The following is a 115343-nucleotide window of genomic DNA, read 5'->3' on the forward strand; positions in this document are numbered from 1 at the left end:
TTCGAGTTCCGCCCATAGAAATCTCCTCTGTTTGTCCTTCATGCCCGCTTAGACTGATATCTCCAGCTTTCAGTAGGGTAGGGAAGAAACAGCAGAAGGCCTACCTAAATGCGGTAGCAGCTCGGGAAAGACCTCGTCTCGCACCGGGCGGCAGAGCTGTCCGGACGGGTCAGACCCCGAGGTGGCGCAGCACCGCCAGGACGCGGCGGTGGTCGGCGGCGTCCTGCGGCAGGTCCAGCTTGGTGAAGATCGCCGCCACGTTCTTCTCGACGGCCCCGTACGACAGGTGCAGCAGCTCGGCGATCGCCCCGTTGGACCGGCCCTGGGCCATGAGGCCCAGCACCTCGCGCTCCCGGGCCGACAGGCGCTCCAGGTCGTCGTCCTGCCGGGCGGAACCCATGAGCTGCGAGACGACCTCGGGGTCCAGCACCGTCGCGCCACCGGCCACCCGGCCGAGTGCGTCGACGAAGTCACCGACGTCGGCCACCCGGTCCTTGAGGAGGTACCCGACGCCGCGCGCGTCGCCGGACAGCAGCAGGCTCGCGTACCGGGTCTCGACGTACTGCGAGAACAGCAGCACGGGCAGGCGCGGGTGCCGGGTCCGCAGGCCCAGGACCGCGCGCAGGCCCTCGTCGGTGAAGCTGGGCGGCATCCGGATGTCGGCGACGACCACGTCGGGCAGCGACTCCTCGCGGGCGAGGCGCGCGACCTCCCGCTCCAGAGCCACGCCGTCCCCGACCGTGGTGACGGTGTGGTCGCGCCGGGTCAGGAGAGCGGCGAGGCCGTCGCGCAGGATCGCCGAGTCCTCGGCAAGGAGCACCCGCAGGTTCGACGGCGCGCCGTTCGGCCCGGTCATCCGCGGCTCGACGGGCTGGTGGCTGGCAGGTTCACGGTCACTACCGTAGGCCCACCGACCGCGGGTGAACTCGCAGCAAACGGGCCGAGCACGGCAGGCAAGGCCAAGTTTACTGGACCAGCCTGGCACACTGGAGGACATGAAGGTACGAGTTCTCGTCGTCGACGACGACACAGCACTGGCGGAGATGATCGGCATCGTCCTCAAGGGCGAGGGGATCAACGCCGTGTTCTGTGCCGACGGCGACTCCGCGCTGGGGATGTTCCGCACCCACCAGCCGGACCTTGTGCTGCTCGATCTCATGCTCCCCGGCAAGGACGGTGTGCAGGTCTGCCGCGAGATCCGCGCCGAGTCGGGTGTGCCGATCATCATGCTGACGGCCAAGTCCGACACGCTCGACGTCGTGGTGGGCCTGGAGTCCGGCGCCGACGACTACGTCTCCAAGCCGTTCAAGCCCAAGGAGCTCGTGGCCCGGATCAAGGCCCGCATGCGCCGCAGCGAGGACCCGGGCCCGGAGCGCCTCGTCGTCGGCGACGTCGAGATCGACGTCACCGGCCACACCGTCATGCGGGACGGCGAGCGCATCGCGCTCACCCCGCTGGAGTTCGACCTGCTCGTGGCGCTGGCCCGCAAGCCGTGGCAGGTGTTCACGCGGGAGGTGCTGCTGGAACGCGTCTGGGGCTACCGGCACAGCGCCGACACGCGCCTGGTCAACGTCCACGTCCAGCGCCTGCGCTCCAAGATCGAACGTGACCCGGAGAACCCGGAGATCGTCCTCACGGTGCGCGGCGTCGGTTACAAGGCGGGCGCGACACGCTGATGCCGCACGGCCTGGTCACGCGGCTGCGCCGGGTGGTACCCCGGGCCCGGGTGGTCGCTGTCCGGTCCGCCCGCCGCGGGGTGGCGCAGTGGCGCTCCTCCCTGCAGCTGCGTGTCGTCACCACGGCGCTCGCCATCGGGTTCGCGGCGATCGCGGTGCTGGGGCTGTACCTGTCGACGTCGGTACGGGACGGCATCTACGAGCAGCGGCTCGCGGCGATCGACGGGGAGGCTGCCGCGTTGACGGCGCAGGTGGCGCAGAACTTCTCGGAGACCCCCACGACGTCGGACGGCGAGCTGCAGCAGCTGCTGCTCGACACGATCGCGACGCTCGGTGCGACGAGCGGGTCAACGGCTGAGGAGTACTTCCTGCTGCAGGAGGAGGGCGGCACCGCCCAGGTCGCCGACGTGGCCTCGAGGGCCGACCTGACGGACCTGCTCATCACCAGCGAGCTGCGGGACGCGAACATCGCCTCGGACGACGACCAGGTGCTGCAGGCGGTGGGCATCCCGGCGACCGCCGACCCGGGCATGGTCGGCCCGGGTGTCATCGTGGGCTCCACGGTCCAGGCATCGCCCGACGCCAGGTACGAGATCTACTACCTCTACTCGCTGGAGCCGGAGCAGGAGACGCTGTCGTTCGTGCACCGCGTGCTGCTCGCCGGCGGTTTCGGCATGCTGGCGCTGCTCGGCGTCGTCACCTGGACCATGGCCAGGCAGACGGTGACGCCCGTGACCCGGGCGGCCACGGTGGCGGAGCGCCTCGCGGAGGGGCACCTGTCCGAGCGGATGCCGGGCGCCCGCGGCACGGACGAGATGGCGAGCCTCGCGCGCTCGTTCAACGAGATGGCCGAGAGCCTGCAGGACCAGATCCTGCGGATGGAGGAGCTGTCCGCCATGCAGCGCCGGTTCGTGTCCGACGTGTCGCACGAGCTGCGCACGCCGCTCACCACCATCCGCATGGCGAGCGAGATCATCCATGAGTCGCGGCAGCAGATGGACGAGGACGCGGCCCGCTCCGCCGAGCTGCTCCTCGGCCAGATCGACCGGTTCGAGTCGCTCCTGTCCGACCTGCTGGAGATCAGCCGGTTCGACGCCGGCGCCGCCGTCCTCGACGCCGAGCGTCGCGACCTGCGTGACCTCGTCATGTCGGTGGTCGAGCAGGCCGCGCCGCTCGCGAACAGCAAGGACGTCCGAGTCTCGGTGCGGCTGCCCGACGCGGACGCCGCGGCCGACTTCGACCCCCGCCGTATCGAGCGCATCCTGCGCAACCTCGTGGTCAACGCGATCGAGCACGCCGAGGAGCGGCCGGTCGAGGTGACCGTCGCCGAGGACGACCGCGCCGTCGCCGTCGTGGTGCGCGACTACGGCGTCGGCATGACCAAGCAGGAGGTCGAGCACGTCTTCGACCGCTTCTGGCGAGCCGACCCGGCGCGCGCCCGCACCACCGGCGGCTCCGGCCTGGGCCTGGCGATCGCCCTCGAGGACGCGCGCCTGCACTCCGGCCGCCTCGACGCGTGGGGCCGACCAGGACAGGGCGCGAGCTTCCGGCTCACGCTGCCCCGCAGCGCCGGCGTACAGGTGGGCGAACCACCGGTGACCATGGCGCCGGCGTCGCACGAGCCGGGGCTCCGTACCGGCCAGATCCCCGTGGTCAACCCGTCAGCAGGGCCGACGCCGACGGCGATCCCCGACCTGTCCGATCCCGAGGGCGCCGTGGGACTGCACGCCGCCAACGACGTGGAGGTGCACTGATGCGCAGGGGAACGAACCTCGTGGCCGCAGCCGTCACTCTTGCCTGTGTCGTCGGGCTCGGCGCCTGCGCCCAGATCCCGACGTCCGGTCCCGTACGAGTGGGTACCGCCGACGTGGAGACGCAGGTCGACATCGCGATGCTTCCGCAGGGTCCGACAGTGGGCGCCGACCCGTACGCGATCGTGCTGGGATTCCTGGGTGCGGCCGTCGCCGCCACGACGTCACCCAAGGAGTTCCAGACCGCACGGGAGTTCTTGACCAGCGACGTCGTGGACACATGGGACCCCGAGGCGTCGGTGCGTGTCGTCCGCGAGCCACCGGTGCCGGAACCGATGGAGAGCAGCGCCGAGCTCGGGGACGCCGACACGGTGGAGGTCGCTGTACAGGCGACCGCCATCGCCACCCTCGACAGCGCCGGCGCGTACACGGAGGTGGGGGACCCGCGAGAGCTGGACTACCGGTTCACCGTCACCAGGTCCGGCGGAGAATGGCGCATCTCCGCGCTCGACAACGGCGTGCTCGTACCCGCCAACCTGTTCGCCAACCAGTACCGTGCGACCCGCCTGTTCTTCCCGGCCGCGGACGACATGGAGAGCCTCGTGCCCGACCTGCGCTGGTTCCCGCGGCAGTCCTGGCGGCGGGTGGCTGTCGAGGAGCTGCTCGCAGGGCCGCCCGAGTGGCTGCAGGGCGCCACCCAGTCCCTGGTGCCGGACGGTACCCAGCTCGCATCGCCGTCGATCAGCGAGTCGGACGACGGCGAACCCGTCGCCGTCCGGCTCAGCGAGCAGATCAGCAAGGCGCCCTCCGCCCAGCGCTCGGTGATCGCGGAGCAGATCTCCGCGACCCTCTCCGAGGGAGCCGGACGCCCCGTGTCCGTTGACCTCTTCAGCGACACCAACCGCCTCGCCGTCGAGGATGCCGATGTCGACCTGCCGGCGACCACCGCCCAGGCGATGGCGCTGAAGAACGGCCAGCTGTATCTCATCGACGACGGCCGGGTCGTCGAGCACGAGCTGCCGGTGGACCTGTCGGGGATCGATCCGACGGCGCTCGCGGTCAGTCCGGTGGCCACGCCGATCGTGGTGCGGGACGGCACGGATCAGATCGTGAGCATCTCGCCCGACGGCGAGAACGGGCCGGTGCCGATCCTGCAGGGTCCGGACCTGGCGGCGCCGTCGATCGACAACCTCGGTGCCACCTGGACCAGCGGCGGCGTCGGTGAGCTGAAGGTGTACACCGCCGCGCTCGAAGAGGTCACCGTGGAGCCTGACTGGCTGAAGGGGCGCAAGGTGATCAGCGTGTCCGTGGCGCCGGAGGGCTCGCGGGCAGCGATCGTCAGCGAGACACCGACGGGCACGCAGGTGCACGTGGCGGGCATCGTGCGGGACAACGAGGGAGCGCCGGTCGACCTCGCGGCGACTCCGCTGGCGGTGGGCGCACCGGTCGACGACGTCGTCGAAGCACGCTGGTCCGGGCTCACCACGCTCGCGCTCCTGACGCGGGACAACGAGGGAAAGTCCGGCATCTGGACCGCCGGTGTCGGCGGGCTGGCCGGTACCGGCGGCCAGTCGGCGAAGCTGCCGGGGCTCACGGACGTGGCGCAGATGACGGCGGGCGTCACCGACGAGGGCATCCTGGTGGTCAGCAAGGACGGCGACCTGGAGCACGAGGAGACCGGCGTCTGGCAGCCGCTGGCCGAGGACGTCGACCTCGTGGCGTACCCCGGCTGACCCGGAGGTTCCGGGTGAGCCGGGGCGCGGCCTTTCAGGTCACGTCAGGTCGGTGACCGGCTCGGCACCGCAGGTGTTGTCGAGCTGGACCACTCCGAACGACCAGCCCTTGCGCTTGTACAGCACCGACGGACGCGACGTCTCCTTGTCGATGAACAGGTAGAAGTCGTGGCCCACCATCTCCATCTCGTAGACGGCGTCGTCGAGGGTCATCGGGTCCGCGTGGTGCAGCTTCTGCCGGATCACCACGGGCGAGTCGCCGATCGTGGTCTCCACGGAGTCGCCCGGTTCGGACAGTGCCGCCGGGGTCGAGATCTGCCGTTCGGGCGCGTTGCCCGATGCCTCGCTGTCGGAGTCCAGGATCTCGTCCAGAGGGCGGACGTCCACGGGCGGGAGCACCTTGTTGTTCCGGTGGTCCTTGCGCCGGTCCCGGGCGCGGCGCAGGCGTTCGTTCAGCTTGTCGATGGCGAGGTCCAGGGCGCCGAAGCGGTCGTCCGCTGCGGCCTCCGCGCGGATCACCGGACCCTTCGCGCGCAGCGTGAGCTCTACTCGTTCACGATTCTCGGAGAGTCGCGGGTTGTTCTCGTGCGTGACTTCCACATCCACCCGACGTACGTAGGGGGACAGCAGCTCGACCTTGGCGAGCTTCTCCTCCACGTGCTGGCGGAAGCGGTCCGCCACGTCCGTGTGCCTGCCGACAACGACAATTTCCATGTGCGTATCTCCGCTCCGGGAACTCTGGGCCACGCCGTCCCTTGCCGGCGGCGTGCGCCCGTCCTACTCGTTATGGCACCCCCTGCTACCGGTGCCGGGCACGAACCACCTCCCGTCGCGTACGCCCCGACCACGTCGTCGAGGCTCGGATCCTGCGTGGAACATTCAGGCTAACTCCGTCGCCTGGGTAACGACAGCCCCAACGGATAGTGAACAAGGCGACAGAAATCTGTCAGGCTTTCAGGTTCTGACCAGGTTCCCGCCGATATCCGACGACGGGCGCCGAGCCGGACCGGCACCGTCCGCCGGGGGCGGTGTCGCTGCCAGCACCATTGCGCCCAGCACTTCGTGGCCGTCGTGCTCGAGGGCGCGCTCGACGGCGGCCAGGGTGGCCCCGGTGGTAAGGACGTCGTCCACAAGAATGCAGGCGGATCTTTGTCCGAGCGACCGAACCCCGCGTCTCGTCATGCGGACGGCGCCCGCGAGATTGCGTCCGCGGGCACGGGCGCCGAGGCCGACCTGGTCCCGCCCGGCGCCGCGACGAGCGAGGGCGGGCACCACCCGGGCGCGGATCCCGGCGTCGTGCAGGCCGGTGGCCACCGCCCGGGCCAGGACGGCCACGGGGTCGCGGCTCCGGGCCCGGCGGGCCGCGCCGGTCGACGGCACGGGCACGACGGCGGCCGGCGCACCGCCGAGCGCGGGGGAGAGCGCCGGACCGAGCCGGGCCGCTGCGCCGCGCAGCGCCGGCACGAGCAGCCGGTCCAGGTCGGCGCGCCCGCGGTCCTTCCAGTGAACGACGACGTCCCGTACCGGCCCGGTGTACGGCGTCAGCGCCCATACCGGTACGGGCGGGACGCCGTCGAGCCGGTCCAGGCGGGGCGCGCCGCGCTCGGCCCGGACGGGTGACCCGGCCAGGAGGGCCGCGCACCGCGCGCACCACCGCACGTCGAGCTCGCCGCACGGACAGGCGACGGGCAGCAGCAGGCGGGCGAGCAGGCGGACGGGATGCACCCGACCACCTTGGCCGACGGCGCCGCGTCGCGCCGCTTGTCCACAGGACCCACCGGAGGGGAGTGTCAGTGGGTCGCGGCACGATGTTCTCGTGCAACCGATCACCCTGTCCCTGGACCAGGCACGCCGGATCGCTGTCGCGGCGCAGGGCCTGAACCGCCCACGCACCGACGGGCCGCGCACCATGCGGCACGTGCAGGGCGTGATCGACCGGCTGGGCCTGCTCCAGATCGACTCGGTCAACGTCCTCGCCCGGGCACACCTGCTGCCCCTGTTCTCACGCCTCGGCCCGTACGACACCGACCTGCTGGACCGGGCCACGGCGTCGGGCAGGTTCGCCCGGCGAGCGGGCAAGGCGGCCGCCGCCGACCGCCGGCTCGTGGAGAGCTGGGCGCACGTGGCCGCCTACGTGCCGCCGCACGTATGGCCGCTGCTGGCGTTCCGGCGGCGGTGGTTCGCGCAGGAGTACGACTGGCGTGAGCTGGACGGCGTGCGGCTGCCGGACGCCCCGCAGGTCGCCGAGGTGCGCGACCTGATCGTGGCAGAGGGGCCGCTGTCGGCCTCGCAGATCCACGACCGGTTCGTCTCCGAGGGGCGCTCGGTGCGCCGCAAGCGGGGCACCTGGTGGGACTGGAGCACCGAGAAGCGTGTCGTGGAGCACCTGTTCTTCACGGGCGAGGTGGTCTCGGCAGGGCGGAACGCGCAGTTCGAGCGGTTGTACGACCTGCCGGAGCGCGTGCTGCCGCCGTCGGCCCTCGGGGAGGTGCCGGAGGCCGAGGCCAAGCGCGCTCTGCTGGAGCTGGGCGCCCGGGCCCACGGCATCGGCGTGGCACGCTGCATCAAGGACTACTACCGGCTCAGGGGGCCCGTGGCGGACCAGGCTCTGGCCGGCCTCGTCGAGGACGGGGTGCTGCTGCCCGTCCGCGTGGCCGGTGGTTCCGAGCAGTGGCTCCTGCACCGCGACGCCGTCCGCCCGCGGCGGGCCACGGGGCAGGCGCTGCTCGCGCCGTTCGACCCGCTCGTGTGGGAGCGCAAGCGGCTGGAACGCCTCTTCGGGATGCGGTACCGGATCGGCATCTACACGCCGGCCGCCCAGCGCGTCGACGGGTACTACGTGCTGCCGTTCCTCGAGGACGCACAGCTCACGGCCCGGGTGGATCTCAAGGCGGACCGCGCGGCGGGGATCCTGCGGGTGCGGTCCGCCCACTCCGAGCCGACGCTGACCGAGGACACACCGGCGCGCCTGGCGGCCGAGCTCGGCGCGATGGCGCGGTGGCTCGGGCTCGAGCGGGTGGCGGTCGAGGCCAGAGGCACGCTTTCACCCGCGCTGCGTGCCGTGACGGGCAGTCGCTGAAACATGCGCCGATTAAACTCGGTGCATGGTCACCGCTGCGATCTTCCTGGCCGTCACGGTCGCGGCCGGACTAGGGGCGGTGCTGCTCCGGCTGCCGCCCCTGGTGGGATTTCTGGTGGCCGGGTTCGCCCTGCACGCGGCAGGGGTCGCTGAGCCGAACTACCTGGAGACGGTCGCCGACCTGGGCGTGACGCTGCTGCTGTTCGGCATCGGTCTCAAGCTCGACGTCAAGACGCTGCTCCGCAAGGACGTGTGGCTCACCACCGTGGCCCACCTCCTGGTCAGCGTCGCGATCGCCATCGGTTTTCTCGGCCTGCTGGGCGTGATCGGGTTCTCGATGCTTGCGGGCGAGGGTCTGGGCGTCCTCGCGCTCCTCGGGCTCGCCCTGTCGTTCTCCTCGACGGTGTTCGTGGTCAAGGTGCTCGACGGCCGCTCCGACCAGTCCGCGCTCTACGGCCGGATCGCCATCGGCGTCCTGGTCATGCAGGACCTGATCGCCGTCGTCTTCCTGTCCGTGTCCTCCGACCATCCGCCGAGCCCGTGGGCGTTCGGCCTCGTGCTGCTGATCCCTGGCGCCTGGGTGCTGCGCAGGGTGTGGTCGAAGGTGGGCCACGGTGAGCTGCAGGCGCTGTTCGGCGTGGCGGTCGCGCTCGGCCCCGGTTACGCGCTGTTCGACGCCGTCGGTCTCAAAGGGGATCTCGGCGCGCTCGTCCTCGGCATGCTCCTGGCGGGGCACCCGGCCGCCACGGAGCTGTCGCGCAACCTGTTCACCCTCAAGGAGCTGCTGCTCGTCGGTTTCTTCGTGTCCATCGGCTTCTCGGGCCAGCTGACCTGGCAGGCAGCGGGGATCGGGCTGCTGATGCTGCTCATGCTGCCGTTCCAGGCCGTCGCGACGGCGGTCCTGCTGCGTCTGACGCGGCTGCGCAAGCGCACGGCGATCCTCACGGGTCTGGTGCTGACCAACTATTCGGAGTTCGGTCTGATCGTGGTCGCCGTCGGCGCGCAGGCGGGCATGCTGCACGACGAGTGGCTCGTGGTGCTCGCGGTCGCCGTCGCCGGCAGCTTTGTGCTGTCCTCGGCGGTCAACACCCGCGGTAACGAGTTCGCGATCCGGCTCGCCAAGCGCTTCCCGTCCAGGCCCAACGAGTGGCTGCACCCGGAAGAGCAGCTCATCGACGTGTCCGGTGCTGAGGTGCTCGTGCTCGGTATGGGCAGGGTGGGCCGTGGCGCCGTCCGCCAGCTGTGCGACGACTACGGCATGGCCGCCATGGGCGTCGAGCACGACCCGGCGCGCGTCATCACCCTGCGGAACGAGGGCTTCACCGTGGTGCAGGCCGATGCCACGGACATCGAGTTCTGGGGCCGGGTGCGCAGCGCCGGAGCCGTCAGGCTGGCGATCCTCGCCATGCCCTTCCACGCGGCGAACCTCATCGCGCTGTCCCAGCTGCGCGCGAGCGGTTTCGACGGCACGGTCGCCGCCGTCGCGCGGTACGACGACGACGTGGCCGAGCTCGAGCGGCACGGTGCGGACGCCGTGTTCCACCTGTACGGCACGGCGGGGCTGGCGCTGGCCGACGAGGCGGCCGAGGCGGCGCTCGGCTACGCCGCCGCCGAGCGGATGCGCGACGCTCAGGCGCGGCGGAACGCACACCGGGACCAGGGGCCCGACCTGTCGCCGGAGTCGGCGGCCGAGCCGGTCGTCGGCGGAGGCCCGCTCTGACCTCGGTTCACTGACCCGGGCCGCCCGGAGCTGAGCTGTCCGCGTTCGGCTCCGGCTTCAGCGGGTCCACGGGCTGGTCGCCCTTGGCCTGGAGGAGCACGGGCGCGACGTTCCCGGTGCGCAGGCCGGCGCGACCCACCATGTGCGCCCCGACGGGAGTCGTCAGGAGCTGGAAGACCGCGACCAGCAGGAGCATGGTCGCCGACGTCCAGTCCAGCAGGCGGAGCGCCACACCGGCGAGGAGCAGCAGCATCCCGAGCACCTGTGGCTTGGCCACGACGTGCATCCGCGAGAGCAGGTTGTCGAAGCGCACCACGCCGACGCCGGCGGAGAACGAGAAGAAGGCTCCGAGCAGCAGGCAGACGGCTGCTGCCACGTCGGTCACGACGGTCATGGCGTATCCCTCCGGACGTCGTCGTGGTCGGCCGGGGCAGGCTCCGCCGACCCTCCGTCGTCGGGCTGCTCCCGCTTGGGCGGTTCGACGGCGGCGAAGCGGGCGATCGTCACCGACCCGATGAACCCGACCATCGACAGCACCACGAGGATGGGTACCGACTCCGTGCGCCGGGACAGCGCCGCCTCGACCGCGATGGCGCCGACGAGCGCCGTGGTCAGCACGTCGAAGGCCACCGTGCGGTCCAGCATCGACGGGCCGCGCTCCATCCGGACCACGGCGAGCAGCGCGCCCACGGCGAGGAGCGCGGTCGCCACCACTCCGACGGCGATCATCATCGCTGTACCTCCTTGCCTGGCGTGGGTGCGGGCCGGTCGAACGGGTCGACCAGGCCGACCCGGACCAGCTCGTCGTGGGATGCGAAGGCACGCAGCACCCGCGCCTCCAGGGCCAGTGTCGACTCCCGCACTGCGTCGTCGCCGCCCGACCTGTCGAGGTCGAGCACGTGCAGCCGCAAGGTCGCGCTGGGCTGGTCGTGGTCGATGACGAGGGTGCCAGGCACCATGGACGACAGCCCGGCGGTCGTGGCGATGAACAGCTCGGACCGGGTCCGGAGCTGCACGGACACCAACCCGCCCTCCGGGGTGGGTCCCGGCGTCACCGCGGACCACGCCACCTGGAACGACGCGAGCACGAGGTCCGAGACGAACCGGCCGGCCAGGCGGAGCAGCCGGCCCGGCCGCAGGGTCGCGGCCGTGCCGAACGGCGGCAACGGGAACGCCACGGCCACGAGCGCCCCCAGCGCCATGCCGGACAGCACGTTCGCCCAGGACAGGTCGCCCCACAGCAGCACCCAGATCACGGCGCCCACAGCCATCGTCGGCGACAGCCGGGTGAGCCGTCGGGCCCGACGGCGCCACGGGCGCTCGGCCTCGTCGGTATCGGTCATGGCCGGTCCTCCTCGGCGTCGCTCGTGACCTCGTTGGACTCGCCCGTGCCACGGGGCGCCCCGTCGGGGAACACCGCCTCGATATAGGTGTGCCCGTCCATGACGGTGGCGGCCGCCCGCTCGGCGTAGTCGTAGAGCGGACCGGCCACCACGGTGAGGCTCACGCCGACGGCGACCAGCGCCGCCGTCGGGCCGACCATGCCCCAGGGCAGCCGATCCTGCTCCGGCAGGGGCTCCTTGTCGGTGGAGGCCTGCCAGAACGCCTTGTTCCAGGCCCGGATCATCGCGTACAGGGTCAGCAGGGAGGTGACCACGGAACCGGCGACGAGCACCCAGGCGAGCACGGAGCCGTCGAGCACGCCGGCCTCGAGCAGCCCCACCTTGCCGAGGAACCCGGACAGGGGCGGGATGCCCGCGAGGTTCATCGCGGGGACGAAGAACAGGATCGCCAGACCGGGCGCCAGCCGTGCGAGACCGCCCAGCCGGTCGAGCGACGTGGTGCCGCTGCGGCGCTCGATCAGCCCCACGACCAGGAACAGGGCGGTCTGCACGGTGATGTGGTGCACCACGTAGAAGATGGCTGCCGCCGTGCTCGCCTGGGTGGCGAGCGCCACCCCGAAGATCATGTAGCCGATATGGCTCACCAGGGTGAACGACAGCAGACGTTTCACGTCGTCCTGCGCCACCGCGCCCAGGATCCCGACGAGCATCGTGGCGAGGGCCAGCACGAGCAGGACCGCCTCCAGCTTCTCGTTCGACGGGAAGAGGAGGGTCTGGGTGCGCAGGATGGCGTAGACACCGACCTTGGTGAGCAGGCCCGCGAACACGGCGGTGACCGGCGCGGGCGCCGTCGGGTACGAGTCGGGGAGCCACGCGGAGAGCGGGAAGATGGCCGCCTTGATCCCGAAGGCGAGCAGCAGGAGGGCCTGGATCCCCAGCCGCACGCCGGGATCGATGTCGGGCAGGCGTTCGGCGAGCTGGGCCATGTTCACGGTGCCCGTCGCGGCGTAGACCAGGCCGACGGCCAGCAGGAACACGATCGAGCTGAGGAGCGCGACCACCACGTAGACGCTGCCCGCCCGGATCCGTTCGCTGGTACCGCCGAGCGTGAGCAGCACGTACGAGGCGGCCAGCAGGATCTCGAACCCGACATAGAGGTTGAAGAGGTCACCGGCGAGGAAGGCGTCCGCCACGCCGGCGGCCAGGATCAGGTAGGTCGGGTGGAAGATCGCGACCGGCAGCACGTCGCGGCGTCCCGACTCGTCGGCGTCCGGGTCCTGCGCCTCGAGCGCCTCACGCAAGAGCCTCGCGTTCTTCGTCGTCGGTGCCGTCCGCTCGTTGCTGTCGGCGATGCCCTGCGCCATCGAGTACAGGAGCACGCAGAGCAGCATGATGCTGCTGACGAGCAGCATGATCGCGGCCAGCGGGTCGGCCACCAGGTTGACCCCGACGGGTGCGGCCCAGCCGCCGAGGTCGACCACGACCGGCCCGTCGTTCGCCGCGACCACGAGGCCGGCGGCGGCCGCGACCGCCACGGAGAGGGCGACGACGGAGATGACTCGCTGTACCCGCTCGTACCGGTGCAGCGCGAGTGCGAGACCGGCCGCGAACAGCGGCACCAGCACCGGCAGCGGCACGAGGGTCTGTACGGTCCACAGGTTCATGAGCCGGCCCTCCCGCGGGGCGGCAGATCGACGGCCGGGTCCGGGAGAGCTACCTCGTCCCGTGCCGTCACCGCTTCCTCGGCGAGGGTGGGTCCCGACTCCAGCGAGTCGCTGTCGGCGTACGACGGCACGTCCGCGACAGCGAGCCGCGCGATGCGGGTGTCCTCCAGGTCGTCCTGCACCTCGTCGTGGCCGTGCAGCTGCCAGGAGCGGTATGCCATGGCCAGGACGAACGCGACCAGGGCGAGCGTGATCACGATGGACGTCAGGATCATGGCCTGCGCCAGGGGGTCGCTCATCGGTTCCGCCTCGGAGCCGGAGCCGGAGCCGGAGCCGGTGATCGGGGGCGCTCCCGCCCGGCCGCCCGCCACGAGGATCGCGAGGTTGGCGCCGTTGCCCAGCAGCACGAAGCCGAGCAGCACCCGGGTGAGCGACCGCTCCAGCAGCAGGTAGACGCCCGCGGCGAACAGCACGCCGACTGCCAGGAGCAGGGAACCGGAGGGCACGGTGTCGAGCACGATCATGCGCGCTCACCCCCGGCGTGGCTCCCCGCGCGTCCGTGCGAGCCGAGGGCCTGGGCGAACGGTTCGGCCTGCCGGTCCAGCTCCGCGCCGAAGGTGCGCAGGATGTCGATGACCAGGCCGATGACCACGAGGAACACTCCGATGTCGAAGAAGAGGCTGGTGACGAGGTGGATCTCACCCAGCACCGGCACGTACAGGTGGAGGATCGTGCTCTCGAGCGCAGCCTGGCCCGCGAGCAGCGCGACGAGCCCCACGCCGGCCGACAGGAACAGCCCGGTCCCGAGGACGAGGCCCGGGTGCACCGGCGCCGCCTCGCCCAGCTCGTACCGGCCACCGGCCAGGTAGCGGACGGCGAGCGCCAGACCGGCGACGAGCCCGGCCGCGAACCCGCCGCCCGGCGCGTTGTGCCCGCTGAACAGCAGGAACAAGGCGAACAGGATCATCGGGTAGAACAGCACTCGGGTGAGCACCTCGAACAGCACCGACCGCTGGTCGGGGTCGAGCGTCGGCCCGGCGACCAGCCAGGTGCCCTGCCGGACCTGCCGGGAACCGGCGGTGGCGGCCTGCTCGGGGGACCGGTCCCCGTCTGCCGGGTCCAGGCGGAGGACGTCGCCGCTGCGCTGGCGCAGGAAGACGAGTGACGCGACGCCGGTGGCGGCCACCAGGAGCACCGAGATCTCGCCGACGGTGTCCCAGGCGCGGATGTCGACGAGCGTGACGTTGACGATGTTGTGCCCGCCGCCGAAGGCCTCCGCCTCCTCCGCGAAGTCCACGGACACCGGCAGGTGCACCCGCACGAGCGGCGCCGCTGCCACGAACAGCATGACGACCAGCCCGGTGAGCACACCGATCGCGAGCCGTACCCAGCGGCTCGCCGCCAGGGGCCGGTCGGAGAAGTACGGCGGCAGGCGCCGGAGCACCAGCACCATGACGACCAGGGTCAGCGTCTCGCACAGCACCTGGGTCAGCGCGAGGTCGGGGGCGCCGTGCAGCAGGAACAGGGCGGCGTTGCCGTACCCGGCCACGCCCGCGAGGAACACCGCCTTCAGCCGTCGGCGTGCGCGGGCCGTCAGGACGGCGGCCACCACGACCACCAGGACGATGACGAGCTGGGCGGGGCGGTCCCACGGCACCAGGGCGAACGGGCCGAGGTGGAGCACGCCGTCCCGTCCGACGGCGTCGACGGCGACGGGAAGCCCTCCGCCGGCGGGCTGGCCGACCAGCCCGGCCGCCAGGGCGAACCCTGGACCGACGGCGAGCACGACGAGGATCATGCCGAGGTAGAAGGGCAGAGAGCCGCGCTGGGTACCCGCTGTGACGTCGGCGGCGAGCCGGTCCAGCTTCCGCATGAGCCGTCGGTAGACCACGTCGGCGCCGTCGGGGAACCAGAGCGCTGCCTGTACGCGCTCCAGGCGGTCCCGCTGCCAGAAGGCCAGCGCGCCGAGGAGGAGGATGCCTGCGGTGACCGCCAGGACCGGGGTGAATCCCTCCCAGAGGGTGAGGTGCCCCGGCTCGCCGTTCGGGTAGGTGTTCGCGTACGGGGCGAGGAGCTTCTCGCCCGCCTGTGGTACGAGGGCGACGGCGAGGCCGAGCACGGCGAGGACGAGCGGTGGTGCGACCATCCAGAACCGCTGGGGGTGCACCGTCGCAGGGGAGGCGTCGAGCGTGGCGGCCGGCTCGCCGGGTGACTCTTTCCGGGCGCCGTCGCCGGGGAGCCCTTCAGGGTCCGGCAGGGACCGCAGGCGGGGCTTGAAGGCGCCCCAGAGGAACCGCAGCCCGTACGCGACGGTGAGGGCGGATCCGACCGCGACGACGCCGATCATGATCTTGCCCAGCAGATCGCCGTCGTGCGACCAGGCCGCGAGCGCTGCCTCTTTGGCGACGTAGCCTGCGAACGGCGGCAGGCCGATCATCGACGCCGTCGCGAGGGTGGCCGCAAGGGCCGTGACCGGCAGCCGGCGTCCGACACCGGCGAGCCTGCGCAGGTCACGGGTACCCGTCGCCGCGTCGATGACGCCGACGACGAGGAACAGCGACGCCTTGAACATGGCGTGGGCGCCCAGCAGGGCCAGGCCGGCGAGCGCCGTGGCCCGGGTCCCGTAGCCGAGCAGCAGCGTGAGCAGCCCGAGCTGGGAGACCGTGCCGAACGCGAGGACGAGCTTGAGGTCGTGCTGGCGCAGCGCGCGGTAGCCCCCGAGCAGGAGGGTCGCGCTGCCGAGCACGAGCACCACCGTGCGCCAGGCGGCGAGGTCCGAGAACGCGGGTGCGAACCGCGCGATCAGGTAGATGCCTGCTTTCACCATGGCGGCGGCGTGCAGGTAGGCGGAGACGGGCGTGGGGGCCGCCATCGCGGCGGGCAGCCAGAAGTGCGTCGGCACGAGTGCGGACTTGGTGGCGGCGCCGGCCAGCAGGCAGACCACGGCCACCGTGACCGCGGTGCCGGACGGCGGGTCGGCGATCACCTCCGAGAGGCTCCAGGTGCCCGCGGTCACGCCGAGCACGACCACGCCGACCAGCATCGCCAGGCCGCCTGCCGTGGTCACCAGGAGCGCCTGCATGGCGGCGCGGCGGGACGAGGTGCGGTGGGAGTAGTGGCCGATCAGGAGGTAGGAGAACACCGAGGTGAGCTCCCAGAAGACGACCAGCAGGATCAGGTCGTCCGCGATGACCAGGCCGGCCATGACTCCGGCGAACGCCACGAGGTAGCCGCCGAAGCGGCCGAGACCGCGCGCGTCATGGGCGAAGTACGCGCTGCAGTAGAGCAGCACCAGGGTGCCGACGGCACCGACCACGAGCAGCATGACCCAGGACAGCGGGTCGAGCCGGAGGTCGATGGCGAAGCCCAGCGCGGGGATCCAGGGCAGGTGTTCTGCGGGCGGGCGGCCGTCCAGGACGGCCGCCGTCTGGGACAGCGCGTAGACCGTCGCCCCTGCGGGGCCGATGGCGAGCACCCAGAAGGCGCGTCGGCCCAGCGAGTTCACGAGAGCGGGGGCGGCCAGAGCCAGGACCCCATGGGCAAGCAGTACCGGGAGCACGTCCGTGCCGTCCTGTCGGGGCTCGTGGACAGACGACGTCGTGCCTTGCGCTCCGGGTGGGAACCCGGTACGAGTACGGGCCGGCTACCGCGCGAGCGCGGGCGGGTGGGCGATGACTGCCACTTTATCCGCAGGAGTGCGGTGGGGCGTGCAGGAACCTGTGGGCGGCCGCGATCGTTACCCCTGGAGCGAACCTGCCGATCCGTCGTCGTTCATTGGGCCACGAGTCGTGGTTTACGGCCTACGATGGACGACGGCGAAACTTGACGACGACCTGGGAGAACCCGCGTGTCCATCCTCGACAAGGTCCTGCGCATAGGCGAAGGACGTGTCCTGAAGAAGCTGCACTCTGTGGCTGAGCAGGTCAACCGCTTGGAGCCCAGCTTCGTCGAGCTGAGCGACACCGAGCTGCGTGAGGAGACCGCACGTTTCCGGGAACGGCTGGAGCACGGCGCCAGCCTGGACGAGCTCATGCCGGAGGCGTTCGCGGCGATCCGCGAGGCGGCCCGCCGCACGCTCGGCCAACGGCACTTCGACGTCCAGATCATGGGTGGTGCGGCACTGCACCTCGGCAACATCGCCGAGATGCGCACCGGTGAGGGAAAGACGCTGGTGGCGACGACCGCCGCGTACCTCAACGGGCTGACGGGCGACGGCGTCCACGTCATCACCACCAACGACTACCTGGCCAAGTACCAGGGTGACCTGATGGGCCGCGTCTTCCGGTTCATGGGCATGACCACCGGCGTGATCCTGTCGGGCCAGACCCCGGCGCAGCGCCGGGAGATGTACGCGGCGGACATCACGTACGGCACGAACAACGAGTTCGGCTTCGACTACCTGCGCGACAACATGGCCTGGTCCACCGACGACCTGGTGCAGCGCGGGCACAACTTCGCCGTCGTCGACGAGGTCGACTCGATCCTCATCGACGAGGCGCGGACGCCGCTGATCATCTCCGGCCCCGCGGCCGGCGACGCGAACCGCTGGTACAACGAGTTCGCCAAGGTCGTGCGCCGTCTGCGGGCCAAGGCGGGCGACGCCGACACCTCGGCCGACTACGAGGTCGACGAGAAGAAGCGCACCGTCGGCGTGCTCGAGCCTGGCATCGCGAAGATCGAGGACTACCTCGGTATCGACAACCTCTACGAGTCGCTGAACACGCCGCTGATCGGGTTCCTCAACAACGCGATCAAGGCGAAGGAGCTGTTCAAGCGCGACAAGGACTACGTCGTGCTGAACGGCGAGGTCATGATCGTCGACGAGCACACGGGCCGCATCCTCGCGGGCCGCCGCTACAACGAGGGCATGCACCAGGCGATCGAGGCCAAGGAGGGGGTGGAGATCAAGGCGGAGAACCAGACGCTCGCCACGATCACCCTCCAGAACTACTTCCGGCAGTACGACAAGCTGGCCGGGATGACCGGTACGGCCGAGACCGAGGCCGCCGAGTTCCAGAGCACGTACACGCTCGGCGTCGTCCCGATCCCGACGAACAAGGACCCGCAGCGGATCGACCAGCCGGACCTCGTCTACAAGAACGAGGACGGCAAGTTCGACGCGGTCGTCGCGGACATCGTGGAGCGGCACGCCTACGGGCAGCCGGTCCTCGTGGGTACCACCAGCGTCGAGAAGTCGGAGCTCCTGAGCTCCAAGCTCAAGAAGGCCGGCGTGCCGCACAACGTGCTGAACGCGAAGGAGCACGAGCGTGAGGCCGCCGTCATCGCGATGGCGGGCCGCAAGGGCGCTGTCACGGTCGCCACGAACATGGCCGGCCGTGGTACGGACATCATGCTCGGCGGCAACGCCGAGTACCTCGCGGTCGCCGAGCTCGCCGAGCGCGGACTCGACCCGGTCGAGACACCCGACGAGTACGAGGCGGCCTGGCCGCAGGCGCTGGAGAAGGCGAAGGAACGCGTCGCGACGGAGCACGACGAGGTCACGGAGGCCGGTGGCCTCTACGTGCTCGGCACGGAGCGCCACGAGTCCCGCCGGATCGACAACCAGCTGCGTGGCCGTTCCGGCCGGCAGGGTGACCCGGGCGAGTCCCGGTTCTACCTGTCGATGCAGGACGACCTGATGCGTCTGTTCAACTCCGGCCTCGCCGAGTCGATGATGAACCGCGCGGGGTTCCCTGACGACATGCCGCTGGAGTCCAAGATGGTCACGCGCGGCATCATGTCGGCGCAGGGCCAGGTGGAGTCGCGCAACTTCGAGATCCGCAAGAACGTGCTGAAGTACGACGACGTGCTCTCCCGGCAGCGCACGGTCATCTACGCCGAGCGCCTCCGGGTGCTCGAGGGCGAAGACATGCACGAGCAGATCCAGCACTTCCTCACCGACACCATCACCGACTACGTGACCAACGCGACGGCGGGCGGCACCGCGGAGCAGTGGGACCTGGACGCCCTGTGGACGGCGCTCAAGGCCGTGTACCCGGTGTCGCTGACGCCGGAGGAGGTCGCGGAGGAGGCGGGCGGTGCCGACCGGCTCACGGCCGAGATGCTGCTGGAAGAGATCCTGTCCGACGCGCGGGTGGCCTACCAGGCGCGTGAGGACGAGCTGACGTCCCCGGCCATGCGCCAGCTCGAGCGCCGCGTGGTGCTCTCCGTGCTGGACCGCAAGTGGCGGGAGCACCTCTACGAGATGGACTACCTCAAGGAGGGCATCGGTCTGCGGGCCATGGCCCAGCGGGACCCGCTGGTCGAGTACCAGCGCGAGGGTTTCCAGCTGTTCCAGGCCATGACCGACGCCATCAAGGAGGAGTCGGTCGGGTTCCTGTTCAACCTCGAGGTCACGGTGCAGCAGCCGGGCGCCGAGCAGGCCGGCGACGGCGGCTCGGAGCTGCCGGCTGCCGGACCGGTGCCGCCGCGCGGACGCCTGGGTACCGGCCAGCCGGACGCCCCGCCCACCGCGCAGCTGCCGGTGGTGGCGCCGCCGGCCGCTCAGGGACAGGCTCAGCCGCCCGCACCGCGCCAGCGGCGTGCGGCCGGTGCCGCGACGGAGCCGATCCTGCTCGCGAAGGGGCTCGACGCCCCGAACCGGCAGCAGCCGCTGACGTACTCGGCACCGAGCGAGGACGGCTCGGGCTCGGCGTTCGTGCAGTCGTCGGACGGCGCCCGCCGCCGGGCGGCGCTGCACGGTGAGGCGACCGCCGCCACGAGCGACGGCCGTACGTTCCCCGGCACGCCCCGCAACGCGCAGTGCCCGTGCGGTTCGGGCAAGAAGTACAAGGTCTGCCACGGGGTCAACGAGGCCTGACCGCCCACGCCGCAGGAGCACGTGCCTGGTCTCGACGGGCTCGACCACGATGGTCGAGCTCGTCGAGACCAGGCACGCTCGCGTTCGGCGCGCTGTCGTGAGACACGGCTCTCGCGTGTCAGACGCTGCGGTTACCCTGATCGCAACGTCCGGAACTCCCCGTGTGGACCCTGCACCGGACCGGACCGTTCCCCGAAGACGAAAGCAGGATCGCTGTGCCTGTCCACGTTCCTGAGCCCGCACGCGGGCTGCGCGTTGCACTGCTCGGCTGTGGCGTCGTGGGCACCGAGGTGGCTCGGATGCTCCTCGACCAGGGTGCGGATCTCGCCGCCCGGGTCGGTGCCCCGCTGGAGCTCGCCGGGATCGCGGTCCGCGACGCGGACCGTCCCCGTGACGCGGTCATACCCCGCGACCTCCTGACAGAGGACGTGGAGTCGCTGGTCGACGACGCGGACATCGTCATCGAGGTGATGGGTGGCATCGAGCCGGCGCGTGGTCTGCTGCTCCGCGCCATCGAGAGCGGGGCCGCCGTGGTCACGGCGAACAAGGCGCTCCTGGCCGCGGACGGACCAACGCTCTACAAGGCAGCCGACTCGGCAGGCGTCGACATCTACTACGAGGCCGCCGTGGCGGGCGCCATCCCCATCGTGCGCCCCGTGCGAGAGTCCCTGGCGGGCGACTACGTGCGCCGTGTCCTCGGCATCGTCAACGGCACCACGAACTACGTGCTGGACCAGATGGCCACGAGCGGCCTCGACCTCGAAGAGGCGGTCAAGCAGGCCCAGGAGCTCGGCTACGCGGAGGCGGACCCCACCGCGGACGTCGAGGGGTACGACGCCGCCGCGAAGGCCGCGATCCTCGCCAGCCTGGCCTTCCACACCCGCGTCTCGGCCGACGACGTCGCCCGTGAGGGCATCACCGGCGTCACCCCGGACGACGTCGCCTGGGCGGCCCGGACGGGCCATGCCCTGAAGCTGCTGGCCATCGCCGAGCAGACCGGCGAGGGTGTGTCCGTGCGGGTGCACCCGGCGCTGGTACCGCTGGAGCACCCGCTAGCCGGCGTCAAGGGCGCGTTCAACGCGATCTTCGTCGAGGCGGACGCCGCCGGCCCGCTCATGTTCTACGGCCAGGGTGCCGGTGGTCGGCCCACCGCGTCGGCAGTGCTGGGCGACGTCGTCTCGGCGGCGCGTCACCGCGTGCTCGGCGGCAAGGGCCCGCAGGAGTCCATCTACGCGGCCCGTCCGCTGCTGCCTGCGGACGCCGCGGTCACGCGCTACCAGGTCCGCCTGCTCGTCGCCGACCTCCCGGGCGTCCTCGCCCAGGTCGCGGGGGTCGTGGGCGACCACGGCGTGTCGATCGACACGATGCGCCAGACTGGTCCCTCCGAGGGCACCGCAGAGCTGCTCCTGACCACCCACGCCGCCCGTGAGGCGTCGTTGGCTGCCACCATCGCGGCGGTGCGCAACCTCGAACCGGTCCGCGAGATCACGTCCGTCCTGAGAGTTGAAGGCTGAACCCGTGCCTCCTGTGCTGCCCGCTGAACCGAACCTCCCCTCCGCCGCCTCCGGTGGACCGGCCACGTCGCGCCTGTGGCGTGGCGTGATCGCCGAGTACGCCGACCGCATGCCCGCCCACGTGCAGCGCAAGATCGTGACGCTTGGCGAGGGTGGGACACCGCTGGTGCCTGCCCCGGCGCTGTCCGAGCGCACCGGCGCCGACGTCTACGTCAAGGTCGAGGGCATGAACCCGACCGGCTCGTTCAAGGACCGCGGCATGACCGCGGCGATCTCCGCGGCGGCCGGCCGTGGCGCCCGGGTCGTGGTGTGCGCGTCGACCGGCAACACGTCGGCGTCGGCCGCCGCGTACGCGACGCGTGCGGGCATGATCTGCGCGGTGCTCGTGCCGGACGGCAAGATCGCCATGGGCAAGCTGAGCCAGGCCGTCGCGCACGGCGCGCGCCTGCTGCAGGTGGACGGCAACTTCGACGACTGCCTCGTGGCGGCCCGCAAGCTCGCGGACACCCACCCGGTGGAGCTCGTGAACTCCGTGAACCCGGACCGCATCGAGGGCCAGAAGACCGCCGCGTTCGAGATCGTGGACGCGTTGGGCGACGCCCCGGACATCCACCTGCTGCCGGTCGGCAACGCCGGCAACATCACCGCGTACTGGAAGGGCTTCCGGGAGTACGCGGAGGCCGGGGTCGCGAGCCGCGTGCCGGCGATGTGGGGCTTCCAGGCCGCCGGCGCCGCGCCGATCGTGAAGGGCCACCCGGTGGACGAGCCCGACACCATCGCCACCGCCATCCGCATCGGCAACCCCGCCTCCTGGCAGCTCGCCGAGGAGGCCAGGGACGCGTCCGGAGGTGTCATCGAGGCTGTGACGGACGAGCAGATCCTCGCGGCGCACCGGATCCTCTCCGCCGAGGTGGGCGTGTTCGTCGAGCCTGCCTCCGCGGCAGGCGTCGCAGGCCTCCTGGCGCGGCACGAGCGCGGTCTCGTCCCCGCTGGGGCCCGCATCACCATCACCGTGACCGGGCACGGGCTCAAGGACCCGAGCTGGGCGCTGCGCACGCCCGACGGCGGCGACGTGGAACCCGTGCGGGTGTCCGCCGACGTCGTCTCGATAGCCGACGCACTGTCACTCTGATGCAGCTCGGCGCCGACCACGTGCGGGTCCGGGTGCCCGCGACGAGCGCGAACCTCGGGCCGGGGTTCGACTCCCTCGGCCTGGCCCTCGCCCTGTACGACGAGGTCGAGGTGCGCCTCGTGGCGAGCTCCGACGTGGTGGTCGAGGTCGTCGGCGAGGGCGCGGGGGACGTGCCGCTGGGGGAGGACCACCTGGTGGTGCGCGCGCTGCGTCGCACCATGGAGCTGGCCGGTGCTGTACCCACCGGTATCCACATGACGTGCCACAACGTGATCCCGCACGGCCGGGGGCTCGGGTCGTCGTCGGCGGCGGTGGTGGCAGGGATCGTCGCCGCGCGCGCCCTGCTGGCCGACCCGCGGGCGGTCGACGCCGCCACGGTGCTCGCGCTCGCCACGGAGTTCGAGGGCCATCCCGACAACGCGGCGCCCGCCATCCAGGGCGGGGCCACCGTCGCGTGGACCACCGACGACGGGCCCCACGCCGTCGGCCTCGACGTCGACCCGACGATCGAGGCGACCGTGCTGGTTCCCGACGCGCGGCTCGCCACCTCCCGGGCGCGGGCCGCACTGCCCGAGCGGGTGTCGCACGGCGACGCGGCGTTCACAGCGGGCCGTGCGGCGCTGCTGGTCGAGGCCCTGGCGAGGCGCCCGGAGCTGCTGTTCGACGCGACGGAGGACCGCCTGCACCAGCCGTACCGCGCTGCCGTCCTCGGGGCCTCCAGCGAGCTGCTGAGGGCCCTGCGGGACGAGGGCGTCCCTGCGACCGTCTCGGGCGCAGGGCCGACCGTCCTGGTGCTCGCCGGACCGGGCCACCGGGCACGGCGGGACGCCGTCCTGGCGGATCTCGTGGACGAGACGGCGGGGTGGCGACGGATCAGCCCAGGGATCGACATGACCGGCGCACGCGCGCGAAGGATCTCCGGACACCCGGGTGCGCTATCGTCCGGTTCGTCAGGTGCAACCGAGCGTCATGTCGTGCCAGGATCGCCAGCAGTACGGGGTGGTAGTATGCAGTGAACCTTCGGGATCGCACGTCCTGAGCCATGGTGGCTGGAACTCGGACTCAACTTCGGTTCTTCACCGCCTGATCCGGCAGAGCTACTCACAGAGTCTCAGCCGCTCAACCGTGCCCGTTGCAGGCCGTGACCAACGGCCACCGCATCTCGCGAGAAGGCAGACAACGCCCCCGTCAGCCGTCGTCGTCGTACCACGGATGCGAGGTTTTCCGCGTTCCGGCCATTCAGCGCCGGGCGCCCACCATCCCGCGGCCCGCGATCACGCGATCAGCCGCAGTTCGAGGGGGAAGGGTCCTTCGTGACAGACACCACCGATAACGCTCAGTCAGCTGTCGGCCGTACGGCCGGAACCGGAGCGCTGAGCAGCATGCGCCTCGCCGAGCTCCAGGCACTCGCCGGAGACCTGGGCGTGAAGGGCACCTCCAGGATGCGCAAGAGCGACCTCGTGGACACCATCCGCGAGAAGACGGGCGGCGCGACGAAGCGTTCGGACCGTGCCGCCTCCGCCTCCGCAGAGAAGCCCACCAGCAACGGCAAGCCCGCCCGCGCCGAGGCGCCGGTGGACAAGCCCGCCCGTGCCGAGGCGCCGGTCGCCGCCGCCGAGGTCGCCACCTCGGGTGTGCGCGCCGACGCGAGCACGGAAGCCGACAAGGCTGCTCGCCTGGCCCAGCTGGCCGAGGCCGTCGCGGCTCCGCGCGAGCAGGGCGGCGGACGTCGCTCCGGCCGCGGTCAGGGCGCCCCGGAAGGGAACGCCGAGAAGGCCGGCGACGACAAGGGCCGGAACGGCCAGGCCGGCCGGCAGAGCGCCCGTGGCACCGACCGCGCCAACGAGCGTGGCAACGCCACCGACCGTGCGAACGATCGCACCGCCGACCGGGCCGAGCGTGGCAACGCCCGCAGCGTCGAGCGGAGCACCGACCGCACCACCGACCGCACCACCGACTCCGAGGAGGACCGCAACTCGCGTCGCCGTCGGGGCCGGGAAAGGGGTCGGGACCGCAAGCGCGGCCGCGGCCGCCAGGGCCCGGACGTCGCCGGTCTCGAGAACGTCCCCGAGGTGCGGGAGGACGACGTGCTGCTGCCCGTCGCCGGCATCCTGGACATCCTCGACAACTACGCGTTCGTGCGGACGTCGGGCTACCTGCCCGGCAACAACGATGTGTACGTGTCGCTGAACCAGGTCAAGAAGTCCGGCCTGCGCCGCGGCGACGCCGTCGTCGGGGCCGTGCGCCAGCCACGCGACGGCGAGGAGCCGCCGACGCAGCCGACCGGGCGCAATGCCAAGGTCAACAAGGTCAACGCCCTGGTGCGCCTGGACTCCGTGAACGGCATGACGCCGGAGGAGGCGCGTGAGCGCCCCGAGTTCACCAAGCTGACGCCGCTGTACCCGCAGGAGCGCCTGCGCCTGGAGAACCCCGAGGCGACCAAGCTCACGCCGCGCGTGATCGACATCGTCGCCCCGATCGGCAAGGGCCAGCGTGGCCTCATCGTCGCGCCGCCCAAGGCAGGCAAGACGCTGATGATGCAGCAGATCGCCAACGCGATCTCGCTCAACAACCCTGAGGTCCACCTCATGGTCGTGCTGGTCGACGAGCGTCCGGAAGAGGTCACCGACTTCGAGCGTTCGGTGAAGGGCGAGGTCATCTCCTCGACGTTCGACCGGCACGCCTCCGACCACACGCTGGTCGCCGAGCTCGCCATCGAGCGCGCCAAGCGTCTCGTGGAGCTGGGTCAGGACGTCGTGGTGCTGCTCGACGGCATCACCCGCCTGTCGCGCGCCTACAACCTGGCCGCACCGGCGTCGGGCCGCATCCTGTCCGGTGGTGTGGACGCCGCCGCGCTCTACCCGCCCAAGAAGTTCTTCGGCGCCGCCCGCAACATCGAGGACGGCGGCTCGCTGACCATCCTGGCCACCGCCCTGGTCGAGACCGGGTCGAAGATGGACGAGGTGATCTTCGAGGAGTTCAAGGGCACCGGCAACATGGAGCTGCGGCTCTCGCGGTCCCTGGCCGAGAAGCGCATCTTCCCGGCGATCGACGTCAACGGCTCGAGCACGCGTCGTGAGGAGATCCTCATGTCGAAGGACGAGCTCACGATCGTCTACAAGCTGCGCCGCGTCATGGGTGCGCTCGACCAGACGCAGGCCGCCGAGCTGCTGCTCGGACAGCTCAAGAAGACCAAGACCAACGTCGAGTTCCTGCTGCACGTGCAGAAGACGACGCCGGGTGGTCTGACGGACGACGACAACGTGGGCGAGACCGTCTGAGCCGGAGGTGAAGCGCAGGGTGCGGCCCGAGGTACGAGGGACTCGCCCGTAGCGGAACCGCAGGCTCGGACGGCAACGAGCCCGTCTGATCCATGTCACATCAGTCTCCCTCGCCCGCACGGGCGAGGTAGTGGCAGAATGAATGGCTGGCTCGCTGGTTCACGTCACTGCGATTCTGCAGGGCGACCCAGCGGCATCACACCAAGGAGCAACATGAGGGCTGGTATCCACCCCGAGTACGTCGTCACCGAGGTCACCTGCACCTGCGGTAACACGTTCACCACGCGCAGCACCGAGACGTCCGGCAAGATCTCCGCCGACGTGTGCAGCGCCTGCCACCCGTTCTACACGGGCAAGCAGAAGATCATGGACACCGGTGGCCGCGTGGCCCGGTTCCAGGCGCGCTACGGCAAGAAGGACGCCGACAAGTAGCGACTTCGCAGCGCCGGTGGTCCGGCCCGACAACCTCTCCAGGGGCAGTCGGGCACCGGACCACCGGCGCTGTTCGTTTCCCCGGCCCGCCGGAGCTTTGCTGGGGGCGCGACCGTTGCGCCTACGACGGACAGCCAGTCGCCAAGATCGCGCCCACAACCAAGGAGACCTCGTGACCGAGTCGTCGTTCGCCGCCGTCGGGCCGTTGCTCAGCGAGCACACCGAGATCGAGTCGGCACTGGCCGACCCCGCCGTGCACGCGGATGCCGGGCGCGCGCGCACCCTGGGGCGGCGGTACGCGGAGCTCAACCAGGTGGTGGGTGCGTACCGCGCCTGGGAGCAGGCGCACGACGACGCAGAGGCCGCCGCCGAGCTGGCCGTCGAGGACGCCTCGTTCGCCGCGGAGCTGCCGGTCCTCAAGGAGGCCGAGGCGGTGGCGGAGGAGAAGCTGCGCCGCGTGCTGGTGCCCCGCGACCCCGACGACGGCCGCGACGCCATCCTTGAGATCAAGGCGGGCGAGGGCGGCGAGGAGTCGGCCCTGTTCGCCGGCGACCTGCTGCGCATGTACCTGCGCTTCGCGGAGCAGCAGGGCTGGTCCACGCAGCTGCTGGAGGCCACCGCGTCCGATCTGGGCGGTTACAAGGACGTGCAGGTCGCCGTCAAGGCGAAGAACGTCCAGGGTCCAGAGGACGGCGTCTGGCACAGCCTCAAGTACGAGGGCGGCGTGCACCGTGTGCAGCGGGTCCCCGTCACGGAGTCGCAGGGCCGCATCCACACGTCGGCGGCCGGCGTGCTGGTGTTCCCGGAGGTCGACGACCCGGGCGAGCTCGAGATCGACCAGAACGACCTGCGCATCGACGTCTACCGCTCGTCCGGTCCCGGTGGGCAGTCCGTCAACACCACGGACTCCGCGGTCCGCATCACGCACCTGCCCACGGGCATCGTCGTCTCGATGCAGAACGAGAAGTCCCAGCTGCAGAACCGCGAGCAGGCCATGCGGGTGCTGCGGGCGCGCCTCCTGGCGGCGCAGGCCGAGGCCGCCGCCGCGGAGTCCGCAGAGCTGCGCCGTTCGCAGGTGCGGACCGTCGACCGCTCCGAGCGGATCCGGACGTACAACTATCCGGAGAACCGGATCGTCGACCACCGCACCGGGTACAAGGCCTACAACCTCGATCAGGTGCTCGACGGTGATCTGGGCCCCGTCGTGCGGTCGGCGATCGACGCGGACGAGGCGGAGCGGCTCGCGGCGGCGTCGGGTGTCTGAGGCTCGGTCCGGACCGGTATTGCTTGACGGGCAGGCGGAGCGGCAGGCTCTTGCCGTGGTGGGAGGAGCGCGGTGAGTACACAGCTGTTGAAGTGGGCCTACGAGGAGCTGGCCGACGCCGGCGTCGCGTCGCCCCGGGCCGACGCCGAGGTGCTGCTGGCGCACGCGCTCGGGGTGGACCGTGGGGAGCTGCGGCGGCTCGTCGTCCTGGGCCGCGAGGTGCCCGACGACGCGGCCGGCACCTTCTCAGGGCTCGTGTCACGTCGAGCTGCCCGGGAGCCCTTGCAGCACCTGACCGGGGTCGCGGCGTTCCGGCACCTCGAGCTGGCGGTGGGCCCGGGGGTCTTCGTGCCGAGGCCCGAGACCGAGGAGGTGGCTCAGGTAGCCATCGACGAGGCGGCCAAGGTCGTCGGTGAGCGCGAGAGCGCCGTCGTCGTCGACCTGTGCACCGGCACCGGGGCGATCGCCCTGGCCGTAGCCACCGAGGTGCCGGGCACGCGCGTGCACGCCGTCGAGCTGGACAAGGACGCGCACGCCTGGGCGGAACGCAACGTAGACGCCGTGAGCGCCGCCGTGGCGGGCGTCGAGGCGGTCGCGACGCCGCAGGCCGCGGCCGAGCGGGTGGTACGGCTCGTCAAGGGCGACGCCCGCACCGCGCTGTACGGGATCGACGGGCTGGCCGACGTCGTCGTCTCGAACCCGCCGTACGTCCCGTCCGATGCCGTTCCGGTGGACCCGGAGGTCGCCGAGCACGACCCGGCCGTCGCGCTGTACGGGCTGGGGCCCGACGGGCTGGAGGTGCCGCGCGGCATCACCGACGCTGCCGCGCGGCTGCTGCGGCCCGGCGGGCTGTACGTCATGGAGCACGCCGAGGTCCAGGCGGAGGCCGCCCGGGCGATGGTCGCCGCGGCCCGGGACGCCGACGGGCTGCCTGCGTTCGGGGCGCCCGAGACCCGCAAGGACCTGACCGGGCGGCCCCGCATGGTGGTCGCGCGCCGAAGGGCATCTCCTGGTCCCCGGATCGTGAAAGACTGTTGCGCGTGAGTGTGCCTGTGCGTCCCGTGCTCGACGCCACCGACCCGCAGACCTGGGGCCCCGCGATCGACGAGGCAGTGAACGCGATCTCCCGTGGCGGTGTCGTGGTCCTGCCTACCGACACCGTGTACGGCATCGGTGCTGATGCCTTCGACGAGGCGGCGGTAGCCGCCCTCCTCGCTGCCAAGGGTCGCGGTCGGCAGATGCCGCCGCCGGTCCTGGTGGGGGAGGTGGCGACCCTCGATGGCCTGGCCATCGACGTGCCCGACGACGCCCGCAAGCTCGTCGAGGCCTTCTGGCCCGGCGGCTTCACGATCATCCTGCGCGCGCAACCGTCGCTGCAGTGGGACCTCGGCGACACGGGCGGCACCGTCGCCCTGCGGATGCCGGACCACCCCGCGGCACTCGCGCTGCTCAAGCGCACGGGCCCGCTGGCCGTCTCCAGCGCGAACAGGTCGGGCAGCCCGGCGGCGCTGGACGTGGCGGACGCCGAACGTCAGCTCGGCGACGCGGTGGCCGTCTACCTCGACGGGGGCGAGGCGCCGGGCGGTGTCGCGTCCACGATCGTCGACGCGACCGGGCCCGGGCTGCGTGTGGTCCGTGAGGGCGCTGTGCCGCTCGAAGCGCTGCGCGAGGTCGCCGACATCGACGGGCCCGAGGCGTCGCGTGAGGACGACACGAGCGTTCCCTCGGCCGACGCCGCGGAGGACGACGAGTGAGGGTGTACCTGCTCCTGATGCTCGTGGCCGCCGCGGTCACGTTCCTGACCACGCCCTTCGCTCGCTGGGTCGCCCTGAAGACCTCGGCCATCTCGGCCGTGCGGGCCCGTGACGTGCACCAGGTGCCCACGCCGCGTCTCGGCGGGCTCGCCATGCTCATCGGCATCGTCGTGGCGGTGCTGCTGGCCTCCCAGATGCCGTTCCTCGAGGGCGTCTTCTCCGCCCGGCAGGCTCCCCAGGTCTGGGGCATCGTCGGCGGGGCCGCCATCGTCTGCGCGCTCGGCTGGGCCGACGACAAGTGGGACCTCGACTGGATCACCAAGCTCGCGGGCCAGGTGCTGGCCGCCGGCTTCATGGCGCTGCAGGGCGTCCAGCTCATCACTATGCCCATCGCCGGCGTGACCATCACCTCGTCGCGCATGTCGCTCGCGGTGACGGTGCTGGTCATCGTGATCGCGATGAACGCGGTGAACTTCGTGGACGGCCTCGACGGACTCGCCGCCGGCATCGTCGCCATCGGGGGTACCGCGTTCTTCCTCTACACCTACGGGCTCACCCAGCAGTCCACGCCGGACAACTACGCCAGCCTCGCCTCGCTCATGCTCGCCGTGATGGTGGGCGTGTGCGTCGGGTTCCTGCCGCACAACTTCCATCCGGCGCACATCTTCATGGGTGACGCCGGATCCATGCTGATCGGCCTGGTGATGGCGGGTGCCGCGATCACCGTGACCGGCAACATCCCGCCGGGCATCATGACCGGCGCCAAGGCCCTGCCCGCGTTCATCCCCCTCCTGCTGCCGGTGGCGGTGCTCATGCTGCCGCTGCTCGACATGGGGCTGGCGGTGATCCGGCGGCTGGCCGCAGGCAAGTCACCCATGGCGCCCGACCGCATGCACCTGCACCACCGCATGCTGGCCCTCGGCCACTCGCACCGCCGCGCCGTGGTCATCCTGTACGTGTGGACCGCCGTGTTCGCGTTCAGCGCCGCGGCGCTCGTGCAGTGGGACTGGGAGGTCGTGCTGATCTGGACCACCGTGTTCGTGGTGCTCGCGCTGCTGGCCACCCTTGGCCCGCTGCGCCACCGCGGCCGCTTCCTGGACGACGACGTCGCCGCGCTGTCCGGTCAGACCCCGAAGGTTCCCGCTGGGGTCGGGGTCGCGGCCGTCTCCGGTATCGAAGCCGCGGTGCCGGTACAGCGCGTCGCGGCGCAGAGCGCACCCCGCCCGAGCGCCGCTCACCCGAGCGCCTCGCCCAAGACCAAGGAGACCATCGAATGACCGAGCAGGTACCCCGTCCCCCCGGCGCACAGCGGGGCGCCGCCGAGCAGGCGATGCTGCGTGCGGCCCTGCGCGACGGCCTGATCCTCGTGGCCGCGCTCGCGGTCCTCGGCTCGCTCGTCGGTTTCCTGGTCTCGGGTGTGCCGGGACTCTGGGGCGGTCTGATCGGCGCGGCGATCGCCGCGTTCTTCTGCGGGACCACTGTCTGGTCGATGCTCTACACGGTGGGCAAGGGTGCTACCGCGATGGGCGCGGTGGTGATGGGTACCTGGCTCGCCAAGATGGTGGTGCTCATCGCCGTGCTCCTGGTGCTGACCCGGTTCGACTTCTATGACCGCGTGGTCCTGTTCGTCGTGCTGTTGCTCGGGGCGGTCGGCGCGGCGCTCCTCGACTATCGCGCGGTCCAGAACGGCCGTGTCCCGTACGTCGAGCCCGAAGCCGGGGCCTGACCGACGCGTCCCGTGCCGACACTGACCCGGCACTGGGTTGCGCAATAAGTCACAAGGGGCCGCGCTGTGCGGTTATGCGGCCAAATTTCCGTCCGGCATGGGTTAGGCTTACGACTGAATCCATGACGGCCAGGCCCGACGGCGCGCCCGTTCCGCCCCTTTGCGGTGACGCGCGCAGGGCCTAATGACCACCTGGGAGTCCTCCTGTCCACGTATGCGACGTCCGTAATCCTCGCCGCCACCGAAGGCCACGAGGGTGAGGGCGGCTTCCACACGCCGTCGATCTCCGACTTCTTCCCGTCGGCAATCCTCTTCGAGGGCACGATCTTCCAGATCGATCGCCTCTGGATCATCCGAATCATCGCCACGCTGGTGCTGCTGTCGGTCTTCGTGATCGCCGCACGCCGCGCGAAGGTGGTGCCGGGTCGGTTCCAGGCCGGCATCGAGTTCCTGCTGAGCTTCGTCCGGGTGCAGATAGGCGAGGAGATCATGGGCAAGGAGCGCTCTCGGCGCTTCGTGCCCATGCTGACCACTATCTTCCTGAGCATCTTGGCGTTCAACCTCACGGGTGTGATCCCGGGCCTGAACCTTGCCGGTACCTCGCGGATCGGTCTGCCACTGGTGCTCGCGCTCTGGGTGTTCGTCACCTACTGGGCTGTCGGCATCCGCAAGCACGGCCTGGGCGGGTACCTCAAGTCGAACCTGTTCCCGCCGGGCGTACCGTGGCCGATCTACGCCATCCTGACGCCGATCGAGCTGCTGCAGCTCCTGATCATCCGGCCGGGCTCGCTGATGGTCCGACTGGTGGCCAACATGATCGCCGGCCACATCATCCTCGTGCTCTGCTTCGCCGCCACGCAGTTCTTCGTGGTCGACTCGGCAGGCACCGGGCTGATGGTCTTCGGGGCCCTCACGCTCCCGGCGGGCATCTTCATGACCCTCTTCGAGGTTCTGGTCGCCTTCCTGCAGGCATACATCTTCGCCCTGCTGGCCGCGGCCTACATCAACATGTCGCTGGAGGAGGAGCACTGATACTGCTCCCTCCTCCGGGCGGCGCTGCATAGCTTCACCTGGAAACCCGCGACGGGCGCACCAGCGCCTCCGCACACCATGCGACGCCGGACCAACGGGTCCGGCGCCCAACGGAAGGAAGACGCAAAGTGGACGTCACCACTCTCGCTGAGGTCAGCGGCAACCTGAACACGGTCGGATACGGCCTCGCCACGCTCGGCCCGGGCCTCGGCCTCGGCATCCTCATCGGCAAGACGATCGAGGGCATGGCCCGTCAGCCCGAGGTTGCCGGCCAGCTCCGCGCCACCATGTTCCTGGGTGTCGCGTTCGTCGAGGTCCTCGCCCTGCTCGGTCTCGTCGCCGGCTTCCTCTTCCAGTGATGCCGGCGCACTCGCGCGCCGTCGTCGTAGCGGCGCAGACGGACGAGCCGCAGGGCATCGAACTGTTCCTGCCTGCCGGATACGACCTCTTCTGGTCGTCGGTGGTCATCGTGATCATCGCGGCGGTCTTCTACAAGATGATCCTGCCGCGCATGAACGCGGTCCTGGACGAGCGTGCCTCCCTCATCGAGGGCGGCATCGCCAAGGCCGAGGCGGCGCAGAAGCAGGCCGACGAGGCGCTGGCTCAGCAGCAGGAGCTGCTCGCCGAAGCTCGCTCGGATGCCGCGAAGGTCCGTGAGGAGGCGCGTGCCGAGGGCACCGCCATCATCAAGGAGCTCAAGGTCAAGGCGAGCGAAGAGGCGGAGCGCATCTCCGAGACCGCGCACCGCCAGATCGAGGCCGAGCGGCAGGCCGCCGCCGTGTCCCTCCGGACAGAGGTCGGCGCCCTGGCGACCGACCTGGCGTCGAAGATCGTGGGCGAGTCCCTCGAGGACTCGGCCCGGCAGTCGCGCGTGGTGGACCGCTTCCTTGACGAGCTCGAGGCAAGCCAGACAGTGGCAAGCACCAAGGAGGCGTGATGCGGGGATCGAGCGGGGCATCGCTGACGGCGGCGCAGGAGCGCTTCGAACCGGTGCTGCGTGCCGCGGGTGCGGAAGCACTGACGCTGGGTGAGCAGCTGCTCACCCTGGTGTCGGCGCTGGACGACTCCGCCGCGCTGCGCCGCTCGCTCGCCGACCCCTCGCGCGAGGGCGAGGCCAAGGCCGGCCTGGTGGCCGACCTGCTGAGCGGTTTCGACGAGCGCGTGGTGGACCTGGTGTCCGGACTCGTCCGGTCCCGCTGGTCGAGCGACGCGGACCTGACCGACGCTGTCGAGCGCCTTGGCGTGGATGCCGTGCTGGCTTCCGCCGAGGCACGCGGGGTGCTCGTGACGGTGGAGGACGAGCTGTTCCGGATCACTCGGTCGCTCGTCGGCCAGCGGGAGGCCAAGCAGGCTCTCTCGGACGCCGCGACCGCCCCCGAACGCCGGGTGGCGCTCGTGGACACGCTGGTCGGCGGCAAGGTCGACACCGTGACGCAGCGCCTGGCGCAGCGCGCGGCATCGGCGCTCCGTGGTCGTCGCTTCGTGCAGACGCTCGGATGGTTCGGCGAGGTCGCGGCGGAGCGCCGCAAGCGTCTCGTCGCCTCCGTGACGAGCGCGACGGTGCTCACCCGCGAGCAGCAGGAGCGTCTTGGCGCTCTGATCGAGCGCTCGTACGGGAAGCCCGTCCAGCTGAACGTCACCGTGGATCCCGCGATCGTCGGGGGCCTGCGCATCCAGGTCGGCGCAGACGTCGTCGACTCCACCGTCCTGTCGCGCCTGGCTGACGCATCGCGTCGTCTGGCCGGCTGAAAACGTGAACAAACCTTCCGCCGCGGCTTTCGCGGCCACGACAGGAGATAAGCAATGGCTGAGCTGACGATCCGCCCGGACGAGGTCCGGGCCGCGCTGGACAGCTTCGTGAAGTCCTATGAGCCCCAGGAAGCGGTCGCCGAAGAGGTGGGCCGCGTCTCGTACGCCGCGGACGGCATCGCCCGCGTCGAGGGTCTCCCGGGCGTGATGGCGAACGAGCTGCTGCGCTTCGAGGACGGCACGCTCGGGCTCGCGCAGAACCTGGACGTCCGCGAGATCGGTGTGGTCGTCCTTGGCGAGTTCACCGGCATCGAGGAGGGCCAGGAGGTCCGCCGTACCGGTGAGGTGCTCTCGGTCCCCGTGGGCGAGGGTTACCTCGGCCGCGTGGTCGACCCGCTGGGTACGCCCATCGACGGTCTCGGCGTGATCGACACGGAGGGCACCCGTGCCCTCGAGCTGCAGGCGCCCGGCGTCATGCAGCGCAAGTCGGTCCACGAGCCGCTGCAGACCGGCATCAAGGCGATCGACTCGATGATCCCGATCGGCCGTGGCCAGCGTCAGCTGATCATCGGCGACCGCCAGACCGGCAAGACGGCGATCGCGGTCGACACGATCATCAACCAGAAGGCGAACTGGGAGTCGGGCGACCCGACCAAGCAGGTGCGCTGCATCTACGTCGCGATCGGCCAGAAGGGCTCGACCATCGCCTCCGTGCGTGGCGCCCTCGAGGAGGCCGGCGCGCTCGAGTACACGACGATCGTCGCGGCTCCCGCGTCCGACCCGGCCGGCTTCAAGTACCTCGCCCCGTACACCGGCTCGGCCATCGGCCAGCACTGGATGTACCAGGGCAAGCACGTCCTGATCGTCTTCGACGACCTGTCGAAGCAGGCCGAGGCCTACCGTGCCGTGTCGCTGCTGCTGCGCCGCCCGCCGGGCCGCGAGGCCTACCCGGGTGACGTGTTCTACCTGCACTCCCGTCTGCTCGAGCGTTGTGCGAAGCTCTCTGACGACCTGGGCGCCGGCTCGATGACCGGTCTGCCGATCATCGAGACCAAGGCGAACGACGTCTCGGCGTACATCCCGACGAACGTCATCTCGATCACGGACGGGCAGATCTTCCTGCAGTCCGACCTGTTCAACGCCGACCAGCGTCCCGCGGTGGACGTCGGTATCTCGGTCTCCCGAGTCGGCGGTGACGCGCAGATCAAGGCCATGAAGAAGGTCTCCGGAACGCTCAAGCTGGAGCTGGCGCAGTACCGGTCGCTCGAGGCGTTCGCGATGTTCGCGTCCGATCTCGACGCCGCGTCCCGCGCGCAGCTGAAGCGCGGCGCCGTCCTGACGGAGCTGCTCAAGCAGCCCCAGTACTCGCCGTACCCGGTCGAGGACCAGGTCGCCCTGGTGTGGGCCGGTACGAAGGGCAAGCTCGACGACGTCGCGGTCGAGGACGTCAAGCGCTTCGAGTCCGAGCTCCTGGACCACCTGCGTCGTAAGTCGGAGGTCCTCGGCAAGATCCTGGAGTCCGGCAAGATGGAGCCCGACACGGAGGCCGCCCTAGGCGCCGCCGTCGACGACTTCCGGGCAGGGTTCCAGCGGGGCGATGGCACCGCGCTGGTCGGCGGCGACGTGGACGACGAGCCGGTCGACGTCGAGCAGGCGCAGATCGTCGTCAAGAAGAAGGCCTGACCCGTGGCCGGTGGATCCCAGCGCGTCTTCAAGGCACGGATCAAGTCGACACAGTCGCTGAAGAAGATGTTCCGTGCGCAGGAGCTGATCGCTGCGTCCCGCATCGGCAAGGCCCGTGCGAAGACGGCAGCGGCAGCACCGTACGCACAGGCGATCACGCGTGCGGTGTCGGCCGTCGCGACGCACACCGACATCGACCACCCGCTCACGCGGGAGGTCGACGGCGGTAAGCGTGCCGCGGTGCTCGTGATCTCGTCGGACCGTGGCATGGCGGGTTCGTACCCGGCGTCGATCGTCCGGGAGGCCGAGCGGCTGGCGCAGCAGCTCGTGGCCGAGGGCAAGGAGGTTCTCCTCTATGTCGCCGGCCGTCGTGCGATCGCGTACTACACGTTCCGTGGCCGCGAGGTCGCTTCGTCGTGGGTGTACGGGTCGGAGCGGCCGACGGCGGAGATCGCCGAGGAGATCGGGGAGGCGCTGCTCGAGAAGTTCCTCGCACCCGAGGACGAGGGCGGTGTCTCGGAGCTGCACGTGGTCTCCACGCAGTTCGTCAACATGGTGACGCAGCGTCCCCACGTGGTGCGCATGCTGCCGCTCGAAGTGGTGGAGGGCGTGGTCGAGGCGGACGAGCACGAGGCTCTGCCGCTCTACGACTTCGAGCCGTCGCCCGAGGACGTGCTGGACGCGCTGCTCCCGCGCTACGTGCAGCTGCGCATCTACGCGGCGCTGCTCGATGCCGCGGCCTCGGAGCTGGCCGCCCGCCAGCGTGCCATGCACACGGCGACGGACAACGCAGAGGACCTGATCCGCACGTACACCCGACTGGCCAACCAGGCCCGTCAGGCGGACATCACCCAGGAGATCAGCGAGATCGTCTCCGGGGCCGACGCCTTGGCCGGGTCCTGACCGCTGAGGCCAGACCAGCCCGTCCTGCAGACAAGATTCCCCCGCCGGAGGACCCTCCGGCCCACCGAAGCGAGGCAAGTATGACCGCCACCACCGTGGAAGCCACGGCTCCGCACGCGAGCGGCCCCGGCACCGGCCGGGTCGCTCGGGTGATCGGCCCTGTCGTGGACATCGAGTTCCCCGAGGACGCGATCCCCGAGATCTACAACGCGCTCACCGTCGAGATCGACCTGTCCGGCCAGGGCGACAGCGACAACACGTTCACCATGACGCTCGAGGTCGAGCAGCACCTGGGCGACTCCCTGGTGCGGGCCATCGCGCTCAAGCCCACCGACGGCCTGGTCCGCGGCGCCGTGGTGACCGACACGGGCTCGCCCATCACCGTCCCCGTCGGCGACGTCACAAAGGGCAAGGTCTTCAACGTCATCGGTGAGGTCCTGAACCTCGCCGAGGGCGAGAAGCTCGAGGTCACCGAGCGCTGGCCGATCCACCGCAAGCCGCCGGCCTTCGACCAGCTCGAGTCGAAGACGACGATGTTCGAGACGGGCATCAAGTCCATCGACCTGCTCACCCCGTACGTCCAGGGTGGCAAGATCGGTCTCTTCGGTGGTGCGGGCGTCGGCAAGACGGTCCTCATCCAGGAGATGATCCAGCGTGTGGCCCAGGACCACGGTGGTGTGTCCGTGTTCGCCGGTGTCGGTGAGCGCACCCGTGAGGGCAACGACCTGATCGCCGAGATGGACGAGGCGGGTGTGTTCGACAAGACCGCCCTCGTCTTCGGCCAGATGGACGAGCCGCCGGGCACGCGTCTGCGCGTCGCCCTGTCGGCGCTGACGATGGCGGAGTACTTCCGCGACGTGAAGAAGCAGGACGTGCTGCTCTTCATCGACAACATCTTCCGCTTCACGCAGGCCGGTTCCGAGGTCTCCACGCTGCTCGGCCGTATGCCGTCCGCCGTGGGCTACCAGCCGAACCTGGCCGACGAGATGGGCCTCCTCCAGGAGCGCATCACCTCGACGCGTGGCCACTCCATCACGTCGCTGCAGGCCATCTACGTGCCTGCTGACGACTACACGGACCCGGCCCCTGCCACGACGTTCGCCCACCTGGACGCGACGACCGAGCTCTCCCGAGAGATCGCGTCGAAGGGTCTCTACCCGGCGATCGACCCGCTGACCTCGACGTCCCGCATCCTCGACCCGCGCTACGTGGGCCAGGAGCACTACGACGTCGCGACCCGCGTGAAGTCCATCCTGCAGCGCAACAAGGAGCTGCAGGACATCATCGCCATCCTCGGTGTCGACGAGCTCTCGGAAGAGGACAAGACGGTCGTGGCGCGTGCGCGTCGCGTCCAGCAGTTCCTCTCCCAGAACACCTACATGGCCAAGAAGTTCACGGACGTGGAGGGCTCGACGGTCCCCCTGTCTGAGACCATCGAGGCATTCAAGAAGATCTGCGACGGTGAGTTCGACCACATCGCCGAGCAGGCCTTCTACAACATCGGTGGGCTTGAGATGCTCGAGGCAAACTGGGCACGGATCCAGAAGGAGTACGGGGCCTGAGGCCTCGGACATCCCCCGTGCGTGATGCCGCCCCGCTGGGTAGCTCGGAAGGTCAGGGCAACCCGCAAGGGGCGGCATCGCGCCCGCTACATCGGAAGGAACTCTCGTGGCAGAGCTGAGCGTGGACCTCGTGTCCCGGGACCGCAAGGTCTGGAGCGGTACGGCGACCCAGGTGAGCGCGCCGTCCGCGGACGGCCAGATCGGCATCCTGGCGAACCACACGCCGCTGCTGGCTGTGCTTCGCCCGGGCGCGATCAAGGTGGAGACAGCCTCAGGCCCGGCCCTGGAGGCGCAGGTCACCGGTGGTTTCGTGTCCGTTGACAACAACCTCGTCACCCTGGTGGTCGACGAGATCTCCCTGGTCTGAGGGAGAGCGCGAGTGCCGGGCGTCATCTGGATCGCGATAGCGGTGCTCGGTGCGCTCGCGCTCGTGCTCGCAGCAGGTATCTCCCGGCTGCGGACGCTTTCCCACAGGGTAGGTTCGTTCGACTGCAGTGCCCGGCCGACCGGCAACCCCGAGGGGTCCTGGACGCCGGGCATCGCCCAGTACGCGGTGGGCCGGATCGAGTGGTGGCGGTGCTGGTCGCTGTCACCCCGTCCGGCCCGCACGTGGTACCGGGAGCGGCTGGCCGTGATCGGCCGCACCCCGCTGGACCCGGACGAGCGTGGTCAGGGTGACCACTACCTCGTCCAGTGCCGGTACGACGGGCTCGACTTCGAGCTCGATCTCGCTGCCGGCGACTATTTCGGCCTCGCCTCCTGGCTCGAGGCCGCCCCTCCCGGACGACAGGATCTGGTTCTCTGATGCGGCTGGTCGTGGCCGACTGCTCCGCCCTCTACACGGGCCGCCTGACCGCGATGCTCCCGCCGGCCACCCGGCTGCTCGTGGTCAAGGCTGACGGAAGCGTGCTGATCCATTCCGACGGCGGTTCGTACAAGCCGCTGAACTGGATGAGCCCACCGTGCACCCTGGCGGTGCGCGAGCCCTCCGAGGAGGCCGCCGAGCGCGGCGTCACCCAGGTGTGGACCGTCCAGCACGCCAAGTCGGACGACCGGCTCGAGGTCGAGCTGTTCACCGTGCACCACGAATCCGCGCACGACCTCGGCATCGACCCGGGCCTCGTGAAGGACGGCGTGGAGGCGCACCTGCAGGAGCTGCTCGCCGAGCAGATCGCCCTGCTGGGCGACGGCCACACGCTGGTCCGGCGTGAGTACCCCACCGCCATCGGACCGGTGGACATCCTCGCCCGCGACGGCTCGGGGTCCACGGTCGCGGTGGAGATCAAGCGCCGCGGCGACATCGACGGCGTCGAGCAGCTCACCCGGTACCTTGACCTCCTGAACCGGGACCCGATGCTGGCCCCGGTCCGCGGCGTGTACGCCGCGCAGGAGATCAAGCCGCAGGCGCGCGTGCTGGCCCACGACCGTGGCATCGCCACCCTCCTGCTGGACTACGAGACGATGCGCGGCGCGGACGACCCGACCACCCGCCTCTTCTAGCTCTTTGTCGTGGGCTATCGCGGGGTTATCGACCACGTCGCGGTCGGGGCCTCGCGGATCACGGCGTAGCCGCCCGCGGCCACGACGATCCCGTGGTCCGTCGGGGCGTCGGTGACGAGGTCGTGCCCAGGCCCGGTGATCCGGACCGGCCGGTCACCGTGGTGCAGCAGGAAGAGGTACGTGCCCGCCGCGCCGTGCCGTCGGATCGCCTCGACCCCGGTGCCGACGGCGCCGGGGAGGACCGGGTGCACGCAGTGCTCCGCGAGCCGCGCCGCGACGAACCCGTCCAGCGACTCCTGGGTCAGCCCCGCCGAGACATACGTGGCGGTTCCCGCACCGGCAGTGCGGCGGGTGACGGCGGGCAGGCCAGCGAGCGCGCCCTGCGCGTAGGTCGCAAGGACGTCCGCCTGGGGCGGGTCCATCCGCTCGGTCCACTGCACGACGGTGGAACCGTCGCTGAGCTCCTGGCTCTCGTGGGGAGCGAGCGGGAGGTGCTCCGTGACCCGGACACCCAGGAGGTCGCGCAGCCGGCCCGGGTAGCCACCGGGGACCACCCGCTGGTGCTCGTCGGCGACACCGGTGAACCGCCCGACGACGAGGTGCCCGCCCGCCTCGACGTACCGGGTCAGCCACGCCACGGTGGCGGAGTCGACAGCCATCAGGGTCGGCACGAACAGCACCCGGTAGCCGGCGACGTCGGCACCGGGACGCATGAAGTCGACGGCGACGCCGGCCCGCCACAGGGAGCGGTGCGTCGCACGGACCTCGGTCGCGTAGTCGAGGTCGTCGTGCGGGAGAGCCTGCGTCTGGAGCGACCACCGGCCGTTGGCATCCCACAGGACCGCGACGTCGGCCGCGACGACCGGGCCGTCGACGGGCGGTGCCGCGACCTCCTGGAGACGGTCGAGGAGCGCCCCGAGCTCGACGACGCCCTCGAACGTCCGGCTCTGCGGGCCCGCGTGCGGCACCATCGCGCTGTGCCACGTCTCGGAGCCGCCTGCCGACGCCCGCCACTGGAAGAACAGCGCTCCCTGGGAGCCACGGGCGACGTAGCCAAGGGAGTTGCGGATCATCCGGTCGGGTTCCTTGAAGGCATGCCGCGCGCCGTCCCGGATGCCGGCGGTGGCCTGCTCCATGAGCAGCCAGGGGCCGCCGCCCCACGAGCGGGTCAGGTCTGCGGCGTACGCGGTGTGGGCCTCGCCGTCCGGGCCGGTCGTGTCGAGATAGTGGTCGGCGGAGACCAGGTCCAGGCGCTCCTGCCACGCCCACTGGTCGAGGTGGTCCCAGGCGGGATGCATGAAGTTCGTCGTGACCGGCGCGGTCGAGCCCGCTGCGCGGAGCTCGTCGCGCTGCTCGGTGAAGGCCGCGAGCATCTCGTCCGAGCAGAAGCGCTTGAAGTCCACCGCGTGGGCGGGGTTGGCCAGGTACTGCGTCGCGCGCGGCGGGAGGATCTCCTCCCAGTCGTCGTACCGCTGGGACCAGAACGCCGTGGTCCAGGCGTCGTTGAGCGCCTCGAGCGAGCCGTGCCGCTCCCGGAGCCAGCGCCTGAAGGCGGCCGCGGCGTGCGGGCCGTGGTCGATCGTGCCGTACTCGTTGTGCACGTGCCAGCCCCGCAGGCGCGGGTGGGCGCCGTACCGCTCGGCGAGGAAGCGCGCGACCCGCCGCGCGGCGTCGCGGTAGGCGGGCGCGCTGATCGCGTACGTGTCGCGCGAGCCGTGGGAGAGCCGGGCCCCGTCGGGCCGCACGGGCATCGCGTCGGGGTAGGCCCTGGTGAACCACGGCGGAGGGGACGCGGTGGGCGTGGCGAGGAAGAACCCGATCTCGTTGGCGTCGAGCAGCGCGACGACGTCGTCCAGCCAGCCGGCCTCGAACTCGCCTTCGCGCGGCTCGATCGCCGCCCACGAGAACACCCCGATCGTCACCGTGTTCACGCCTGCGCGGCGCATGAGCGCCATGTCCTCGGCCCAGACCTCACGTGGCCACTGCTCGGGGTTGTAGTCGCCGCCGAAGAGCAGGCGGGCGGGGGCGAAGGGAACCGTCATGAGTCGTCCTCGGGTCGGTGGGGCGATGGTGGTAGGTGGACGGCGCGGGAGGTCGCGCTAGCGGCCGAGCTCTCCGGTCCATTGGGCAGGGTCGGGCAGGGCGGCGTCGAGCTCCGGCCAGACGTCGTCCGGCACGTCGGCGCCGGCCCACGCCGTCACCTGGGCGAGCTGGGCGGGGCTCGTCACGCCGACGATCGTCCCTGCTACCCGCGGGTCGCGGTTGCCGGCCCGCAGCGCGAGCGCGCCGACGGGGATCCCCGCCGCACGGGCGATCGCGCGGATCCTCAGGACCGCGTCCCGCTGCACGGGGTCGACGTCGCGGTAGTGGTAGCTGCGTACGGGCCCGTCGTCGTCGGCGAGGGCGCCCCCGCCGAACGGTGCGGCGTTCAGGACGCCCACGCCGCGGTCGGCGCAGTCGTCCAGGAGGGTCTCGGCCGACCGGTCCAGGAGGGTGAGCCGGTTGTGCGTCACGACGGCCTCGAATTCGCCGGTGCGGACGTACTGCCGCAGGAGCCCGACCGGCCCTCCGGCCACGCCGAGGTGCTCGATCGTGCCGGCCTCGCGCAGCTCGAGCAGCGCGCGGACCGGCCCGTCGGGCGCCATGGCGTCGGCGAACGTCATGCGCTCCGGGTCGTGGAAGTGCACCAGCGGCAGCCGGTCGAGGCCCAGCCGCTCGAGGGACTCGGCGACGGACGCACGGACACGGGCGCCCGAGAAGTCGCCGGAGCCGGGCACCGGGTCGGCCTTGGTGAACACCTGGACGGTGCCGGCGAGGACGCCGTCGCCGTCGCCGTCGACGCCGTCGCCGTCGACGCCGTCGACGCCGGCGAGAGCCGAGCCGATGAACGCCTCGGCGTCGCCGTACTCGTTGCTCGTGTCCCACGTGCGCCACCCGGAGGCCGCGGCGGCGCGCAGCACGGCGGCCGCACCAGCTGCGTCGAGCCGCCGGCCGAGCGAGGAGGTCCCGAGGACCACCGAGGGCACGCGCAACCCGGTCGTCCCCAGAGCCCGGTGGGCGAGGGCGGCGCTCATCCCTTGAGCCCGCCGCTGATCAGGTCGAGGCGCCAGTACCGCTGCAGCACCAGCATCATCGCGACGAGCGGGATGATCGCCACGGCCGAGCCGATGATCGCGAGCGTGTAGAGCGACGGCGTCCCCGACCCTTTGGACAGCAGCGTGTACAGGCCGACCGTGAGGGGGTACATCCGCTCGTCGGACAGCATGATGAACGGGAGCAGGAAGTTGTTCCAGATCCCCACGAACTGCAGCAGGAAGATCGTCACCATTCCGGGCACCATCATCGGCAGGGCGACCGAGACGAAGACGCGCGCGTCGTTCGCGCCGTCGATGCGTGCGGCCTCCATCGTCTCGGTCGGCACGGCCGACATGGCGTAGACGCGGGCCAGGAAGATGCCGAACGGCGAGATGAGACAGGGCAGCAGCACCGACCAGTAGGTCCCGGCGAGGCCGACCTTCGACATCAGCAGGTACTGCGGGATGGCCAGCGTGATACCCGGCAGCAGCACACCGCCGAGGATCGCATAGAAAGCCACCTGGCGTCCGGGGAAGTCGTACTTGGCCAGCGCGTAGCCGGCCATCGTCGAGACGACGGTGCAGGCGACGGCGCCGACGCCGGCGAAGAGGACGCTGTTGAGCGCCCACTGCACGTACTGGCCGTCGCCGTAGGCGAACAGGTCACGGAGGTTCTCGAGCAGGCCCGTGCCGGGCAGGAAGGTGAACGTCGAGAAGAGCTCGGAGCTGGACTTGGTCGAGGCGACCAGGACCCAGGCCACTGGCACGAGGCAGTACAGGGCGCCGAGGAACAGGACCACGGTCGGCAGTACCGCTCCGCGCCGGCTCGCGGGGCCCGGGCGCTCCCCGACCAGGCGTCGGGTGCCCACGGGGCGGGGCGTGGTGACGGTGCTCATCAGGACTCTCCGAACGAACGCTTCTGCGTCACGCGCAGCAGGATGACCGACACGACGAGCGTGCCGAGTGCGAGGACGACCGACGACGCGGCGGCGAGGGACAGGTTGTCCCGGGTGAAGGCGTCGCGGTAGATCAACATCAACGGCACCCAGGTCTGGGAGATCGCGCTCGTCATCGGCCGCAGCGTCGTGGGCTCTCCGTACACCTGGAGGGTTCCGATCAGGGCGAACAGGCCGGTCAGCGTCAGGGCCGGGGCGACCAGCGGGATCTTGATCCGGTAGGCGATGTCCCACTCGCTGGCTCCGTCGAGCCGCGCGGCCTCGTACACGTCCACGGGGATCCCGCGCAGCGAGGTGTACAGGATGATCATGTTGAAGCCGACTCCGCCCCAGATCGCGATGTTCGCGACCGAGGGAAAGATCATCGGGCCGTGCAGCACGTCGATGCCGCCGAGGCCGACCCGCTCGAGGATCCAGCCGGCCGGGCTCGTCGAGGGCAGGTAGAGGAAGCCCCACAGGAGCGTGGCCACGACGCCGGGCACCGCGTACGGGATGAAGATCGCGGTCCGGGAGAACCGGGCGCCCCGCACGCGGGGGAGGTCGAGCAGGAGCGCGAAGGTGAGCGCGAGCCCGAGGGTGAGCGGAACGGCGATGGCTCCGTAGATCGCGAGGCGTCCAAGCCCTGCGAGAAGCTCAGGGTCGGTGAACACCGCGGCGTAGTTGTCCAGTCCGACCCACGTCTCCTGCCGGACGCCGAACGGGCCCCCGCCCGCCATGCGCATCCCCCGGAAGCTCAGGTACAGCGCGTAGCAGATCGGGATCGCGAGGAACGCGACGAAGAGCAGGGCTGCCGGCAGGAGGAAGAGGGCCGGGGCTGCCCAGCGTCGGCGCGCGCGGCGGTACGCGGGCGGGGGCGTGTCGGTGACGGCGCTCATGGCGGGCTGCTCCTTCGCAGGCCTGGGACCGGCGTCGTCGTCGGTCCGGGGAGTCACTTCTGGGTGACCTCGAAGCCGGTGGTCCTCATGTCGTCGACCACCTCGGCCTCGGTCTCGGTCAGGGCGTCGCGCAGGGGCGTGCCGTCCGTGACGGCCGTCGACATCGCGTCCTGGAACGCGCTCGACGCGACGTTGACGTTGGGTCCCCAGCTGATCTCCGGAATCGTGGCCCGGGTGATCTCCGCGGCGGTCTCCCAGTAGTCCTCCTGCTGCGGCATCAGCAGGGGCGGGTCGCTCGCCAGGGTCAGCTCCTGACCGGCGAGCGACGCCGGGTACTGTCCCTGCTCGATCTGGGCGGCGGAGGCCTCGTCGGCGGTGCCCATCCACCGGGCGAACTCGGCGGCGGCCTCCGGGTGCTCCGTCGACGTCGTGACCACGACGGCGGACCCGCCCTGGAACCCGACGGCCGGGTCACCTTCCTCCCACTGCGGGAGCGGGGCCATGGCCCAGTCGCCCGCGCTCTCCTCGGCGACACCGTAGAGCACCCCGGCGGCCCACAGGCCGGCCGGCCACGAGAGCACCTCGCCCTCGTTGACCTTGGCGTTCCACTCGGGGGTGAGCATGGGCTCGGCCAGCACGAGATCGCGGTCGATGAGGTCCTGCCAGTAGTCGGCGACCGCGACGGACGCGTCGTCGTCGATGTCCACCGTCCAGGTGTCCCCGTCGACCGACCACCACTCGGCGCCGGCCTGCTGCGCGTACCCCGCGAAGCCACCGAACTCGGCCGGTGCGAAGGTCGTGAGGTAGGTGTCGGGGTCCGCCTCGTGGACCTTCTCCGCCGCCTCGGCGAACTCGTCCCAGGTGGCCGGGACCTCGATGCCGAGCTCGTCGAGCCGCGCCTTGTTGTAGGTGAGCGCCTGGGGGCCCGCGTCCTGCGGCACGCCGTAGGTGGCGCTGTCGAAGGTCACCTGGCTCCACACGCCAGGGGCGAACTCGTCATCGAGCCCGTCGGCGTGCTCCGAGATGTCCCCGGCCACGCCTGCCACGATCATCGCCGGCAGGGTGTTGTACTCGACGATCGCGACGTCGGGGGCGTTCCCGGCGCGCGTGGCGGTCACGAGCTTCGCCGACGAGTCGGTCCCGCCGCCGGCGTCGGTCCGCTTCACCTGGATGTCGGGATTGGCGGCGTTCCACGCGTCGACCATGGGCTGCTGCGCCGTGCCCCACGCCCAGTAGTCGAGAGTGATGGGCCCGCCGTCGTCGGGATCGGCACCGCCGGAGCCGGCGCCCGACGAGCACGCGGTGAGAGCGAGGGCGACCGCTGAGAGCGTGGCCATGACCGGGACAGTCCTACGCATCATTCACATCTTCCTTGACGTGTGGTGAACGTCCGCACCAGTTTCGGCGAAGCGCTTCGATGAAGGTCCTCATCATCACCATGCGTCGGGAGGGCTGTCAAGGCTGGACCCAGCAGGCCCTTCCCTTCGCAGTGGGCCTTGGAGCCCAGTCATTCCGGTCCGCCGCGGTCAGCCGGAGTCGAAGCGGTTGCGCGACGTCGTGCCGATGCCGGACGGCGTGACGGCCCGCTCCCGTTCGGGACCGTGGACCTTCGGCACGACCCTGGCAGGATGTCCGCATGACTGATTCCGGTGCTCTCGTGGTGCGTGGCCGCCTGGTCCAGCCGACCCGGGTGGTGGACGACGGCGTCGTCGTCACCTCCGGCGGTCGCGTCACCTTCGCGGGTTCGCTGCCCGACGCCGTCGCGGCCGGTCACGGCCCTCTCGTCGAGTCAGTGCCGACGGCGCCCGAGACGTACGTGCTGCCCGGGCTCGTCGACCTGCACAACCACGGCGGGGGTGGCGTCTCGTTCCCGGACGTGACCTCGTCCGCCGCCGCGCTGGCGGGTGTGCTGGAGCACCGCCGCCACGGCACCACGACCATGCTCGCGTCGCTGGTGACGGCCCGGCCGGAGGTGCTGCTGCAGCGGGCGGCGGTACTGGCCGAGCTGGCCGTGGCCGGCGAGATCGAGGGGCTGCACGCGGAGGGGCCGTTCCTCTCGCACCGCCGCAGGGGCGCGCACAACCCGGCTGACCTGCAAGAAGGCAGCGTCGACCTGGTCAGGGACCTCGCGAAGGCAGCCCGCGGCTTTCTGCGCACCATGACCATCGCGCCCGAGGTGCCCGGCGTGATGGGTGCCGGGGGAGCCGCTGAGGCGCTGGTCGACGCCGGCGTGCTGCCCTCCCTCGGCCACACCGACGGCAGCACCGAGCAGGCCGAGGCGCTGATCGCGCAGGTCACCCAGGCTCTGGCCGCCCAGGGCGGCACGCTCGGGCCGATGACCGCCACGCACCTGTTCAACGGGATGCGGCCGCTGCACCACCGCGAGCCAGGCCCCATCGCAGCGTGCCTCGCCGCGGCGGCCCGTGGGGACATGGTCGTCGAGCTCATCGGCGACGGCGTGCACCTCGACGCGGCCATGGTCCGCTCGGTGTTCGACATGGTGGGGGCGGACCAGGTGGTGCTGGTGACCGACGCGATGGCGGCGGCCGGCATGGCCGACGGGCACTACGAGCTGGGACCCATGTCGGTGGAGGTGCTCGAGGGCGTCGCGCGGGTCATCACGGAGGGTTTGACCTCGGAGGCCGCGGGGGGAGAAGGGCCGATCGCGGGCGGCACCGCCCACCTGGTCGACGTCGTGCGCTGCGCTGTCACCGGAGGCGTACCTCTGGTCGACGCCGTCCGGGCGGCCACCGTGGTGCCGGCCCGGGTCCTGGGGCTGACGGGCGAGGTCGGCAGCCTGGAGCCGGGCGCCCGCGCCGACGTCCTGGTCACCGACGCGGACCTGCGCCCGGTTCGGGTGCTGCGCCACGGTGTTGACGTCGACCTTGCCGGGGCGTAGCCGATCGAAGATTCCATCAGCCCGACCAGCTCTCCACCATCAGCCGCGGGCTGCTCCTTGGGGCCATACGACGTCGACCGGCACACCTGCGTCACGCGCCAGCGTGACGGTGTCGGCTGTGCCGCCCTTGCCGTTGGACGGTGCACCGTCCCACACGGCCACGAGCCGGTCGGCCCGGGCGATGAGTACTTCGTTCGCTGCCTGGTAAGCGTCACGGCCGGCGGTCGGGTGCTCCAGCACCAGAACTTCGGTCGCGGCGGTGGCGAGCCGGTCGAACAGAGCGGCGTGGTCCGGCTTGACCTTGACCTGCCGGTAGTCCTGCGACGGGATCACCGCCACAAGGCGTCCGCCCGCCGCGAGTACCGCCTCTGCGAACACACTGTCGGCTCCGCGCGCGAGGCACGTTGGTGGTGAAACACGGGCCCGTTCGGCCAAGTCGTGACGTCGACCGAGGGCGGTTGGGCGCTCCTAGAAGTGTATGGCGCTGCGTATCTCTTCGGCGAGTGCATGGTTGCCTGCGGCGATGAACTTCCGTCGCTGGCCCATCGTCGTGTTGATCTCAGCCAGGGTGTTGAGACCGTGGTCGAGTGCGATGGGGTTGCCGTCCAGGTCGATGGTGACGCCTCCGGCAGCGTGCAGGATGTAGTGCCCGGGCGACAGGTCCCACACGGCGAAGCCCTTGGCGATCTCCATGGTCGCGTCGGTGAACCCGGCAGCGACGTGGCACAGGCTGATGGACCCGAAGTCGACACCGATCCGCCCCTTCGCTCTCCCGTCCTCACCGGGTCCGCTGAGCAGGTCGAAGAAGCGTTCTTGCTGTGCCAGGGGCCTGAACCGTTCGGCGGGCCGCATGAGGTAGTTGGTGACCAGCGCCTGGGAGAGGTGAGCGTTCGACGGCGATTCCAGGGCGCGCCGGTCCCCGTCCGCCGTGATCAGGAACGCTCGGTCCGAACCGTCGTCGTGCACCGCGAGGTAGAGCTGGACGTGGTGGAAGATGTCGCCGACGATCGCGATGACGGGCCGCCTCATCGATCGCGAGTAGACCATGAGGTGGGTGTAGCCGTGCAGGGCCCGTACCGCTAGTTCACTGGTGTCCAGGGGGTCGACCAGGACGCAGAGGTCGGGGTCGGGATCGTCGCCGATGATCTGCGGGTCGTCCTCCTCGGAGGCGTAGATGAAGGACGGGATGACTTCGGCGAGGAGCTCCTGGTAACGGTGGTGCATCCATAGGTCGTAGTCGGACAGGAAGTTGTCCTCGTGGCGCAGGTTCTCGTTCTCTGCACGACGACCAGTGAGCGCGGCCTGCACGAGGCGTGGCCGGATCTCCTCCATCGTGGCCTTGACCAGATCGGCGATGGTTTCCGCCAGCTTCGGGATCGGGGGCTCGCTGCTCATGCAGGGTGTCTCCAGTCGGCTATCGCAACTCAAGCGGGGGCTCAATGCCCGGCGGGCTCATGGTGGCGGCAATGAACACGGCCTCGAAGTCCGCGGCGCGCATGATCTTCGCACCGGTCAGATCGTCGAAGCTGTCGACCGCCAGTTCTCGGTCCTTGGTCATCGCACCGAACACGGCGAAGTACAGCTCGGCTCTGGGGTACCTCGCGCGCACCTGTCGTGCGATATAGCCGATCACATCGGCGTGCTTGACCTCAAAGTCGCAGATCACGATGGTGGGAGCGTCTCTGGCGTCGGGGAAGAAGGACGCCTCGTCGAGCTCGACGCCGTCGCTCACCTTGTTGCAGCGCAGGTACCCGATAGGGCATCGGGCGAACCGGGTCGAGGCGAGGAATGTTGCCATCACCAGCCCGGCCTCGTTGATCCCGAAACAGATGTCAGCGTCGAGGCGCTTGCCGAGATTCTTGATCTGATGCGACAGGCTCTGAACGCCGTGGCCGAACGTCTCCCACGTCAGATCGAGCAATCGCCCCGGCTGAGGATTAGGCAGGCTGAACACCTGGATATCAGGATTGCCGTACTCGACGGTGGGCACCGTCAAGATGAACTCCTGACCGGTCTGACCCTGCCACTCCCTCGCCGGGCGAACACTGTTGTGTGCTGCGCCAGGTATCGGGGCTGATGCGTCGCCTCTGATCGCTTGCTTGTCGGTGGCGAACTGCTTGAGAGCGAGTTGGTCCTCGGCCGTAAGGCGTTCGTAGGCTTCGGCGATCAGTTCTGTGGGATTGATGCTCTCCTCGGCCACGCCCAAGGGACCTTTGCCATAGGCAGCACACAGGATGAGCAGGCTCGACATCGAGGGCGGTGAGCCCTGTCCTCGGCCGCGGGCCCACGTCTCCCAGGCGTTGATGGTCGTGCCGCCCAGGCTGGTCTGATTTCCGGTGACGTCGTTATAGCGCCCGGCTGCCTGGTCTTGTGACAAGCCGGCCGCATACCGGTGTGCCTGCAAGCTCGGTACGTCTGGGTACCGGGCCATCAGCTCGACTGCGGCGTCCTTCACGGACCTCAGCTCGGTCCACAGTTTCTTCCCTTGCGCGGCTAGCCTCGGGCTTTCATCGGTGAGGTGTCCGCGGGCTGGCTGATGAGAGCGAAAGGTGCCACTGAGCTGGGATAATACGGCTTGTCGAAGGTCGTATCAGTCCAGAATCAGGAGCACCTTTCAGGTGAGGAAGCCTACCGGGTTCTACCCGCGCCCCAGAGTCGATGTCCGCAACGTGGGAGCGGTCGGGAACGCGGGCGGGGTGCTGGTCACCGACACCGTCCGCGCAGTCGGTCTCGACGCCGTGCTGACCCGGGAGCTGGGGCCGTGGCGCAAACCGCTGGCGGTGCATGATCCGGGCAAGGTCCTGCTCGACCTCGCGATCATGCTCGTGCTGGGCGGCGACGCCTGCGCGGACATCGCGTTGCTGCGGTCCGAGCCAGGCATCTTCGGTCGGGTCGCATCCGATGCGACGGTCTCGCGCACGATCACGGCGCTGGCTGCTGATGCCGACAGGTCGCTGGCCGCGATCGACCGGGCCCGGGCGGCAGCTCGCGCCCGGGCGTGGGCCCTGGCCGAGACACACGCCCCGGACCACGACACCGGGGCGAGGAACCCGTTGGTGATCGATCTGGACGCCACCCTGGTGACCGCGCACTCCGACAAGGAGCAGGCCGCGCCGACGTTCAAGCGCGGGTTCGGGTTCCATCCCTTGTGCGCGTTCGTCGACCATGGTGCCGACGGGACCGGGGAACCGCTGGTGATCCGGCTGCGACCCGGCAACGCCGGGTCGAACACCGCGGCCGACCACATCGCCGTGGTCAAACAGGCGCTCAGTCAGCTGCCCGGCCATGTTCCCGGCCGCCGGGCCGGGAAGAAGGTCCTGGTCCGCACCGACGGCGCCGGCGGGACGCACGACTTCATCGCGTGGCTGGCCAGGCGGGGTCTGTCCTACAGCGTGGGGTTCACGCTCCCGGAGAACACCCCGGACCTGCTCGCCCAGATCCCGCAGGACGTGTGGACCGAGGCCTACGACGCCCACGACCAGGTCCGCGACGGCGCCTGGGTCGCCGAGCTGACCGGACTCATGGACCTGACCGGGTGGCCGCCCGGGATGCGCGTCATCGTCCGCAAGGAACGGCCTCACCCCGGGGCGCAGCTGCGGTTCGAGGACGTCGACGGCATGCGGATCACCGCGTTCGCGACCAACACCGCCCCGGGCGGCGCGGGCACCCAGCTCGCCGCGCTCGAGCTGCGGCACCGCCGTCGGGCACGCTGCGAGGACCGGATCCGCTGCGCGAAGGACACCGGGCTGACCAATCTGCCCCTGGCCTCGTTCGACGCCAACCGGATCTGGTGCGCCATCGTCGCGCTGGCCGGCGACCTCACCGCCTGGATGCAGACCCTCGCCCTGACCGACGAGCCGGCCCGCCGGTGGGAACCCAAACGCCTGCGGCTGCGCCTGTTCACGACCCCGGCGGTCCTGGCCCGCCGCGCCCGCGGCCTCGTGCTGCACCTGGCCGACCACGCGCCCTGGGCCGGCCTCGCCGCCGACGGCATCCATCGGCTGCGGACCCTCGGACCCGCACCTGGCTGACCCCGGCCAGACCGTCCCGACGACCCCGCACATCCGGACCAGTGGAACCCGGCGACCGGCCGACGCCGGCCGCGTTGTCACACCCACCTGCAAGAATCACGCCCCAACGACGGCACCGACGCCGCCCCAGCCACGCTCACCCGAGCGATGAAAGATCCGGGCTAGTTCTCTGCCTCGCGCCTGAGGAGTGATTCCTATGCGTTGATTGGTGCGTGAGCGCGGCGGTGCAGACGGCTTTCTCACGGCAGGTAGCCCTTCCACACCCGAACCTTAGCCATCCTGGACCCTTTTGCCCATTGCAATGGGCAAGGTTTGCGGGCGAAGGCAGCACCACCGGTCAAGACACCCAAAAATCCGTTCGCCGTTGGCCTGCCGAACAGGCGTCTGCACTCCCGATCGGATGCGACCTTGGTCGAGCTTCTCACCACCGACCCAAGGAACCGCCGTGATAACTACGACCAGCGCGAAGGATGTCAGCTATGGCAGTGGAGCCATGGCGAAGCGGGATGCCACGGCTGACCGCCGCCAGGACTGCGGCGGTAGCCGGTTTGCGTTCGCCGGGCGCCAGCCTGTGGGAGCAGTCCGATGACCGCGACCGAGCCGAGCACGCAGATCGTGCGGCGACTGGTGGCGCTCGACATCGACGGAACTCTCCTCGTGACAGGCCAGGACCCGACCCCTGCCGTTCTTGCTGGGATCCGGGCCGCCTCGTGTGTCGGGCACGAACTTGTGCTCGCCACGGGACGTTCTCTGTCCGGAGCGCTGTACGCAGCACGTCTCCTCGGAATCACAGACGGCTGGATCGTCGCCTCGAACGGAAGCGTCGTCGTCCGGCTGAACAGGGGTGCGTACGACCTCGTCGGGATACACACGGTTGATGCGAAGGCCGTCGTGCAGCTCGTGTCCGTCGTCCGCCCCGACCTTCGGATAGCGGCCGAGATCGTCGGCGTGGGTTACCACGTCTCGCAGCCGTTCCCTCCGCAGGAACTCGGCGGCGAACAGGTCGAGGCAACCCGACTCGACGACCTGTGGGCGGAGGCAACCCCGCGCCTGGCCATCTACGGCGCGGGCGCGCAGAACCTCGTCCCGTCGATTCGGGCGGGCGGGATGACCGCCACGCGGACCCGCCCGGACTGGGTCGACGTGACGCCCGGAGGGGTGAGCAAGGCGACCGCTCTGGAGACGATCCGCCGCGATCTCGGCATCCCGAAGAGCCGCACGGTCGCCGTCGGGGACAGCGAGAACGACATCTCGATGCTGACCTGGGCCGAGCGAGGTATCGCGATGGGTAACGCGTCTGCGCTGGTCCGGTTCTCCGCGAACTACGCGACCAAGGACGTCGAGGACGACGGTGCGGCTCTGATCCTGCATGCGCTTGCTCAGCCCGATCGTGAGGACCTCACGGGCGAGACCCGGGCGGGCGCAGTGACCGCCACCACCGTCCAGGCCCACTGAACTTGCGGCTGGACGGTGCCCAGCACCGCCGCCCGGCCGCAAGCCCGCTCCTGGCGGGCGTACGTGCAGGCACCACCCCGCACAACGAGGAGGAAGCACATGACCACCACCATCGCACGCGGCCTGCGAGAGGGCAGGGAGCTTGTCGACCCCGAGCTGTTCCACCGGCTCGTCCAGCGAGTCGCGGAGGAGCACGACCACGACCTGATCATGGCCGGTCGGATCGTGGACCAGGCCCTCGCGTTCCTCGGAACCACTGCCACACACGAGGGGCGCCCGCTCTCGGCGTCCGAGATCGTGGACCCGGGCTGGCACGAGTTCATCCTGCACACGGTCGACTACGCCGAGTTCTGCGACCGGGTCGCCGGCCGCTTCCTGCACCACGTGCCCACCGACCCCGACGACGAGTCGGCCGAGGGCGTCCACGACACGCTCAGCTACACCGTGGACGCCATCGACGCCGCAGGGTTCTATGTCGACACCGAGCTGTGGCCGACCGCGCACGCGGGCAAGTGCTCGCAGTGCCACGCGGGCTGCAACCAGCTCGCCCGCCTGATCGACAGGGAGACACACATGAACCGCCGATCCTGGGACGAGCTGCCCGCCGACGTCCGCAACGCCATCGAGGCGCGATGCGGGGCGATCCTACGCACGGAGACCCCGTCCGCCGGCCGGAACTCCGCCCTGTCCGCGTTGCTGCACACGGCGAACGGGAGCGTGTTCGTCAAAGGCATCCCGACCGACGTACGGCTGTTCAGAGCCCACCGGCACGAGATCCGCGTCAACACCTGGTTACGGCACCGCGTCTCCGGTGTCCCGTGCCTGCTGTGGACGATCGAGGTCGGGGGCTGGCTGCTCGCCGGGTACGAGCCCGTACCCGGCGAGCACGCCGACTTCTCACCCGGCTCGCCCGACATACCAACCGTGGTCGACGCCATCTCGCGCCTGGCTGAGGAACTGACGCCGAGCCCCGCACCCGACGTGGCCCCGCTCCGCCGCAAGTACACGCGGCTGGCCGGGTGGCAGTGGCTCGCAGACAACCACGCGGACCAGCTCGACGCGTGGGAGAAGCAGCACCTCGACCTGCTGGTCAACCTCGACGACGAGGCACCGAACGCCCTGGCCGGGGACAGCCTCGTCCACGCCGACATCCACGAGCTGAACCTGCTTGTGGACAACGGCACGGTGAGCGTCATCGACTGGGCGTGGTCGCGGACCGGCCCGCCCTGGATCGATGCCGCGCTGCTCACCATCCGGCTGATCGCCGAAGGACACGACCCAGCCGACGCCGAACAACTCGTCTCGGGCACCTGGGGCATCCAGCACGCCAGCGCGACGGCGGATGCCCTCACCACGTTCGCCGCGACCACCTACGGCCAGTGGAGGCGGTTCTCCATCGAATTCCCCAGCCCGCACCGCGAGGCCCCGACCCGTGGCGCGCAACTCTGGACCCATCGCCGACTTCGTGCCATGTGAGGTCAGAATTCCCGTGTGTGCGGCTCGGGCTCGGAACTACGCTCCCCGGATGGATCAAGCTCGACCGCATACCGCGGCCACACTGACGACGACCTGCGGGCGCTGGGCGTGGTCCCGGGTGACGTGCTGCTGGTGCACTCGTCCGTGCAGAGCCTTGGCTTCGTAGCGGGCGGCGTGCAGGCCGTTGTCGAAGCGTTGCTGTCGGCCGTGGGCCCTGAGGGCACCCTCGTGGTCCCGACCCACACGTCGGAGAACACCGACCCGGCAGGCTGGCAGGATCCGCCCGTCCCCGAGCAGTGGTGGCCGGTGATCCGGTCCGAGACGCCCGGATTCGACCCCGCACGTACGCCCAGCCGCTGGGTCGGCGTCCTGTCTGAAGTCGTCCGAACCTGGCCGGGCGCCCTACGCAGCGGGCACCCGCAGGTGTCCTGCGCCGCGCTCGGCGCCCGCGCCCGGGAGGTGACCGTGGAGCACGACCTCGCCGAGTCGCACGGGGAGAGGTCTCCGATCGGTGCGGTCTACCGGCTCGGCGGCCGGGTCCTGCTCCTCGGCTGCGGTCACGACTCCAATACGTCCCTGCACCTAGCCGAGCGCCGTCAGGCGGCACCCCCGATGGGTGAGACAGGCGCGGCGATCAGCGACGCCGACGGGACGAGTCGCTGGGTGACCTGGACGGACCTCATGACTGGCGAGGAGGACTTCGACCGGCTCGGCGCCGCGTTCGAGGAGACCGGCGCGGTCACCCTCGGGCAGGTGGGGTCCGCCGCTGCCCGGCTCATGGACCAGCGGTCGCTCGTGGACTTCGCGGTGGACTGGATGTCGCGTAACCGGTGTGAGGTCGACGTCGATGCCGCCGGTTCGTAGCGCACCGCTGTTAGCGTGCCGAGCATGACGTCTCCCGTGTTCCAGCCCGGCCAGACCGTAGTGCGTCGCGAGATCATGCGCGGCGAGCCGTGGATCGCCGTCCCGCAGGTCTGTGTCCAGGATGACGGCGACCTGCTCGTCACCTACACCCCTGGCGGCACGACGCTGGCATACCCGCAGGCCGGCGCGTTCCCCGTGGGGGAGCACCCCTGGAAGGCCGCTGGTGGCACCCGCTGGCGCGGGCACGGTCGGCTCGAGCTCCACTGGGCCGGGGTGGAGCATTCGCTCTTCCTGTTCTGGGCCGGTCCCGAGCGCGCCTTCCAGGGCTGGTACTTCAACCTCGAGGACGCGCCCCGCCGCACCGCCATCGGGTTCGACACGCTCGACCACGAGCTGGACGTGTGGTGGGCCGCCGACGCCGAGACGTACGAGTTCAAGGACGTCGTCGAGTTCGAGGAGACCGGGCCGGCGCGCTACCCCGGCCGCATGGAGCAGATCCGCGCCGAGGGCGACCGGATCGCCGGCCTGCTCGACGCCGGCGAGCTCTGGTGGGACAAGGCCTGGGCCGACTGGACGCCCGACGCGTCGTGGCAGCCCCGCGAGATCCCCGCCGACTGGGCGAGCCTGCCGTTCGAGACGCGCTGAACAGCGACTCGCCGGTAGCGGCGTCCTGCCCGGCGGCTGTCGTCCCATTTCCGGTGGCAACCCGGTTCGTGGGCGCTACGGTCGGTTCGTGCCCTCTTCCGTTCCGGTCCCCAGGCCCGCCGCACCCGGTTCCTCGCCTCGACCCGCCCCGCCCGCCTTCGCCCACCGTGTCGACCCCGCCTGGCCCGTGACCACCGACCGCCTCACGCTCCGCCCGGTCGTCCCCGCCGATGCCGAGGCCTTCCTCGCCTGGCGCTCCAACACCTCCGTCGTGCGGTACATGTACCTGCCGCCGTGGGACCACCCCACGGCGGTGCTGAAGCTACGCACCTGGTCGAACGCCCCCTTCGAGCAGCCCGGCGACGTCCTGGTGCTGGCGGTCGAGCTCGACGGCGACGTGGTGGGCGAGACGCTGCTCAAGTGGGCGGCTGGCCCGCGCCAGGTCGAGATCGGCTACGCCCTGCACCCCGACGTCAGCGGACAGGGCCTGGCCACGGAGGCCGCCGGCGCGACCCTCCGGCTCGCCTTCTCCGCCTACGGGTTCCACCGCGTGTTCGCGCGCATCGACGAGGAGAACGCCCCCTCGGTGCGCGTCGCGGAGCGCCTCGGCATGCGCAACGAGGCCCGCCTCGTGGAGAACGACCTGCGCGACGGCGTGTGGTCCACCGAGGTCGTCTACGCGATCCTCGATCGCGAGCACGCGCGCTCCTGAGACTGGTTCAGCAGGCTCGGGAGCACCAGAACCCCCGAGGTTATGGACTCCCCGAGCCTGCTGAACACGAATCAGCTCCGGGCGGCGCACAGCAGCGCCGGGGTCAGCCGACCGTCAGGTCCGCCCGCGTCCGCAGGTCACCGGCCGACGGCCCGGACGCCACGCCGTAGGAGCCTGGCTGCAGCACCATGGCGCCGCCCTGCCACACGGCGAGCGCGCCCAGGTCCAGCGGCACCGGCACCTCCGCCCGTGCCCCCGGCTCCAGCCGGACGCGCGCGTACCCGAGCAGCTGCCGGCCGGCCGCGGGCACCGGCAGGTCGGGCGACAAGCCGTACACCGCGACGAGCTCGTCCACGAGCCGGTCCCCGGAGTTGCGCACCGAGACCACCGCGGTGTCCGCCACCAGCCGCAGGCCCTCGTACCCGACGGTCGTGTAGCTCAGCCCGTGCCCGAACCAGTAGGCGGGCTCGCTCGCCAGGTGCCGGTAGGTGACACCCTGCCGGGCGACGTCGTAGTCGAACAGGTCGCCGGCCTGCGCCTCGGTGGCCGGCCACGTCTGCGCGAGCCGCCCGTACGGCTCGGCGTCCCCCGACAGCACGTCCACCAGCCCGGTGCCTGCCTCCTGCCCGCCGTGCGACGCCCAGACGAGCGCGCCCGGCGTCGCGTCGAACCCGGGCAGCCCTGGCCCCAGCACGTACGGGTACGACGACGTCAGCACCAGCACCGCCGCCGGGCACGCCTCACGGGCCACACGCCAGATCTCTGCCATCGACCCCGGCAACCCGAGGCTGGTCCGGTCCTCGGTCTCGCGTCCACCCAGGTGCGGGTCGTTGCCCGCGGCCACGAGCACCACGGAGGCGCTCGCCGCCGCCCGCGCGACCTCGGCGTGCCCCGAGACGACGGTGCGCCAGGTGAACCGCTCGGCGTCGGCGAGCCGGGTGGCCTCGGCGACCAGCAGCCCCGACCCGCGCTGCACCCGCAGCCAGCGACCGCTCGCCACGTGGTGCAGCGACCAGGTGCCGTCGTCATGATGGTGTCGCCGGAACGACTCCTGCACCACCCAGCCGCCGACCCGATCGGCGTCGGCCCGCAGGATCCAGCCCGCGCCCGTCAGGAGACGGCCCGAGGTCACCGAGCCGAACGTGAGCAGGCCGTCGCCCCAGTCGGTGACGTCGAGGTGGGTCTCCGGTCCGGCGTCGGACGCCGACACGGTCACCTCGCCCGCTGCGGTGATCGTCACGTACCGGCCGGTCGACGTCGCGCGCAGCGCCACGCGGTCGGCTCCGTCCACGACCTCCACGACGGCGTCGGGGTAGCGCTCGGTGACCGCGCGAGCGAGGGACACCGCGTACGGCGGGGTGCCGGAGTACCAGTCCGTCAGGACGCGGTCGGCCAGCGGCCCGACGACGGCTATGCGCTCGGGCGCTCGCAGCGGCAGCGTCCCGTCGTTGTGCAGCAGCACCACCGACTTCGTGGCGGCCTCGCGGGCCAGCGCCCGGTGCTCCGGCAGGTCGATGGCCTCGGGGCCGATGTGCGCGTACGGGTCAGCCGGCCCGTCGAGCTCACCGGTGCGCAGCCGCAGCTCGATCATGCGCAGGGCCGCGACGTCGACGTCGTCCCGCGTCAGCAGGCCGGCGGCCAGCGCCTCGCGCAGCCGGTCCAGCGTGACGGACGGGTCGGTGTCGTTGTCCGTGAACGAGTCGAGCCCCGCGCGCACCGCGGCGGCGTGCGCCTGCGCGTGGGAGGCGAAGGCCCGCTGGACGGAGACCAGGAACGTGGGCGCGCCGGCGTCGGACACGACGGCCACCGAACCCGGCGCCCACGACCGCAGCTCGGCCAGGAGGGCGCCCGACGTGTGGGCCGGAACCCCGTTGACCAGGTTGTACGAGGGCATGACGGCGCCGGCGACGCCCGCCTCGATCGGCCCACGGTAGGCGGGTAGCTCGTACTCGTGCAGGGTCCGCTCGGACAGGTTCGACGACGTCGCCGAGCGGTCGGTCTCGTTGCCGTAGCCGAGGAAGTGCTTGAGGGCGGGCACCGTCTTCCAGACCGTCGGGTGGTCGCCGCGCAGGCCGCGGCAGTACGCCGTGGCGAGCTGGGACACGAGGCGTGGCTCCTCGCTGTACCCCTCCTCGCCGCGCCCCCAGGCGGGATGGCGCAGCGGGTTCACGACCGGGGCCCACACGTTCAGCGAGACCGCCGGGTCCTCGGCGTGCTTGGCGCGCACCTCGGTGGCGACCAGGTCCCCGAGCCGGCGGAGCAGGTCGGTGTCCCACGTGGCGCCCAGCCCGACGGGCTGCGGCAGGACGGTCGCGCGGCCGAGCCACGCGAGACCGTGCAGTGCCTCGGCACCGGTGTGGAAGGCGGCCAGGCCCAGCCGCTCGATGGCCGGCTGGTGCTGGTGCAGCAGGCTCAGGCGCTCGTCGGGCGTCAGGTGCTCCAGGAGGTCGCGGGCCCGGTCGGTCAGCGGCGCCGCTGGGTCGCGGAAAAGGTGCTGTGTCTCGTCTGGCACGTCGTCGTGCTCCCTTGTCGTCGGGGTTGCCCGGTGGTCATCAGCGTCCGGTCGAAGGGTAAACGGGCTCTCGAAACGGTTCAATGGCCAGCGGGCAATTTGGGCGAATCATTGCCTTCGTTCCCAGCATTGCCCTATGGTTTTGCCATCGACAGAGGTCGAAGCGCTTCGACGAAGAATCGCTCGCCTCCCTGTCGGGTCCGGGCACACTGACGTGCCGCGCTGTCCACAAAGGAGTGAAGAGCCATGACAGCAACCCACTTGGCCGGCGGGCTGAGCCGCCGGTCCTTCCTCGGCTTTCTCGCAGTCGGTGCCGGCGTCGTCGGCGTGCCGTCCCTGCTCACGGCCTGTACCAGCGGTCCGGTGAGCTCCGCGCAGGGTGGTGGCGCCGTGAGCTCTGGCGTACTGCCCACCTACGTGCCGGTCGAGTACGTCAAGCCGGACTTCCCGTCCGTGAACGGCTCCACCGCCGGCTACGCCGCCATCCCGGACGAGCTCGTCACGGCCTTCGCGACGCCGCCCGGGTCCGGCGGCACGTACACGGCGATGACGCCGCTGTGGAGCGCCATCCCGAAGACGTCCGGCAACCCCTACTTCGACTCGGTGAACGCGGCGATGGGGGCCACCGTCGAGTTCCAGATCTCCGACGGCAACACCTACGGCGACAAGCTCGCGGCCGTGCTCGCCTCGGCGAAGGACGTGCCGGACTGGGTGTGCGTGCCCACCTGGAACTTCCCGCCGCGGTTCTCCCAGGCCGTCGACGCCCTCTTCGAGGACCTCACGCCGTACCTGTCCGGTGACAACGTCAAGAAGTACAAGAACCTCGCCAACATCCCCACGGACGCCTGGCGCTACGGCGTCTTCAACGACAAGCTCTACGGCCTGCCGTTCCCGGGGGAGCTCGTCCACCTGGCGACGTTCTACCGGGCCGACATGCTCAAGGAGCTCGGCATCACCGAGCAGCCCAAGGACGCCGACGAGCTCATCGAGCTCGCCAAGGAGCTGACCGACCCGGGCAAGAAGCGCTGGGGCTCGGCCGACCAGTGGATCACGGCGAACATGATGTTCGCGGTGCCGCCGGAGAAGGGCTGGAAGCTGGCCGACGACGGCTCGCTGGTCAGCCGGATCGAGTCCGAGGAGTACCGGGCGGCGCTGGACTGGCAGGCCCGGCTGTACAAGTCGGGTGCGGTGCACCCGACGGCCGTGGCCGACAAGCCCGAGGAGATGAAGCCCCTCTTCGAGGCGGGCGAGATCCTCGTCGTCAACGACGGCGTGGGCGGCTGGCACGAGTCCCTGGGCCGGGTGCTGCCGAGCAACCCGGCCTTCGACCCGCGGCCCTTCGACCCGATCGCCCACGACGGCGGCACCCCGCGGGTCTGGAAGGGTGCCCCGGCGGACATGTTCTCGTTCCTGAAGAAGACGGACGACAAGGCGCAGATCGAGGAGCTCCTCGCCGCCGCGGACTTCCTCGCCTCGCCGTTCGGCACCACGGAGTTCCAGCTCGTCAACTTCGGCCTCGAGGGCGAGCACTACGAGATCGACGGCGACGGTCTGCCCCAGGCGACGGACGCCGCGGCCAGCGAGGTGGCGCCGTCGTACATCTTCCTCGTCGACCCACCGAAGGTGAACGCTCAGGTGCAGTACCCGGGTTACGTCGAGGCCTACTGCACGTGGATGGCCGCTGCCTCCGAGTACGTCGAGGAGCCGCTCTTCTACGGCATGCAGATCACGGAGCCGGCGCAGTTCGCGTCGCTCGCCACACCGTTCGAGGACCTCGAGAAGGACATCGCGCGCGGGCGCAAGACCATGAAGGACCTCGACGAAGCGATCGCGACGTGGAGCAGCTCCGGCGGTGAGGAGCTGCGCGCCTTCTACCAGGACATCCTGGACAAGAAGTGAGCACCGATACCTCGACGGGCACGGCGACCTCCCGCGCGGACAGCCCGCCCCACCGCAAGATTCCCTGGACCACGCGGATGCGGCGCGACCGCACCCTGCTGATCATGGTGGCTCCGGCAGTGCTGCTCCTCGCGGTGTTCGCCTACGTGCCGATGGCCGGCAACGTGGTGGCCTGGCAGGACTACTCGCCGTACGTCGGGATCCGCGAGAGCCCGTTCGTGGGCTGGGCCAACTTCGCGCGCGTCTTCACCAACCCGCTGTTCCTCGACGCCGTCTCGAACACGCTGATCATCACCGCGTTCCAGCTCGTGTTCTTCTTCCCGGTGCCGATCGTGCTGGCGCTGCTGCTCAACAGCGTGCTGAGCCCGGGCCTGCGCACCACCATCCAGTCGATCGTGTACCTGCCGCACTTCTTCTCCTGGGTGATCGTCGTGACGATCTTCCAGCAGATCTTCGGCGGGGCGGGGATGGTCGCGAGCCGGCTACGAGAGGCGGGGTACTCGGGCTTCGACCTGATGACCAACCCGGACACGTTCCTGCTGCTCATCACCGCACAGTCCGTCTGGAAGGACGCCGGCTGGGGGATCATCATCTTCCTCGCGGCGCTGGCCACGGTGGACACCCAGCTCTACGAGGCGTCGGTGGTCGACGGCGCCGGCCGGTGGCGGCGCATGTGGCACGTGACCCTCCCGGCGCTGCGGCCGGTGATCATCCTGCTCCTGATCCTGCGGCTGGGCGACTCGCTCACCGTCGGGTTCGAGCAGCTCATCCTCCAGCGCGGCGCCGTCGGCACCGACGTCGCGGAGGTGCTCGACACGTTCGTCTACTACCAGGGTGTCGTGAACGGCGACTGGGCCTTCGCGGCCGCCGCCGGGCTCGTCAAGGGCCTGGTCTCGCTCGCCCTGGTGCTCGGGGCCAACAAGCTCGCCCACCTCGTGGGCGAGGCGGGGGTGTACCAGCGCGCATGACAGTCCGAACCGAGAACTACGCCAAGAAGCACACGCCCACGCGGCTGCCGAAGCAGCCGCCGAAGCCGCCGCCGCGGCGCTCCGCCCGATATCGCGCCCTGTTGCGCGGCAAGAACCGCCCGGTCTGGGAGGAGGACCCCAACCCGCTGGGGCTCGTCGTCAAGGGGGTGGCGCTGCTGGTCATCACGGCGACCGTGCTGTTCCCCCTGTACACGGTGGTGCTCACCAGCTTCTCCACCCAGGCGGACATCACCCGGTCAGGCGGCCTGGTCATCGTGCCGGGCGGCCTGTCGCTCTCGGCCTACGTGCAGATCCTGTCCGGCGGGATAGTCACCCGGGCCACGATCGTGAGCATCGGGATCACCGTGGTCGGCACCGTGCTGTCCACCACCGTGTCCGTGCTGGCCGCGTACGGGCTGAGCCGGCCAGGCTCCTTCGCGCACCGGCCGCTGCTGTTCGTCTTCCTCATCACCATGTTCTTCGGCGCGGGGATGATCCCGACGTACCTGCTGGTGAGCAACCTGGGGCTGATCGACAGCTACTGGTCGCTCATCCTCCCGGGGGCGGTGAGCGCGTTCAACGTGCTGATCCTGCGGGCGTTCTTCATGGGCATCGACCGGTCCATCACGGACGCGGCCCGCATCGACGGCGCAGGGGACTTGCGCATCCTGGGGCAGATAGTCCTGCCCATGTCGAAGGCCGTCGTCGCGGTGGTCGCGCTGTTCTACGGCGTCGGCTACTGGAACGCGTTCTTCAACGCGATGCTCTACATCAACGACAACGCGAAGTGGCCGCTGCAGCTCGTGCTGCGGTCCTACGTGCTGCAGGGGGTGACGCTCCCCGGCAGCGGCGTTGGCCAGGTCGACGTCGACGACGGCGCCGTGACCGGCCTGCCCGTGAAGATGGCGGTCATGGTGCTCGCGATCATCCCGATCCTCGTGGTGTACCCCATGGTGCAGCGGCACTTCACGAAGGGCGTGATCTTCGGGGCCATCAAGGGGTGAGCTGCACGGGGAGCCCGCCGTCAGCCGAGCGCGCCGGCGGGCCCGGGCGCCGAGCTCGCGCGTTCGGTGAGCACGGGGGCGAGCAGCCTGGTCTCGGACGGCTGCTCGCCCTCGAGGCGGGCCATGACCATGTCGACGGCCACCTTGCCGATGTCCTCGGCGGGCAGGTCGATGCTGGTCATCGGGATCCGCTGGGAGAGGGCGACGTCCGTCGGGCACACCGCGACCACGGACATGTCGGTGCCGACCACGATGCCACGGTCGGCCAGGCGTGCCAGCACGTGGGGGAGCGCGCCCTCGTTGTGCACGATGATCCCCGTGGTGTCCGGCGCGGTGGCCAGGAGCGTGTCCACGGCCTCCGTGGCGCCCGACGGCGTGGAGTCGCACGCCTCCACGTCGACCGTCACGCCGGAGCTCTTGGCCTGGTTCCGCAGGCCCCGCATCATCCGCTCGGCGTAGGACGTGTGCCGCCGCAGCACCTCGGGCGGGGAGCCGATGAGCGCGACGTCGGTGTGGCCGGCGCCGGCGAGGTGCCGCACGGCGAGCCGGCCCGCGGCCTCGAAGTCGAGGTCGACGCAGCTCAGCCCCTCCGGGTCCTCCGGCAGGCCGATGAGCACTGTCGGCTGCTTGGCGGCCGCCACGAGGGGCACCCGCGGGTCGTCCGCCTCGATGTCCATCATCACCAGGGCGTCCACCATGGAGCCGCTGGTCACCCGGTCGAGGCCGCTCACGTCGTCCTGGGTCAGGAGCAGGACGTCGTGGTCGAAGTCGCGCGCACGCGTCACCACGCCGGCGACGAACTGCATGATGACGGGCACGCTCACCCCGACGCGCAGGGGTGCCATGAGCGCTATGACGTTGGTGCGGGACGAGGCCAGCGCCCGTGCCCCTGCGTGCGGCCGGTAGCCGAGCTTCTCGATGGCGCGCTCGACCCGGGCCCGCGTCGGCGCGGAGATGGGCCGCTTGCCCGACAGCACATAGGACACGGTCGAGGTCGAGACCCCCGCCGCCCTGGCGACGTCGTCGATCGTAGCCACAGAGCTCCTCATCTCATCGGTACCGCAGTGTGCCTGGTGCGGTGGCAGGTGGTGCGTGTGACGCGCCGGGCACACCAGTGTGCCGCATGGCAGGGAAGCGCTTCGACAAAATGGTAGCGGATTTAATCTCCGATGGCACTGGACACTCGTGAGCGCGCGGGGTTAGCGTATTGAAACGCTTCGACGATCCAGACGCAGATGTCTGGGCGCGGCCGCAAGGTGAGCCCTCTTGGGCTCTGCGAACCAAGGAGATGCGATGAAGCACAGGCGGACCATGACTGCCGCGGCGGCCGCGCTGGCCGGCGCCCTGGCGCTGACGGGCTGCACCGGTCAGAGCGGTGGCGGTGGCGGTGGCGACACCGACGCCAGCACGCTGACGATCTGGCACTACGAGAACGAGGACTCGGCGATGGGCAAGGCCTGGGCCGAGGCCATCACGATCTTCGAGGAGGAGAACCCCGACGTCACGGTCGACGTCGAGAAGCAGACGTTCGAGCAGATTCAGAAGAACGCCAAGATCGTGCTCACCGGCGACGACGTGCCTGACGTCATGGAGTTCAACAAGGGCAACGCGACGGCGGGCCAGCTCGCGGCGCAGGGCCTGCTGACCCCCCTGACCGACGCCGCGACCGAGCGCGGCTGGGACGAGAAGCTGACCGGCTCGCTGGCGACCACCGCCACGTACGACGAGCAGGGGCTGATGGGCTCCGGTGAGTGGTACGGGGTGCCGAACTACGGCGAGTTCGTCGGCGTCTACTACAACAAGGACATGTTCGCCGAGCACGGGCTCGAGGTGCCGACCAGCCTGGACGAGTTCGACGACGTCCTGGCCGCCTTCAAGGAGGAGGGCATCACGCCGCTGGCCGAGGCCGGCGCCGAGTACCCGCTCGGCCAGCTCTGGTACGAGCTCGTGCTGGCCTACGGGGACCGCGCCCTGGTGGACGACTACCAGCTGTTCGCGAACGACGTCGACTTCCACAACGAGGCGATGACCAAGGCCACCGAGAAGCTCGACGAGTGGATCGAGAAGGGCTACATCGCCTCCGACTCGGCAGCGCTCACCGCCGAGGACATGGGCGTCTCGTTCATCGACGGCACCTACCCGCTCATGGTCAGCGGGTCCTGGTGGTTCGGCCGGCTCGCCACCGAGGTCGAGGCCGACTGGGGCCAGTTCAACTTCCCTGGCAACACGCTGCACACGGGTTCGTCGGGCAATCTCTGGGTGGTCCCGGCCAACGCCGACTCCCAGAGCCTCGCCGAGGAGTTCATCGACATCACGCTGCGGCCCGAGGTCCAGAACGTGCTGGCCGCAGAGGGTGGCCTGCCCGTCGCCGGCGACGCCTCGGTCATCGAGGACGAGCGCACGCGGGAGCTGACCGAGAACTTCCAGGCGATCCTGGACGAGGACGGCCTGGCGTTCTACCCGGACTGGCCGGTGGCCGGCTACTACGACGTGATCGTCAGCGAGCTGCAGTCCCTGGTGAACCGGTCCAAGACCCCGGACGAGGTGCTGGACGGGCTGCAGAGCTCGTACGACGACGGCAAGGCCGACCTGCTCGATGGCTGACAGCACCCTGACCGAGGAGCGACCGCGGACGGCCGAGCGCCCGCGAGCCTCGCACGGGCCGCGCCGTCGTCGTCGGGCCCGGTGGGTGGGGTACCTGCCCTACCTGCTGCCCGGCGGGATCGCGTTCCTCGTGGTGATCGGGTACCCGCTCGTGACCAACGTGTACTTCAGCCTGTTCAAGTGGCGCGGCGGCATGGCGCCGCTGCGCTGGAACGGGCTGGGCAACTACGTGGACCTGATGGCCGACGACAAGTTCTGGACGTCGTTCGCCAACTCGGCGGCGATGATCGTCGCGATGGTCGTCGTGCCGACGCTCCTCGGGCTCGTGCTCGCCGCTGTGCTGTTCGACTATCTCGGCCGACGGTTCGGCGAGCGCGTCTCGTCGGTGCTGCGGGCCACCTACTACCTGCCGCAGATCCTGCCCGTGGCCGTGGCGGGCGTCCTGTGGAACTGGATCCTGAACTCCCAGACCGGGGCGCTCAACGTGCTCCTGCGCGGGATCGGCATCGAGACGCCGCCCAACTGGCTCGGCGACCCGAGCACGGCCCTGCCGTCGGTGATGCTCGTGCTGATCTGGGTCCAGATGGGCTATCCGGTGGTCATCTTCATGGCGGCGCTGCAGCGGGTGGACCCTGAGCTCTACGAGGCGGCCGAGCTGGACGGCGCCGGCTGGTGGGACCGGTTCCGGGCCATCACGGTGCCCCAGATCCGGCCTGAGATCTTCGTGGTCACGCTGACCTGCACGGTCGCGGCGCTCAAGGTGTTCGGGCCCATCTACGTGCTGACGCGCGGCGGACCCGAGAGCTCGACCCTCGTGCCGAGCTACTACTCGTACCTGAGCTTCTTCGACAAGTCCCAGGTCGGCTACGGAGCCGCGATCGCCACGGTGCTCACGCTCGTGATCGTCGTGGTGGCCGTGATCATCCTCGGTCTGCAGGGCCGAGCGGAACGACGTGAGCGGGAGGGGACCTGACATGGCTGTCGCCACAGACGTGCGCGCGACCACACGAACGGCTCAGCTGCGCAGCACCGCCGTCGACACCCGGTACCGCCGCGGCGTCGGTCGCTGGCTCGTGCTGGCCGCCGCGGTGGTCGTGGGCCTCGCGGTCCTCGCGCCGTTCGGGATCATGCTGCTCAACGCGTTCAAGTCGCCGCAGGACTATGCGGCGAACGGGCCCCTGGCCCTGCCGTCCGGCCTCTACCTCGACGGGGTGGTGGCCTTCTGGGAGCGCACGGAGTTCCCGGTGAAGCTCTGGAACTCGTTCTTCATCTCGGCGGTCGTGGCCGTGCTCGCCGCGCTGCTGTCGCTGTTCAACGCCTACGCGATCGGCATCGGCAGGGTGAAGGGGCGGCTGTGGATCGTCGCGCTGTTCCTGCTGGCGAACATGCTGCCGCAGGAGGCGCTGATCTACCCGCTGTTCACCATGGCGCAGGCGGTCGGGCTCTCGAACTCCCAGTGGTCGGTGATCATCATCTTCACCGTCATCCAGTCGGCGTTCGGCACCTACCTGCTGTCCTCGGTGCTCGGCACGTTCCCGCCGGCGCTCCTCGAGGCCGCCGCGCTCGACGGCGCCAGCCGGTGGCGCATCCTCTGGCAGGTCGTCTTCCCGATCGTGCGGCCGACGCTCTCGGTCCTGATGATCTTCTTCTTCATCTGGACCTGGAACGAGTTCTTCATCCCGCTGGTCATGCTGACCAGCAACGACACCCAGACCATCCCCATCGCCCTTGCCTCGCTGCAGGGCGATCGCATGATGGACGCGCCGACGATCAACGCAGGCTCGCTCGTCTCCCTCGTGCCGGCCGTCGTGTTCTTCCTGATCTTCCAGCGCACCCTGACCCGTGGCGTGACGGCCGGAGCGATCAAGTGACCGCACCCCGCCCTGCCCACCACTACGCCGAGAGGTTTCACCAGCCATGAGATTCACCGACGGCTACTGGCAGCTGCGACCCGGCGTCGAGATGCTTCGTCCCCGCGACATCGACTCGGTCGAGGCCGGCGACAACACCCTGACCGTCTTCGCACCCACCGCGCCGATCACGCGGCGGGGGGACACCCTGAACCGACCGGTCGTCACGGTCACGTTCGACGCCCCGGCGGACGACGTCATCGGGGTGCGCATCGAGCACCACCAGGGTCGCCGTGACCCCGGCCCGCACTTCGCCGTCAACCGGGAGCCGGGGGCGGTCAAGGTGGTCGTCCCCGAGTCCGGCCCGGCCGAGCTCACCTCCGGCGGGCTCACGGCCCGCGTCTCCACCGACGGCCCGTGGCACGTCGACTTCGTGGCCGACGGCGAGGTGCTCACCTCGTCGTCGGACCGGAGCGTCGGGATCGCGAGCACCCCGGACGGCGACTTCGTGCACGAGCAGCTCGGGCTCGGCGTCGGGGAGCACGTCTACGGCCTGGGTGAGCGGTTCGGCGCGTTCGTGAAGAACGGCCAGAGCGTCGACGTCTGGAACGAGGACGGCGGCACCGCGAGCGAGCAGGCCTACAAGAACGTGCCGTTCTACCTGACGGACCGCGGCTACGGCGTGTTCGTTGCTCACCCCGAGCGGGTCTCGTTCGAGGTGGGCTCAGAGGCCGTCAGCCGCACCCAGTTCTCGGTGCCGGGGCAGTCGCTCCAGTACTACGTGATCCACGGGCCGACCCCCGCCGAGATCCTGCGCCGGTACACGGCCCTGACGGGGCGGCCCGCCGTCGTCCCTGCGTGGTCGTACGGCCTGTGGCTCTCGACGTCGTTCACCACGAACTACTCCGAGGCCACCGTCACGAGCTTCATCGACGGCATGGCCGAGCGCGACATCCCGCTGTCGGTGTTCCACTTCGACTGCTTCTGGATGCGGCAGTTCCACTGGTGCGACTTCGTGTGGGACCCGGCGACGTTCCCCGACCCCGAGGGCATGCTGGCCCGGCTGCACGAACGCGACCTGAAGGTCTGCGTGTGGATCAACCCGTACATCGCCCAGCGCTCGCACCTGTTCCGTGAGGGCTCGGAGAAGGGCTACCTGGTCACCACGGCGGCCGGCGACGTCTGGCAGTGGGACAAGTGGCAGGCCGGGATGGCCCTGGTCGACTTCACCAACCCCGACGCCGTCGCCTGGTACCAGGACAAGCTGCGCGTGCTCCTTGGCCAGGGTGTGGACAGCTTCAAGACGGACTTCGGGGAGCGCATCCCCACGGACGTCGTCTGGCACGACGGGTCCGACCCGCAGCGCATGCACAACTACTACGCCAACCTCTACAACAAGGTCGTCTTCGAGCTGCTGGAGGAGGAGCGCGGGCGCGGCGAGGCGGTCGTCTTCGCCCGGTCCGCGACAGCGGGCACGCAGGCCTACCCCGTGCACTGGGGCGGCGACTGCGAGTCCACCTTCGTCTCCATGGCGGAGTCCCTCCGTGGCGGCCTCTCGTTGTCGCTGTCCGGGTTCGGCTACTGGAGCCATGACATCGGTGGGTTCGAGGGCACGCCCGACCCCGCGGTGTTCAAACGGTGGGCCGCGTTCGGCCTGATGTCGTCGCACTCCCGGCTCCACGGGTCCAGCTCCTACCGCGTGCCGTGGGCGTTCGACGACGAGGCGGTCGACGTCACCAGGAAGTTCACCAGGCTGAAGCTGCGGCTCATGCCGTATCTCGGCGGGCTCGGCCTCGTCGCCGCGGAGGAGGGCATGCCCGTGATGCGCCCGATGGTGCTCCAGTTCCCCGACGACCGGACGGCGGCGTCCGTCGACACCCAGTACATGCTGGGGCCGTCGCTGCTGGTCGCGCCCGTCTTCCACGAGTCACGTGCGGAGTACTACGTGCCCGCTGGGGAGTGGACCCGGCTGCCGGACGTCGGGGCGGGCCAGGCTCCGACGGTCACCGGCCCGCGCTGGGTCGCCGAGGAGCACGGCTTCGACAGCCTGCCCCTGCTCGTCCGGCCCGGCACGGTGCTGCCGGTCGGAGCGCGCGACGACCGACCGGACTACGCGTGGGCCGATGGCGTGACGTTACGCTGCACCCGTCTGCCCGAAGGGTACGACGAAGAAGTCCTGGTCCCGGGTGGCACGGGCGCGCCCGCGACGTTCCGCGTGCGGTGCGCCTCCGGCGTCGTGCAGGTGACCAGTGACGACGCTCCGGGTGAGTGGAGCGTCGAGAATGAAGGACGGACCGTTCGGGCCACGGGCCCAGGAGAGGTGACACTGTGAGTGCACGGAGTTTTCCCAGCGATTTCCTCTGGGGCTCGGCGACCGCGTCGTACCAGATCGAGGGCGGCGCGACCGAGGGTGGGCGGGGACCGTCCATCTGGGACACGTTCTCGCACACACCCGGCAAGACGCTGAACGGGGACACGGGCGACGTCGCTGACGACCACTTCCACCGGTGGCAGGAGGACGTCGAGCACATCAAGAACCTGGGCCTCGGCGCCTACCGGTTCTCCATCTCGTGGTCGCGTGTGCAGCCGGGCGGCTCCGGCGACTTCAACGCCGAGGGCATCCGGTTCTACTCCGACCTCGTGGACGGGCTGCTCGCCGCGGGCGTGAAGCCCGTGGTGACGCTCTACCACTGGGACCTCCCGCAGGAGCTGGAGGACACCGGCGGCTGGACCAACCGCGACACGGCCTACGCCTTCGCCCGCTACGCCCGGAAGATGGCCGAGGAGCTGGGGAGGCGCATCGACGTCTGGACCACCCTCAACGAGCCGTGGTGCACGGCATACCTTGGCTACGGCTCGGGCGTCCACGCGCCGGGCCGCACGGAGGCCCTTGCCTCGCTGCAGGCCGTGCACCACCTGAACCTGGCGCACGGCCTCGCGGTCCAGCAGATCCGCGAGGTGCTCGGCGACTCCGCCAAGACGTCGATCACGCTGAACCTGCACGTCTTCCGGCCGGACGACCCGTCGTCCGCAGCCGACCAGGGCGCCGTCCGCAAGGTCGACGCGCTGGCCAACCGGGCGTTCCTCGGCCCGGTGCTCGACGGCGCGTACCCCGCCGACCTGCTGGAGAACACCGCCTCGGTCACCGACTGGTCGTTCGTGCAGGACGGTGACCTGGAGATCATCAGGCAGCCGCTGGACGTGCTGGGCGTCAACTACTACTCGACGGCGCGGGTGCGCCATTTCGCGGGTGAGGGCGAGCGGCAGCAGGCCGACGGGCACAAGGACTCCGCCGGCACACCGTGGCCCGCGGCGGACGACGTCGAGTTCCTTCCCCAGCCTGGCCCGTACACCGCCATGGGCTGGAACATCGAGCCGGCCGGCCTGACGGACCTGCTGGTCTCGCTGCGCGACTCCTACCCGGACCAGCCGCTGATGGTCACGGAGAACGGCGCGGCGTTCGAGGACACCGTGGTGGTCGAGGACGGCGTGGCGCGCGTGCACGACGTGGAGCGGGTGTCCTACCTGCACGACCACGTCGAGGCCCTGGGGCTCGCCCGCGACAAGGGCGTGGACGTGCGTGGGTACTTCGCGTGGTCGCTGCTCGACAACTTCGAGTGGGCCTACGGCTACGACCGGCGGTTCGGCATCATCCGCGTCGACTACGGGACGCTGGAGCGCACCTGGAAGGACTCGGCGCACTGGTACCGCCGCCTGGCGACGACGAACACCCTCCCGCCGGTGACAGAGATCTCGCCGGCCTAGCGGGGCCTCTCTTCGCGGGTGGTCGGCAGAACGTCGCATGATCGGTAGCTCGGGCTGCCGAACACCTGACGTTCTACCGACCATCCGCGCTGCGCTCCTCGGTACCTTGTGGGGGTGAGCAGAGCAGATCAGGTGATCGGGGCGGAGCTGCGCAGCGTGCTGCGGGGGCTGCGGGACGGTGGGCGGGTGCCTGCCCTGTCAGCGGCCGCGGGGCGCGGCGGCGAGGTGGTCTGGTCCGAGGTCGCCCACGCCCCCTGGGCAGGCACGCCGACGGCGGAGCACGCCTTCCGCATCGCATCCATCACCAAGCCGATGCTCGCCGTGGCGGTCATGCGGCTCGTCGAGGAGGGCAAGGTGGCGCTGCACGACCCGATCGGCGCGCACCTGCCGGACGCTCCTGCGGCCGACGCCACGATCGCAGAGCTCCTGAGCCACACGAGCGGGCTGCCCGCCGAGCCGGCCGGAGCCTGGTGGGAACGGGCCGGCGGGTCGACCTGGGAGCAGATCGTCGCCTCCCGCCTGCCCCGGCTGGTCGCGCCCGGTATCCGGTACCACTATTCGAACGTGGGCTACGCGGTGCTCGGCCGGCTGGTCGAGGTGGCGCGTGGGCGGGCCTGGGACGAGGTGCTGCGCGACGAGCTCTGGACGCCGCTCGGGATGACTGCGACCGGACGGGTCCCGGTGGGGCCGCACGTACGGGGATATGCGGTGCACCCGGACGCCGACCTGGTGCACGACGAGCCGGTCGCCGAGTACCTGGCCATGGGCCCGGCGGGCGAGCTGTGGTCCACCCCGGCGGACCTCGTGCGATTCGGGGTGTGGCTGGCCGGCCACGACACGCTCGGTGCGGCCGGCGACGCCGTCCTGCCCGATGCCGCGCGCCGGCTCATGACGGCGCCCCGCGTGGTTGTCGACGAGCCCGGCGCCGCCTGGACCGGCACCTACGGCCTGGGCGTGCGGATCCGCAAGGACCTGGTGGACCTTCCGGGGACGGGCACGGTGCCGGTGCGCACGGTGGGCCACTCCGGTTCGGTGCCGGGCTTCACCGCGGACCTGCGGGTCGACGTCGAGACGGGCGACGCCGTGGCGGTCGTCGGCTCGAGCACCGGCGGGTTCGGGGACGGGACGGGCCTGCTCGCGGCCCTCCTGAGCGCGCGCCCCGCCGTCGTACGCGGGCCGTCCCCGGCGGGGCGGGCGAGTGCGGCCGGGGCACAGGGCGGCGCAGGCACGGGTTCGGCGTCGGGTGCAGTGCCGGGACCTGAGGAGAGTGTCGGTGCACGAGTCCTGGACGTGACCGGAACCTGGTACTGGGGGCCCGTGCCGTACACGCTGCGCGCCGAGGACGGGCGGCTCGCGCTGACCGGGGCGGCTGGCCGCCGCAGCACCGAGTTCGCGCCGGGCGCCACGTCCGGAGAGTGGGTCGGCGTCACCGCGGGCTACTGGCACGGCGAGATCCTCCGGCCCGTCGAGCGGGACGGTCGGGTCGTGGCGCTCGACGTCGGGACCTTCTGCCTCACCCGGACCCCGTACGCCCCGGACGCCGAGATCCCGGGCGGGCACGACACGGCCGGCTGGTACCCGCTCTGACCGGTCCGCTGTGACCCGATTCACTGCGCCGGCCGGCGCTCGCGGGACACGCCCAACGGCCGCGACACGCCGCTGACTCAGATCACTTTTCGAGCCGTGGGGGCCGCGTGAGGTGCCCTTTCCCAAGCCCCCGCGCGATCGGGCCGGGGGCCGCGCGGGAAGTGGCGCACGCGGCCTCCCAGGCGGTGTCAGAGGCTCGTGGCAGCATGGTCCATGAGGGTCGCGGACGGTTCCGGTGCAGTGCCCTGTTCGGCCCCAACCACAACATGTCGTAAGCGAGCGGGTGTCAGACACTAGGTGTAGTGTTTGGTTCAGCGGGAGACACCGACCCGCAAACAAAGCACACCAACGTAACTTCACGGGTGTCCTTCGAGGTCAGAGGAGGCGGACATGAGCGTCACGGTCTACAGCAAGCCGGCGTGCGTCCAGTGCGACGCGACGTACCGAGCGCTGGATCGTAAGGGTGTCGAGTACACGGTCGTCGACATCACTGAGGACGCCGAGGCGCTCGAGATGGTTCGCGGTCTCGGGTACCTCCAGGCACCGGTCGTCGTGGCCGGTGACACCCACTGGTCGGGCTTTCGCCCCGACCAGATCAGCGCGGTCGCCGCGCTTCAGGCCGCCTCGGCCTGACCTGAACTACCGCAACGTCGGCAAGGAGGTGTGACGTGGCTTCCCTCGTCTACTTCTCCAGCGTGTCGGAGTACACGCACCGGTTTGTCGGGAAGCTTGCTCTCGACGAGCTCGGGATGTCGGTGCACCGGATCCCGCTGCGCCCGGCCGACGGTTTTCTGCGCGTGGACGAGCCCTACGTCCTCATGGCCCCCACCTACGGTGGCGGCAACGAGGGCGGGGCTGTCCCACGGCAGGTGAGGAAGTTCCTCAACGACGAACACAACCGGTCGCTCATTCGCGGCGTCATCGCTGCGGGGAACACCAACTTCGGGGCTGCGTACTGCATCACCGGGGACATCATCGCTGCGAAGTGCGATGTCCCGTATCTGTACGCCTTCGAGCTCCTCGGTACAGCGGAGGACGTCACGCGCGTCCGCAACGGATTGGGACGATTTTGGCAGCAACAACTACAGAGCCTCTCCGCCTGAACGGTGAAGGGGTGAGCGAGATGCCCCTGGAGCCCCTCCAGATGGACTACCACTCGCTCAACGCCATGCTGAACCTGTACGGGTCGGACGGGAAGATCCAGTTCGAGAAGGACCGCGAGGCGGCTCGCCAGTACTTCCTGCAGCACGTGAACCCGAACACCGTCGAGTTCGAGTCGATCGAAGCGAAGCTCGAGCATCTCGTCGAGGCCAAGTACTACGACCCGACCGTGCTCGCGAAGTACTCCGGGGCGTTCGTCAAGGAGCTCTTCCAGCTCGCGTACTCGAAGGACTTCCGCTTCGAGACATTCCTCGGCGCCTTCAAGTACTACACCTCGTACACGCTCAAGACGTTCGACGGCAAGAAGTACCTGGAGCACTTCGAGGACCGTGTCGCCATGGTCGCGCTCGGCCTGGCGGACGGCGTCGAGCAGACCGCGCGGGACATCGTCGAAGAGGTCATCTCCGGGCGGTTCCAGCCGGCGACACCGACCTTCCTCAACGTCGGCAAGGCGCAGCGCGGCGAGCCCGTGTCCTGCTTCCTGCTGCGCATCGAGGACAACATGGAGTCGATCGCGCGCGGCATCAACTCCGCGCTGCAGCTCTCCAAGCGCGGCGGCGGCGTGGCGCTGCTCCTGAGCAACATCCGGGAGCACGGTGCGCCGATCAAGCACATCGAGAACCAGTCCTCCGGCGTCATCCCCGTGATGAAGCTCCTGGAGGACTCCTTCTCCTACGCGAACCAGCTCGGCGCGCGCCAGGGTGCCGGCGCGGTGTACCTGCACGCACACCACCCCGACATCATGCGGTTCCTCGACACCAAGCGGGAGAACGCGGACGAGAAGATCCGCATCAAGACGCTCTCGCTCGGTGTGGTCATCCCGGACATCACGTTCGAGCTGGCCAAGAAGAACGCGGACATGCACCTGTTCAGCCCGTACGACGTCGAGCGGGTCTACGGCAAGCCGTTCGCCGACATCTCCATCTCGGAGAAGTACGACGAGCTCGTGGCCGACGACCGCATCCGCAAGACCACGATCAGCGCGCGGGACTTCTTCCAGACGCTCGCGGAGCTCCAGTTCGAGTCCGGGTACCCGTACGTCATGTTCGAGGACACCGTGAACGCGGCGAACCCGATCAAGGGCCGCATCACGCACTCGAACCTGTGCTCCGAGATCCTGCAGGTGTCGACCCCGTCGACGTTCAAGGAGGACCTCTCCTACGACGAGATCGGGCGGGACATCTCCTGCAACCTGGGCTCGCTGAACATCGCCAAGGCGATGGACTCGCCGGACTTCGGCCGGTCGATCGACACGGCGATCCGCGCGCTGACGGCGGTGAGCGACCAGACGTCGATCGAGTCTGTGCCGTCGATCAAGCGGGCCAACGAGATGGGGCACGCCATCGGCCTCGGCCAGATGAACCTGCACGGGTACCTCGCCCGTGAACGGATCTACTACGGCTCCGACGAGGGCATCGACTTCACGAACATCTACTTCTACACCGTGGCCTACCACGCGATCGCGGCGTCCAACCGCCTGTCGATCGAGCGCAAGAAGAAGTTCGGCGGGTTCGAGGACTCGAAGTACGCCACCGGCGAGTACTTCGACAAGTACGTCGAGCAGGAGTGGAAGCCGGCCACAGAGCGCGTCGCCGCCCTCTTCGCCGACGCCGGCGTGGCGATCCCGACGCAGGACGACTGGCGTGCGCTGCGGGCCTCGGTCATGGAGCACGGCATCTACAACCAGAACCTCCAGGCGGTGCCGCCGACGGGTTCGATCAGCTACATCAACAACTCGACGTCGTCGATCCACCCGGTCGCGGCCAAGGTCGAGATCCGCAAGGAAGGCAAGCTCGGCCGGGTCTACTACCCGGCGCCGTACATGACGAACGACAACCTGGACTACTACCAGGACGCGTACGAGATCGGGTACGAGAAGATCATCGACACGTACGCCGCGGCGACGCAGCACGTGGACCAGGGCCTGAGCCTCACGTTGTTCTTCAAGGACACCGTCACCACCCGCGACGTCAACAAGGCGCAGATCTACGCGTGGCGCAAGGGCATCAAGACTCTCTACTACATCCGCCTGCGTCAGATGGCACTCGAGGGGACCGAGATCGAGGATTGCGTCTCCTGCATGCTGTGAGCAGTCCTCGCCGTGCCCGTCGTCGTCGTCCGTGAAAGAAGAAGGCCCCATGTCGCCAACCGGCAAGCTCAAGCTCATCGATCGCGTGTCAGCGATCAACTGGAACCGCCTCGAGGACGAGAAGGACCTCGAGGTCTGGGACCGCCTGGTCGGTAACTTCTGGCTGCCCGAGAAGGTGCCGGTCTCGAACGACATCCAGTCGTGGAACACCCTCTCCGAGCACGAGAAGGTCATGACCACGCGGGTGTTCGCCGGCCTGACCCTCCTGGACACCATCCAGGGCACGGTCGGAGCGGTGTCGCTGATCCCGGACGCGGTCACCCCGCACGAGGAAGCGGTGTACACCAACATCGCCTTCATGGAGAGCGTGCACGCGAAGAGCTACTCCTCGATCTTCTCCACGCTGCTGTCGACGCCGGAGATCGACGACGCCTTCGAGTGGTCCGAGAACAACGCGAACCTGCAGAAGAAGGCAGAGATCGTCCTCGACTACTACCGGGGCGACGACCCGCTGAAGCGCAAGGTCGCCTCGACGATGCTCGAGTCGTTCCTGTTCTACTCCGGCTTCTACGCGCCGATGTACTGGTCCTCGCGGGCGAAGCTGACGAACACGGCAGACCTGATCCGCCTCATCATTCGTGACGAGGCGGTGCACGGCTACTACATCGGCTACAAGTACCAGAAGGGCCTTGCGAAGCTGACGCAGGCTGAGCAGGCAGACCTCAAGGACTATACGTTCGGTCTGCTCTTCGAGCTGTACGAGAACGAAGAGGAGTACACCGACTCGCTCTATGGCGAGCTGGGGCTGACCGAGGACGTCAAGAAGTTCCTGCGGTACAACGGAAACAAGGCCCTGATGAACCTGGGCTACGAGGCGTTGTTCCCCAAGGAGGACACCGACGTCAACCCGGCGATCCTCGCGGCCCTGTCGCCGAACGCGGACGAGAACCACGACTTCTTCTCGGGGTCCGGCTCGTCGTACGTGATCGGCAAGGCCGTGGAGACCGAGGACGACGACTGGGACTTCTGAGACTCCTCAGGAGCCCGGTAGGGCTGGTAGCCCGGTAGGGCTGGTGAGAGGCCCGGAACTGCAGATCCCTGCGGTTCCGGGCCTCTTCGTGTGCCGAGTCCTCGTCAGCGCGGCGGTCACATCGGCCGGTGTCAGGACCGCGGGTCGGCTCCTTGGTACGGCCGAAAGCGGGCCGCGTGCTCCTGGGCCCACTGGGCGAAGGTGCGCCCGGGCCGACCCGTGATCTCCGGGACGGTGGGGAGCACCCGTCCCGCAGTCGCGGGTGGACTCGTCGCCAGCTGGATGCCGAACTCGACGTAGTCGTCGTCGTACCCGTACCCGCGCAGGCGGGCGCGCTCCTGCTCCGGCGTGAGCTGGACGAAGGTGAGGTCTCGGCCGGTCTCCTCCGCGAGGATGCGGATCCGTTCCCGCGGGGTGAGTGCTTCGGGGCCGGTCAGGGCATACGTCCGCCCCGCGTGCCCGCGCTCGGTGAGGGCATGGGCGGAGGCCGCCGCGATATCGGCTTCATGGATCATCGCGCTCGGATAGGTGGCGAGGGCCGACAGGGTGCCGCGGGTCGTGAGCTCGTCGGCCCACTCGAGCGTGTTGGCCATGAACTCGACCGGCTGCAGCAGGGTCCAGTCGATCCTGCTACGTCTGAGCTCGGTCTCGACGCTGGTCGCGGACCAGCCGCCGAGCACCGTCGCGCGACGTACCCCGTTCTGCTCGGCCAGGTCGATGAGGTCCGCGCCGTTGGCGAGGTCGGCGAAGTCGTCCCCGCCGAAGGTGATGAAGTGGATCGCGTCGACGCCGTCGAAGGCGGAGCCGAGCGTCTCGAGCCGAGTGAGGTCGCCGCCTACTGCCTGCACGCCGTCGGGAAAGACGGCGTTGTCCGGATCTCGGGTCAGGGCACGAACCTCGTGCCGGCCCTGGTGCAGCTCTTCGACGAGGTGTCGGCCGACCTGTCCGGTCGCTCCGGTGACCAGGATGCGCATGCTGACCGGTCCTTTCTCTTCTGGTCTGGCTTGTGGTCGGGTGGGTCAGCGGGTGCGGGGGTCTCGTAGCGAGGCCATCGCCTCCATGAGCGTGGTGTGGACGTAGGACAGCTCGGGCGTGACGAACGATTCCCAGGACTGCTCGTCCGCGCCGTCGGTGCCGCTCTCCGCGGGGTCACTCTCGGCGTCCTCCCAGGTGGTGGTGCTCGGGTTGTGCTGGTAGATCCACCACAGGTGCCCGAAGGGATCGGCGAAGCGCGCGAGCACGTCGCCCCAGAAGTTCGTCGGTTCGGTGACGATCCGCCCGCCGGCGGCAACGGCGCGCTCCAGCGTGGTGGCCGGGTCCTCGACGTAGACGCGAACGAAGGCCGGAGTGTAGGGCCAGCCGGGCTTGCGATCGGCGATGGTGAGGGTGGAGTCGCCGATCTGCAGCTCGGAGTGCAGGACGAGCCCGTCGGTGTCGGCCGTCCGGGCCTCGGGGACCTCGGTCGCCCCGAGCACGTCGACCAGGAAGCCGATCAGGCCGGGCGCGTCGTCGGTCCAGATGAAGGGATCGACGGTCGCCGACCCGGCGGGAGCAGCGGGAGCGGCGGGAGCGGCGGAGGGGGTGGGGACGGCGGAGGGTGTGGAAGCGGACATGGTTCTCCTTCGTGGTGCGCGGACTCTTCGTTCTTCGTTCGTGCTCCCACTCTTGCCTGGCTTCCGGTCACTATCTGGCCACTAGTGAAACTAGCCTGGCGACATGTCGACCAGCACCCGGGCCCTCGAGCTCCTCGGGCTCCTGCAAGGCCAGCGCCACTGGTCAGGGTCCGAGCTGGCGCGCCGGCTGAACGTCAGCCGGCGAACACTGCGCCGCGACGTCAACGGTCTGCAGCAGCTCGGCTACCCGATCGTCACCACCCGGGGGACCGGTGGTGGCTACCAGCTCAGCGCTGGGGCGTCCCTTCCGCCGTTGGTGCTCAGCGAGGACGAGGCCGCGGCCACGGTGCTCGGACTGAAGGAGATCGCCACGGGAGTCCATCCGGCCTCGGGGGAAGCCGCTGTCACCGCGATAGCGAAGATCGTCCAGGTTCTCCCGGCCCGCATCAGAGGCCGGATCGACAGCCTCCGAGCGGTCGCGCTCCCTGTGGGAGGCGCCGAGAACCGCGCTGCCATCGGCGACATCACCGCGCTCACCACGCTGGCGCTGGCCTGCCGTGACGCCGACGCGGTGGTGTTCGCCTATCGGTCGCGCACGGGGGAGCCGTCCCGACGGACGGCGCAACCGCATCGGATCGTGAACGTGGAGAACCGGCTCTACCTCGCCGCCTGGGACCTGGACCGCGCAGACTGGCGCACCTTCCGGGTCGACCGCATCACGCAGCCCTGCCGTACCGGCAACCGGTTCGCGCGGCGTCGTCTGCCCGACGACGACCCCGTGACCTACGTGCGTGCGCAGCTCGGCGACCTGCCGTCGCGCTATCGCGTGCTTGCGACCGTGCACGCACCTGCCGACCGGATCCGGGAGGAGATCGTGCACTATGGAACTGTCCGGCCCGTGGACGACGCCTCGTGCGATGTGGAGATCGCCGCCGAGTCGCTGGACTGGGCGGCCTTCTGCCTTGTTGCGATCGGCGCCCCGTTCGTCGTGCACGGACCGGTCGAGGCTGTCGACTACATGCGGGCCTGGGGGCGCCGACTCGTCGAGGCCACCTCCTGATCGACGGCGAGCCCGTCGACCGGTTCTTCCGGCTACTGCTGCGCCGTCCTTGCCTGCGCGGCGATCAAGGCGGCCTCGACCCGGTTGCGTGCACCTGTCGTCCGCAGGATCGAGGTGACGTGCACCTTGACCGTGCCCTCGGCGAGATGGAGGCGCTCCGCGATCTCGGGGTTCGGCAGGCCGTCTCCCAGCAGTGCCAGCACCTCCTGCTCACGCGGGGTGAGGCGCTCGAACCGCTCCCTGGCGTCCTGCTGCGCGACGAACCGCGTGCCAAGTCCAGTCTGTAGCAGGCGCCGCGATATGGCGGGCGAGAAGTAGGCACCGCCCGACGCCGCAGCGTGCACCGCGAACAGCAGCTCGCGCGGATCGCCAGCCTTCAGCACGAACCCGTCGGCGCCCAGCCGGATCGCCTCCGCGAGGTACTCGTCCTCACCGAATGTCGTGACCATGACACATGGCAGGGGTCCGGCTGTGCGCCGGATCTCCGCGAGAGCCTCTAGGCCGCCCATCGTCCCCATGCGCACGTCCAGCAGCACGACGTCCGGTCGGTGCGCCCGCACCGCGGCCAGCGCCTCCTGACCCGACGACGCCTGGGCGACGACCTGCACACCGTCATCCGTCTGGAGGATCCCGGCGAGTCCCGCGCGGACCAGGGGCTCGTCGTCGGCGAGGACCACTCGGAGCGCCCCGGAGGCATCCGGCCGATTCATTGCGCTCCTCCGACCACGAGGTCTGTCGAGGAGACGCGGTCGGCCGCCCAGCAGATCCGATAGGCGTCACCGGACGCGTCATCGAGCGAGTCCACCGTGACAGAGTAGTAGTCGCACTCCGGGTCAGCGCCAGAGGGCGGATCGAGGGTGGCCGCAGGAAGCAGCGGCTGAACGCGCGACCGAGCGTCGCCGACCGAGATGCGCGCGAAGGCCGCCGGGTCGATCAGCGCGCGTCGTGCATCGAGGTGGTCCGCGAGCTGGATCGCTGCCGCCACCGCTACCAGCGCGGCGGTCGGCACGAGCACCGCGGCCAGCAGCAGTGCCCCGCCGCGACGCCGGGCGCGGGTCAGCCCGTGGGTCACCGTGCGCGCATCCCTGGCTGTCTCCCCGCGCGACGCCGTGCCCGAGGCCGTCGTGCCCCGGCTCGTCGCGTCCAGGGGCCGCGGCGCGGCAGCGGCACCGCCGTGTTCGTCCGGCGCAGTGATCGGGGTGCCGGCCGGATCCTCGGACACGGGGCGCAGCTCGGCGCGCAGCACGAAGTCGCCATCGTCGGGGCCCGCCTGGACCGATCCGCCCGCGGCGTGCACATGCTCGATCAGCGACCGGATGCCCGTGCCGCCGACCGTGGCAGTCGGCTCATCGCCAGGCAGCGCCCCGTGCACGGGTCCGAACAGCTGCCCGGGCAGCGGACTGCGCACCGTCACGACGAGCCGATCGGGCCCCCCGGCCAGCGCCACGCGGACCGGCTGGCCCGCAGCGTGCTTGAGCGCGTTCGTCAGCCCTTCCTGGACCACTCGGACGACGGCGGGACCGAAGTGCGCCAGGTGGTCACGCCTGGGCGAGCCGGTGAGCTCGACGTCGGCGCCCGCAAGGCGTGCGTCGCGCACGAGCGCGTCGAGGTCCGCCTGGACCGCCGCCAGAGGGATGTCGTCGGCCAGGCCGGTACGAAGAGTCTGGACGGACGCGCCCAGGCGGGCGACCGCGTCGGAGACCTGGCGCCGTGCGAGCCCGACGGACTCCCGTGCGGATGCGGCGCCGGGCTGGTCCTGGGTCCCCGTGCTCCGCTCCAGCTCGAGCTCCAGCCGGCCGAGGTTGACCGCGACGAGGCTGAGGGCGTGTCCCAGGTCGTCGTGCAAGCTCCCGGCGAGGCGCAGGCGCTGCCGGGCGAGGTCGGTCTCGGCGCGCATCCGCTGGGCGTCCTGCTCCCGGAGGAGCGCCATCGCCGCGTCGGCCTCGCCGGCCCGGCGGGCGCGCCACGCGATGGCTACGGACCAGGGCAGCACCCCGGTGACGACACCGCGTGCGACGGCGACGAGCACCTCACGCAGGTCCGCCCAGCCGGCCAGGACCGCAACGGCACCGGTTCCCGCCGCGACGGCCATGGCGATGACGCCCAGCCGAGCACCACTCGGAGACAGCCCGAGGGGCGCTGCCGCGGCGGCCAGCACGAGCATCCACCAGGGGCTGACGCCGGCGAGCACCAGCAGCACCGCGAACGCGACAGCGACGAGCACGTGGGCGGGCCGCACAGCGACGCTCTCAACGGTGTGCTCGGTATGGGTGATCTCGGACGGCTGGGTCACCCGACCATCGTCGCCGACGGGCGGCGGTGCGCGCTTCCCGCCCAGGTCTGATCTTCGCGGCGGCCCAGTAAGACCGAGGTCATAGACAGCTACTGACCTACGCCAGATCCGCTCACCCTCGGTGATTTCTAGCGTTCTCGGCATGACCACTACACGCCATGCACCAGCAGCGAACCGTCCGGCCTCGCCGACCCGGAGCCCTGTCCCGCGCGTTGTCCTGCCAGCGGCGCTCAGCACGGTCCTTGGCCTGACCCTCACCGCACTCCTGGCCTGGCCCGCACGCGAGAGGCTCTTCGAGGGCGTCGCCGGAGGGACCGCCCGTTCGTCCCTGGCCGGCTTCGCGGGGCTGGTCGCCGACAAGGGCCTGTTGATGCTCGTCGCGGTCACGGCCTGCCTCGCGCTGTTCACCTGGCTTCGCGACCGCTTCCGGTTCGCGCTGCTCGCCGCCACGGGGGTCGGGACGCTCGGTGCGTACGCGGTGAGCGAGGTGGTCAAGCTCGTGGTCACCGAGGAACGGCCATGCCGCGTCGTCGACATCGCCACGGTCCTGACCTGCCCGGCACCGGGCGACTGGTCCTGGCCCAGCAACCACTCGACCATCGCGGGTGCCCTGGCGGTGGCGTGCCTGTTCGTCGCGCCCCGGCTCTGGCCGGCGGTGGTACCGCTGGCGCTTGCGGTTGCCGGCGCCCGCGTCGCCGCGGGCGTCCACTACGTGCACGACGTCGCCTCAGGCCTGGCCCTTGGCGTCCTGGTGACGTGCCTGGTGGGCCTGGGCGTCCACGCGGGCGTTCAGCGGGTCACGCGTCGATCGACTTCGCGCCGGTCACCGGAGGCTCGGCGGACCACGGGAAGGTGATCCACAGGTCGGTGTCCTTCCAGGAGTAGTCGGGCTGGATGATCGTGCGCGGCTTGGTGAACAGCACGGCCGATCGGGCCTCGGCGCCCTGCTTCTCCAGGAGGTCCATCACCAGGGCCAGGGTGCGGCCGGAGTCGGCGACGTCGTCCACCACCAGGACCTTGGCGCCAGGGAGCTCGGACGTGTCCATGAGGGGCGGCAGCACGCGAGGGTCGTCCAGCGTCTTGCCGATGTCCGTGTAGAACTCGACGTTCAAAGTCCCGACGCCCTTGGTGCCGAGCGCGTACGCCATGGCACCGCCGGGGACCAGGCCACCACGCGCGACGGCGATCACCACCTCGGGTACGAACCCGCTGTCCACCACCTTGTGGGCGAGGTCGCGCACCGCATCGGGAAAGGTCTCCCAGGTGAGCACCTCGCGCTCCGGCACAGGAACGGACTCAGTGGTCGGGAGCTCTGTCGACGTCATGGGAAGACACTACGAGACGTGGCGGGCACCCGGCTCGGGTACCCGCCACGTCAATGCCGTGACCAGCGGCGATGCGCACGTCGAGTGCGCTAGATCTCAGCCGTTCCGCTGGGCGGGCCTGCCGAGAGGGTCAGGCGGCCTTCGCCTCGAGGATGTCGACCACGAACACGAGCGTCGAGTTCGCGGGGATCGCGCCGTTCGCCTGGTCGCCGTAGCCCTGGTCCGCCGGGACGACGAGCAGCACCTGGCTGCCGACCTTCTGGCCGGCGATGCCGTTGGTCCAGCCCGGGATCACGCCGTTGAGCGGGAACGACGTCGGGGTGCCGCGGCTCCAGGAGGAGTCGAACGACGTGCCGTCGAGCAGGCAGCCCGCGTACTGGACGGTGACCGTCTGGTCCTTGGTGACCTCGGCGCCGTCACCCTCGATGAGGGGCTGCACCACGAGGTCGGTGGGCTCCTCGAAGCCCTCGGGGATGGTGACGGTCGGCTGGCCGTCGTCGGCGAGCTCGACGGCGGGCATGCCCTCCTTCGGCGCGACCTCGGTGCCCTCCGCACGGGTCGGGGTCTCCTTGGGAGCCGCGACCTTGGCGACCTCGACCATCGTGACCTGGATGGACTGGTCCATCGCGGTGCTGGCCATGAGCAGTCGTGCGCCGACCTTCTGACCGATGAGCTGGTCGTTCAGGAGGTCGTACTGCGCGTCGCCGAGCTCGAACGTCTCGGGCTCCTTGGTCTTCCAGGTGGAAGCGGCCTGCGAGCCGTCCTTGCCCGCTACGACCACGTAGTCGATGGTGACCTGGTCCTTCTCCTTGAGCTCGTCGCCCGTGCCCTCGTCGACCACGCGGAACGTCGGCGCGCTGACCTCGAGCGGGGTCTTGAAGGAGACCTTCGGCTCCTTGCCGACCGGGCCGGAGACCTCGATCGCGTCGACGGCCTTGACGTCCGCGTCGGACGGGCTCGGTGCGGGCGACGGCTCAGCGGCCGGTGTCACCTCGCAGACATTTCCGTTGGAGGCGGCAGCACTGCCGTCCGCGGTGTCGTCGCCGCTTGCGCAGCCGGTGAGCGCGATGGATGCCAGCGCGACGGCTGCCAGGCCGGCAGTGGTGCGGTGCTTCACGAGTAGTCCTTCGGTCGGGTTTTCGCCTTGCTGGGGACCGCCACACTCTAGCGGGCGGAAATGAGTGTGGCTCCCAGGTTCTGGGCAGGTTCGGGTCATCACCTCTGCCCTGCGGAAGAATAGGTGCCATGCCGTCGAAGCGCCGCTCCAGCAAGCGTCCGTATGCCGCGGACCACGTTCCCCTCGATGTCGATCGGGCCACGGGCGGCCGCCGCAGCGAGTCCGCGGCCGACGGCGAGTGGGTGGTCCAGCGGATCCGGTCGTCGGACAAGACCTACGTCTGCCCGGCCTGCCGCCAGGAGGTCACGCCAGGCACCGCGCACGTCGTCGCCTGGCGGACGGACGGGCTCGGCGGACCCGGTGCCGGTCTGGACGGCCGTCGGCACTGGCACAACAGCTGCTGGCAGCGCCGCGCCAACCTCCATTGAGTCCTCCATTGAGCCCGGCGTCGGCAACGAGGGAGACAATGGGACCGATGACCACCGAAGCGACGCCGGACGAGGCCTCCGGCCAGACGACCCATCAGATCCGCTCGCTCACCGTCCTGCCCGCGCAGCGCGAGGACGTCGAGCTGCACACCGCCGACGGCCTGACGCTCGTCGGTGACCTGTCGCTGCCCGCGGACAGTGAGCCGTCGGCCACACTGCTGACGCTCCATCCACTGCCGACGCACGGCGGTTTCATGGATTCCCACGTGTACCGCAAGGCGGCCTGGCGCCTGCCCGCGCTGGCTGACCTCGCGGTACTGCGGTTCAACACGCGCGGCACGTCGTCACCGCGGGGCACGAGCGAGGGCGCGTTCGACGGCGGAGAGGCGGAGCGCTACGACGTCGCGGCCGCGATCGAGCTCGCCGAGTTCCGCGGGCTGCCACAGCCGTGGCTGGTCGGCTGGTCGTTCGGCAGCGAGCTGGTGCTCAAGCACGGCGCCGACCCGAGCATCGAGGGAGCGATCCTGCTGTCGCCGCCGCTGCACCGAGCGACCGACGACGACCTGGACCGCTGGGCGGCGTTCGGCAAGCCGCTCGTCGTCCTGGTGCCCGAGCTCGACGACTACCTACGGCCCGACGAGGCCCGCCGGCGCTTCGCGCGCGTGCCGCAGGCCGAGGTGATCGGTGTCGACGGTGCGAAGCACCTGTGGGTCGGCGAGCCGGCGGTCGCCCGCGTGCTCAACGAGGTGGTGGCTCATGTGCTGCCCGACCACCCGCTACCGCTGCCGACGCACTGGGACGGTCCACTGGGCGATTCCTGAGCACCCCACCACCCACAGGAGGACGACGATGACCTCATCAGCCCTAGCCACCTTCACGCTGCACGACGGCGGCGGAGTGCCGCTCGTGCTGCTGCACGGCTTCCCGCTCGACCACCGTATGTGGGCGGCCTGCGCCGAGCACCTGCCCCCGGGCATCCGTGCCATCGGAGTGGACCTGCCGGGAGCCGGGCACAGCGACCTGGACGGTTTCCAGCCCAGCATCGAGCACACCGCCGACCGGGTGTACCGGACCATGGTCGCCGGTGGTGAGGGCAATGCCGTGGTCGTCGGGCACTCGATGGGCGGGTACGTCGCGCTCGCCCTCGCCGAACGGCACCCGGGGTTCGTCGCCGGCCTCGGGCTCGTGAACACCAAGTCCACGGCGGACACCGAGCAAGCACACGCCAAGCGACTCCGGGTCGCCGCTGCTGCCGAGTCCGACCAGACCGTTGACGCCGTGCTCGGTATGCCCGCCGACCTGGTCGGCGGCACGAGCGCGAAGCACCGACGGCACCTGTTTCCCCTGCTGGACTCGTGGATCCGTGCGCAGTCGCCCGCAGGTGTCGCGTGGGCGCAACGGGCGATGGCGGCCCGCCCCGACCGGACGGCGGTGCTGGAGCAGTTCGACGCGCCGGTCGCCGTCGTGGTGGGCGCCGAGGACACCATCACTCCGCTGGCCGAGGCCGAGCACATGGTGCGGGCAGCCGGGAGGCCCTCGCACTTCTCCGCCGGAGACGCCGCACTCACGATCGTGCCTGGCGCGGGCCACCTGAGCGTCGTCGAGGATCCGCAGGCCGCCGCCGCGGCACTGGGCCTGCTGCACGCCCAGGTGGTGGCTCACCACTGACCGGGGCCGCACCACGACGACCCGGCCACCGACTCTGACCGGCCGAACAGAGCGGACAGACCGACGGCGGCCCTCCCTGCACGGGAGGGCCGCCGTCGGTGCGTCGGACTGACTCAGCGGATCAGCTGGACGCTCGAGCCTTCTCGGAGACGGACTCCTCGACGTCGTCGCTCTCCGCGGGAGAGGAGACCGAGTCGGCGGCGTTCTGGCCGGCCTTGGTACCCGCCTTGGTCCCCTTGACCGACGGGATGACGACGGTGGCCGTGCCGACGGGAACAGGCGTCGGGTTGCTCGGCGGGATCGACGCGGGCATCGATCCCGTGTCCGTCGACTCGGCGACGTCGGGCTCGGCCTCGGTGCCGTCACCGACGACGGCGAAGCGGGCCTGCTGTGCGGGGGTCGCGCCCGACATGCTCTTCGGCTTGGCCGGCGGGCTGGGCACCGGGGCCGGCGCGGCGCCCGGAGTGGCCGCGGCGCCCGGAGGGGCCGGTGTGCCGAGCATCCCGCGCAGCTCGTCCAGGTAGGAGTTGATCGAGTCGTGCTGACGCGTCAGGTCCTCGAGCTGGTGCTGCGCGGCCGACCGGCTCGACTCGGCCTCTGCGCGGGCGTCGTCGATGGTCTGCTCCGCGAACTCCCTGGCCTCGGCCACGATCCGGTCCGCGGACTTGCGGGCGTCGGCAACGAGGTCCTTGACGTAGACGTCGGACTCGGACCGGATCTTCTCCGACTGCTCGAGGGCCACGGCCACGCGCTTCTCTGCCTCTGCTGCGTGCTCCTCCGCCGTGCTGACCAGCTTGGCCGTCTCGGCCTTCGCCGTCTCGTGCCGCTCGGCGAGCTCCTTCTCGACGCTCTCCTTGCGTGTGACGATGTCGAGCTCGGCCTGGGCGAGCGCCGCACGAGCCTGCTCGCGCAGGTCCTCCATCTCGCTGGTGACGGCGTTGGCCGCCTCGGCTGCCTGGCGGCGTGCCTCGGAGAGGATCTGCTCGGCCTCGGCCCGCGCGCTGGCCAGCATCGCGGACGCGTCACGCTCGGCGGTCTCGCGCTGCTCCGTGGTCTGCGTGCTGACCTCGCCGCGAAGCTTGGCGGCATCGCGCTCGGTGTTCACCCGCAGCTCGGTGGTCTCCCGCTCGACCGTGGAGCGCAGGGTGCCGAGCTCGCGCTCCAGGCTGGCCCGGCGCTCGCTCTCCTCAGCACTGATGGCGCTCGCGATCTGCGCGGACTCGCGCTCGGCGGAGCCGACGAGCTCCTCGGCGCGGCGCTGGGCGGCGAGCAGATGGCCCTCCGCCTCCGCGGACGTGGTGGTGCGGATCTCCTCGGCCTCACGACGGGCGCTGGCGAGCATCTCGGCGACCTCGGACTCGGCGCGCGACCGCACCTGCCCGCCGGACAGCTTCGCCCGTGCCATGATGTCCGCGGCCTGCTGGTTGGCCTGGTTGATGATGTCTGTCGACTGGTCCTCGGCTGAGCGCAGCAGCAGCTCGATACGGGAGCCGAGGCCGGCGTACGACGGCTTCTCCGTCTCACGTAGGTTGCGCTTGGCGTCAGTGAGATCCTGCGTGAGCTGCATGGCGCGGCCGTCGGAGGCCTCGACCTGGCGACGTGCCTCTTCAAGGGCGTGGTTCAGTCGATCCAGGTGAGCGTGCACCTGGTCGCGGTCGTATCCGCGCATGGCAGTCGGAAAGAGCGAGCGCTCGTCGGACACGGTGCAGACCTCCAGTGTCGGGACTTGGTGAGGCGCGGGTCAGGCTCCCCCCTTGCGGACGCCGTACATACGGCTCGTCCGGCGCCCAGGATACGTGCCTTGTGCGGATGTGGATACTCCGCGACGGGATGCAATGTACGTAATGCCTGGGATACTCTCCGCTGGCTCATGCGACCCGGGACCATGGTGGCGGTTCAGGCACACCTCGGTGAAGGAAGGGTGAGAATCCCGACCGAACCGCACAAGCACGCCCGTCATTGGACAGTGCTCCTCGTTCGGTCCCTATGCTGGAACATCCACCTGATCGACGGGCACGCGCCCAATATTCGAAGGGAATCGGTGGTGCAACGCATTCTGGCGACTCTCCTGATCCTTGCCGGGCTCGGCGGGATCGGTTACGGGGTCGCGACGGCGACCGTGCTACGCGAGTCCGACACGGTCGTCGCGACCGCGACCCCCAGCGGCGACGGAACGATGGTTGTCACAGAGCCTGGCGTGCTCGGCCTGGTCGACGACCAGGTGACCGTGCGAGCCACTGTCCCGGAGGGACAGAAGGTCACGCTCGCGCTCGGGTCCGACGTCGACGTGCTCGGCTGGGTCGGCGACGACCCCTACGACTCGGTGACCGGCCTGTCCTCCTGGGAGACGCTGAGCGTCGCACCGGGTACCGCTGCCGCGACCGAGGAGGAAGCGGCCGACGGCGAGGAGACGGACGATGCGCCGGCTGAGAAGCCGGCCTCCGGACCCGACCCTGCCGGCTCCGACATGTGGATCTCCGAGGTCAGCGGCGAGACGACCGTCTCCCTGCGCTGGACCGAGGAGCCCGGTCGCGTGGTCCTGCTGGCCGCCGGCGTCGGAAAGGACGCGGAGGCGCCGACGCTCGAGCTCACCTGGCCCCGTCCGGTGACCACGCCGTACCTGTGGCCGGGGGTGCTGGGCGGCAGCTTCCTCCTGATTCTCGGTGTCTTCATCGCCATCGGCGCACGCCGCAAGAAGAACCGCGGCAACAAGGGGCGGACGCCGTCAGCGGTCCGTACCCGTCAGCCCGACTCCGAGCTGCCGCGTCGCGACGCGGTCTTCGAGGTGGACGGCGAGCAGTCGAGCCCGTCCGCGCACGAGCCCGGCGGCGGGCTCCCACCCGCGCTCGGCGACCCGGTCGAGGGCGGGACTGCGGTCCTCCCGCCGGCGAGCCCGGCGCGGCCGGGCCGCGGACAGGCGGCCCAGAGCACGCCCGAGCCCGAGCAGGACCAGACGCGGTCCTGGGGCGCACCCGCTTCGTTCGGTGGCGCGGCCCCGATCACCCCGCCGCCGGCGGTCGAGCCGGCTCCTGGACCGGTCGCCGCCCCGGCGGCGTCCATCCGCGGGATCCGCCGCCGCCGTGGGCAGGGCTCCGGCGCACCCGCTGATCCCGCCCAGCCCCCGGCCCAGCCGACGCCGTTCGGCGGCGCCGCACCAGCACGGGCACCGATGGCGCCCGGGACGCCGGATCCTGCCCAGGCAGCCCCGCCCGCAGCCGCGGCGTCGGACAAGCCGATGACACGGCGCGAGATGCGTATGCGCGACCAGGCGCAGCGCAGGGCCGCGACAGGCGCGATGCCCACCGTGCCCGCGTCCGAACCAGAGCCCGAGCCCGAGGCTGAGCAGCCGGAGACACCCAGCAGTCGTGCTGCGGCGTGGCGCCAGACCTGGGGCGTCACCGGGAACGACGGAGGTAACTGATGAAGCGCACCACGACCACCCGCACCACGGCCGTGGTAGCAACCGTGCTCGCCACGGGTCTGCTCGCCGGCTGTGCCGAGGAGCTCCCGACGCCCAAGCCGGAGGCGCCCGTCGCGGCGGCGGTCGTCACCCAGTCCCAGGAACGCGAGATCCTGGACAAGGTGGCGGAAGTCGTCGGCAAGGTCGAGAAGTCCCGCGACGCCGACTCGCTCGCTGCCCGGCTGGACGGCCCAGCGCTCTCGATCCGCGAGACCCAGCTCGAGGTCGCCGACGCGCGCGGTGACAAGGAGCCGCTGACGGACCTGGCCATGGAGATGCAGCAGGTGATCCTGCCGTCGGACCAGGACTGGCCGCGCAGCAGCTTTGCGATCACGGTGCAGCCCAAGGACCTCACCACGCCGGTGCTCATGGCCTTCGACCAGGCCACCGCGCGTGACCAGTACAAGCTGTGGGGCTGGGTGCGCCTGCTGCCGGGGGTGACCATGCCGCAGTTCGCGGAGGCCGACCTGGGCAGCCCCGCCGTGCCGGAGGACGACGAGAGCCTGAAGGTGACGCCGGAGGACGCGATCAAGCAGTACGCGTCGGTGCTCACCGTCGACAAGGACTCGAAGTACGCCGAGAACTTCGCCGACGACGACCTGCGCCAGTTCTTCCGGGACTACGGCAAGCTCCAGGTCGATGCGATCAACAAGGAAGAGTGCGGTGGCTCCTTCGAGGTCGAGTACGAACCGACCAAGGACCCGGTGAAAGCCGTTCGCACGGCTGACGGCGGAGCCCTCGTGCTCGCCTCGATGATCAGCCAGGAGACGATCACGGCCAAGGAGGAGGGCTGCGAGATCGGCCCGCCGACCAAGACGACCAAGGCACTCTGGGGCGATACCGAGGTCAGCAACGTGGTCGAGGTCAACTACGAGGACATGGTGGCGATGTACGTGCCGCCCAAGGACTCGGAGGACGAGATCAGCCTGGTCGGCTACGAGCACGTCCCGAGCTCGGTCTCGAACGGCTGACCTCTCCGATCGACCCGTCGTCCCGCCGCTAGGGTGGCCCCCGTGAACCTACGGAGGCCACCCTTGCTTCGTCCCGACGTCTCGTCCGCGGCCCGACGACGAGGCGCCGGCTGCCTCGCCGCGGTCGGGGTCGTCTCGGTCCTGCTCGCCGGCTGCACGGTCGAACCGCCCACCCCCGCACCGGACGCACCAGCGATCGCGGCGGTGGTCAGCGAGCCGCAGGAACGCAAGATCCTGGACGCGGTCGCCACCTCCATCGCCAAGCACGACAACGTGTCGGCGGCCGACGGGCTACGAGCTCGCATGACCGGGCCCGCGCTGTCGATGCGGGAGGCGGAGCTCCGTCTCGCCGAGGACACGGGCGAGGAGAGGTGGCGCACCGACCTGTCGATGCAGACGCAGCAGACAGTTCTGCCGTCCGACCAGAGCTGGCCACGGACGAGCTACGCGGTCCAGGCCCAGCCGGCCGACACGCACACCCCGGCCCTCATGGTGTTCGACCAGGCCTCAGCCCGAGAGCAGTACAAGCTCTGGGGCTACGTGAACCTGGTGCCGGGCGCGAGCCTGCCGCCGTTCGCGCAGCCAGAGCTTGGCAGCGCGGCCGTGGCACCGGACGACGACACGTCGCTGGTCCGGTCGCCGCAGGACGCGCTCGCCGAGTACGCGGAGGTGCTGAGCGAGGACTCGGACGCGAAGGGCACAGGAGCGTTCGCCGACGACCGGCTACGGCAGGACCTGCGCGCCATCGAGAAGTCGCAGACCGGTGTCGCCGACTGGGCGGAGACCAAGGGCAAGTACTCCTTCACCGCAGAGGTCGAGCCGAGCCTTGGCCTACGGGCGGTACGCACAGCGGACGGCGGCGCGCTGGTGCTGGGCGGGCTCACGGGTACCCAGACGATCGAGGTCGGCCAGAAGGGCGCCAAGATCAACACGGACGCGCTCCCGTCCGCGCAGCAGGTCCTGTTCGGCGACGAGGCGGAGACCAACCGGCTGCGCACCCGCTACCACGACTTCGTCGCCCTCTACGTGCCGTCGGCCGGCTCGGCGCACAAGATCACGCTGGTGGGCTTCCGACACATCCCGATCGACGTGTCCGGCGAGTAACCACCGTCGAGTCACTAGGATTACCCCATGAGCAGTACGTCCCCTCAGCCCGGGCCCGCCCGGAGCGCCCAGCCCGAGTTCGCGGTGCGCGGCGCCGTCGACCTGTCCGCCCTCAACCGCCCTCAGGCACCACCGCCTGGTGAACCCGGTGGCGCACCCGAAGCCGGCGGCTTCGTGGTGGACGTCAGCGAGACGAACTTCGAACAGCTGATTCGCGACTCGTCCACCTACCCGGTGGTGATGCTGGTCTGGATCCCGACCGACCAGGCGAACGCCGAGCTCGGCGCTACGCTGGGTCGCCTCGCCGAGGAGTACGGCGGGCGGTTCGTCCTGGGGCGCGTCGACGCGCAGGCCTCGCCGCAGGTCGCCGCCGCGTTCCAGGTGCAGGGCGTGCCCACCGTCGTCGCGGTGCTGCAGGGCCAGCCCCTGCCCCTGTTCCAGGGTGCCGCAGACGAGCAGCAGATCCGCGACGTGCTGGACCAGGTGCTGGCCGCCGCCGAGCAGAACGGCGTCACGGGCCGTGCCCCTGGCGCGGTGCCGGCCGCCGACGAGCCGGAGGCCGAGGCCGAGCAGCCCCTGCCGCCGCTGCACCAGGAGGCGTACGACGCGATCGAGCGCGACGACCTGGACGCCGCGGCGGACGCCTACGCCAAGGCTCTGCGCCAGGATCCCAAGGACTCCGACGCGACCGCCGGACTCGCGCAGGTGCGCCTCATGCAGCGCACGCACGACGCTGACCTCGCCACGGTGCGCCAGGCCGCGGCGGCCGCGCCGTCCGACGTCGACGCCGCGCTCGCCGTCGCCGACCTGGACATGCTGGGCGGCAAGGTGGACGACGCGTTCGCGCGCCTGCTCGACCTGCTGCCCGACGCCGACGCCGAGGGCAAGGAGAAGCTCCGCGTCCGGCTGCTCGACCTCTTCGAGGTGGCCGGCACGACGGACCCGCGGGTGAGCAAGGCCCGCAAGCGCCTGGCGCTCAGCCTGTACTGACTCCTGACACCCCTCTCCCCTTCGAGGCCTAAGTTACTTCGCTTTCAGGCGGTTCAAAGCGAAGCAACTTAGGCCTCGAAGGAGAGAGGGCCGCCGCTAGCTGCGGTCGGCCGGGACGAGGACCAGCGCGGCCAGGGGCGGGATCCGGACTACGGCCGACCACGCGCGGCCGTGGTGCGGTACCGGCTCCGCCTGTACACGGCCCATGTTCCCCACGCCGGACCCGCCGTACACACCTGCGTCGGTGTTCAGCGCCTCCCGCCACACGGACGACACGGTCGCCGTGCTCGTCGGCGCCCCGGTCCCGACGGGTGCGACCACCAGGTCGGGCTCGACCAGCGGCAGCGTCGGCAGCGGCAGCCGGTACCCCTCGTGCGGCACACCGGCGAAGTTCACGATCACCACGACCGGGTCGCCCGAGCGTGACCGGCGCACGTAGGCCAGCACGTTGTGGTCGGCGTCGTCACCCTCGAGCCACTCGAACCCGGTGTGGTCGAAGTCCAGCTCCCACAGCGCCGGCGTCCCGCGGTAGAGCGCGTTCAGGTCCCGGACCAGGTGCTGCACGCCGGCGTGCCCGGCATCGCCGAGCAGGTGCCAGGGCAGCCCGTCCGACTCGGACCACTCGGACTCCTGCGCGAACTCGCACCCCATGAACAGCAGCTGCTTGCCGGGGTGGGTCCACTGGTAGGCGAGGAAGGACCGTACGCCTGCGAGCTGCTGCCACCGGTCGCCGGGCATCTTGCCCAGCAAGGACCCCTTGCCGTGGACCACCTCGTCGTGGCTGATCGGCAGCACGAACTGCTCGGTGAACGCGTACACGAGCGAGAACGTGAGCTCGCCGTGGTGGTAGCGCCGGTTGTACGGGTCCTCCGCGAGGTAGCGGAGCGAGTCGTTCATCCAGCCCATGTTCCACTTCAGGCCGAAGCCCAGCCCCCCGCTCGACGTCGGGCCCGTGACCCGGGGGAACGCCGTCGACTCCTCGGCGATCATCATGACGCCGGGGGTGCGGCGGTACGCGGTGGCGTTCGCCTCCTGGAGGAACGCGATGGCCTCGAGGTTCTCCCGCCCGCCGTGCATGTTGGGTGTCCACTCCCCGTCCTTGCGGGAGTAGTCGAGGTAGAGCATGGAGGCGACGGCGTCGACGCGCAGCGCGTCGACGTGGAACTCCTCGAACCAGTAGGTCGCGTTCGCCACCAGAAAGTTGCGCACCTCGCGCCGGCCGAAGTCGAAGATCAGCGTGCCCCAGTCCTGCTGCTCTCCGCGCCGGGGGTCGGGGTGCTCGTACAGCGGCGCGCCGTCGAACCGGGACAGCGCGAACTCGTCGCGCGGGAAGTGCGCGGGAACCCAGTCGAGGATGATGCCGATCCCGGCCTGGTGGAGCCGGTCCACGAGGTACCGGAAGTCGTCGGGCGAGCCGAACCGCGCGGTCGGCGCGTAGTAGCTGGTGACCTGGTAGCCCCAGGACCCGCCGTACGGGTGCTCCGCGACGGGCATCAGCTCGACGTGCGTGAACCCCTGCTCCGTGACGTACGCCGTCAGCTGCTCCGCGAGCTCGCGGTAGCCGAGGCCCGGCCGCCACGAGCCCAGGTGCACCTCGTAGACGCTCAACGGCGCGGAGTGCGGGTCGGTGGCCGTCCGGGCGGTGAGCCACGCCTCGTCGTGCCACTCGTGGACCGAGTCCGTCACGACGCTCGCGGTCGCGGGCGGCTCTTCCGTCGCCTTGGCGAGGGGGTCGGCCTTGGCCCGCCAGACGCCGTCGGCCCCCAGGATCTCGTACTTGTACCGCAGGCCAGGGCCGACGTCCGGGACGAAGAGCTCCCAGACGCCCGTGGAACCCAGCGACCGCATGGGGTGCGTGCCGCCCCAGCCGTTGTGGTCGCCCACGAGCCGTACGCCCCGCGCGTTCGGCGCCCACACGGCGAAGGCGACGCCGGCGATGTCGCCGGTCGCACTCGGATACCGGTGCAGATTGGCGCCGAGCACCTGCCAGAGCTGCTCGTGCCGCCCCTCGCCGATCAGGTGCAGGTCGACCTCACCAAGGGTGGGCAGGAACCGGTACGGATCGTCAGAGGTCCAGGCATGTGTGCCCGACCGGGTGCGGATGCGGTAGTCGGGCGCGTGCCGGGACCCGTCGGGACCCTCGGTGGCCGGCACGGCGGCCGCCCACACCCCCGCGCCCTGGTGGGTCGCGCTCACCTCGCCGCCCGAGGTGGTCACCATCACCACCTCGTCGGCGAGCGGGCGCAGGGCACGCACCACGGTCCAGGGCCCGTCGAGCAGATGGGGGCCGAGCACGGTGTGCGGATCATGGTGGGTTCCGGACGCGATAGCTGTCAGGACCTCGAGGTCGACGTCGGGCAGGTCTGCCATGGGCTCACCTTTCCATGGGGGGCAGGTGACGTGCGACACGTCGGGGCTGGTAGAGGTCACGAGCTGAGCACGCGTTCGACGGCGGTCAGTGGGATGTGCATCCACGCGGGACGGTGCCGGAACTCGTAGACCACCTCGTAGAGCGCTTTGTCCACGACGAGCGCGCGCAGGAGCAGCTCGGCGGTAGCGACATCGAGCTCGCTACCGGACGTGGCCGCCCCCGCCACCGCGTGCACCGGCCCGCCGTGCGTCTCGCCGCTGGCCTGGCGGTACCCCTCGAGAAAGCTGACCTGCGCGTGCGAGACCCAGTGCGGATCGGTGGCCCGCCCGACGGCGGCCGCGTAGTCCAGCGAGCGGAGCATCCCTGCGACGTCGCGCAGCGGCAGGTCGGGCGCTACGCGTTCGGCGACGGGGCGCTGCGGCTCGCCCTCGAAGTCGAGGATCTTCCAGCCGCCGGGCGCGTGCAGGGCCTGGCCGAGGTGCAGGTCACCGTGGATCGGCTGCAGCGGCACCATGCCGCCTGTGCGCTCGGCGACGGCGGCAAGGCGCGTGCTGACGGCGTCGAACAGGGCGGAGACCCCGGCGCGCTGCGGTGCCAGGTCCGGTACGTCGGCGAAGGCTTCGGCGGCGCGGCGGCGCAGCACTCCCATGAAGCCGGCGGGCTCGAGCGCCGGGCCGGGACCCAGCGCCTGGCGCAGGACCGCGTGCAGGTGGGCGACGGCGGCGCCGAGCTCAGCGGCTCGCTCGCCGAAGTCCTCGTCACGCTCGGCGTACGCGCAGGCCAGCTCGAACCCGTCGGTGGCGTCCGCGACGAGCTCGGACAGCACGGCGAGGTGGGCCAGGGGCCCGCCGGTCTTGCCCCACGACGGGTCCTCGGTGCGCGGTGGGACGTCGCGGGGCTCCCGGGGGTCGGCCACGGCATCGGGCGCGGGCAGCTCGACGGCGCCGAGGAAGCGGGGGACTCCGGCCCAGGCGGCCTTGGTCAGGGCCGCCGGGATCACGACGTCGGGGTGCGGGCCCAGCGCGACGGTCCGCAGGATCTTCAGCATCCCGCCCCGCCCGGTGCCGTGGTTCATGGCCGGGAGCATGACCGAGGTGTTCGACTGCTCCCCGGAGATCCGCCGCGCTCCGGCCAGCTTGTCGCAGACCTCTGGTCCGCCGGCGTCGGGGAGCGCCGTGGCGAGGTAGGCGTGCCAGGCGGCGGGGTGGGCACCGCCGTCGTGCACCGTGACGGTGCCCGACGCCGTCGCCACGGTGCCGATCAGGCCTGCGGCCTCCGTGTCGGCGGTGTCGGCCGTCGGCTCCGCGGTGGGGGTGAGCACCAGCGGCACCTGGATCACCAGCGACTCGTCGCCGGTGGCCAGGCCGGGGCCGTGCAGCCGCAGGAGCGCGACGACGACGTCGGCCACGCCGGGGAACGTGACGGTGAGCCACGGCTCGTGCGCCACACCTTCTGTGGGTACCGGGTACCAGCGCTGCTCGGGCAGCCACACGTCCAGCAGCCGCAGCACCTCGGGGGTGAGGTGCGCGGCGCCGGGAGAGACGTGGACGTGTCGCGCCGGGCTCACACCTCTCGCGCCTGCCCGGCCGGGCCGCCTGCCGCTGCCCGCACCGGCGGGGCCAGGACCAGCCAGTAGAAGTCCCGCGCGCCCCACGTCATGGTCAGGATCCCGTCCTCACCGACGCTCGGGAACCCGGCGCCGCCGAACACGTCGGTGAGCGTCCAGCCGGCGTAGCCCGGGAGCTTGATCGTCGAGGACCGTGCGGTGGCCGACAGGTTCGCGGCCACCAGCAGCGTCTCCTCGGCCGCGGTGCGGGTGAACGCGATGACCGACTCGTCGTTGCAGTCGAGCGCGGTGAAGTCGCCGGTGCCGAACGCGGGGTGCAGCCGCCGGAACGCCAGCATGTTGTGCGTCCAGTGCAGCAGCGAGGTGGGCTGGGCGAGCTGCGCCTCCACGTTCGTGTGCTGGTAGTGGTGCACCAGCGACTGCACGAGCGGCAGGTAGAGCTTGCCCGGGTCGGCGGTCGAGAAGCCGGCGTTGCGGTCCGGCGTCCACTGCATGGGCGTGCGCACGGCGTCCCGGTCGGGCAGCCAGATGTTGTCGCCCATGCCGATCTCGTCGCCGTAGTACAGGCACGGGGTGCCGGGCAGCGACAGCAGCAGCGCGTTGGCCAGCTCGATCTCCTTGCGGGCGTTGTCCAGCAGCGGGGCGAGCCGCCGTCGGATCCCCACGTTGGCCCGCATCCGGGGGTCGGGGGCGTACCAGCCGTACATGCTGGCGCGCTCCTCCGTCGACACCATCTCCAGGGTGAGCTCGTCATGGTTGCGCAGGAACGTGCTCCACTGCCCGCCCGCAGGAATGGCCGGGGTGTCGGCGAGGATCTCCAGGAGCTGGCGCGCCCGCTGGTCGCGGATCGCGTAGAAGATGCGCGGCATCACGGGGAAGTGGAAGCACATGTGGCACTCGGGCTCGTCCTCCGTGCCGAAGTACCCGACCACGTCCGCCGGCCACTGGTTGGCCTCGGCCAGCATGATGCGGCCAGGGAACTCCGCGTCGAGCATCCGCCGCACCTTGCGCAGGAAGACGTGCGTCTCGGGCAGGTTCTCGCAGTTGGTGCCCTCGGCCTCGAACAGGTACGGCACGGCGTCGAGCCGGAAGCCGTCCACGCCGAGCTGCAGCCAGAACCGCGCGACGTCGAGCATCGCCTCCACGACGCGCGGGTTCTCGAAGTTCAGGTCGGGCTGGTGGTTGAAGAACCGGTGCCAGAAGTACTCCCGCCGCACCGGGTCGAACGTCCAGTTCGACGTCTCCGTGTCCACGAAGATGATGCGCGCGCCCTCGTAGCGGGTGGGGTCGTCGCTCCACACGTAGAAGTCGCCGTACGGGCCGTCCGGGTCGGCGCGCGAGGCCTGGAACCACGGGTGGGCGTCGCTGGTGTGGTTCATGACCAGGTCGATCACCACGCGGATGCCCCGCTCGTGGGCTGCGGCGACCAGGGCGCTGAAGTCCGCGATGGTCCCGTACTGCGGCGAGACCGCGGTGAAGTCCGCGACGTCGTACCCGCCGTCGCGCAGCGGTGACGGGAAGAACGGCGGCAACCACAGGCAGTCGACGCCGAGCCACTCCAGGTAGTCGAGCCGGTCCACGAGGCCGCGCAGGTCACCGGACCCGTTGTCGCCCGAGTCGGAGAACGACCGGATCATGACCTCGTAGAAGACCGCCTTCTTGTACCACTCCGGGTCTGCCGACAGGCCCTTGCGCCGGGCGTCGACGCGTGGCTGCCGCCGCGGCGGCAGGGCCTGCACGGGCACGGGCACCGACGGCGGGTTCGGCATGCTGGGCCGCTCGGGCTGTGCGCCCCCGGCCGCCTCGGGATAGCCCTCCGGCGGCCCGACTGCGGGGCCACCCGGTCCGAACGTCGTCATGCCGGACCGACCTGGAGGACGTGGGCCACGCGAACCTGCGGGTCGAGCCGGACCCAGGGATGTGCTCCCCAGCCGAAGGTCTCGCCGGACAACAGGTCGTGTGCCACGAAGAAGGGGGCGTTCTCGTCGCCCTCGGGAGCACTGAGGCCGAGGGCGGAAAGGTCCAGGTGCACTACTGACTCCTGTACGTTCCGCGGGTCCAGGTTCAGCACGACCACGATCACGTCGTCGTGCCGCGGGGCACGCCGGTCGTTACCCCCTGCTCTCATGGTGCGGCCCTGCGGCGCCGCTGTCGCGCGCGACGCGTGATCGGCCGAGATTCGGCGGGAGAAGGCGAGCACGTGGCTGTTCGTCGTGGGATGGACCGTCAGGTTCCGGAGCTGCGTCAGGGCGGGGTGCGCGCGGCGCACCTCGTTCAGCTTGCCCAGCAGGAGCGCTATCCCGTACTCGTCGGCGGCCGCCCAGTCCCGGGGCCGGTACTCGTACTTCTCGTTGTCGATCTGCTCCTCGGCGCCGGGCCGGGGAGTGCTCTCCACGAGCTCGTAGCCCGAGTAGATGCCCCACGTGGGCGAACCGGTGGCGGCCAGCACCGCCCGCACGGCGAACGCCGCGACGCCGCCGTCGGTCAGGTAGGGCGGCAGGATGTCGTGGGTGGTGGGCCAGAAGGACGGGCGCAGCACCGAGCCCTGCGGCCCGCTCACCTCGGTCAGGTACTCCGCGATCTCCTCCTTGGTGTTGCGCCAGGTGAAGTAGGTGTACGACTGGTGGAAGCCGATCCGCGCCAGCGTCTGCATCATCGCCGGCTTGGTGAACGCCTCCGAGAGGAAGATGACCTCCGGGTTGGTCGCGTGCACCTCCGCGAGGAGCCACTCCCAGAAGTCCAGGGGCTTGGTGTGCGGGTTGTCGACCCGGAACAAGGTGACGCCCCGGTCGATCCACGTGCGGATCACGTCCAGCACCGCCACGTACAGGCCCTCAGGGTCGGTGTCGAAGCTGAGCGGGTAGATGTCCTGGTACTTCTTGGGCGGGTTCTCCGCGTACGCGATGGACCCGTCCGCGCGCACCACGAACCACTCGGGATGCTCGGTGACCCAGGGATGGTCGGGGGAGCACTGCAGCGCGATGTCGAGCGCCACCTCTAGGCCCTGGGCGCGGGCCGCCGCCACGAAGCGCCGGAAGCTCTTCTCCGTGCCCAGGTCGGGGTGGATCGCGTCGTGCCCGCCGTCCGCCGACCCGATCGCGTACGGGCTGCCCGGGTCGCCCGGCTGCGCGTCGAGCGAGTTGTTGCGCCCCTTGCGGAACGTCGTGCCGATGGGGGAGACCGGCGTCAGGTAGACGACGTCGAACCCCATCGCGGCGATGCCCGGCAGCCGCTTCGCCGCCGTCGTGAACGTGCCGGACACCCACGTGCCGTCCTTCTTCCGGTACGCGCCCTCCGAGCGGGGGAACATCTCGTACCAGGACCCGGCCAGCGCCAGTCGCCGCGACACCCGCAGCGGGTAGGTGTCCGACGCCGAGACGAGCTCGCGCAGGGGCGCGCGCCGCAGGGCCTCGGTAACCTCGGGCGACGTCGCCGCCGCGAACCGGGCCTGCGCCGGCCGGGTGGCGTCACCGAGGGCCCGCCGCGCCGCCGTCAGGGCACGCGCGGCGCGAGTGGTCCGGCCCGGAGCGACCAGTGCGTCCTCCGGCACCAGGCGGCAGATCCTGTCGAACAGCCGCACCCCTTCCGCGAGCATCAGCTCGGTGTCGATGTCTGCGCCGATCTTGATCCCGGCGTCGTGCACCCAGGTGGCGTAGGGGTCGGACCAGCCCTCGACCCGGAACGACCAGTCACCCTCGGCGTCGGGCTGCAGAAAACCGCGGAAGTGGTCCAGGCCGGGAGAGATATCGGTCATCGGCGCCCACGCGTGGTCCGAGCCGTCCGGGGCGACGAGCACGGCCGTGGCGGAGACGGCGTCGTGCCCCTCGCGGAAGACCGTGGCGTCGATCGGCACCACCTCGCCGACGGCGGCTTTCGCCGGCCACCGACCGCCCTCGACCACGGGTGCGACCTCGAGAACGGGGATGCGGCTGATCTGGCCGGGTGTCGTGTGCTGGCTCACCCGGACCACGCTATCGACCGGTCAGGGGGACTCGCCTTTCGGGCGCGCCGAGGTTCCGGTGAACGTCGTCGGACGGGTCGGTGAAGCCCTCGACAACAGGTGTGCCCGCCCGGACATGTGCGTAGTCTTCACTCCCGTGAGAGCGATCCGCAGATTCACCGTCCGCACGGTCCTCCCCGAGCAGCTCGTGGCGCTCGACGAGCTGGCCCAGAACCTTCGCTGGTCCTGGCACGCGCCCACGCGCGAGCTGTTCGAGAGCATCGACCCGGAGCTCTGGGCCGACGTCCGCGGTGACCCTGTCGCCCTGCTCGCCGCGCTCGGGTCCGACCGCCTCGCGGCGCTCGCGGCCTCCGACGAGTTCACGGGCCGCGTGCATGCCCTGTCCGACGACCTGCACCACTACCTGCGGGACCCGCAGTGGTACCAGGGTCGGCCGACGGCGTCGGGCGGCGAGCTGCCGCGTGCGATCGCCTACTTCTCCCCGGAGTTCGGCATCACCTCGGTGCTGCCGCAGTACTCGGGCGGTCTCGGCATCCTCGCCGGCGACCACCTGAAGAGCGCCTCCGACATGGGTGTGCCCATCGTCGGCGTGGGCCTGCTCTACGGCGCCGGCTACTTTCGGCAGTCGCTCACCCGCGACGCCTGGCAGGTGGAGACCTACCCCCTGCTCGACCCGGACGGGCTGCCGCTCGCGGTCCTGCGCGAGGAGGACGGCACACCCGCCGTCATCTCGCTCGACCTGCCCGGGGGACGCACGCTGCACGCGCACGTCTGGGTGGCCGCCGTCGGCCGCGTGCCGCTGCTGCTGCTCGACTCGAACGTGCAGGAGAACGACGAGGCCGCCCGCAAGGTGACCGACCGGCTCTACGGGGGCGGCGGGGAGCACCGCCTGCAGCAGGAGCTGCTGCTCGGCGTCGGAGGCGTGCGGGCGCTGCGTGCCTGGTCCCGCCTCACCGGTGCGCCGGAGCCGGAGGTCTACCACACCAACGAGGGGCATGCGGGCTTCCTCGGCGTGGAGCGCATCCGTGAGCTCGTCGGGTCGGGTCTGAGCGTCGGCGAGGCGCACGAGGCCGTGCGTGCCGCCACGGTCTTCACCACACACACGCCAGTCCCCGCCGGCATCGACCGGTTCCCGAAGGACCTGGTCAGCGCGTACTTCGGCGGCGACAACATGATGGACGGCGTGCCGCTGGAGAGCGTGCTGGCGCTCGGCTCGGAGGACTACGACGGTGGTGACCCCACCGTGTTCAACATGGCCGTGATGGGCCTGCGGCTCGGTGGCCGGGCGAACGGTGTCTCGCTCCTGCACGGCCAGGTCTCGCGGGAGATGTTCGAGGGCCTGTGGCCCGGCTTCGACGCGCGCGAGGTGCCGATCACGTCGGTCACCAACGGCGTGCACTCGCCCACGTGGGTCGCTCCGCGGCTGGCCGCCGTGGAGGCGGAGCGGATGGGGCTGGACCAGCTCACGGCGCCCGAGGCGTCGTCGGGCTGGCTGGACGCGAGCAACGTGTCCGACGCCGAGCTGTGGGCCCTGCGCGGCGAGATGCGCGGCGAGCTCGTGGCCGAGGCTCGGCGCCGGGTGCGCAAGTCCTGGCGCGAGCGCGGTGCGTCCCCCGCCGAGCTCGGCTGGGTGGACGACGTCCTGTCACCTGACGTGCTCACCATCGGCTTCGCCCGGCGGGTGCCCACCTACAAGCGGCTCACGCTCATGCTGCGCGACCAGGACCGCCTCAAGGCGCTCCTGCTGCACCCCGAGCGGCCGGTGCAGCTGATCGTGGCGGGCAAGTCGCACCCGGCCGACGACTCCGGCAAGCGGCTCATCCAGCAGTTGGTCCGGTTCGCCGACGACCCTGAGGTGCGCCACCGCATCGTGTTCCTGCCGAACTACGACATCGGCATGGCGCAGTCCCTGTACCCGGGCTGCGACGTCTGGCTGAACAACCCGCTGCGCCCGCTGGAGGCGTCCGGGACCTCCGGGATGAAGAGCGCGCTCAACGGCGGCCTGAACCTCTCGATCGAGGACGGCTGGTGGGCCGAGTGGTACGACGACGAGAACGGCTGGGGCATCCCGACGGCCGACGGCGTCGAGGACGCCGACCGCCGCGACGACCTGGAAGCTGCCGCGCTGTACGACCTCGTCGAGTCCCAGGTGGCGCCCGCGTTCTACGACCGGTCCGCTGACGGCGTGCCCGGCCGGTGGCTCGAGATGGTGCGGCACACGCTGGCCACGCTCGGCCCGAAGGTCCAGGCCACGCGCATGGTCTCCGAGTACGTGCACGGGCTGTACGCACCGGCGGCCGAGGCCGGCCGCACCCTCCTGGCCGACGGGTTCGCCGCGGCGAAGGACCTGGCGGGCTGGAAGGCCCATGTGCGCAGCTCCTGGTCCCAGGTGCGTGTGGACCACGTGGAGTCGGCGGGCATCGGCGAGGCGGTCCAGGTCGGCGACCGGCTCACGGTGCGCGCCTACGTCTCGCTCGGGGACCTGTCGCCCGACGACGTCGCCGTGCAGGTGGTGCACGGTCGGGTCACGGAGGCCGACGTGATCGAGGAGTTCGCCGCCGAGCAGCTCGCGTTCACCGAGTCCTACGAGGCGGGGCGGCACGCGTTCGGCGGGGAGGTCGACCTGGACACGTCCGGGCCGTTCGGCTACACCGTCCGGATCGTGCCGAAGCACCCGCACCTGACGAGCGTCGCGGAGCTGGGCCTGGTGGCCAACGCCTGACCGAGGCTCGCTCCGGGCGGTGGACTGTTCGGTGTCGAGGCGCAGGTTGGTTGTCGGGCTGGGTGTCGAGGCGCAGGTTGGCTGTGGAGCCGGACGCCGAACCGCAACGGAGCCGTCAATCAAGGCCCGGATAGACGTGCAGCCTTCGGTTCGGCGCCTGCGGCAACGTCGAACTTGCGGTTCGGCGGCCGGTCCCACGACCAACTTGCGGTTCGGCGCCAGCCGCCCGGCTAACTTGCGGTTCGGCGGCCACCAGGACGAACAAATTGCGGTTCGACGTCGGTCCGGGCTGCCTGGCACGCAGCCAGCCTGCGGTTCGGCCCCCGGCCCCCGACGTCGGTATCCCGGCGCACTCGAGCGGTGTCCTCCAGGACGGCCCACTGGCGGTTCGATTAGGCGAACTGCCCCTCGGGTGGGAAGAGTGGACCCATGAAGATCAATGTGGACCGTGACGCCTGCTGTGGCGCCGGCCAGTGCGCACTGCTCGCTCCCGACGTGTTCGGGCAGGACGAGGACGACCGGGTCATCCTGCTCGACGAGCGGCCGGGCCCGGAGCTCGACTTCGCGGTGCAGGAGGCAGTGAGCATGTGCCCGACCGGCGTCATCTGGGTGGACCAGAACGCCTGACGGGCCTCGGGGGGATCGGCTTGGCGGTCTCGATGTCGGCGGCCGCGACGGAGACCTCCCGCGGCTCCCCGCGGCCGGGCACCGGGTCGGTGCGCAGCCGCAGCCCGGCGTCGGACACCTCCACGATAAAGCCGATCAGGTCCGTCCAGCGGTACGCCGTGCCGCCGTTGGACACGACAGGGCCCGCTGGCGCGAGCCGGAGCCGGACCACCACCCGGGTTCCGGGCCGGAGGGCGCGCCAACCGCCCGCCGGGACCGGCGGTGTAGCGAACGTCACGTCGATTCTCCTTCCGCTGCGTGAGACCGGTGGGGATCTGACGGTCTTCCGGGAGATACTAGGATCGCGCCGCCGGGTTCGTCCCGCGGACCGCATCGTGCATGACCCCCCCAGTCCGGACGTGGAAGGACACCCTCGAAGTGACCTACGTGATCGCTCAGCCGTGCGTCGACCTCAAGGACAAGGCGTGCATCGAGGAGTGTCCCGTGGACTGCATCTACGAGGGCAGCCGCTCCCTGTACATCCACCCGGACGAGTGCGTGGACTGCGGCGCGTGCGAGCCGGTCTGCCCGGTCGAGGCCATCTACTACGAGGACGACGTCCCCGATGAGTGGAAGGACTACTACCGCGCGAACGTCGAGTTCTTCGACGACCTCGGGTCGCCCGGCGGTGCCGCGAAGATGGGCATCATCGAGAAGGACGACCCGATGATCGCGGCTCTCCCGCCCCAGGCCTGACGTGGGCCTGCACGACCTCTCCGACCTGTCGTACCCCTGGGACTCGATCGCCGGCATCGCGGCGACCGCCAGAGCCCATCCGGGCGGGCTGGTCGACCTCTCCATGGGCACGCCCGTGGACCCGACACCAGAGGTCGTGCGGCACGCGCTCGAAGCGGCGTCGGACGCGCCTGGCTACCCGATGACGGCGGGCACACCCGCGCTGCGGCAGGCCGTCGCCGACTGGTTCGCCCGGCGCCGGGGCGTGCCCGGTCTCGACCCAGCCGCCGTGGTGCCGACTATCGGCTCCAAGGAGCTGGTCGGTCTGCTGCCCTCGCTGCTGCACCTCGGCCCGGGTGACGTCGTGGTGCATCCGGCCGTCGCCTACCCGACGTACGTGGCGGGCATCCGTGCGGCCGGCGCCACGCCGCTCGGGTGCGACGACGTCGCCGACTGGGCCGGCCGGGACGACGTCAGGATGGTCTGGGTGAACAGCCCGGGCAACCCCACCGGTCGCGTGCTGGACGTCGAGGCCCTGCGCGCTGTGGTGGAGGCCGCGCGCGCCATCGGCGCAGTGGTCGTGTCCGACGAGTGCTATGCGGAGCTGGCCTGGGAGGCGCCGTGGGTCGCGGACCCTGGCGCAGGGCCGGGTCACGGCGGTGTCCCGTCGGTGCTCGACCCGCGCGTGTGCGGCGGTTCCCACGAGGGCCTGCTCGCGGCGTACTCGCTCTCGAAGCAGTCCAGCATCGCCGGCTACCGCGCGGCGTTCCTGGCGGGCGACGCCGCGGTGATCGCCGAGCTCACGCAGATCCGCAAGCACCTGGGCCTCATCGTGCCCGCCCCGGTGCAGGCGGCGATGACGGCGGCCCTGTCCGATGACGAGCACGTCGCCGCCCAGCGCGCGACCTACGGTGCCCGGCGTCGGGCGCTCGCCGCCGCGCTCGCCGCCGCGGGGCTCACCGTGGACGAGTCGGGTGCCGGTCTGTACCTCTGGGTGGCGGCCCGGGACGGCCGCTCCGGGCAGCAGCTCGCCGAATGGTTCGCCGAGCGCGGCATCCTGACTGCGCCAGGACACTTGTACGGCGACGACAAGCACACGCGAGTGGCGCTCACCGCCACTGACGCGCAGATTGCCGACGCTGTGTCACGCCTCACAGAGGCTTGACCGACGGATTGGAAAAACAAGAGCTGGGCGCGATACTGTCGTGCCCCAGGTCGACGCTGCCCGACTGCTTTCTTCAGCAGCGTCCCTCGTGCGCCATTCAGGAAGGAAGACATGACCTCCACACCGGTGGACGGCTCGAGCCGCGTCGAGCTCGCCGTCAACGGAACCTCTCACACCCTGCCTGTCGTCGCCGCGAGCGAGGGCAATGACGGCATCGTCGTGTCGTCGCTGCTCAAGGACACCGGCCTGGTCACGGTCGATCCGGGCTTCATGAACACGGCGTCGTGCGAATCGGCGATCACGTATATCGACGGCGATGCCGGCATCCTGCGCTACCGCGGGTACCCGATCGACCAGCTCGCTTCTGGCTCGGGTTTTCTCGAGGTGTCCTACCTCCTCATCTACGGAGAGCTGCCGAGCCCCGCGGAGCTCGACACGTTCACCGAGCGGGTCAACCGCCACACGCTGGTGCACGAGGACTTCCGCACGTTCATGGGCACCTTCCCCCGGAACGCGCACCCGATGGCCGTGCTCGCGTCCGCGGTGAACGCGCTCTCCACGTTCTACCCGGAGTCGCTCGACCCGGCGGACGACGACCAGGTCGACCTGGCCACCGTGCTGCTGCTCGCCAAGACGCGGACCATCACGTCCTACCTGCACCGACGTCGTGTGGGTGAGCCGCTGCTCTACCCGGACTACTCACGCGGGTACGTCGAGGACTTCCTGCGGATGACGTTCGCGACGCCGTACGAGGCCTACGAGGCCGACCCGATGATCGTCGACGCCCTCGAGAAGCTGCTCGTGCTCCACGCGGACCACGAGCAGAACTGCTCCACGTCCACCGTGCGCGTCGTCGGCTCGTCCAACGCGACGCTGTACGCCTCGGTCGCCGCGGGCGTGAACGCCCTGTCCGGCCCCGCGCACGGCGGCGCCAACGAGGCGGTCCTGTCGATGCTCGAGAAGATTCGCTCGGGCGGCGAGACGGTCGAGACCTTTATGGAAAAGGTCAAGAACAAGCAGGACGGCGTGCGCCTGATGGGCTTCGGCCACCGCGTGTACAAGTCCTACGACCCGCGCGCCGCGATCGTGAAGAAGTCGGCCGACGAGGTGCTCGACAAGCTCGGCGCCAAGGACGAGCTGCTCGACATCGCGCGCGGGCTCGAGGAGATCGCCCTCTCGGACGACTACTTCGTGGAGCGCAAGCTCTACCCGAACGTCGACTTCTACACGGGCCTCATCTACAAGGCCATGGGCTTCGAGCCGGCCATGTTCACGCCGCTGTTCGCACTGGGCCGCATGCCCGGCTGGATCGCCCAGTGGCGCGAGATGATCAAGGACCCGCAGACGAAGATCGGCCGCCCGCGCCAGGTCTACACCGGCGCGACCGAGCGCCCGTACGTCCCGGGGTCCAGGCGCTGATTTCGGTCGGCTGTCGCTAGTCGCCCCTGAGAGGTGCGCTCTACCCAGGGATCGGGCCCGGAACTGACGTCAGTTCCGGGCCCGGTCCCTGGGTAGACGCGCATGGTGGCTGGTTCGCATGCTGCTGCGTGATCGGATCGTTGCCCTGGGCGTCACTAGTTTCGTCGTCCGTGTCACAGGGCAGGGCTAGTTTGGGCCCGTGAGTCGAGCCACCCTCCTTGCCCGCCGGTCGACGGCGCACCGCGGGCTGCTCGCGCTCGTGTGGCTGCTGGTCGCGGTGCTGACCGGCGCCCTTGGTGTGACCGTCGGCTGGACGCAGGCCGCCGCAACGGCGGAAGCCCGCGACGGGTTCGCGGACGCCGAGCCGTCGGCCCGGGCGGTGCAGCTCGCCACCCGCCTGGCGGACGAGGGCGAGGCCGACGCCCAGGACACCCACGTCCAGCAGGTGCTCGCCGACCTGCTCGGGAGCGTGCCGCACCACGTCGCCTACGACGTGCGGACCGAGCCGCAGTACACGCGAGGCAGCGCGGGGGAGGACCTGGGCCGCTGGCCGGTGGCGCTCCTGCCCGCCCCGTCGCGCGCGGAGGTGCTGGCGGGGGAAGGCGCGGCTGGTGTCACCGTCGTGGAAGGGGCCTGGCCCACCGACGCCTCAGATGCCGCGGTACAGGCCGATGCCGCGGAGGCAGCCGGCCTCACGGTCGGCGACACGATCCGCCTGGGCGTGGATCCCGATGCCCCGACGACCACGGGGACGCCCCTCGTCATCGCGGCGACGTGGCGCGTCACGGACCCTGACGCCGCCGTCTGGCTCGGGGACCCCGCTGCGCTGACCGGGGCCGACGGCGCCCATCCCGGCCCGGTGGTCGTGAGCCAGGAAGTCGTCACAGGCCTGGACACCGACCCGTTCGCGCGCTGGACCGTTGTGCCCGACCGCACCGCGCTGACTCCCGCGCACCTGCCCGCACTGGCGGCGCTCACCGCCGAGGTCGAGCGCGGCCTGGGCGAGGACGACTCCGTCGCGCCGCGCGGGCTGACCGTCACGGGCACGCTCAGCACGACGGCCGCCGATCTCGAGGCCGCGCTGCGTGCGGCGGACGCCGTGGCCCTGGTGCCGCTCTGCCTCCTGGCGCTCGTGGGTCTGGTCGCACTGGTACAGGTGGCGCGTCTGCTGGCCGCCACCCGTGAGGCGGAGGTCGCGCTGCTCGTCTCGCGCGGGGCCGCGCCCGGGACGGTCGCGGCGGCAGCCCTCGTGGAGGGGGTGCTGCTCGCACTGACCGCAGCGGCGGCAGGGGGCGGCGCGGCCTGGGCGGCGCTGCGGCTGGTCACCCGGGCGGACGCCGGTGCAGCCGTCCCCGCCGCGACGCCCCTGGCCGTGGCGCTGGCGGTCGCGGTCGTGGCGGCCGCGACACTCATGCTGGTCGCGGCGCTGCAGGCGCAGGCAGCGGCGCGGCGACAGGTGACCGACCGCTCGGGGCGGGTGCGCCAGGTGGCGGCCCTCGGCACGGTGGTGCTGACGGTGGCCGCCGCCGCGGTGAGCGTCACGCAGCTGCTGCGCTACGGCTCACCGCTGCTGGCCACGCCGGACGGTCCCCGGATCGATCCGACGGCCGCTGCGGCTCCTGCGCTCGCCCTCGCAGCCCTCGCCGTCGCCGCGATGGTGGTCCTCGGCCCGGCCACCCGCCTGTGGGCCGGGCTCGCCGGCCGGTCGCGCGGCGTCGTCGGACCGCTGGCGGCGCGGCAGGTGGCCCGACGGCTCGTCGTCTACGTGGTACCGGTGGTCCTGCTCGTGCTCGCGGGCGGCGCCGCGACGCTCGCGGGCGGCTACGCGGGTACCGCCGAACGGCTGCGGGCCGACGTCGACGTGCTCGCCAACGGTGCCGACGTGCGGGTCACGGCACCGGAGAGCGGACGTCTCGACCCGACGCCGTACCTGGAGGGCGGTGCCGAAACCGGGGGGCCGGGTCCGGACGCCGTCGCCGCGGCGCCCGTCCTCTCCGCTACGGCGTACTCCGACGGGCTCCCGGTCACGATGCTGGCGCTGCCGGCGGCCGCGGCACCAGCGGTGATGCGTGCACCGGCGGAGGTGCTCGACGTCGGGCGGCTGGCCGACGACCTGGCGAGCGACGCCTTTGCCACGGCGCCGGCCCTGCCCGACGGCGCGCGCGACGTCGGCCTCACGATGAGCGGCAGCATCCGCCCGACGACCGATATGCCGCTGCCGGCGGGTGCGCCCGGGCACCGGCTCGACGTGTCGGTCGTGCTCGCGACGCCCGACGGCACGCTGGCCACGGTCGACCTCGGGCAGCTGAGCGAGGGCGACGGGACCGGCGACACCCTCGGGGCAGACCTGACCACCCACGAGCTGTCGGGAGCTGTTCCACCACCGCCGGAAGGCCAGACCTGGCGGGTCGCCGCTCTGGACGTGGGTACCTTGCCCGGCTGGTCGACGGCTCAGGCGTCGCTGTCCGTGGTCGGCCTCACCGCGGACGGAGCGCCCGTCGACGGTGCGGAGTGGACCCTGTCGGAGACCATGGACGGCGCCGACGGCCTGGAGCTGGGAACGGAGACACTGCCCGGCCAGGTCGAGCTCACCATGCAGCTCGCCAACGACGCGACGGCAGCCAGCAGGCTCCGCCTCCTGACCACGCCCGACGCCGGGCCCGTCCCGCTGCTCGCCTCGGCGTCGCTGTTCAGCGCCCTGGGCATAGCCACGGCGGACACCTTCGAGCTGACCCTCGGTGGAACGCGGCTGCCGGTGGTCGCCGTCGCGTCGTCGGGCACGGTGCCCGGGGCGCTCGAGCCGTACGCAGCCCTGCTGGACCGCGGAGCGCTCGCCACCGTGCTCGTCCGCGAGGTGAGTGACCCGGTCCTGACGAGCGAGGTCTGGCTGGCCGCGGGCCCGCCCGGTGCCAGTGCTCCGGCCGACGCCGTGACCCGCCTCGCCAGTGCGACGACCGCCGTCGCGGAGGCCACCGGCGAGAGCAGCCGCGAGCGGCCGACCGTCACGACACCCGGCTACGGCTCTACGGACACCGCCGCCCCGGTACGCGTCTCGTTCTGGCTCGCGGCCGCCGGCACAACGGTGCTCGCCCTGGCCGGCGTGCTCGCCGTCGCCGTGGCGACCCTGCGCGAGCGGCGCGGCGAGGTCATCGTGCTGCGCGCAGTGGGTCTCGGTCCTGTGGCGCAGGCCAGGGCGCGGTCCACCGAGCTGATCGCGGTCGGCTCGGTGGCGCTCGCGGTGGGCGCCGTCGCGGGATGGGCCGTCGCGCGGTTCACCGCCGGCGGGCTTGCCGGCGCGACGCTCACGGGCATCGACGCCGCACCACCTGCCCAGTTCGTCGTGGAGACCGCGGGGACCGGCCTGGTGCTGGCCGTGGCCGTGGCAGGTCTCGTCCTGGTCGCGATCGGGGTCGGCGGGCGCGTCGCCGCACAGGCCCGCGACACCACCTACCGCGAGGAGGTCCGCTGATGGGGGCGCTGTCCGGGCTGGGCCTGCTCGCGCGGCGGCAGCTGCGCACGTCCTGGGGTGCCACCGCGACGCTCGGCGTCGTCGCGTTCCTCGCGGCCGGTGTGCTGTCGACCGCACCGCGCGCGATCGCGACGATGCACGCGGACCAGGTGACCTATGAGACGGCGGCGGCCTCGGGACCGGCACGTGACGTGGTCTCGGTCGCCGGAGCGATCCCCGGGGAGCCGCCCGGTGGGATCTACGGCTACGAATCGCCCGACGTCGGAGGTGGCGTCCCCGCCGAGCCCGACTGGGCACCGTTCCTCGCGAACCTGGACACCGTGCGCACCGAGACAGAGGATCCGCTGCGTTCGGTGATGGGTGCCCCGCACTTCCACGTGACCTCGGCGGAGCCCGCGTACACCGAACCGGTACCCAGCTCCCAGCTGGCCGAGGCCAAGGTCTTTCTCCGCTCGGCCACCGACCTTGCGGAGAACAGCGAGCTCCTCGAGGGCCGGTGGCCCGGTGCGACCCCAGCGCCGGCGTTCGAGGTCGCCGTCTCGCGCGCCGTCGCGGAGACGTACGGCTGGGAGCTCGGCGGCCGGTACGACAATCTCGGCGGCTCCGGCATCATCGCCCTGGCCGAGCGCTACCCCGCCCTCGTCGTGACAGGGATCTTCGAGGCCGGCGACCCGGACACCGACTACTGGCTGCACCACAGCCTGGCGGCCAGGGCATCGGTGATCACCGACCCGAACCGCGGCCTTCTCGGCACCGCTTCCGTCTACATCAGCCCGGCGATGATCACGCCGGTCACCCTGGGTATCGGGCAGACCCGCGTCTGGTATCCGGTGGACACCGACGGCGTGACCGCTGCCGACGTGCCGCTGCTCCTGGCCCAGGCCAACGGCCAGTCGGCCCAGACGTTCCGCGTCCCGGCGGGCCCCGACGACCCCGTGCCGATGGAGCTGCGCCCCAGCACCCGCCTCAGCGAGATCCTTGAACGCCTGCTCGCGCAGCGGACCGGCGTCGACGCGATAGTCGCGGTGCTCGCCGTCGGGCCGCTCGGCGCCACCGTCGCGGTGCTCGCCCTCGGCGCCCGGCTCGTCGTCGACCGCCGGCGCTCGGCGCTCGCCCTGCTCCGCGCCCGTGGGGCGTCCGGGACACAGCTCCGCCTGCTCATGGGCGGCGAGGGCCTCGTCGTGGGGCTCGGATCTGCGGTGGCGGGGTTCGCGGCCGGGCTCGCGCTCTCTGCCGGTCTCGGCCTCGACGCGCCGGTCACCGTGAGCCAGGTGGCCTTCGCCCTCGCCGCGGGTCTCGCGCCCGCGACCGCACTGGCCCTCGCCACCTCACCGGCCGGCCTGCGAACCGCCCGCGCCGACCTCGCCCCCCGCTCGCGCAGCCGCGTGCGGTGGGTGCTCGAGGTGCTGGTCGTCGCGAGCGCGGCGCTGGCGACCTGGTTGCTGCTCTCGCGCGGTGTCGTCGCGGGCTCGGGTGCCGGCACGGGCGTCGACCCGCTGGTCGCCGCCGCGCCGCTGCTGATCTCCCTCGCCCTCACCCTGCTCGCCGTGCGTGCCTACCCCTGGCTCGCGCTCGCGCTCGAACGGGCGCTCGCGCCCCGGCTCGACCTCGTCCCGTTCCTCGGCGCAGCGCGCGCCACGCGTGACCCGGCCGGCGGGCCCGTCCCGGCGGTGGCGCTCGTGCTGGCCGTGGCCGTCGCGGCGACGTCGGCGGTGCTCTACTCGACGGTCTCCGGTGGCGTGGTCCGCGAGGCGTGGCGAGCCACCGGCTCCGACCTGCGTATCTCCGGCCCGATCATCGACGAGCCGGTGGCCGAGCAGCTCGCCGCGATCGAGGGGGTCGAGGCGGTGACCGCGGTCGCCGACGTTGGTGACGCCGTGCTGCAGGGCACGGCATCGTCCCCGCGGACCGAGGTGTACTCCGTCGACGCCGCGGCGCTCGCCCTGGTCCAGGAGGACGTGACCGGGGCGGCGCCCGAGACGCTCCGCGAGCTGGTCCGAGCACCGGCCGGTGGGGCGGACGACGCGTTGCCCGTGATCCTCACCGAGTCGGCCGCCGGTCCCGGTGTCGCCGCGGGGAGCACGGGGATCACCCTCGCGACGCAGGAGGGCGAGGTCCCGGTCCGCGTGGTCGACGTGGTCGACACGCTGCCTGGCCTGCCCGCCGGCCGCGCGCTCGTCCTGGCAGACACGGAGCTGCTCACCGCGAGCACCGGCGAGACCAGCTTCGCGCGGCTCTCGCTCGTCGGCCTGGCCGACGACGCGGATCGCGCGGCGGTGACCACCGAGATCTCGCAGGTGCTGCCGTCCGCACTGGTGGAGGACCCGGACCAGGAGGCGGCCACCATGCTCGCCGCGCCCGTCTCGGGCGGGCTGGTGATCGCCTTCGTGCTGGCCGTGCTGCTCGCGGGGCTGCTCTGTGCGGCGGCCGTGGTGATGACGCTCATGCTGGCCGCACCCGCCAGGGCCCGGCTGCTCGCCGTGCTGCAGACGCTCGGCCTGTCGCCGCGCCAGGGACGCGGGCTCGTCGGCTGGGAGATCGGGCCGTGGGCGGTGGTGGCGCTGGTGGTGGGCGCGGTGCTGGGTGTGGCCGTGCCGTCGCTCGTGCTGGCAGCTGTGGACGTCACGGCCCTGACCGGCGGCGTCACGCAGCCGGCCCCGGAGTACGACCCGCTGCTGCTCGGTGCGGCCGCCGCGGGCTTCGTCGCCGTGGTGCTGGCCGCAGTGGGCGTCGCCGCGGCGCTGAGCAGGCGCGGCGAGGTAGCCGCCCAGCTCCGGATGGGCAGCAACGACTGACATGACGACCGCGGACCCAGGCGTTCGAGAGGAGACCCGATGAGCACGACCATCGAGCTGACGGACGGCGGCGCGCCCGCGTCGGCCGGGCCGCCGCAGGACGGCGGCGAGATCCGGTGCGGCGACCTGGTCCGGATCTTCGCCACGGACGGCGTGGAGGTGCAGGCGCTGCAGGGCCTCACGCTGAGCGTCGACCCGGGGGAGATCGTCGCCGTCGTCGGCGCGTCCGGTTCCGGGAAGTCCACGCTGCTGACGATCCTCTCCGGCCTGGACACGCCGACGGGCGGGTCCGCCGTGGTGGCGGGCACGGACCTGCTGACCATGGGACACGCCGAGCGGGTGCGGTACCAGCGCTCCACCGTCGGCTTCGTGTGGCAGCAGACCTCGCGCAACCTCCTGCCGTACCTGACGGCGAGCGAGAACGTCCGGCTCCCGCTGGAGCTGGCGAACACGCTGCCGCGGCGTGAGCGGCGGCGTCGCGTCGAGGAGCTGCTCGAACTGCTGGAGGTGGGCCACGTGGCCGGCCGGCGACCGGGCCAGATGTCCGGCGGCGAGCAGCAGCGGACGGCGATAGCGGTCGCCGTGGCCAACAGCCCGCGCGTGCTGCTGGCGGACGAGCCCACCGGCGAGCTCGACGAGGCCACCTCCGCCGAGGTGCTGGAAGCCCTGCGCGGCGTGAACCGGGAGACCGGCGTGACCACCCTGATCGTCACGCACGACCCGACGGTGTCCGAGCACGTGGCGCGCACCGTCCAGATCCGCGACGGCCGGACCTCGACGGAGACGCTGCGGCGCACGGAGACCGATGAGCACGGCCGGGCACGGCATGTGTCGGAGGAGTTCGCGGTGCTCGACCGGGTGGGCCGCCTGCAGCTGCCGCAGGACTTCGTGCACGCGCTCGACCTGCGGGACCGCGTCCGCTTGGCCCTCGAGCCGGACCACGTGAGCGTCTGGTCGGCGACGCCGGGCTCGTCGGCCGAGCCGAGCCCGGTGGCCGATCCTGTCGAGATCCCGACCGAGGAGGACCGATGACCGCCACCGCTCCGGCGCGCACCGTGCTGCGTGCCCAGGGCCTCACCCGGGTGTTCGGGACCGGTGCCGGCGAGGTGCGCGCCCTGACGGACGCCGCGCTGCAGGTCGCGGCGGGCGAGCTGCTCGTGGTGCGCGGCCCGTCCGGCTCTGGCAAGACGACGCTGCTGAACCTGCTCGGTGCCCTGGACCGCCCGACGTCGGGCAGCGTGTGGCTGGGCGACGCCGAGCTGACCGCACTGGGGGAGAAGGCGGTCCTCACGGCCCGGCGGGAGCGGATCGGCTACGTGTTCCAGTCGTTCGGGCTGGTGCCCGTCCTGTCGGCGGCGGAGAACGTGGAGGTACCGCTGCGGCTGCGGCGCACCCCACCGGCCGAGCGGGCGGAACGGGTGGCGGCGGCGCTGGACGCGGTCGGGCTCTCCGGGCATGCGAAGCAGCGGCCCTACGAGCTGTCGGGCGGCCAGCAGCAGCGCGTGGGCATCGCCAGGGCCCTCGTCGCGGAGCCCGAGGTGCTGCTCGCCGACGAGCCCACCGGACAGCTCGACTCGGGGACTGCCGCCGTGGTGATGGACCTGCTCGCGCGGGTCGCGCACGAGCGCGGCGTGGCCGCCGTCGTCTCGACGCACGACCCCGAGCTGATGGCCCGCGCCGACCGCGTGGTCGAGCTGCACGACGGGCAGGTGATGGACTGAGGCAACAGG

At 70.9% G+C, this 115343-nt stretch carries 96 protein-coding genes and 1 pseudogene (1 of these 97 only partly in view); 65 read left to right on the forward strand and 32 right to left on the reverse strand.

The features are described 5' to 3' along the window. Both APR04_RS18080 and APR04_RS18085 read right to left on the reverse strand, forming a co-directional pair. Positions 1-16, reverse strand: partial view of a trypsin-like serine peptidase gene (locus APR04_RS18080; RefSeq protein ID WP_253872630.1) — the start only. It extends 1145 nt beyond the left edge of the window; the window shows 16 of its 1161 coding nt (coding positions 1-16); the start codon lies at positions 14-16; its stop codon lies beyond the left edge, outside the window. A 153-nt stretch (positions 17-169) separates the two neighbouring features. After that, a complete protein-coding gene (locus tag APR04_RS18085; RefSeq protein WP_253872632.1) occupies positions 170-856 on the reverse strand; it encodes a response regulator in 687 nt (228 codons plus the stop codon). A gap of 139 nt (positions 857-995) precedes the next feature. Between APR04_RS18085 and mtrA the strand changes: the two genes are divergently transcribed. Genes mtrA through APR04_RS18100 form a run of 3 tightly spaced genes read left to right on the forward strand, consistent with a single transcriptional unit; the run spans position 996 to position 5160 of the window. Further along, the gene (gene mtrA / locus APR04_RS18090; RefSeq protein ID WP_253872634.1) at positions 996-1676 is read left to right on the forward strand and encodes an MtrAB system response regulator MtrA; all 681 of its coding nucleotides are present in this window, start codon (positions 996-998) and stop codon (positions 1674-1676) included. After that, a complete protein-coding gene (gene mtrB / locus APR04_RS18095) occupies positions 1676-3430 on the forward strand; it encodes an MtrAB system histidine kinase MtrB (protein WP_253872637.1) in 1755 nt (584 codons plus the stop codon). The genes mtrA and mtrB overlap by 1 nt, the downstream gene beginning before the upstream one ends. After that, positions 3430-5160 carry an LpqB family beta-propeller domain-containing protein gene (locus APR04_RS18100; protein WP_253872640.1) on the forward strand — a complete coding sequence of 577 codons (1731 nt, stop codon included), beginning with the start codon at positions 3430-3432 and terminating at the stop codon, positions 5158-5160. Before mtrB ends, APR04_RS18100 begins: the two co-directional genes overlap by 1 nt. 39 nt (positions 5161-5199) lie before the next feature. Here APR04_RS18100 and hpf read toward each other — a convergent pair whose 3' ends face one another. Beyond that, positions 5200-5874 carry a ribosome hibernation-promoting factor, HPF/YfiA family gene (gene hpf, locus APR04_RS18105; RefSeq protein ID WP_253872643.1) on the reverse strand — a complete coding sequence of 225 codons (675 nt, stop codon included), beginning with the start codon at positions 5872-5874 and terminating at the stop codon, positions 5200-5202. Between the two features lie 240 nt (positions 5875-6114). After that, positions 6115-6885, reverse strand: coding sequence for a ComF family protein (locus tag APR04_RS18110; RefSeq protein ID WP_253872645.1), 771 nt, complete (start codon positions 6883-6885; stop codon positions 6115-6117). 91 nt (positions 6886-6976) lie between these two features. On the opposite strand from APR04_RS18110, the gene APR04_RS18115 reads away from it, so the two are divergent. Further along, positions 6977-8239, forward strand: a complete 1263-nt coding sequence (locus APR04_RS18115) for a winged helix-turn-helix domain-containing protein (RefSeq protein WP_253872647.1) — start codon at positions 6977-6979, stop codon at positions 8237-8239. Positions 8240-8264: 25 nt separating this feature from the next. Next, positions 8265-9959 carry a cation:proton antiporter domain-containing protein gene (locus APR04_RS18120; protein ID WP_253872650.1) on the forward strand — a complete coding sequence of 565 codons (1695 nt, stop codon included), beginning with the start codon at positions 8265-8267 and terminating at the stop codon, positions 9957-9959. A gap of 7 nt (positions 9960-9966) precedes the next feature. Here the strand turns inward: APR04_RS18120 and mnhG are convergent, their stop codons facing one another. The 6 genes from mnhG to APR04_RS18150 are packed head-to-tail and all read right to left on the reverse strand — an operon-like array spanning position 9967 to position 16525. Beyond that, entirely contained in the window at positions 9967-10353 is a 387-nt protein-coding gene (gene mnhG / locus APR04_RS18125; protein ID WP_253872654.1) for a monovalent cation/H(+) antiporter subunit G, read from the reverse strand. Then, positions 10350-10691, reverse strand: coding sequence for an MrpF/PhaF family protein (locus tag APR04_RS18130; protein WP_253872657.1), 342 nt, complete (start codon positions 10689-10691; stop codon positions 10350-10352). Before APR04_RS18130 ends, mnhG begins: the two co-directional genes overlap by 4 nt. Further along, entirely contained in the window at positions 10688-11302 is a 615-nt protein-coding gene (locus APR04_RS18135; RefSeq protein ID WP_253872659.1) for a Na+/H+ antiporter subunit E, read from the reverse strand. The genes APR04_RS18130 and APR04_RS18135 overlap by 4 nt, the downstream gene beginning before the upstream one ends. Then, positions 11299-12966 (reverse strand): Na+/H+ antiporter subunit D, encoded by a 1668-nt coding sequence (locus APR04_RS18140; protein ID WP_253872662.1) that lies wholly within the window; start codon positions 12964-12966, stop codon positions 11299-11301. Before APR04_RS18140 ends, APR04_RS18135 begins: the two co-directional genes overlap by 4 nt. Further along, the gene (locus APR04_RS18145; protein ID WP_253872663.1) at positions 12963-13490 is read right to left on the reverse strand and encodes a Na(+)/H(+) antiporter subunit C; all 528 of its coding nucleotides are present in this window, start codon (positions 13488-13490) and stop codon (positions 12963-12965) included. Before APR04_RS18145 ends, APR04_RS18140 begins: the two co-directional genes overlap by 4 nt. Next, positions 13487-16525: a Na+/H+ antiporter subunit A gene (locus APR04_RS18150; RefSeq protein WP_253872665.1), complete on the reverse strand. Its 3039-nt coding sequence runs from the start codon at positions 16523-16525 to the stop codon at positions 13487-13489. The genes APR04_RS18145 and APR04_RS18150 overlap by 4 nt, the downstream gene beginning before the upstream one ends. A gap of 288 nt (positions 16526-16813) precedes the next feature. Here APR04_RS18150 and secA point away from each other — a divergent pair. From secA to nucS, 22 genes and pseudogenes are all read left to right on the forward strand, one after another. Beyond that, positions 16814-19330, forward strand: a pseudogene (gene secA / locus APR04_RS18155) (preprotein translocase subunit SecA); the annotation flags it as partial. A 294-nt stretch (positions 19331-19624) separates the two neighbouring features. Beyond that, positions 19625-19786 (forward strand): SEC-C metal-binding domain-containing protein, encoded by a 162-nt coding sequence (locus APR04_RS31420; RefSeq protein ID WP_417629356.1) that lies wholly within the window; start codon positions 19625-19627, stop codon positions 19784-19786. 215 nt (positions 19787-20001) lie between these two features. Further along, complete coding sequence (locus APR04_RS18160) at positions 20002-21300, forward strand: homoserine dehydrogenase (RefSeq protein ID WP_253872668.1); 1299 nt, start codon at positions 20002-20004, stop codon at positions 21298-21300. A 73-nt stretch (positions 21301-21373) separates the two neighbouring features. Next, positions 21374-22432 (forward strand): threonine synthase, encoded by a 1059-nt coding sequence (thrC, locus tag APR04_RS18165; protein WP_301312694.1) that lies wholly within the window; start codon positions 21374-21376, stop codon positions 22430-22432. Beyond that, a complete protein-coding gene (gene thrB, locus APR04_RS18170; RefSeq protein ID WP_253872670.1) occupies positions 22432-23448 on the forward strand; it encodes a homoserine kinase in 1017 nt (338 codons plus the stop codon). The genes thrC and thrB overlap by 1 nt, the downstream gene beginning before the upstream one ends. A gap of 297 nt (positions 23449-23745) precedes the next feature. Continuing rightward, on the forward strand, positions 23746-25713 hold the full coding sequence (gene rho / locus APR04_RS18175; protein WP_253872671.1) for a transcription termination factor Rho: 1968 nt from the start codon (positions 23746-23748) through the stop codon (positions 25711-25713). Positions 25714-25926: 213 nt separating this feature from the next. Beyond that, entirely contained in the window at positions 25927-26145 is a 219-nt protein-coding gene (gene rpmE / locus APR04_RS18180) for a 50S ribosomal protein L31 (RefSeq protein WP_253872673.1), read from the forward strand. Between the two features lie 172 nt (positions 26146-26317). Then, positions 26318-27409, forward strand: a complete 1092-nt coding sequence (gene prfA, locus APR04_RS18185; protein ID WP_253872675.1) for a peptide chain release factor 1 — start codon at positions 26318-26320, stop codon at positions 27407-27409. A 72-nt stretch (positions 27410-27481) separates the two neighbouring features. Beyond that, positions 27482-28453, forward strand: coding sequence for a peptide chain release factor N(5)-glutamine methyltransferase (prmC, locus tag APR04_RS18190; RefSeq protein ID WP_253872677.1), 972 nt, complete (start codon positions 27482-27484; stop codon positions 28451-28453). A 2-nt stretch (positions 28454-28455) separates the two neighbouring features. After that, positions 28456-29163, forward strand: coding sequence for an L-threonylcarbamoyladenylate synthase (locus tag APR04_RS18195; protein ID WP_372496133.1), 708 nt, complete (start codon positions 28456-28458; stop codon positions 29161-29163). Further along, a complete protein-coding gene (locus APR04_RS18200; RefSeq protein WP_253872680.1) occupies positions 29160-30440 on the forward strand; it encodes an MraY family glycosyltransferase in 1281 nt (426 codons plus the stop codon). Before APR04_RS18195 ends, APR04_RS18200 begins: the two co-directional genes overlap by 4 nt. After that, a complete protein-coding gene (locus APR04_RS18205; RefSeq protein ID WP_253872682.1) occupies positions 30437-30889 on the forward strand; it encodes a Cg1360 family ATP-synthase-associated protein in 453 nt (150 codons plus the stop codon). The genes APR04_RS18200 and APR04_RS18205 overlap by 4 nt, the downstream gene beginning before the upstream one ends. Positions 30890-31054: 165 nt before the next feature. Beyond that, positions 31055-31921 (forward strand): F0F1 ATP synthase subunit A, encoded by an 867-nt coding sequence (gene atpB, locus APR04_RS18210; RefSeq protein ID WP_253872683.1) that lies wholly within the window; start codon positions 31055-31057, stop codon positions 31919-31921. A 128-nt stretch (positions 31922-32049) separates the two neighbouring features. Next, positions 32050-32280, forward strand: coding sequence for an ATP synthase F0 subunit C (locus tag APR04_RS18215; RefSeq protein ID WP_253872685.1), 231 nt, complete (start codon positions 32050-32052; stop codon positions 32278-32280). Further along, a complete protein-coding gene (locus APR04_RS18220; RefSeq protein WP_253872686.1) occupies positions 32280-32858 on the forward strand; it encodes a F0F1 ATP synthase subunit B in 579 nt (192 codons plus the stop codon). The genes APR04_RS18215 and APR04_RS18220 overlap by 1 nt, the downstream gene beginning before the upstream one ends. Beyond that, positions 32858-33670, forward strand: a complete 813-nt coding sequence (locus APR04_RS18225) for a F0F1 ATP synthase subunit delta (RefSeq protein ID WP_253872688.1) — start codon at positions 32858-32860, stop codon at positions 33668-33670. The genes APR04_RS18220 and APR04_RS18225 overlap by 1 nt, the downstream gene beginning before the upstream one ends. Positions 33671-33724: 54 nt before the next feature. Next, the gene (atpA, locus tag APR04_RS18230; RefSeq protein ID WP_253872689.1) at positions 33725-35353 is read left to right on the forward strand and encodes a F0F1 ATP synthase subunit alpha; all 1629 of its coding nucleotides are present in this window, start codon (positions 33725-33727) and stop codon (positions 35351-35353) included. 3 nt (positions 35354-35356) lie between these two features. Next, positions 35357-36256, forward strand: coding sequence for a F0F1 ATP synthase subunit gamma (locus APR04_RS18235; RefSeq protein ID WP_308292367.1), 900 nt, complete (start codon positions 35357-35359; stop codon positions 36254-36256). A gap of 80 nt (positions 36257-36336) precedes the next feature. Next, on the forward strand, positions 36337-37818 hold the full coding sequence (atpD, locus tag APR04_RS18240; RefSeq protein ID WP_253872690.1) for a F0F1 ATP synthase subunit beta: 1482 nt from the start codon (positions 36337-36339) through the stop codon (positions 37816-37818). Positions 37819-37924: 106 nt separating this feature from the next. After that, positions 37925-38185: a F0F1 ATP synthase subunit epsilon gene (locus tag APR04_RS18245; RefSeq protein ID WP_253872692.1), complete on the forward strand. Its 261-nt coding sequence runs from the start codon at positions 37925-37927 to the stop codon at positions 38183-38185. Positions 38186-38197: 12 nt separating this feature from the next. Beyond that, positions 38198-38623: a DUF2550 domain-containing protein gene (locus APR04_RS18250; RefSeq protein WP_253872694.1), complete on the forward strand. Its 426-nt coding sequence runs from the start codon at positions 38198-38200 to the stop codon at positions 38621-38623. Then, positions 38623-39318, forward strand: a complete 696-nt coding sequence (nucS, locus tag APR04_RS18255) for an endonuclease NucS (RefSeq protein ID WP_253872696.1) — start codon at positions 38623-38625, stop codon at positions 39316-39318. The genes APR04_RS18250 and nucS overlap by 1 nt, the downstream gene beginning before the upstream one ends. Before the next feature lie 14 nt (positions 39319-39332). Here nucS and APR04_RS18260 read toward each other — a convergent pair whose 3' ends face one another. The 5 genes from APR04_RS18260 to APR04_RS18280 are packed head-to-tail and all read right to left on the reverse strand — an operon-like array spanning position 39333 to position 45584. Then, entirely contained in the window at positions 39333-41360 is a 2028-nt protein-coding gene (locus tag APR04_RS18260) for a beta-galactosidase (RefSeq protein ID WP_253872698.1), read from the reverse strand. Positions 41361-41417: 57 nt separating this feature from the next. Further along, on the reverse strand, positions 41418-42392 hold the full coding sequence (locus tag APR04_RS18265; protein ID WP_253872700.1) for an aldo/keto reductase: 975 nt from the start codon (positions 42390-42392) through the stop codon (positions 41418-41420). Continuing rightward, positions 42389-43288: a carbohydrate ABC transporter permease gene (locus APR04_RS18270; protein ID WP_253872703.1), complete on the reverse strand. Its 900-nt coding sequence runs from the start codon at positions 43286-43288 to the stop codon at positions 42389-42391. Before APR04_RS18270 ends, APR04_RS18265 begins: the two co-directional genes overlap by 4 nt. Beyond that, the gene (locus APR04_RS18275; RefSeq protein ID WP_253872706.1) at positions 43288-44223 is read right to left on the reverse strand and encodes a carbohydrate ABC transporter permease; all 936 of its coding nucleotides are present in this window, start codon (positions 44221-44223) and stop codon (positions 43288-43290) included. Before APR04_RS18275 ends, APR04_RS18270 begins: the two co-directional genes overlap by 1 nt. Before the next feature lie 53 nt (positions 44224-44276). Next, entirely contained in the window at positions 44277-45584 is a 1308-nt protein-coding gene (locus APR04_RS18280) for an ABC transporter substrate-binding protein (RefSeq protein ID WP_253872708.1), read from the reverse strand. Between the two features lie 275 nt (positions 45585-45859). Between APR04_RS18280 and APR04_RS18285 the strand changes: the two genes are divergently transcribed. Further along, the gene (locus tag APR04_RS18285; protein WP_253872711.1) at positions 45860-47122 is read left to right on the forward strand and encodes an N-acetylglucosamine-6-phosphate deacetylase; all 1263 of its coding nucleotides are present in this window, start codon (positions 45860-45862) and stop codon (positions 47120-47122) included. A gap of 39 nt (positions 47123-47161) precedes the next feature. Here the strand turns inward: APR04_RS18285 and APR04_RS18290 are convergent, their stop codons facing one another. From APR04_RS18290 to APR04_RS18300, 3 genes are all read right to left on the reverse strand, one after another. Beyond that, a complete protein-coding gene (locus APR04_RS18290; RefSeq protein ID WP_253872713.1) occupies positions 47162-47500 on the reverse strand; it encodes a hypothetical protein in 339 nt (112 codons plus the stop codon). Between the two features lie 90 nt (positions 47501-47590). Continuing rightward, entirely contained in the window at positions 47591-48517 is a 927-nt protein-coding gene (locus tag APR04_RS18295) for an inositol monophosphatase family protein (protein WP_253872715.1), read from the reverse strand. Between the two features lie 19 nt (positions 48518-48536). After that, positions 48537-49577, reverse strand: a complete 1041-nt coding sequence (locus APR04_RS18300; protein ID WP_253872718.1) for a helix-turn-helix domain-containing protein — start codon at positions 49575-49577, stop codon at positions 48537-48539. Positions 49578-49740: 163 nt separating this feature from the next. Between APR04_RS18300 and APR04_RS18305 the strand changes: the two genes are divergently transcribed. The 6 genes from APR04_RS18305 to APR04_RS18330 all read left to right on the forward strand — a co-directional run bounded on the left by APR04_RS18305 (position 49741) and on the right by APR04_RS18330 (position 56305). Beyond that, on the forward strand, positions 49741-51153 hold the full coding sequence (locus tag APR04_RS18305; RefSeq protein WP_253872720.1) for an IS1380 family transposase: 1413 nt from the start codon (positions 49741-49743) through the stop codon (positions 51151-51153). Positions 51154-51738: 585 nt separating this feature from the next. Beyond that, positions 51739-52608, forward strand: a complete 870-nt coding sequence (locus tag APR04_RS18310; RefSeq protein WP_253872723.1) for an HAD family hydrolase — start codon at positions 51739-51741, stop codon at positions 52606-52608. 99 nt (positions 52609-52707) lie between these two features. Next, positions 52708-54084 carry a UCP032817 domain-containing protein gene (locus tag APR04_RS18315; protein ID WP_253872726.1) on the forward strand — a complete coding sequence of 459 codons (1377 nt, stop codon included), beginning with the start codon at positions 52708-52710 and terminating at the stop codon, positions 54082-54084. 15 nt (positions 54085-54099) lie between these two features. Further along, on the forward strand, positions 54100-54948 hold the full coding sequence (locus tag APR04_RS18320) for an AAC(3) family N-acetyltransferase (RefSeq protein ID WP_253872729.1): 849 nt from the start codon (positions 54100-54102) through the stop codon (positions 54946-54948). 24 nt (positions 54949-54972) lie between these two features. Then, a complete protein-coding gene (locus APR04_RS18325) occupies positions 54973-55593 on the forward strand; it encodes a ribonuclease FAU-1 family protein (RefSeq protein WP_253872731.1) in 621 nt (206 codons plus the stop codon). 88 nt (positions 55594-55681) lie between these two features. Further along, positions 55682-56305 carry a GNAT family N-acetyltransferase gene (locus APR04_RS18330; protein WP_253872734.1) on the forward strand — a complete coding sequence of 208 codons (624 nt, stop codon included), beginning with the start codon at positions 55682-55684 and terminating at the stop codon, positions 56303-56305. Between the two features lie 103 nt (positions 56306-56408). Here APR04_RS18330 and APR04_RS18335 read toward each other — a convergent pair whose 3' ends face one another. After that, positions 56409-58817 carry a glycoside hydrolase family 3 C-terminal domain-containing protein gene (locus APR04_RS18335; protein ID WP_253872737.1) on the reverse strand — a complete coding sequence of 803 codons (2409 nt, stop codon included), beginning with the start codon at positions 58815-58817 and terminating at the stop codon, positions 56409-56411. A gap of 246 nt (positions 58818-59063) precedes the next feature. Here APR04_RS18335 and APR04_RS18340 point away from each other — a divergent pair, with 246 nt between their 5' ends. The 3 genes from APR04_RS18340 to APR04_RS18350 are packed head-to-tail and all read left to right on the forward strand — an operon-like array spanning position 59064 to position 62688. Then, on the forward strand, positions 59064-60716 hold the full coding sequence (locus APR04_RS18340) for an extracellular solute-binding protein (RefSeq protein ID WP_253872740.1): 1653 nt from the start codon (positions 59064-59066) through the stop codon (positions 60714-60716). After that, positions 60713-61684, forward strand: coding sequence for an ABC transporter permease (locus APR04_RS18345; RefSeq protein WP_253872742.1), 972 nt, complete (start codon positions 60713-60715; stop codon positions 61682-61684). Before APR04_RS18340 ends, APR04_RS18345 begins: the two co-directional genes overlap by 4 nt. Beyond that, on the forward strand, positions 61681-62688 hold the full coding sequence (locus APR04_RS18350) for a carbohydrate ABC transporter permease (RefSeq protein WP_253872745.1): 1008 nt from the start codon (positions 61681-61683) through the stop codon (positions 62686-62688). Before APR04_RS18345 ends, APR04_RS18350 begins: the two co-directional genes overlap by 4 nt. A 20-nt stretch (positions 62689-62708) precedes the next feature. On the opposite strand, the gene APR04_RS18355 is transcribed toward APR04_RS18350, so the two are convergent. Continuing rightward, positions 62709-63725: a LacI family DNA-binding transcriptional regulator gene (locus tag APR04_RS18355; RefSeq protein ID WP_253872748.1), complete on the reverse strand. Its 1017-nt coding sequence runs from the start codon at positions 63723-63725 to the stop codon at positions 62709-62711. 256 nt (positions 63726-63981) lie between these two features. Here APR04_RS18355 and APR04_RS18360 point away from each other — a divergent pair, with 256 nt between their 5' ends. From APR04_RS18360 to nrdF, 10 genes are all read left to right on the forward strand, one after another. Continuing rightward, entirely contained in the window at positions 63982-65292 is a 1311-nt protein-coding gene (locus tag APR04_RS18360; protein WP_253872750.1) for an ABC transporter substrate-binding protein, read from the forward strand. Beyond that, the gene (locus tag APR04_RS18365; protein WP_301312679.1) at positions 65285-66265 is read left to right on the forward strand and encodes a carbohydrate ABC transporter permease; all 981 of its coding nucleotides are present in this window, start codon (positions 65285-65287) and stop codon (positions 66263-66265) included. The genes APR04_RS18360 and APR04_RS18365 overlap by 8 nt, the downstream gene beginning before the upstream one ends. A gap of 1 nt (position 66266) precedes the next feature. Continuing rightward, positions 66267-67163 carry a carbohydrate ABC transporter permease gene (locus APR04_RS18370; RefSeq protein ID WP_253872752.1) on the forward strand — a complete coding sequence of 299 codons (897 nt, stop codon included), beginning with the start codon at positions 66267-66269 and terminating at the stop codon, positions 67161-67163. 46 nt (positions 67164-67209) lie between these two features. Continuing rightward, on the forward strand, positions 67210-69474 hold the full coding sequence (gene yicI / locus APR04_RS18375) for an alpha-xylosidase (protein ID WP_253872756.1): 2265 nt from the start codon (positions 67210-67212) through the stop codon (positions 69472-69474). After that, positions 69471-70907 carry a GH1 family beta-glucosidase gene (locus tag APR04_RS18380; protein ID WP_253872759.1) on the forward strand — a complete coding sequence of 479 codons (1437 nt, stop codon included), beginning with the start codon at positions 69471-69473 and terminating at the stop codon, positions 70905-70907. The genes yicI and APR04_RS18380 overlap by 4 nt, the downstream gene beginning before the upstream one ends. Before the next feature lie 114 nt (positions 70908-71021). Continuing rightward, positions 71022-72494: a serine hydrolase domain-containing protein gene (locus tag APR04_RS18385; RefSeq protein ID WP_253872761.1), complete on the forward strand. Its 1473-nt coding sequence runs from the start codon at positions 71022-71024 to the stop codon at positions 72492-72494. A gap of 390 nt (positions 72495-72884) precedes the next feature. Further along, entirely contained in the window at positions 72885-73127 is a 243-nt protein-coding gene (gene nrdH / locus APR04_RS18390; RefSeq protein ID WP_253872763.1) for a glutaredoxin-like protein NrdH, read from the forward strand. 35 nt (positions 73128-73162) lie between these two features. Beyond that, a complete protein-coding gene (gene nrdI, locus APR04_RS18395) occupies positions 73163-73597 on the forward strand; it encodes a class Ib ribonucleoside-diphosphate reductase assembly flavoprotein NrdI (protein WP_253872766.1) in 435 nt (144 codons plus the stop codon). Between the two features lie 20 nt (positions 73598-73617). Beyond that, a complete protein-coding gene (gene nrdE / locus APR04_RS18400) occupies positions 73618-75744 on the forward strand; it encodes a class 1b ribonucleoside-diphosphate reductase subunit alpha (RefSeq protein ID WP_253872883.1) in 2127 nt (708 codons plus the stop codon). A 49-nt stretch (positions 75745-75793) separates the two neighbouring features. Next, positions 75794-76774, forward strand: coding sequence for a class 1b ribonucleoside-diphosphate reductase subunit beta (gene nrdF / locus APR04_RS18405; RefSeq protein WP_253872769.1), 981 nt, complete (start codon positions 75794-75796; stop codon positions 76772-76774). Between the two features lie 131 nt (positions 76775-76905). Here the strand turns inward: nrdF and APR04_RS18410 are convergent, their stop codons facing one another. Together APR04_RS18410 and APR04_RS18415 are read right to left on the reverse strand one after the other, a co-directional pair. After that, a complete protein-coding gene (locus APR04_RS18410; RefSeq protein WP_253872771.1) occupies positions 76906-77748 on the reverse strand; it encodes an SDR family oxidoreductase in 843 nt (280 codons plus the stop codon). A gap of 45 nt (positions 77749-77793) precedes the next feature. Beyond that, positions 77794-78387: a VOC family protein gene (locus APR04_RS18415; protein WP_253872774.1), complete on the reverse strand. Its 594-nt coding sequence runs from the start codon at positions 78385-78387 to the stop codon at positions 77794-77796. A gap of 103 nt (positions 78388-78490) precedes the next feature. Between APR04_RS18415 and APR04_RS18420 the strand changes: the two genes are divergently transcribed. Further along, a complete protein-coding gene (locus APR04_RS18420) occupies positions 78491-79447 on the forward strand; it encodes a helix-turn-helix transcriptional regulator (RefSeq protein WP_253872777.1) in 957 nt (318 codons plus the stop codon). 32 nt (positions 79448-79479) lie between these two features. Here APR04_RS18420 and APR04_RS18425 read toward each other — a convergent pair whose 3' ends face one another. Continuing rightward, positions 79480-80157, reverse strand: a complete 678-nt coding sequence (locus tag APR04_RS18425; RefSeq protein WP_253872779.1) for a response regulator — start codon at positions 80155-80157, stop codon at positions 79480-79482. Further along, on the reverse strand, positions 80154-81740 hold the full coding sequence (locus APR04_RS18430) for a sensor histidine kinase (protein ID WP_253872781.1): 1587 nt from the start codon (positions 81738-81740) through the stop codon (positions 80154-80156). Before APR04_RS18430 ends, APR04_RS18425 begins: the two co-directional genes overlap by 4 nt. A 142-nt stretch (positions 81741-81882) precedes the next feature. Here APR04_RS18430 and APR04_RS18435 point away from each other — a divergent pair, with 142 nt between their 5' ends. Beyond that, positions 81883-82596 carry a phosphatase PAP2 family protein gene (locus APR04_RS18435; protein WP_253872784.1) on the forward strand — a complete coding sequence of 238 codons (714 nt, stop codon included), beginning with the start codon at positions 81883-81885 and terminating at the stop codon, positions 82594-82596. On the opposite strand, the gene APR04_RS18440 is transcribed toward APR04_RS18435, so the two are convergent. After that, positions 82538-83065: a phosphoribosyltransferase gene (locus APR04_RS18440; RefSeq protein WP_253872787.1), complete on the reverse strand. Its 528-nt coding sequence runs from the start codon at positions 83063-83065 to the stop codon at positions 82538-82540. The genes APR04_RS18435 and APR04_RS18440 overlap by 59 nt on opposite strands. A gap of 130 nt (positions 83066-83195) precedes the next feature. Then, complete coding sequence (locus APR04_RS18445) at positions 83196-84182, reverse strand: FKBP-type peptidyl-prolyl cis-trans isomerase (protein WP_253872790.1); 987 nt, start codon at positions 84180-84182, stop codon at positions 83196-83198. A 128-nt stretch (positions 84183-84310) separates the two neighbouring features. On the opposite strand from APR04_RS18445, the gene APR04_RS18450 reads away from it, so the two are divergent. From APR04_RS18450 to APR04_RS18460, 3 genes are read left to right on the forward strand one after another with little or no spacing between them, the layout of a single operon-like run. Beyond that, a complete protein-coding gene (locus tag APR04_RS18450) occupies positions 84311-84610 on the forward strand; it encodes an Rv1322 family protein (protein WP_253872792.1) in 300 nt (99 codons plus the stop codon). 47 nt (positions 84611-84657) lie between these two features. Continuing rightward, entirely contained in the window at positions 84658-85431 is a 774-nt protein-coding gene (locus tag APR04_RS18455) for an alpha/beta hydrolase (RefSeq protein ID WP_372496130.1), read from the forward strand. A 28-nt stretch (positions 85432-85459) separates the two neighbouring features. Next, complete coding sequence (locus APR04_RS18460) at positions 85460-86278, forward strand: alpha/beta fold hydrolase (RefSeq protein WP_253872800.1); 819 nt, start codon at positions 85460-85462, stop codon at positions 86276-86278. A gap of 121 nt (positions 86279-86399) precedes the next feature. Here the strand turns inward: APR04_RS18460 and APR04_RS18465 are convergent, their stop codons facing one another. Beyond that, entirely contained in the window at positions 86400-87980 is a 1581-nt protein-coding gene (locus tag APR04_RS18465; protein WP_253872802.1) for a DivIVA domain-containing protein, read from the reverse strand. A 342-nt stretch (positions 87981-88322) separates the two neighbouring features. Between APR04_RS18465 and APR04_RS18470 the strand changes: the two genes are divergently transcribed. The 4 genes from APR04_RS18470 to APR04_RS18485 all read left to right on the forward strand — a co-directional run bounded on the left by APR04_RS18470 (position 88323) and on the right by APR04_RS18485 (position 92803). Next, positions 88323-89699 carry a hypothetical protein gene (locus APR04_RS18470; RefSeq protein WP_253872805.1) on the forward strand — a complete coding sequence of 459 codons (1377 nt, stop codon included), beginning with the start codon at positions 88323-88325 and terminating at the stop codon, positions 89697-89699. Next, positions 89699-90709, forward strand: coding sequence for a DUF8094 domain-containing protein (locus tag APR04_RS18475; protein ID WP_253872807.1), 1011 nt, complete (start codon positions 89699-89701; stop codon positions 90707-90709). Before APR04_RS18470 ends, APR04_RS18475 begins: the two co-directional genes overlap by 1 nt. 63 nt (positions 90710-90772) lie before the next feature. After that, the gene (locus tag APR04_RS18480) at positions 90773-91813 is read left to right on the forward strand and encodes a DUF8094 domain-containing protein (RefSeq protein WP_253872810.1); all 1041 of its coding nucleotides are present in this window, start codon (positions 90773-90775) and stop codon (positions 91811-91813) included. Between the two features lie 27 nt (positions 91814-91840). Further along, positions 91841-92803 carry a tetratricopeptide repeat protein gene (locus APR04_RS18485; protein ID WP_253872813.1) on the forward strand — a complete coding sequence of 321 codons (963 nt, stop codon included), beginning with the start codon at positions 91841-91843 and terminating at the stop codon, positions 92801-92803. Positions 92804-92899: 96 nt separating this feature from the next. Here APR04_RS18485 and glgB read toward each other — a convergent pair whose 3' ends face one another. The 4 genes from glgB to APR04_RS18505 form a co-directional block, all read right to left on the reverse strand. Further along, positions 92900-95173 (reverse strand): 1,4-alpha-glucan branching protein GlgB, encoded by a 2274-nt coding sequence (glgB, locus tag APR04_RS18490; protein ID WP_253872816.1) that lies wholly within the window; start codon positions 95171-95173, stop codon positions 92900-92902. Between the two features lie 56 nt (positions 95174-95229). Beyond that, positions 95230-96741, reverse strand: a complete 1512-nt coding sequence (locus tag APR04_RS18495) for a maltokinase N-terminal cap-like domain-containing protein (RefSeq protein WP_253872818.1) — start codon at positions 96739-96741, stop codon at positions 95230-95232. Continuing rightward, positions 96738-98510 carry a maltose alpha-D-glucosyltransferase gene (gene treS, locus APR04_RS18500; RefSeq protein WP_372496134.1) on the reverse strand — a complete coding sequence of 591 codons (1773 nt, stop codon included), beginning with the start codon at positions 98508-98510 and terminating at the stop codon, positions 96738-96740. The genes APR04_RS18495 and treS overlap by 4 nt, the downstream gene beginning before the upstream one ends. Positions 98511-98596: 86 nt before the next feature. After that, positions 98597-100702 (reverse strand): alpha-1,4-glucan--maltose-1-phosphate maltosyltransferase, encoded by a 2106-nt coding sequence (locus tag APR04_RS18505; RefSeq protein WP_253872823.1) that lies wholly within the window; start codon positions 100700-100702, stop codon positions 98597-98599. A gap of 136 nt (positions 100703-100838) precedes the next feature. On the opposite strand from APR04_RS18505, the gene glgP reads away from it, so the two are divergent. After that, positions 100839-103424 carry an alpha-glucan family phosphorylase gene (gene glgP, locus APR04_RS18510; protein WP_253872825.1) on the forward strand — a complete coding sequence of 862 codons (2586 nt, stop codon included), beginning with the start codon at positions 100839-100841 and terminating at the stop codon, positions 103422-103424. A 429-nt stretch (positions 103425-103853) separates the two neighbouring features. Further along, a complete protein-coding gene (locus tag APR04_RS18515) occupies positions 103854-104051 on the forward strand; it encodes a ferredoxin (RefSeq protein WP_253872827.1) in 198 nt (65 codons plus the stop codon). Here APR04_RS18515 and APR04_RS18520 read toward each other — a convergent pair. Further along, positions 104026-104328 (reverse strand): hypothetical protein, encoded by a 303-nt coding sequence (locus APR04_RS18520; protein ID WP_253872830.1) that lies wholly within the window; start codon positions 104326-104328, stop codon positions 104026-104028. The genes APR04_RS18515 and APR04_RS18520 overlap by 26 nt on opposite strands. Before the next feature lie 140 nt (positions 104329-104468). Here APR04_RS18520 and fdxA point away from each other — a divergent pair, with 140 nt between their 5' ends. From fdxA to APR04_RS18555, 7 genes are all read left to right on the forward strand, one after another. Then, positions 104469-104786 (forward strand): ferredoxin, encoded by a 318-nt coding sequence (gene fdxA / locus APR04_RS18525; protein ID WP_253872886.1) that lies wholly within the window; start codon positions 104469-104471, stop codon positions 104784-104786. Position 104787: 1 nt separating this feature from the next. Next, positions 104788-105930: a succinyldiaminopimelate transaminase gene (gene dapC / locus APR04_RS18530; protein ID WP_308292368.1), complete on the forward strand. Its 1143-nt coding sequence runs from the start codon at positions 104788-104790 to the stop codon at positions 105928-105930. Positions 105931-106041: 111 nt separating this feature from the next. After that, positions 106042-107349 (forward strand): citrate synthase, encoded by a 1308-nt coding sequence (locus APR04_RS18535; protein ID WP_253872834.1) that lies wholly within the window; start codon positions 106042-106044, stop codon positions 107347-107349. A 199-nt stretch (positions 107350-107548) separates the two neighbouring features. Beyond that, positions 107549-110818, forward strand: a complete 3270-nt coding sequence (locus tag APR04_RS18540) for an FtsX-like permease family protein (RefSeq protein WP_253872837.1) — start codon at positions 107549-107551, stop codon at positions 110816-110818. After that, on the forward strand, positions 110818-113613 hold the full coding sequence (locus APR04_RS18545) for an FtsX-like permease family protein (protein ID WP_253872839.1): 2796 nt from the start codon (positions 110818-110820) through the stop codon (positions 113611-113613). Before APR04_RS18540 ends, APR04_RS18545 begins: the two co-directional genes overlap by 1 nt. A 39-nt stretch (positions 113614-113652) precedes the next feature. Then, positions 113653-114645 carry an ABC transporter ATP-binding protein gene (locus APR04_RS18550; protein ID WP_253872841.1) on the forward strand — a complete coding sequence of 331 codons (993 nt, stop codon included), beginning with the start codon at positions 113653-113655 and terminating at the stop codon, positions 114643-114645. Beyond that, on the forward strand, positions 114642-115334 hold the full coding sequence (locus APR04_RS18555) for an ABC transporter ATP-binding protein (RefSeq protein WP_253872844.1): 693 nt from the start codon (positions 114642-114644) through the stop codon (positions 115332-115334). The genes APR04_RS18550 and APR04_RS18555 overlap by 4 nt, the downstream gene beginning before the upstream one ends. Positions 115335-115343 lie beyond the last annotated feature (9 nt).

It is taken from the genome of Promicromonospora umidemergens (assembly GCF_024171995.1).
GTDB classification, from domain to species: Bacteria; Actinomycetota; Actinomycetes; order Actinomycetales; family Cellulomonadaceae; genus Promicromonospora; species Promicromonospora umidemergens.

Coding starts and splice junctions, on each gene's coding strand:
- APR04_RS18085 (WP_253872632.1), bottom strand. CDS start 856: ATGACCGGGCCGAACGGCGCGCCGTCGAACCTGCGGGTGCTCCTTGCC.
- mtrA (WP_253872634.1), top strand. CDS start 996: ATGAAGGTACGAGTTCTCGTCGTCGACGACGACACAGCACTGGCGGAG.
- mtrB (WP_253872637.1), top strand. CDS start 1,676: ATGCCGCACGGCCTGGTCACGCGGCTGCGCCGGGTGGTACCCCGGGCC.
- APR04_RS18100 (WP_253872640.1), top strand. CDS start 3,430: ATGCGCAGGGGAACGAACCTCGTGGCCGCAGCCGTCACTCTTGCCTGT.
- hpf (WP_253872643.1), bottom strand. CDS start 5,874: ATGGAAATTGTCGTTGTCGGCAGGCACACGGACGTGGCGGACCGCTTC.
- APR04_RS18120 (WP_253872650.1), top strand. CDS start 8,265: ATGGTCACCGCTGCGATCTTCCTGGCCGTCACGGTCGCGGCCGGACTA.
- mnhG (WP_253872654.1), bottom strand. CDS start 10,353: ATGACCGTCGTGACCGACGTGGCAGCAGCCGTCTGCCTGCTGCTCGGA.
- APR04_RS18130 (WP_253872657.1), bottom strand. CDS start 10,691: ATGATGATCGCCGTCGGAGTGGTGGCGACCGCGCTCCTCGCCGTGGGC.
- APR04_RS18135 (WP_253872659.1), bottom strand. CDS start 11,302: ATGACCGATACCGACGAGGCCGAGCGCCCGTGGCGCCGTCGGGCCCGA.
- APR04_RS18140 (WP_253872662.1), bottom strand. CDS start 12,966: ATGAACCTGTGGACCGTACAGACCCTCGTGCCGCTGCCGGTGCTGGTG.
- APR04_RS18145 (WP_253872663.1), bottom strand. CDS start 13,490: ATGATCGTGCTCGACACCGTGCCCTCCGGTTCCCTGCTCCTGGCAGTC.
- thrB (WP_253872670.1), top strand. CDS start 22,432: ATGCAGCTCGGCGCCGACCACGTGCGGGTCCGGGTGCCCGCGACGAGC.
- rpmE (WP_253872673.1), top strand. CDS start 25,927: ATGAGGGCTGGTATCCACCCCGAGTACGTCGTCACCGAGGTCACCTGC.
- APR04_RS18205 (WP_253872682.1), top strand. CDS start 30,437: ATGACCGAGCAGGTACCCCGTCCCCCCGGCGCACAGCGGGGCGCCGCC.
- APR04_RS18220 (WP_253872686.1), top strand. CDS start 32,280: ATGCCGGCGCACTCGCGCGCCGTCGTCGTAGCGGCGCAGACGGACGAG.
- APR04_RS18225 (WP_253872688.1), top strand. CDS start 32,858: ATGCGGGGATCGAGCGGGGCATCGCTGACGGCGGCGCAGGAGCGCTTC.
- atpA (WP_253872689.1), top strand. CDS start 33,725: ATGGCTGAGCTGACGATCCGCCCGGACGAGGTCCGGGCCGCGCTGGAC.
- atpD (WP_253872690.1), top strand. CDS start 36,337: ATGACCGCCACCACCGTGGAAGCCACGGCTCCGCACGCGAGCGGCCCC.
- nucS (WP_253872696.1), top strand. CDS start 38,623: ATGCGGCTGGTCGTGGCCGACTGCTCCGCCCTCTACACGGGCCGCCTG.
- APR04_RS18260 (WP_253872698.1), bottom strand. CDS start 41,360: ATGACGGTTCCCTTCGCCCCCGCCCGCCTGCTCTTCGGCGGCGACTAC.
- APR04_RS18265 (WP_253872700.1), bottom strand. CDS start 42,392: ATGAGCGCCGCCCTCGCCCACCGGGCTCTGGGGACGACCGGGTTGCGC.
- APR04_RS18270 (WP_253872703.1), bottom strand. CDS start 43,288: ATGAGCACCGTCACCACGCCCCGCCCCGTGGGCACCCGACGCCTGGTC.
- APR04_RS18275 (WP_253872706.1), bottom strand. CDS start 44,223: ATGAGCGCCGTCACCGACACGCCCCCGCCCGCGTACCGCCGCGCGCGC.
- APR04_RS18280 (WP_253872708.1), bottom strand. CDS start 45,584: ATGATGCGTAGGACTGTCCCGGTCATGGCCACGCTCTCAGCGGTCGCC.
- APR04_RS18285 (WP_253872711.1), top strand. CDS start 45,860: ATGACTGATTCCGGTGCTCTCGTGGTGCGTGGCCGCCTGGTCCAGCCG.
- APR04_RS18295 (WP_253872715.1), bottom strand. CDS start 48,517: ATGAGCAGCGAGCCCCCGATCCCGAAGCTGGCGGAAACCATCGCCGAT.
- APR04_RS18310 (WP_253872723.1), top strand. CDS start 51,739: ATGACCGCGACCGAGCCGAGCACGCAGATCGTGCGGCGACTGGTGGCG.
- APR04_RS18315 (WP_253872726.1), top strand. CDS start 52,708: ATGACCACCACCATCGCACGCGGCCTGCGAGAGGGCAGGGAGCTTGTC.
- APR04_RS18325 (WP_253872731.1), top strand. CDS start 54,973: ATGACGTCTCCCGTGTTCCAGCCCGGCCAGACCGTAGTGCGTCGCGAG.
- APR04_RS18340 (WP_253872740.1), top strand. CDS start 59,064: ATGACAGCAACCCACTTGGCCGGCGGGCTGAGCCGCCGGTCCTTCCTC.
- APR04_RS18350 (WP_253872745.1), top strand. CDS start 61,681: ATGACAGTCCGAACCGAGAACTACGCCAAGAAGCACACGCCCACGCGG.
- APR04_RS18360 (WP_253872750.1), top strand. CDS start 63,982: ATGAAGCACAGGCGGACCATGACTGCCGCGGCGGCCGCGCTGGCCGGC.
- APR04_RS18365 (WP_301312679.1), top strand. CDS start 65,285: ATGGCTGACAGCACCCTGACCGAGGAGCGACCGCGGACGGCCGAGCGC.
- APR04_RS18370 (WP_253872752.1), top strand. CDS start 66,267: ATGGCTGTCGCCACAGACGTGCGCGCGACCACACGAACGGCTCAGCTG.
- yicI (WP_253872756.1), top strand. CDS start 67,210: ATGAGATTCACCGACGGCTACTGGCAGCTGCGACCCGGCGTCGAGATG.
- nrdH (WP_253872763.1), top strand. CDS start 72,885: ATGAGCGTCACGGTCTACAGCAAGCCGGCGTGCGTCCAGTGCGACGCG.
- nrdE (WP_253872883.1), top strand. CDS start 73,618: ATGCCCCTGGAGCCCCTCCAGATGGACTACCACTCGCTCAACGCCATG.
- nrdF (WP_253872769.1), top strand. CDS start 75,794: ATGTCGCCAACCGGCAAGCTCAAGCTCATCGATCGCGTGTCAGCGATC.
- APR04_RS18410 (WP_253872771.1), bottom strand. CDS start 77,748: ATGCGCATCCTGGTCACCGGAGCGACCGGACAGGTCGGCCGACACCTC.
- APR04_RS18415 (WP_253872774.1), bottom strand. CDS start 78,387: ATGTCCGCTTCCACACCCTCCGCCGTCCCCACCCCCTCCGCCGCTCCC.
- APR04_RS18420 (WP_253872777.1), top strand. CDS start 78,491: ATGTCGACCAGCACCCGGGCCCTCGAGCTCCTCGGGCTCCTGCAAGGC.
- APR04_RS18425 (WP_253872779.1), bottom strand. CDS start 80,157: ATGAATCGGCCGGATGCCTCCGGGGCGCTCCGAGTGGTCCTCGCCGAC.
- APR04_RS18435 (WP_253872784.1), top strand. CDS start 81,883: ATGACCACTACACGCCATGCACCAGCAGCGAACCGTCCGGCCTCGCCG.
- APR04_RS18440 (WP_253872787.1), bottom strand. CDS start 83,065: ATGACGTCGACAGAGCTCCCGACCACTGAGTCCGTTCCTGTGCCGGAG.
- APR04_RS18450 (WP_253872792.1), top strand. CDS start 84,311: ATGCCGTCGAAGCGCCGCTCCAGCAAGCGTCCGTATGCCGCGGACCAC.
- APR04_RS18455 (WP_372496130.1), top strand. CDS start 84,658: ATGACCACCGAAGCGACGCCGGACGAGGCCTCCGGCCAGACGACCCAT.
- APR04_RS18460 (WP_253872800.1), top strand. CDS start 85,460: ATGACCTCATCAGCCCTAGCCACCTTCACGCTGCACGACGGCGGCGGA.
- APR04_RS18475 (WP_253872807.1), top strand. CDS start 89,699: ATGAAGCGCACCACGACCACCCGCACCACGGCCGTGGTAGCAACCGTG.
- APR04_RS18485 (WP_253872813.1), top strand. CDS start 91,841: ATGAGCAGTACGTCCCCTCAGCCCGGGCCCGCCCGGAGCGCCCAGCCC.
- glgB (WP_253872816.1), bottom strand. CDS start 95,173: ATGGCAGACCTGCCCGACGTCGACCTCGAGGTCCTGACAGCTATCGCG.
- treS (WP_372496134.1), bottom strand. CDS start 98,510: ATGCCGAACCCGCCGTCGGTGCCCGTGCCCGTGCAGGCCCTGCCGCCG.
- APR04_RS18515 (WP_253872827.1), top strand. CDS start 103,854: ATGAAGATCAATGTGGACCGTGACGCCTGCTGTGGCGCCGGCCAGTGC.
- APR04_RS18535 (WP_253872834.1), top strand. CDS start 106,042: ATGACCTCCACACCGGTGGACGGCTCGAGCCGCGTCGAGCTCGCCGTC.
- APR04_RS18545 (WP_253872839.1), top strand. CDS start 110,818: ATGGGGGCGCTGTCCGGGCTGGGCCTGCTCGCGCGGCGGCAGCTGCGC.
- APR04_RS18550 (WP_253872841.1), top strand. CDS start 113,653: ATGAGCACGACCATCGAGCTGACGGACGGCGGCGCGCCCGCGTCGGCC.
- APR04_RS18555 (WP_253872844.1), top strand. CDS start 114,642: ATGACCGCCACCGCTCCGGCGCGCACCGTGCTGCGTGCCCAGGGCCTC.